Source organism: Pseudomonas sp. 13B_2.1_Bac1 (assembly GCF_025466155.1).
Lineage (GTDB): Bacteria > Pseudomonadota > Gammaproteobacteria > Pseudomonadales > Pseudomonadaceae > Aquipseudomonas > Aquipseudomonas aylmerensis.
The window spans coordinates 1-115,343 of sequence record NZ_JANLOH010000079.1; the positions used below are offsets into that span (position 1 = coordinate 1).

The 115,343-nt window shown below is 61.4% G+C and carries 104 protein-coding genes (1 of these 104 running past the window's edge); 53 read left to right on the plus strand and 51 right to left on the minus strand.

Annotation, left to right across the window (positions count from 1 at the left end; all coding sequences use genetic code 11):
• Window positions 1-112 precede the first annotated feature (112 nt).
• Complete coding sequence (locus NTD80_RS17775; RefSeq protein WP_065902939.1) at window positions 113-1,459, minus strand: spinster family MFS transporter; 1,347 nt, start codon at window positions 1,457-1,459, stop codon at window positions 113-115.
• A gap of 249 nt (window positions 1,460-1,708) precedes the next feature.
• On the opposite strand from NTD80_RS17775, the gene NTD80_RS17780 reads away from it, so the two are divergent.
• From NTD80_RS17780 to NTD80_RS17790, 3 genes are all read left to right on the plus strand, one after another.
• Window positions 1,709-2,074, plus strand: coding sequence for a YkgJ family cysteine cluster protein (locus NTD80_RS17780; protein ID WP_120447807.1), 366 nt, complete (start codon window positions 1,709-1,711; stop codon window positions 2,072-2,074).
• Window positions 2,075-2,212: 138 nt separating this feature from the next.
• Window positions 2,213-4,477 carry a putative bifunctional diguanylate cyclase/phosphodiesterase gene (locus NTD80_RS17785; protein WP_262134444.1) on the plus strand — a complete coding sequence of 755 codons (2,265 nt, stop codon included), beginning with the start codon at window positions 2,213-2,215 and terminating at the stop codon, window positions 4,475-4,477.
• A gap of 203 nt (window positions 4,478-4,680) precedes the next feature.
• Window positions 4,681-6,858 (plus strand): hypothetical protein, encoded by a 2,178-nt coding sequence (locus tag NTD80_RS17790; RefSeq protein ID WP_262134445.1) that lies wholly within the window; start codon window positions 4,681-4,683, stop codon window positions 6,856-6,858.
• A gap of 998 nt (window positions 6,859-7,856) precedes the next feature.
• On the opposite strand, the gene NTD80_RS17795 is transcribed toward NTD80_RS17790, so the two are convergent.
• Window positions 7,857-8,159 carry a DUF2288 domain-containing protein gene (locus tag NTD80_RS17795; RefSeq protein ID WP_262134446.1) on the minus strand — a complete coding sequence of 101 codons (303 nt, stop codon included), beginning with the start codon at window positions 8,157-8,159 and terminating at the stop codon, window positions 7,857-7,859.
• Between the two features lie 341 nt (window positions 8,160-8,500).
• Here NTD80_RS17795 and NTD80_RS17800 point away from each other — a divergent pair, with 341 nt between their 5' ends.
• From NTD80_RS17800 to NTD80_RS17845, 10 genes are all read left to right on the plus strand, one after another.
• Window positions 8,501-9,628 carry a branched-chain amino acid ABC transporter substrate-binding protein gene (locus NTD80_RS17800; protein WP_262134447.1) on the plus strand — a complete coding sequence of 376 codons (1,128 nt, stop codon included), beginning with the start codon at window positions 8,501-8,503 and terminating at the stop codon, window positions 9,626-9,628.
• Window positions 9,629-9,673: 45 nt separating this feature from the next.
• Complete coding sequence (locus NTD80_RS17805; RefSeq protein WP_262134448.1) at window positions 9,674-9,856, plus strand: hypothetical protein; 183 nt, start codon at window positions 9,674-9,676, stop codon at window positions 9,854-9,856.
• Complete coding sequence (livH, locus tag NTD80_RS17810) at window positions 9,856-10,779, plus strand: high-affinity branched-chain amino acid ABC transporter permease LivH (RefSeq protein ID WP_071487391.1); 924 nt, start codon at window positions 9,856-9,858, stop codon at window positions 10,777-10,779. The genes NTD80_RS17805 and livH overlap by 1 nt, the downstream gene beginning before the upstream one ends.
• Window positions 10,776-12,029: a high-affinity branched-chain amino acid ABC transporter permease LivM gene (locus NTD80_RS17815; RefSeq protein WP_262134449.1), complete on the plus strand. Its 1,254-nt coding sequence runs from the start codon at window positions 10,776-10,778 to the stop codon at window positions 12,027-12,029. Before livH ends, NTD80_RS17815 begins: the two co-directional genes overlap by 4 nt.
• Window positions 12,026-12,793 carry a high-affinity branched-chain amino acid ABC transporter ATP-binding protein LivG gene (gene livG / locus NTD80_RS17820; RefSeq protein ID WP_012722652.1) on the plus strand — a complete coding sequence of 256 codons (768 nt, stop codon included), beginning with the start codon at window positions 12,026-12,028 and terminating at the stop codon, window positions 12,791-12,793. Before NTD80_RS17815 ends, livG begins: the two co-directional genes overlap by 4 nt.
• Before the next feature lies 1 nt (window position 12,794).
• Entirely contained in the window at window positions 12,795-13,496 is a 702-nt protein-coding gene (locus NTD80_RS17825) for an ABC transporter ATP-binding protein (protein ID WP_010212366.1), read from the plus strand.
• A 258-nt stretch (window positions 13,497-13,754) separates the two neighbouring features.
• Window positions 13,755-14,060 (plus strand): DUF2282 domain-containing protein, encoded by a 306-nt coding sequence (locus NTD80_RS17830; RefSeq protein WP_065902955.1) that lies wholly within the window; start codon window positions 13,755-13,757, stop codon window positions 14,058-14,060.
• 23 nt (window positions 14,061-14,083) lie between these two features.
• Window positions 14,084-14,962: a DUF692 domain-containing protein gene (locus NTD80_RS17835; protein ID WP_262134450.1), complete on the plus strand. Its 879-nt coding sequence runs from the start codon at window positions 14,084-14,086 to the stop codon at window positions 14,960-14,962.
• Window positions 14,959-15,735 carry a DNA-binding domain-containing protein gene (locus NTD80_RS17840; protein WP_262134451.1) on the plus strand — a complete coding sequence of 259 codons (777 nt, stop codon included), beginning with the start codon at window positions 14,959-14,961 and terminating at the stop codon, window positions 15,733-15,735. The genes NTD80_RS17835 and NTD80_RS17840 overlap by 4 nt, the downstream gene beginning before the upstream one ends.
• Window positions 15,732-16,217, plus strand: coding sequence for a DoxX family protein (locus NTD80_RS17845; protein WP_065902964.1), 486 nt, complete (start codon window positions 15,732-15,734; stop codon window positions 16,215-16,217). The genes NTD80_RS17840 and NTD80_RS17845 overlap by 4 nt, the downstream gene beginning before the upstream one ends.
• Here the strand turns inward: NTD80_RS17845 and NTD80_RS17850 are convergent.
• Window positions 16,214-17,122: a LysR family transcriptional regulator gene (locus tag NTD80_RS17850; RefSeq protein WP_120447803.1), complete on the minus strand. Its 909-nt coding sequence runs from the start codon at window positions 17,120-17,122 to the stop codon at window positions 16,214-16,216. The genes NTD80_RS17845 and NTD80_RS17850 overlap by 4 nt on opposite strands.
• 103 nt (window positions 17,123-17,225) lie before the next feature.
• On the opposite strand from NTD80_RS17850, the gene NTD80_RS17855 reads away from it, so the two are divergent.
• Entirely contained in the window at window positions 17,226-17,825 is a 600-nt protein-coding gene (locus tag NTD80_RS17855; protein WP_120447802.1) for a short chain dehydrogenase, read from the plus strand.
• On the opposite strand, the gene NTD80_RS17860 is transcribed toward NTD80_RS17855, so the two are convergent.
• Window positions 17,810-18,190 carry a hypothetical protein gene (locus tag NTD80_RS17860; RefSeq protein ID WP_262134452.1) on the minus strand — a complete coding sequence of 127 codons (381 nt, stop codon included), beginning with the start codon at window positions 18,188-18,190 and terminating at the stop codon, window positions 17,810-17,812. The two genes, NTD80_RS17855 and NTD80_RS17860, sit on opposite strands and share 16 nt — an antisense overlap.
• 181 nt (window positions 18,191-18,371) lie before the next feature.
• Here NTD80_RS17860 and NTD80_RS17865 point away from each other — a divergent pair, with 181 nt between their 5' ends.
• Window positions 18,372-19,043 (plus strand): COG3650 family protein, encoded by a 672-nt coding sequence (locus NTD80_RS17865; protein WP_065902972.1) that lies wholly within the window; start codon window positions 18,372-18,374, stop codon window positions 19,041-19,043.
• Window positions 19,044-19,149: 106 nt separating this feature from the next.
• Entirely contained in the window at window positions 19,150-20,763 is a 1,614-nt protein-coding gene (locus NTD80_RS17870) for an NAD(P)/FAD-dependent oxidoreductase (RefSeq protein WP_262134453.1), read from the plus strand.
• A 74-nt stretch (window positions 20,764-20,837) separates the two neighbouring features.
• Here the strand turns inward: NTD80_RS17870 and NTD80_RS17875 are convergent, their stop codons facing one another.
• Window positions 20,838-21,932: a PLP-dependent cysteine synthase family protein gene (locus tag NTD80_RS17875; protein ID WP_120447800.1), complete on the minus strand. Its 1,095-nt coding sequence runs from the start codon at window positions 21,930-21,932 to the stop codon at window positions 20,838-20,840.
• A gap of 215 nt (window positions 21,933-22,147) precedes the next feature.
• Here NTD80_RS17875 and nhaA point away from each other — a divergent pair, with 215 nt between their 5' ends.
• On the plus strand, window positions 22,148-23,323 hold the full coding sequence (gene nhaA, locus NTD80_RS17880; protein WP_065902978.1) for a Na+/H+ antiporter NhaA: 1,176 nt from the start codon (window positions 22,148-22,150) through the stop codon (window positions 23,321-23,323).
• Between the two features lie 77 nt (window positions 23,324-23,400).
• Here nhaA and NTD80_RS17885 read toward each other — a convergent pair whose 3' ends face one another.
• From NTD80_RS17885 to dinG, 6 genes are all read right to left on the minus strand, one after another.
• Window positions 23,401-23,865 carry a glycine zipper 2TM domain-containing protein gene (locus tag NTD80_RS17885; protein WP_003189251.1) on the minus strand — a complete coding sequence of 155 codons (465 nt, stop codon included), beginning with the start codon at window positions 23,863-23,865 and terminating at the stop codon, window positions 23,401-23,403.
• A 265-nt stretch (window positions 23,866-24,130) separates the two neighbouring features.
• Entirely contained in the window at window positions 24,131-24,778 is a 648-nt protein-coding gene (pdxH, locus tag NTD80_RS17890; RefSeq protein ID WP_065902980.1) for a pyridoxamine 5'-phosphate oxidase, read from the minus strand.
• A 27-nt stretch (window positions 24,779-24,805) separates the two neighbouring features.
• The gene (locus tag NTD80_RS17895; protein ID WP_065902982.1) at window positions 24,806-25,960 is read right to left on the minus strand and encodes an OmpA family protein; all 1,155 of its coding nucleotides are present in this window, start codon (window positions 25,958-25,960) and stop codon (window positions 24,806-24,808) included.
• A 144-nt stretch (window positions 25,961-26,104) separates the two neighbouring features.
• A complete protein-coding gene (locus NTD80_RS17900; protein WP_106805713.1) occupies window positions 26,105-27,250 on the minus strand; it encodes a serine hydrolase domain-containing protein in 1,146 nt (381 codons plus the stop codon).
• A gap of 82 nt (window positions 27,251-27,332) precedes the next feature.
• Complete coding sequence (locus NTD80_RS17905; protein ID WP_262134454.1) at window positions 27,333-29,630, minus strand: beta-galactosidase; 2,298 nt, start codon at window positions 29,628-29,630, stop codon at window positions 27,333-27,335.
• 98 nt (window positions 29,631-29,728) lie between these two features.
• Window positions 29,729-31,873: an ATP-dependent DNA helicase DinG gene (gene dinG, locus NTD80_RS17910; protein ID WP_065902986.1), complete on the minus strand. Its 2,145-nt coding sequence runs from the start codon at window positions 31,871-31,873 to the stop codon at window positions 29,729-29,731.
• Between the two features lie 99 nt (window positions 31,874-31,972).
• On the opposite strand from dinG, the gene NTD80_RS17915 reads away from it, so the two are divergent.
• Window positions 31,973-32,437, plus strand: coding sequence for a CopD family protein (locus NTD80_RS17915; RefSeq protein WP_106804935.1), 465 nt, complete (start codon window positions 31,973-31,975; stop codon window positions 32,435-32,437).
• 159 nt (window positions 32,438-32,596) lie between these two features.
• On the opposite strand, the gene NTD80_RS17920 is transcribed toward NTD80_RS17915, so the two are convergent.
• Window positions 32,597-33,355 (minus strand): collagen-like triple helix repeat-containing protein, encoded by a 759-nt coding sequence (locus tag NTD80_RS17920; protein WP_065902993.1) that lies wholly within the window; start codon window positions 33,353-33,355, stop codon window positions 32,597-32,599.
• Between the two features lie 155 nt (window positions 33,356-33,510).
• On the minus strand, window positions 33,511-34,206 hold the full coding sequence (locus NTD80_RS17925) for an OmpA family protein (RefSeq protein ID WP_065902995.1): 696 nt from the start codon (window positions 34,204-34,206) through the stop codon (window positions 33,511-33,513).
• Between the two features lie 191 nt (window positions 34,207-34,397).
• Between NTD80_RS17925 and NTD80_RS17930 the strand changes: the two genes are divergently transcribed.
• The 4 genes from NTD80_RS17930 (at window position 34,398) to NTD80_RS17945 (ending at window position 36,168) form a co-directional block, all read left to right on the plus strand.
• Window positions 34,398-34,895 carry a DUF6231 family protein gene (locus NTD80_RS17930; RefSeq protein ID WP_065902997.1) on the plus strand — a complete coding sequence of 166 codons (498 nt, stop codon included), beginning with the start codon at window positions 34,398-34,400 and terminating at the stop codon, window positions 34,893-34,895.
• Window positions 34,896-34,899: 4 nt separating this feature from the next.
• Entirely contained in the window at window positions 34,900-35,370 is a 471-nt protein-coding gene (locus NTD80_RS17935) for a YchJ family protein (protein ID WP_065902999.1), read from the plus strand.
• Between the two features lie 118 nt (window positions 35,371-35,488).
• Window positions 35,489-35,971 carry an LEA type 2 family protein gene (locus NTD80_RS17940; protein WP_262134455.1) on the plus strand — a complete coding sequence of 161 codons (483 nt, stop codon included), beginning with the start codon at window positions 35,489-35,491 and terminating at the stop codon, window positions 35,969-35,971.
• Entirely contained in the window at window positions 35,968-36,168 is a 201-nt protein-coding gene (locus tag NTD80_RS17945) for an SEC-C metal-binding domain-containing protein (protein WP_003189235.1), read from the plus strand. The genes NTD80_RS17940 and NTD80_RS17945 overlap by 4 nt, the downstream gene beginning before the upstream one ends.
• A 92-nt stretch (window positions 36,169-36,260) precedes the next feature.
• Here NTD80_RS17945 and NTD80_RS17950 read toward each other — a convergent pair whose 3' ends face one another.
• Together NTD80_RS17950 and NTD80_RS17955 are read right to left on the minus strand one after the other, a co-directional pair.
• Window positions 36,261-37,646, minus strand: coding sequence for an ATP-binding protein (locus NTD80_RS17950; protein ID WP_262134456.1), 1,386 nt, complete (start codon window positions 37,644-37,646; stop codon window positions 36,261-36,263).
• Window positions 37,643-38,353 (minus strand): response regulator, encoded by a 711-nt coding sequence (locus NTD80_RS17955; protein ID WP_106804937.1) that lies wholly within the window; start codon window positions 38,351-38,353, stop codon window positions 37,643-37,645. Before NTD80_RS17955 ends, NTD80_RS17950 begins: the two co-directional genes overlap by 4 nt.
• A 197-nt stretch (window positions 38,354-38,550) precedes the next feature.
• Between NTD80_RS17955 and NTD80_RS17960 the strand changes: the two genes are divergently transcribed.
• The 15 genes from NTD80_RS17960 (at window position 38,551) to pdeM (ending at window position 58,092) form a co-directional block, all read left to right on the plus strand.
• Window positions 38,551-40,932 (plus strand): TonB-dependent receptor, encoded by a 2,382-nt coding sequence (locus NTD80_RS17960; protein WP_262134458.1) that lies wholly within the window; start codon window positions 38,551-38,553, stop codon window positions 40,930-40,932.
• A 25-nt stretch (window positions 40,933-40,957) separates the two neighbouring features.
• Entirely contained in the window at window positions 40,958-42,073 is a 1,116-nt protein-coding gene (locus tag NTD80_RS17965) for an ABC transporter substrate-binding protein (protein WP_262134459.1), read from the plus strand.
• A 169-nt stretch (window positions 42,074-42,242) separates the two neighbouring features.
• Window positions 42,243-43,301, plus strand: coding sequence for a FecCD family ABC transporter permease (locus NTD80_RS17970; protein ID WP_262134460.1), 1,059 nt, complete (start codon window positions 42,243-42,245; stop codon window positions 43,299-43,301).
• Entirely contained in the window at window positions 43,298-44,083 is a 786-nt protein-coding gene (locus NTD80_RS17975) for an ABC transporter ATP-binding protein (protein ID WP_201143661.1), read from the plus strand. The genes NTD80_RS17970 and NTD80_RS17975 overlap by 4 nt, the downstream gene beginning before the upstream one ends.
• Before the next feature lie 93 nt (window positions 44,084-44,176).
• Window positions 44,177-44,821, plus strand: coding sequence for a glutathione S-transferase N-terminal domain-containing protein (locus NTD80_RS17980; RefSeq protein WP_106804942.1), 645 nt, complete (start codon window positions 44,177-44,179; stop codon window positions 44,819-44,821).
• A gap of 225 nt (window positions 44,822-45,046) precedes the next feature.
• Window positions 45,047-47,488, plus strand: coding sequence for a penicillin acylase family protein (locus NTD80_RS17985; protein WP_262134461.1), 2,442 nt, complete (start codon window positions 45,047-45,049; stop codon window positions 47,486-47,488).
• Window positions 47,489-47,668: 180 nt separating this feature from the next.
• Window positions 47,669-48,673 (plus strand): ligase-associated DNA damage response exonuclease, encoded by a 1,005-nt coding sequence (locus tag NTD80_RS17990; protein WP_065903019.1) that lies wholly within the window; start codon window positions 47,669-47,671, stop codon window positions 48,671-48,673.
• A complete protein-coding gene (locus NTD80_RS17995) occupies window positions 48,670-50,310 on the plus strand; it encodes an ATP-dependent DNA ligase (protein ID WP_262134462.1) in 1,641 nt (546 codons plus the stop codon). The genes NTD80_RS17990 and NTD80_RS17995 overlap by 4 nt, the downstream gene beginning before the upstream one ends.
• 315 nt (window positions 50,311-50,625) lie before the next feature.
• On the plus strand, window positions 50,626-51,405 hold the full coding sequence (locus tag NTD80_RS18000) for a transporter substrate-binding domain-containing protein (protein WP_065903021.1): 780 nt from the start codon (window positions 50,626-50,628) through the stop codon (window positions 51,403-51,405).
• A 60-nt stretch (window positions 51,406-51,465) separates the two neighbouring features.
• Complete coding sequence (locus NTD80_RS18005; RefSeq protein ID WP_262134463.1) at window positions 51,466-52,194, plus strand: ABC transporter permease; 729 nt, start codon at window positions 51,466-51,468, stop codon at window positions 52,192-52,194.
• A complete protein-coding gene (locus NTD80_RS18010; RefSeq protein ID WP_065903025.1) occupies window positions 52,191-52,901 on the plus strand; it encodes an ABC transporter permease in 711 nt (236 codons plus the stop codon). Before NTD80_RS18005 ends, NTD80_RS18010 begins: the two co-directional genes overlap by 4 nt.
• 9 nt (window positions 52,902-52,910) lie before the next feature.
• Complete coding sequence (locus NTD80_RS18015; protein ID WP_262134464.1) at window positions 52,911-54,029, plus strand: succinylglutamate desuccinylase/aspartoacylase family protein; 1,119 nt, start codon at window positions 52,911-52,913, stop codon at window positions 54,027-54,029.
• A 13-nt stretch (window positions 54,030-54,042) separates the two neighbouring features.
• On the plus strand, window positions 54,043-54,807 hold the full coding sequence (locus tag NTD80_RS18020; RefSeq protein ID WP_065903037.1) for an ABC transporter ATP-binding protein: 765 nt from the start codon (window positions 54,043-54,045) through the stop codon (window positions 54,805-54,807).
• Between the two features lie 154 nt (window positions 54,808-54,961).
• Complete coding sequence (locus NTD80_RS18025) at window positions 54,962-57,442, plus strand: ligase-associated DNA damage response DEXH box helicase (protein WP_262134465.1); 2,481 nt, start codon at window positions 54,962-54,964, stop codon at window positions 57,440-57,442.
• A complete protein-coding gene (gene pdeM / locus NTD80_RS18030) occupies window positions 57,442-58,092 on the plus strand; it encodes a ligase-associated DNA damage response endonuclease PdeM (protein WP_262134466.1) in 651 nt (216 codons plus the stop codon). The genes NTD80_RS18025 and pdeM overlap by 1 nt, the downstream gene beginning before the upstream one ends.
• 15 nt (window positions 58,093-58,107) lie before the next feature.
• Here pdeM and NTD80_RS18035 read toward each other — a convergent pair whose 3' ends face one another.
• Both NTD80_RS18035 and dcd read right to left on the minus strand, forming a co-directional pair.
• Window positions 58,108-58,305 (minus strand): hypothetical protein, encoded by a 198-nt coding sequence (locus tag NTD80_RS18035; protein ID WP_010212420.1) that lies wholly within the window; start codon window positions 58,303-58,305, stop codon window positions 58,108-58,110.
• A gap of 108 nt (window positions 58,306-58,413) precedes the next feature.
• A complete protein-coding gene (gene dcd / locus NTD80_RS18040; protein WP_065903042.1) occupies window positions 58,414-58,980 on the minus strand; it encodes a dCTP deaminase in 567 nt (188 codons plus the stop codon).
• A gap of 389 nt (window positions 58,981-59,369) precedes the next feature.
• Between dcd and NTD80_RS18045 the strand changes: the two genes are divergently transcribed.
• A complete protein-coding gene (locus NTD80_RS18045) occupies window positions 59,370-59,579 on the plus strand; it encodes a cold-shock protein (protein WP_002554837.1) in 210 nt (69 codons plus the stop codon).
• 197 nt (window positions 59,580-59,776) lie between these two features.
• Here NTD80_RS18045 and rpoS read toward each other — a convergent pair whose 3' ends face one another.
• The 8 genes from rpoS to NTD80_RS18085 all read right to left on the minus strand — a co-directional run bounded on the left by rpoS (window position 59,777) and on the right by NTD80_RS18085 (window position 66,976).
• On the minus strand, window positions 59,777-60,781 hold the full coding sequence (gene rpoS, locus NTD80_RS18050) for an RNA polymerase sigma factor RpoS (protein WP_025855149.1): 1,005 nt from the start codon (window positions 60,779-60,781) through the stop codon (window positions 59,777-59,779).
• A 106-nt stretch (window positions 60,782-60,887) separates the two neighbouring features.
• Entirely contained in the window at window positions 60,888-61,724 is an 837-nt protein-coding gene (locus NTD80_RS18055; protein ID WP_065903043.1) for a peptidoglycan DD-metalloendopeptidase family protein, read from the minus strand.
• Between the two features lie 208 nt (window positions 61,725-61,932).
• Window positions 61,933-62,568: a protein-L-isoaspartate(D-aspartate) O-methyltransferase gene (locus NTD80_RS18060; protein WP_177343936.1), complete on the minus strand. Its 636-nt coding sequence runs from the start codon at window positions 62,566-62,568 to the stop codon at window positions 61,933-61,935.
• Between the two features lie 41 nt (window positions 62,569-62,609).
• Window positions 62,610-63,359, minus strand: a complete 750-nt coding sequence (gene surE, locus NTD80_RS18065) for a 5'/3'-nucleotidase SurE (RefSeq protein WP_065903045.1) — start codon at window positions 63,357-63,359, stop codon at window positions 62,610-62,612.
• On the minus strand, window positions 63,347-64,405 hold the full coding sequence (gene truD, locus NTD80_RS18070) for a tRNA pseudouridine(13) synthase TruD (RefSeq protein WP_262134467.1): 1,059 nt from the start codon (window positions 64,403-64,405) through the stop codon (window positions 63,347-63,349). The genes surE and truD overlap by 13 nt, the downstream gene beginning before the upstream one ends.
• Window positions 64,402-64,875: a 2-C-methyl-D-erythritol 2,4-cyclodiphosphate synthase gene (gene ispF, locus NTD80_RS18075; RefSeq protein WP_012722614.1), complete on the minus strand. Its 474-nt coding sequence runs from the start codon at window positions 64,873-64,875 to the stop codon at window positions 64,402-64,404. The genes truD and ispF overlap by 4 nt, the downstream gene beginning before the upstream one ends.
• Before the next feature lie 54 nt (window positions 64,876-64,929).
• Complete coding sequence (gene fghA, locus NTD80_RS18080; protein WP_410017419.1) at window positions 64,930-65,775, minus strand: S-formylglutathione hydrolase; 846 nt, start codon at window positions 65,773-65,775, stop codon at window positions 64,930-64,932.
• 88 nt (window positions 65,776-65,863) lie between these two features.
• Window positions 65,864-66,976 carry an S-(hydroxymethyl)glutathione dehydrogenase/class III alcohol dehydrogenase gene (locus NTD80_RS18085; protein ID WP_010212435.1) on the minus strand — a complete coding sequence of 371 codons (1,113 nt, stop codon included), beginning with the start codon at window positions 66,974-66,976 and terminating at the stop codon, window positions 65,864-65,866.
• A 109-nt stretch (window positions 66,977-67,085) separates the two neighbouring features.
• On the opposite strand from NTD80_RS18085, the gene NTD80_RS18090 reads away from it, so the two are divergent.
• Window positions 67,086-67,982, plus strand: a complete 897-nt coding sequence (locus NTD80_RS18090) for a LysR substrate-binding domain-containing protein (RefSeq protein WP_065903049.1) — start codon at window positions 67,086-67,088, stop codon at window positions 67,980-67,982.
• 270 nt (window positions 67,983-68,252) lie between these two features.
• On the opposite strand, the gene ispD is transcribed toward NTD80_RS18090, so the two are convergent.
• The 23 genes from ispD to rpsB form a co-directional block, all read right to left on the minus strand.
• The gene (gene ispD / locus NTD80_RS18095) at window positions 68,253-68,960 is read right to left on the minus strand and encodes a 2-C-methyl-D-erythritol 4-phosphate cytidylyltransferase (protein WP_262134468.1); all 708 of its coding nucleotides are present in this window, start codon (window positions 68,958-68,960) and stop codon (window positions 68,253-68,255) included.
• Entirely contained in the window at window positions 68,957-69,235 is a 279-nt protein-coding gene (gene ftsB, locus NTD80_RS18100) for a cell division protein FtsB (RefSeq protein WP_003172294.1), read from the minus strand. The genes ispD and ftsB overlap by 4 nt, the downstream gene beginning before the upstream one ends.
• Window positions 69,236-69,406: 171 nt before the next feature.
• Window positions 69,407-70,696, minus strand: a complete 1,290-nt coding sequence (eno, locus tag NTD80_RS18105; protein ID WP_065903054.1) for a phosphopyruvate hydratase — start codon at window positions 70,694-70,696, stop codon at window positions 69,407-69,409.
• A gap of 163 nt (window positions 70,697-70,859) precedes the next feature.
• Window positions 70,860-71,705, minus strand: a complete 846-nt coding sequence (gene kdsA, locus NTD80_RS18110) for a 3-deoxy-8-phosphooctulonate synthase (RefSeq protein ID WP_106804954.1) — start codon at window positions 71,703-71,705, stop codon at window positions 70,860-70,862.
• Window positions 71,706-71,710: 5 nt separating this feature from the next.
• Complete coding sequence (locus tag NTD80_RS18115; protein WP_065903062.1) at window positions 71,711-73,342, minus strand: CTP synthase; 1,632 nt, start codon at window positions 73,340-73,342, stop codon at window positions 71,711-71,713.
• A gap of 273 nt (window positions 73,343-73,615) precedes the next feature.
• A complete protein-coding gene (gene tilS / locus NTD80_RS18120; protein ID WP_262134469.1) occupies window positions 73,616-74,935 on the minus strand; it encodes a tRNA lysidine(34) synthetase TilS in 1,320 nt (439 codons plus the stop codon).
• A 192-nt stretch (window positions 74,936-75,127) separates the two neighbouring features.
• Window positions 75,128-76,075, minus strand: coding sequence for an acetyl-CoA carboxylase carboxyltransferase subunit alpha (locus tag NTD80_RS18125; RefSeq protein ID WP_003172288.1), 948 nt, complete (start codon window positions 76,073-76,075; stop codon window positions 75,128-75,130).
• Between the two features lie 129 nt (window positions 76,076-76,204).
• Window positions 76,205-79,726, minus strand: a complete 3,522-nt coding sequence (gene dnaE / locus NTD80_RS18130) for a DNA polymerase III subunit alpha (RefSeq protein ID WP_065903070.1) — start codon at window positions 79,724-79,726, stop codon at window positions 76,205-76,207.
• 76 nt (window positions 79,727-79,802) lie between these two features.
• The gene (gene rnhB / locus NTD80_RS18135; RefSeq protein ID WP_065903072.1) at window positions 79,803-80,435 is read right to left on the minus strand and encodes a ribonuclease HII; all 633 of its coding nucleotides are present in this window, start codon (window positions 80,433-80,435) and stop codon (window positions 79,803-79,805) included.
• Complete coding sequence (gene lpxB, locus NTD80_RS18140; protein WP_262134470.1) at window positions 80,432-81,571, minus strand: lipid-A-disaccharide synthase; 1,140 nt, start codon at window positions 81,569-81,571, stop codon at window positions 80,432-80,434. The genes rnhB and lpxB overlap by 4 nt, the downstream gene beginning before the upstream one ends.
• Before the next feature lie 2 nt (window positions 81,572-81,573).
• A complete protein-coding gene (lpxA, locus tag NTD80_RS18145; RefSeq protein ID WP_065903075.1) occupies window positions 81,574-82,350 on the minus strand; it encodes an acyl-ACP--UDP-N-acetylglucosamine O-acyltransferase in 777 nt (258 codons plus the stop codon).
• Window positions 82,347-82,787 carry a 3-hydroxyacyl-ACP dehydratase FabZ gene (gene fabZ / locus NTD80_RS18150; RefSeq protein WP_003172281.1) on the minus strand — a complete coding sequence of 147 codons (441 nt, stop codon included), beginning with the start codon at window positions 82,785-82,787 and terminating at the stop codon, window positions 82,347-82,349. The genes lpxA and fabZ overlap by 4 nt, the downstream gene beginning before the upstream one ends.
• A 111-nt stretch (window positions 82,788-82,898) precedes the next feature.
• Window positions 82,899-83,954, minus strand: a complete 1,056-nt coding sequence (lpxD, locus tag NTD80_RS18155) for a UDP-3-O-(3-hydroxymyristoyl)glucosamine N-acyltransferase (protein ID WP_262134471.1) — start codon at window positions 83,952-83,954, stop codon at window positions 82,899-82,901.
• A 3-nt stretch (window positions 83,955-83,957) separates the two neighbouring features.
• The gene (locus NTD80_RS18160) at window positions 83,958-84,461 is read right to left on the minus strand and encodes an OmpH family outer membrane protein (RefSeq protein WP_003172279.1); all 504 of its coding nucleotides are present in this window, start codon (window positions 84,459-84,461) and stop codon (window positions 83,958-83,960) included.
• Window positions 84,462-84,506: 45 nt separating this feature from the next.
• Window positions 84,507-86,894, minus strand: coding sequence for an outer membrane protein assembly factor BamA (bamA, locus tag NTD80_RS18165; protein WP_065903080.1), 2,388 nt, complete (start codon window positions 86,892-86,894; stop codon window positions 84,507-84,509).
• 74 nt (window positions 86,895-86,968) lie between these two features.
• Window positions 86,969-88,321 (minus strand): sigma E protease regulator RseP, encoded by a 1,353-nt coding sequence (gene rseP, locus NTD80_RS18170; RefSeq protein ID WP_262134472.1) that lies wholly within the window; start codon window positions 88,319-88,321, stop codon window positions 86,969-86,971.
• A gap of 53 nt (window positions 88,322-88,374) precedes the next feature.
• Window positions 88,375-89,565 (minus strand): 1-deoxy-D-xylulose-5-phosphate reductoisomerase, encoded by a 1,191-nt coding sequence (ispC, locus tag NTD80_RS18175; RefSeq protein WP_106804958.1) that lies wholly within the window; start codon window positions 89,563-89,565, stop codon window positions 88,375-88,377.
• The gene (locus NTD80_RS18180; protein WP_262134474.1) at window positions 89,562-90,368 is read right to left on the minus strand and encodes a phosphatidate cytidylyltransferase; all 807 of its coding nucleotides are present in this window, start codon (window positions 90,366-90,368) and stop codon (window positions 89,562-89,564) included. Before NTD80_RS18180 ends, ispC begins: the two co-directional genes overlap by 4 nt.
• Complete coding sequence (uppS, locus tag NTD80_RS18185) at window positions 90,368-91,123, minus strand: polyprenyl diphosphate synthase (protein ID WP_016974405.1); 756 nt, start codon at window positions 91,121-91,123, stop codon at window positions 90,368-90,370. Before uppS ends, NTD80_RS18180 begins: the two co-directional genes overlap by 1 nt.
• Window positions 91,124-91,140: 17 nt before the next feature.
• Window positions 91,141-91,698: a ribosome recycling factor gene (frr, locus tag NTD80_RS18190; protein WP_016974404.1), complete on the minus strand. Its 558-nt coding sequence runs from the start codon at window positions 91,696-91,698 to the stop codon at window positions 91,141-91,143.
• The gene (pyrH, locus tag NTD80_RS18195) at window positions 91,695-92,438 is read right to left on the minus strand and encodes a UMP kinase (protein ID WP_003189161.1); all 744 of its coding nucleotides are present in this window, start codon (window positions 92,436-92,438) and stop codon (window positions 91,695-91,697) included. The genes frr and pyrH overlap by 4 nt, the downstream gene beginning before the upstream one ends.
• Before the next feature lie 212 nt (window positions 92,439-92,650).
• A complete protein-coding gene (gene tsf, locus NTD80_RS18200) occupies window positions 92,651-93,514 on the minus strand; it encodes a translation elongation factor Ts (protein ID WP_262134475.1) in 864 nt (287 codons plus the stop codon).
• Between the two features lie 203 nt (window positions 93,515-93,717).
• Window positions 93,718-94,455: a 30S ribosomal protein S2 gene (gene rpsB, locus NTD80_RS18205; RefSeq protein WP_003189158.1), complete on the minus strand. Its 738-nt coding sequence runs from the start codon at window positions 94,453-94,455 to the stop codon at window positions 93,718-93,720.
• 387 nt (window positions 94,456-94,842) lie between these two features.
• On the opposite strand from rpsB, the gene map reads away from it, so the two are divergent.
• From map to dapC, 3 genes are all read left to right on the plus strand, one after another.
• Window positions 94,843-95,625, plus strand: coding sequence for a type I methionyl aminopeptidase (map, locus tag NTD80_RS18210; RefSeq protein WP_065903086.1), 783 nt, complete (start codon window positions 94,843-94,845; stop codon window positions 95,623-95,625).
• Window positions 95,626-95,691: 66 nt separating this feature from the next.
• On the plus strand, window positions 95,692-98,394 hold the full coding sequence (locus NTD80_RS18215) for a [protein-PII] uridylyltransferase (protein WP_262134476.1): 2,703 nt from the start codon (window positions 95,692-95,694) through the stop codon (window positions 98,392-98,394).
• 143 nt (window positions 98,395-98,537) lie between these two features.
• Window positions 98,538-99,737: a succinyldiaminopimelate transaminase gene (dapC, locus tag NTD80_RS18220; protein ID WP_262134477.1), complete on the plus strand. Its 1,200-nt coding sequence runs from the start codon at window positions 98,538-98,540 to the stop codon at window positions 99,735-99,737.
• Window positions 99,738-99,749: 12 nt separating this feature from the next.
• Here the strand turns inward: dapC and NTD80_RS18225 are convergent, their stop codons facing one another.
• Window positions 99,750-101,393 carry a Na+/H+ antiporter gene (locus NTD80_RS18225; RefSeq protein WP_065903095.1) on the minus strand — a complete coding sequence of 548 codons (1,644 nt, stop codon included), beginning with the start codon at window positions 101,391-101,393 and terminating at the stop codon, window positions 99,750-99,752.
• Between the two features lie 267 nt (window positions 101,394-101,660).
• Here NTD80_RS18225 and NTD80_RS18230 point away from each other — a divergent pair, with 267 nt between their 5' ends.
• The 4 genes from NTD80_RS18230 (at window position 101,661) to NTD80_RS18245 (ending at window position 104,721) form a co-directional block, all read left to right on the plus strand.
• The gene (locus NTD80_RS18230; RefSeq protein WP_229999207.1) at window positions 101,661-101,969 is read left to right on the plus strand and encodes an arsenate reductase; all 309 of its coding nucleotides are present in this window, start codon (window positions 101,661-101,663) and stop codon (window positions 101,967-101,969) included.
• A 32-nt stretch (window positions 101,970-102,001) separates the two neighbouring features.
• Window positions 102,002-103,036: a 2,3,4,5-tetrahydropyridine-2,6-dicarboxylate N-succinyltransferase gene (gene dapD / locus NTD80_RS18235; protein WP_106804963.1), complete on the plus strand. Its 1,035-nt coding sequence runs from the start codon at window positions 102,002-102,004 to the stop codon at window positions 103,034-103,036.
• Window positions 103,037-103,105: 69 nt separating this feature from the next.
• Entirely contained in the window at window positions 103,106-104,311 is a 1,206-nt protein-coding gene (locus tag NTD80_RS18240) for an aminotransferase class V-fold PLP-dependent enzyme (RefSeq protein ID WP_262134478.1), read from the plus strand.
• Complete coding sequence (locus tag NTD80_RS18245) at window positions 104,308-104,721, plus strand: SufE family protein (protein ID WP_262134479.1); 414 nt, start codon at window positions 104,308-104,310, stop codon at window positions 104,719-104,721. Before NTD80_RS18240 ends, NTD80_RS18245 begins: the two co-directional genes overlap by 4 nt.
• Before the next feature lie 247 nt (window positions 104,722-104,968).
• Here NTD80_RS18245 and tcdA read toward each other — a convergent pair whose 3' ends face one another.
• Window positions 104,969-105,778, minus strand: a complete 810-nt coding sequence (tcdA, locus tag NTD80_RS18250; RefSeq protein WP_410017420.1) for a tRNA cyclic N6-threonylcarbamoyladenosine(37) synthase TcdA — start codon at window positions 105,776-105,778, stop codon at window positions 104,969-104,971.
• Between the two features lie 217 nt (window positions 105,779-105,995).
• Between tcdA and NTD80_RS18255 the strand changes: the two genes are divergently transcribed.
• The 4 genes from NTD80_RS18255 to NTD80_RS18270 all read left to right on the plus strand — a co-directional run bounded on the left by NTD80_RS18255 (window position 105,996) and on the right by NTD80_RS18270 (window position 111,226).
• On the plus strand, window positions 105,996-108,587 hold the full coding sequence (locus NTD80_RS18255; RefSeq protein WP_065903110.1) for a glycosyltransferase: 2,592 nt from the start codon (window positions 105,996-105,998) through the stop codon (window positions 108,585-108,587).
• 252 nt (window positions 108,588-108,839) lie between these two features.
• Window positions 108,840-109,991 carry a succinyl-diaminopimelate desuccinylase gene (gene dapE, locus NTD80_RS18260; RefSeq protein ID WP_106804968.1) on the plus strand — a complete coding sequence of 384 codons (1,152 nt, stop codon included), beginning with the start codon at window positions 108,840-108,842 and terminating at the stop codon, window positions 109,989-109,991.
• Window positions 109,991-110,800 (plus strand): putative RNA methyltransferase, encoded by an 810-nt coding sequence (locus NTD80_RS18265; RefSeq protein WP_262134481.1) that lies wholly within the window; start codon window positions 109,991-109,993, stop codon window positions 110,798-110,800. The genes dapE and NTD80_RS18265 overlap by 1 nt, the downstream gene beginning before the upstream one ends.
• A gap of 48 nt (window positions 110,801-110,848) precedes the next feature.
• Entirely contained in the window at window positions 110,849-111,226 is a 378-nt protein-coding gene (locus NTD80_RS18270) for a hypothetical protein (protein WP_106804969.1), read from the plus strand.
• Window positions 111,227-111,398: 172 nt separating this feature from the next.
• Here the strand turns inward: NTD80_RS18270 and NTD80_RS18275 are convergent, their stop codons facing one another.
• Entirely contained in the window at window positions 111,399-111,608 is a 210-nt protein-coding gene (locus tag NTD80_RS18275) for a cold-shock protein (RefSeq protein WP_003219353.1), read from the minus strand.
• Window positions 111,609-111,789: 181 nt separating this feature from the next.
• On the opposite strand from NTD80_RS18275, the gene plsB reads away from it, so the two are divergent.
• The 3 genes in view from plsB to NTD80_RS18290 are tightly spaced (at most 51 nt apart) and all read left to right on the plus strand, a layout consistent with a single transcriptional unit that may run on beyond the window.
• On the plus strand, window positions 111,790-114,294 hold the full coding sequence (gene plsB, locus NTD80_RS18280) for a glycerol-3-phosphate 1-O-acyltransferase PlsB (protein ID WP_065903120.1): 2,505 nt from the start codon (window positions 111,790-111,792) through the stop codon (window positions 114,292-114,294).
• A gap of 51 nt (window positions 114,295-114,345) precedes the next feature.
• Window positions 114,346-114,747 carry a YbaY family lipoprotein gene (locus NTD80_RS18285; RefSeq protein ID WP_262134482.1) on the plus strand — a complete coding sequence of 134 codons (402 nt, stop codon included), beginning with the start codon at window positions 114,346-114,348 and terminating at the stop codon, window positions 114,745-114,747.
• Window positions 114,748-114,787: 40 nt separating this feature from the next.
• On the plus strand, window positions 114,788-115,343 hold the 5' portion of the coding sequence (locus NTD80_RS18290) for a DUF4197 domain-containing protein (protein WP_065903339.1). 134 nt of this gene lie beyond the right edge of the window; the window shows 556 of its 690 coding nt (coding positions 1-556); it begins with the start codon at window positions 114,788-114,790; its stop codon lies off the right edge, out of view.

A 115,343-nucleotide genomic window follows, 5' to 3' on the forward strand; every position in this document is an offset into this window, starting at 1 on the left:
ACTGGAGCAAATCGGAGCCTGTGATTGCCTCTTCGCGGGCAAGCCCGCTCCCACAGTTGGAATGCATTTCAACTGTGGGAGCGGGCTTGCTCGCGAAGGGGTCACCTCGGCCTCAAGCCGTCGCCGCCGAAGCCGGCACCTCCACCGCCCCCAACCCGTCCTTCATCCGCTGGGCATCCCGCACAAAACTGCGCGAGGCCTGGAACAGAAACAGCATGGTCAGGAACAGCGCCACCGGGATCAGGTACATGGCGTCATGCAAGCCCACGGCTTTATACGCTTCGGTCATCTGCGCAGCCCCATCGGCATACATCGCCGAATGGGCAAAGTGATCGGACAGACCGCCCACCACAATTGGCCCCATGCCACCGCCCAGCAGGTACAGCCCGGCAAAGAACAACGCCATCGCCGTCGCCCGCAGGCGCGGCTCGACCACATCCTGGATCGCCGTGTACACGCAGGTGTAGAAGTTATAGGCAAACAACCAGCCGACACTGAACAGCGCCACGAACACGCCGATCTCGATCCGCCCCGCGTGCAAGGCCCAGGCAGTGGTGACGGTGGAGATGATCAGGCTGAACGCGGCGAACAACAGACGGCCATTGGCGACGCGCTGATGAATCTTGTCGGCAATCCAGCCACCCAGGGTCAGGCCGATCAAACCGGTGATACCGACGATCACCCCGGTGGCGACCGCCGCTTCCTGCAACGGCATCAGGAAATAGCGTTGCAGCATCGGCACCAGAAACGAGTTGCAGGCATAGGTGGCGAAGTTGAAGCACAGCCCGGCCAGCACCAGCCAGAGGAAAGTCGGCACCGCCAGCACGCGGCGAATCGGGCGGTCGACGCGCTCCTGGGAGACCTGCACGGTTTCGGCCGCGCCGCGCTTGGGCTCTTTGATATAGAACATGAACACCGCAAGGATCAGACCCGGCACAGCAGCAATAAAGAACGGTGCGCGCCAGCTGTCGAACGCCTTGACCATCGCGCCAATGGTGAAGAACGCCAGCAACAGCCCCAACGGCAGGCCGAGCATGAAAATTCCCATGGCACGCGCGCGGCGGTGCGCCGGGAACAGATCGCCAATCAGCGAGTTGGCCGCCGGCGCATAGCTGGCTTCGCCGATGCCAATGCCCATGCGCACCAGCAGGAATGTCCAGAAGCTGCCGACCATGCCGTTGACCGCCGTCAGCCCGCTCCAGGCGAACAGGCCCCAGCCCATCAGTTTGCTGCGCGAGCCGGTGTCGGCGAGTCGCCCGAGCGGCAGGCCGGCAATGGCGTAGACGATGGTGAAGGCGGTGCCGATGATGCCGAGCTGGAAGTCGCTCAGGTGCCATTCCATGCGGATCGGCTCGATGATGATCGCCGGAATGGTACGGTCGAAGAAATTGAACAGGTTGGCCAGGAACAGCAGGAACAGAATGCGCCAGGCATTCGCCGCTTGGGTCGAGTTCTGCATGGGTCCGTCTCTTTTATTGTTATGAGAGCTGCGATGCCCGATGCATCCTGCCCGGTACCTGCAACATAGTCAGACGGGCAAGGCTTGTCTGTAATGATTCGTAAAGCTGATAGGGCATGATTTCACCCGGCGCCACGGGACTTGGCCTACAAAAATATAAGTGAGTGCCCCCCTTCCCAACGGCCTTGGCACGGATAGAATGGCGAGCCTTCCGTAGCATCCCCTTACTCTCTTTTATCGAAGACGCCCATGTCCGAAGCCAGTCCGTGTCTGAATTGCGGTGCCTGCTGTTCACACTTCCGTGTGTCTTTCTTTTGGGGAGAATGCGCCTCATCGGGGGGCACCGTACCCGATGAGCTGGTGGTGCAGATCAACCCCACCCGCGTGGCGATGATCGGTACCGACCAGAAGCCCGCGCGCTGCTGCAGCCTTGAAGGAGAAGTGGGCAAAGGCACCAGTTGCTCAATTTATGCACAGCGCTCGAGTGTGTGCCGCGAGTTCGACTCCTCCTGGAGCCAGGGCGTGCAGAACGTCGATTGCGACGCCGCCCGCGCTGCGTTCGGCCTGGCGCCGCTGACAGCCCCGTTCGAGTTGGACCTGCCCATCAGCGCTTAGCATTAAACGCTATGGAGAGCATGCCAAAATGGTTGAGAGCAAAGTGCCATTAGCGCTGACGAATCCCGCGAGGCTTCTATACTCGACCTCATAGGTCATCGCCTCAGGCAGTGACGTGACTCTATGACGGGACATGCTATGGAATGGCTGGGTCTGCATTTTTTTACCGACCTCCCAGAAAGCGGGCACTTATTACTCAATTGCAGTCATAACCCGTTTCTGGTGCTGCTGGCCTACCTGGTCGCTTGTGCGGCCGGGTTCGGCACGCTGGACATGGCTGAGCGTGTCGGCCATGTCGAGGACCCCACCGCAAGGCGCCATTGGCGCTGGCTCGGCGCCGGTTGCCTGGCCGGCGGGATCTGGTCGACCCACTTCATCAGCATGCTGGCCTTCCAGGCGCCCATCGCCATCCATTACGAATTGATCATGACGTTCGCCTCGCTGCTGATCGCCCTGGTTGCCTCGTTGTTCGCCATGCAGACCCTCAGTCACGCCCGTCTGCGCCTGCATCAGTACCTGCTGGCATCGGTGTGGATGGGCCTGGGTATCGCGCTGATGCACTACGTCGGCATGTCAGCCATGCGCTCCCAGGCCCAGGCGTATTTCGAGTCGGGATTGTTCATGGCCTCGATCGCGATTGCCATCGGCGCCAGCTTCGCCGCGCTGTTGCTGTCGAGCTACCTGCGCAACGGCGCCGGCGTGTTTCACCAATTGCTCAAATATGCCGCCAGCCTGGTGCTGGGCGCCGGGATCATCAGCATGCACTTTACCGGCATGGCCGCCCTGCGCTTGATGGTGCCTGCCGGGGCGGACCTGTCCCTGCCGCTGGACAACAACCCGATCCAGCTCGGTTTGTCGGTGGCCGTGATCACCCTGCTGGTGATCGGCAGCAGCATCAGCGCCGCCCTCGCCGACAAGAAGCTGCAGCACAAGGAACGTGACCTGCGCCGGGTCAACGCCCTGCTCAGCGAACTCGACCAGGCCCGAGCCTCGCTGCAGCAAGTAGCCCACTACGATGCACTCACCAGCCTGCTGAATCGCCGTGGTTTCAACCAGATCTTTGCAGAGAAACTCGCGGAAAAAACGGCTTCCCAGGGAATGATGGCGGTGATCTTCCTCGATATCGACCATTTCAAGCGCATCAATGACAGCCTCGGGCATGATGCCGGCGACCAATTGCTCACGGTGCTCGCCGGGCACATCAAGGGCTCGGTGCGCAGCCACGCCGACGTGGTCGCGCGTTTCGGCGGCGATGAGTTCTGCATCCTCATCAGCATCCACAACCGCGACGAGGCACGGCACCTGGCCCAGCGCATCATGCAGAAAATGAAAGAACCCATCGAACTGGCCGGCCGGCGCATGGTGATGACCACCAGCATCGGCATCAGCCTGTTTCCCGATGACGGCCTGACCTGCGAAGAGTTGCTCAAAACCGCAGACCTGGCGCTGTACCAGTCCAAGGATACCGGGCGTAACAGCCTGAACTTCTTCAGCTCCAACCTGAAAACCCGCGCCTTCCTCGAATTGCAACTGGAGGAAGAACTGCGCGGCGCCCTGCGCACCCGCAACCAATTGGTGTTGTTCTATCAACCGATCTTCGACATGAAGCTGGGCAAGGTCACGCGCCTCGAGGCCCTGGTACGCTGGCAACATCCGCAGCACGGCTTGCTGGCCCCGGATCGGTTTATCGGCATCGCCGAGAACAACGGGCTGATTGCCGAATTGGATCACTGGGTACTGCGCCAGGCCTGTCATGACCTGAGCCTGTTGTCCGACAGGGGTTACACCGAACTGACCATGTCCGTGAACTGTTCCGCGTTGAATCTGGCCCGCGACGAACTGGCGGACGAGATCGAAGACGCGCTGCGTTTCAGCGGCATCGCCGCCAATCGCCTGGAACTGGAAGTCACCGAAAACGCGTTGATGGGCAACATCAGCAGCACCCTGGCACTGCTGCGGCAGATCCGCGCGCTGGGGGTGTCGCTGGCCATCGACGACTTCGGCACCGGCTACTCATCGCTTGCCTACCTCAAGCGCCTGCCGCTCAACACGTTGAAGATCGACCGCTCGTTCATCCAGGACATTCCCAAGTCCACCGCCGATATCGAGATCGTCCAGGCGATTGTCGGCATGGCCCACACCCTGCACCTGCAGGTGGTGACCGAAGGTGTGGAAACCCAGGCCCAGTTCGAGCTGCTGCTCAAGCATGGCTGTGATTTCGTCCAGGGCTACCTGTTGAGCCCGGCGGTGCCTGCCAGCGACATCATCGGCGTGATCCAGGGCATCGACATCCGTAACCCGCTCTACCCTTACAGCGTGGCAGGCACCCAGGAAAAACCGCCAGCGAAAGAGCCCTCCACCGGGCGCCCAGGGTCGACTTCCATCGTCAGGCCAATTCGCTGACGCCTAAACTTTGGCATTTCGCCATCATTTGCCTAAAGAACGCCGACAAACGGCCGATTCATCAGAGTCCGGCCAGGTTTTGCCTGAGCATACAGGGTCAAACCCGATCGTTCCGGACAAGGACGCACTGTAAAGTCGCGAACTCCCATTCCGTGATGGCCCTTTGATTCTTTCCAGCCATCCGCCCAGGCACTTGGCGCACAATGACTTCTAAAAATAACTCTGCCACCGTGGTATCCGACGTGTTGCTCCCAGCTCCTGCGGACAAGCCCTCAGGTTCAAAGTCATTGAGCACCGCGCGCCCGCTGGCCACTCAGCAATACCTGTACTTCACCGAAACCAATACCGACCGCATCCTCGATAACCTCGACGGCCTGCGCGACATGGTGTTCCCGCGCCCGCCCCACCTGGAAGGCGACGGCGAACAGCGCAGCGAGCAGGAATTCCCCTCGGTGTGCCTGATCGGCCTGGGCCGTTGCGGTTCGAACATCGCGCTCGACGTGGCGGAGTTGGTGTACAACGCCCGCAAGTTCTACCTCAACGAATTCAGTACCGAAGACAAGACGCTGGACAAGGGCTACAGCCCGGCCCAGTGGATCCGCAACAACCTGCGCCTGGGCAGCGGCAAGGCCAGCAAGCCGGTGTTCCTGGTCGAGCCGCTGGTGATGCTGGGCGATCTGGACAAGGACATCGCCGGGCGCATCCGCTTCTCGCGCAAAGGCGAAAAAAGCGGCTTTTTGCGCGACTACAGCAAGATGAAAATCATGGACCTGTCGGAAGTCCATGCCGGAGGCGCCGGTAACGCGCCGATCCTCGGCCAGTACCTGGCCAAGATCATCCTCAACAAGGATACCCAGCGCTTTTCCAGCCCCGACTGGAAGATGATCCACTCCTACCTGATCGACTCCTGCGGCATCAAGGCCAACCAGTCGCGCCTGTACTTCTCGATCTTCAGCGCCGGCGGCGGTACGGGTTCGGGCATGGCCTCGGAATTCGGCCTGGCCCAGCAGCACTCGTACATGAACAAGACGTTCGACACCAAGCCCGCCGACGAGCACGACAGCAAGAGTGGCCACGCTTTTGTGTTCGAGCCGATCTTCACCAGCGGCATCTGCGTACTGCCGAATATTTCCGATCACCGCAGCGAAATGTCCGAAGCCCTGCACATCAACGCCGGGCGCCTGCTGTGCAAGTACCTGTCGGAAGAATGGGATTTCTCATACAACTTCGCCAATGAAGACAGCAGCGAAGCCAGCGTGAAGGGCCGCATCCGCCCCTGGAACGCAATGATGCTGATCTCCAACGACATCATGCGTTACGCCGAAGAAAGCGATGACGGCAATATCCAGAACATTGACGTCAATGCCATGGAAAAACACGCCAACCAGTACATCTCGCAGCAGATCTTCAACATTCTGACGGCCCAGGCGGTCACCACTGACTACGACCAGAACTACTTCCGTCGCGCCGGCATCGACATCGGCGAAACCATTCGCCTGGATGCCAACGACCTGTTCATGAGCCTTGCCGGCCCGGTGGCGATTGCCTACGCAGAGTCCGTGGTCCCGGAAACCCCGGCGCCGACCAACGACAAATTCAAGGTGTTCGAAAAAGAGCCCCAGCGCCTGAACATCGACGACCTGTTCTTCCGCTCCATCGACCTGCCGCATTTCAACAAGGTCACCCAGGCCATCGAAGGCATCAGCCTGCTGCCGATCGAGTCCAAGCGCTACAAAGCGTCACTGGAGCAGTACAAGAACTCCGGCTACGACGCGGCCGCGCTGCATGACCTGCACTTCTTCAAGAACTGCTCGTCGGTGGTCTCGATCGTGTCCCTGCCCAAGGACTACAAACTGTCCTACATGGACCTGAACCGGCTCAAGACTCACCTCAACAGCCTGTTCCCCAACACCACGCTCAAGCGCTACGCCTTGGTGATCGGTGCATCGGCGAACCTGTCGCTGACCACCCTGATCGCGAAAAGCCCGTGCCTGTCGGATGACTTCCTCACGCTGATCGTGGCCTTTATCAAACGCTGCTTTGCGCGCAACCCGTACCGTTTCGACGACACGCTGGACAACTCGATCCTGGACTTCATCATCCACGAGGACTTCGACGAAGACCGTATCGACGAGTTGCTCAACGAGTTCGAAAACCCGGCGAAGATCCTCGATACCAACTGGTACGCGATCAAGCCGATGTACGAGAAGAAGTACCGCGAGTTGATCAACGACAAAGACAAGTTTGTGTCGATCAATGACATTCGCCTGTCGCGCGATTGCGTGAAGAAGGCAGTCAAGTACCTGCGCGAGATCTACCGTCACCGCATCGGCAAGACCAAGGTTATTTCGCTGAATAACCACACCGGCAAGACGGCGTAGGCTTTGTTGTTGCTGAGGTGGGGTGTATCTCCGTTATTTGGGGTGGGGCTGATATTGGTTCCGCTCTTACAGCGGCTCACTTTTGAACAGCGCAAAAGTAAGCAAAACGCTCTTGCCCCACCGCTCGGCTCCTCGCTTAGGCTCGGAGTGCCCTCACTCCGGCTTTGGACCGTGGGCCGCCGTCATGGGCCATCCTTGGCCCAGGACGGCTAACCCGGCGTCCTGCCGGGTTACCCACGCTCCAAAGCCTGCGTTCGGCCAGCGTGGTTTAACGGGGCGCCTAAGATCAAGATCAAAGATCAAAAGCACAGCGGCCTACCGGCCGGTTTGAGTGTTGAAGAGCAAAATCAAAAGCTAAAGCCGGCACGGTCAAATGTGGGAGCTGGCTTGCCTGCGATAGCATCGCCTCGGTGTATCTGGAAGACCGAGGTGTCTACATCGCAGGCAAGCCAGCTCCCACAGAAAAGCAGCGCCACCCCGCCCGTAGCAGCTGTCGAGCGCCAGCGAGGCTGCGTGCTTTTGATCTTGATCTGCTCTTGATTTTGATCGGCGGGCCCCGTTAACCACGATGGCCGCAAGTAGGCACGGTGGAGCGGGTAAACCGGCAGGACGCCGGTTTAGCCGCGCCGGGCCAGGGATGGCCCATCGCGGCGACCCGCGCAAGCGTGCCGGAGTGCGGGCATGCCGAGCCTAGGCGAGGCACCGAGTGGTGGGGCAAAGCGTTTTTTGGTTACTTTTTTAGGCGTTTGTAAAAAAGTGACCCGCTGTAAAAGCGGAACCATAAGCCGCCGTTACTGCAGCAACGGATATGTACTCAAAACTCACACCCAGAAACAATTCCCCCCGCACTCCGCCGCTACCAAAACTGTTCCCATGACGCGCACGTAACCCCAGCCTGTGACCTTTCTCTACGGCAAGGTGCCATCACCGCAAATGCAGTTACCCGCCTACACACTTAAACTCGGAAAAATCACGCACCTTTTTCGCGCATGCATTTCCTACGTCGCCCTTTCCTGGATCAGAATCCACGGCGAAACCACCACCGCCCACAAACTCGGGTCCCGCTCAACCAGGTCCAATGCCCGCGTCGCAGACACCTCGCCAAGACTCCCCGCAGCCAGCCAGGCAGCGACTTTGTCGCGGTTATCCTCGGCCATGCCCTCGGCGGCCTCGATCAAATCCAGGCCGGCGTCGACCCACAATAGGGCACCCTTGGCAAAAAACGGTTCAAGCTCCTTCCAGGAAATTTCGGCGGTTTCACCGAGCAGCTTGGCATAGAGGGTGCTAGGTTCTTGCGTCATGGGAATTCACCTGAATAAAAAATCGGCGCAATCATAACGTCGCAGGTCAGGCAGAAAAACCCAGTTGCAAATGAGGCATCGATTGAAAGTGTCAGGAAAGCCAAGGATTGCCCGAGACTCTGGCATCACCCCGCCGCAATTCTGTCTTTTTCTTTCATTTAAGCGACATACCCGGGTTTTGCCCCCAGCAGCCAGCTTTTCAAGCGATCAACCGGCGCTCTACACTGTACCGGTACAGTTGCCAGGGCACTGCCGGGGGGATATCCGAGATATCTGATCCGGTTCTACAGCTCACAAGGCCGCTAGAACTATAAAAAATACAACAGTAAGAGTGGAGCACTATGAATAAGGCTACTAAGCAGATTTCCAAACTGTTTGCCGCTATGGTCCTGGCTGGGGTTGCCGGCCATTCGTTCGCAGCTGACACCATCAAGATTGGTATCGCCGGCCCTAAAACCGGTCCTGTGACGCAATACGGTGACATGCAATTCATGGGTGCCAAGCAAGCCATCGCCGACATCAACGCCAAGGGCGGCGTCGACGGCAAGTTGCTCGAAGCCAAGGAATACGACGACGCTTGCGATCCTAAACAAGCCGTTGCCGTCGCCAACAAAGTGGTCAACGACGGCGTCAAGTTCGTAGTTGGTCACCTCTGCTCCAGCTCCACTCAGCCAGCGTCCGATATTTATGAAGACGAAGGCGTGATCATGATTACCCCGGCGGCCACCAGCCCGGAAATCACCGCCCGTGGCTACAAGCTGATCTTCCGCACCATCGGCCTGGACAGCGCCCAGGGCCCTGCAGCCGGTAACTACATCGCCGATCACGTGAAGCCGAAAGTCGTTGCCGTCATTCACGACAAGCAGCAGTACGGTGAAGGCATCGCTACCGCCGTTAAACAGACCCTCGAGAAGAAAGGCGTGAAGGTTGCCCTCTTCGAAGGTATCAACGCTGGCGACAAAGACTTCGGCTCACTGATCCAGAAGCTCAAGCAAGCCAACGTCGACTTCGTCTACTACGGCGGCTACCACCCTGAGCTGGGCCTGATCCTGCGCCAAGCCAAGGAAAAAGGCGTGAACGCCAAGTTCATGGGCCCAGAAGGCGTCGGCAACGACTCCATTTCGCAAATCGCCCAGGGCTCTTCCGAAGGCCTGCTGGTGACCCTGCCGAAATCCTTCGACACCGATCCTGCCAACAAGGCAATCGTTGAAGAGTTCACCAAGAACAAGCAGGACCCAACCGGTCCGTTCGTGTTCCCAGCCTACTCGGCTGTTGAAGTGATCGCCGGTGGTATTGCCGCCGCGAAAAGCGAAGACACTGCCAAAGTGGCTGCCGCCATCCACGCAGGTTCCTTCAAGACCCCAACCGGCGACCTGAGCTTCGACGCCAAGGGCGACCTGAAGGACTTCAAGTTCGTGGTCTACGAATGGCACTTCGGCAAACCAAAAACCGAAGTTTCCCCTCAGTAAGCCAGGCGTTACTGGTCAACAAGCCCACTGTGCAAGCAGTGGGCTTTGTTTTACGAGGTTTATGGGCCTGTCACCCGCGATCCGGGCGCTGGCTCACCTGAAAATCTTAAAACCGTCACCAGCGGTTCGCTGGCAAACGCTTCGTGCAACCTGAGCACAGAACAGGGCACCGAGCCGGAAATTGACTCCACCAGTGAAATGCGTATCGGGTTTTTAGGAGCGCTGTAATGCCTGAGATCTATCATTTTTTCCAAACGCTGGTTAACGGCATGACCGTTGGCAGCACCTATGCCTTGATAGCCATTGGCTACACAATGGTTTACGGCATCATTGGAATGATCAACTTCGCCCATGGCGAGGTGTACATGATTGGTTCCTACGTGGCCTTCATCGCCCTTGCCGGGCTGGCCATGCTGGGTATCCACTCCCTGCCGCTGTTGATGACCGCTGCATTCCTGGCGTCCATCGTCGTAACCAGTGCCTATGGCTACAGTATCGAACGCGTTGCGTACCGCCCCTTGCGTGGCAGCAACCGCTTGATCCCGCTGATCTCTGCGATCGGCATGTCGATTTTCCTGCAGAACACCGTATTGCTGTCCCAGGATTCTAAGGACAAATCCATTCCCAACCTGATCCCGGGGAGCATCTCCTTCGGCCCAGGCGGCGCACAGGAAGTGCTGATTTCCTATATGCAGATCCTGGTCTTCGTCGTCACCCTGGTGGCCATGCTGGGCCTGACCCTGTTCATCTCCCGCTCCCGTCTGGGGCGCGCGTGCCGGGCCTGCGCCGAAGACATCAAGATGGCCAACCTGCTGGGCATCAACACCAACAACATCATCGCCCTGACCTTCGTCATCGGTGCCGCACTCGCGGCAGTGGCTGCCGTGCTGCTGAGCATGCAGTACGGCGTGATCAACCCCAACGCCGGTTTCCTGGTAGGCCTCAAGGCCTTTACCGCGGCGGTATTGGGCGGCATCGGCAGCATTCCGGGCGCCATGCTCGGCGGGCTGGTGCTGGGTGTGGCCGAGGCTTTTGGCGCCGATATCTTCGGCGACCAGTACAAGGACGTCGTGGCGTTCGGCCTGTTGGTTCTGGTGCTGTTGTTCCGTCCGACCGGCATCCTGGGCCGTCCGGAGGTTGAGAAAGTATGAGCAGATATCTTAAATCGGCGTTTTTCAGCGCCTTGCTGGTGTGGGCCGTGGCCTTCCCGGTACTCGGCCTCAAGCTGAGCATTGTCGGCATCAACCTCGAAGTGCATGGCACCGGCCCCGTGACCCTGACCATCATTGCCCTGTGCTCGGTGCTGATGTTCCTGCGTGTGCTGTTCACCGAGCAGGTCGGCGCCCTGTTCAAGCGCAACCGTGGCCCACTGGTATCGCCCAAGGTCAGTCAATTCCTGACCCTGCCGCGCACCCAGCGCTACATCATCATTGCCTTGATCATCGCTGCGCTGATCTGGCCGTTCTTCGGCTCGCGCGGTGCGGTCGACATCGCGACCCTGATCCTGATCTACGTGTTGCTGGGCCTGGGCCTGAACATCGTGGTGGGCCTCGCCGGCCTGCTCGACCTGGGTTATGTGGGCTTCTACGCCGTGGGTGCCTACACCTACGCGCTGCTCTCGCATTACCTTGGGTGGAGTTTCTGGATCTGCCTGCCCCTGGCGGGTATGGCCGCGGCCACGTTCGGCTTCCTGCTGGGCTTCCCGGTCCTGCGCCTGCGCGGTGACTACCTGGCCATCGTGACCCTGGGCTTCGGTGAAATCATCCGTCTGTTCCTGCGTAACCTGACCGATATCACGGGCGGTCCCAACGGCATCAGCAGCATCCCCAAGCCAACGTTCTTCGGGCTGTCGTTCGACCGCACCGCAGCCGAAGGCATGCAGACCTTCCACGAGTACTTCGGGATCGACTACAACCCGGTGAGCAAAGTGGTGTTCCTGTACCTGGTGGCGCTGTTGCTGGCATTGGCCGCCCTGTTCGTGATCAACCGCCTGTTGCGCATGCCGATCGGCCGCGCGTGGGAAGCGCTGCGCGAAGATGAAATCGCCTGCCGGGCCCTGGGCCTGAACCCGACCATCATCAAGCTTTCCGCGTTCACCCTGGGCGCCGCGTTCGCCGGTTTTGCCGGCAGCTTCTTTGCCGCGCGCCAAGGCCTGGTGACCCCGGAGTCGTTCACCTTCATCGAGTCGGCGATCATCCTCGCCATCGTGGTGCTGGGTGGCATGGGCTCGCAACTGGGCGTGATTCTGGCGGCGATCGTGATGATCCTGCTGCCGGAAATGATGCGTGAGTTCAGCGAATACCGCATGTTGATGTTCGGCGCCATGATGGTGCTGATGATGATCTGGCGACCTCAAGGCCTGCTGCCCATGCAACGTCCACACATGGAGCTGCGCAAATGAGCCGCGAGATCCTGAAAGTCGAAAACTTGAGCATGCGCTTCGGCGGCTTGCTGGCGGTCAACGGCGTGGCCCTGACCGTGAAAGAGAAACAAGTGGTGGCGCTGATCGGCCCGAACGGCGCCGGCAAGACCACGGTGTTCAACTGCCTCACCGGTTTCTACAAGCCGAGCGGCGGCAGCATCCTGCTGGACGGCCAGCCGATCCAGGGCCTGGCCGGTCACGAGATCGCCCGCAAAGGCGTGGTGCGGACCTTCCAGAACGTGCGGCTGTTCAAGGACATGACGGCGGTCGAGAACCTGCTGATCGCCCAGCACCGTCACCTGAACACCAACTTCTTCGCAGGCCTGTTCAAGACCCCGGCGTTTCGCAAGAGCGAGCGCGAGGCCATGGAGTACGCCGAGTACTGGCTGGACAAGGTCAACCTGACCGAGTTCGCCAACCGCCCGGCGGGCACCCTCGCCTACGGTCAGCAACGTCGCCTGGAAATCGCCCGCTGCATGATGACCCGCCCGCGGATCCTGATGCTCGACGAACCGGCGGCCGGCCTCAACCCCAAGGAAACCGAAGACCTCAAGGCGCTGATCGGCGTGTTGCGTGAGGAAAACAACGCCACCGTGCTGTTGATCGAACACGACATGAAACTGGTCATGAGCATCTCCGACCACATCGTGGTGATCAACCAGGGCACGCCGCTGGCCGACGGGACGCCGGAGCAGATCCGCGACAATCCTGAAGTGATCAAAGCCTATCTGGGGGAAGCGTAAAATGCTGCAATTCGAAAACGTTTCCACTTTCTACGGCAAGATCCAGGCCCTGCACAGCGTCAACGTGGAAGTGCGCCAAGGGGAAATCGTCACGCTGATCGGCGCCAACGGCGCCGGCAAATCGACCTTGCTGATGACCCTGTGCGGTTCGCCGCAGGCCCACAGCGGCAGCATCCGCTACATGGGTGAAGAGCTGGTGGGCCAGCAGTCGTCGCAGATCATGCGCAAGAGCATTGCGGTCGTGCCGGAAGGCCGCCGTGTGTTCTCGCGCCTGACCGTCGAGGAGAACCTGGCCATGGGCGGGTTCTTCACCGACAAGGGCGATTACCAGGAGCAGATGGACAAGGTGCTGCACCTGTTTCCACGGCTCAAGGAACGCTTCAGCCAGCGCGGCGGCACCATGTCCGGCGGCGAGCAGCAAATGCTCGCCATCGGCCGTGCGCTGATGAGCAAACCCAAGCTGCTGCTACTGGACGAGCCTTCCCTGGGCCTGGCGCCGATCATCATCCAGCAGATCTTCGACATCATCGAACAGCTGCGCAAGGATGGTGTGACGGTGTTCCTGGTGGAACAGAATGCCAACCAGGCGCTGAAGATTGCCGACCGTGCCTACGTGCTGGAGAACGGCCGGGTGGTGATGCAAGGCACCGGCGAGCAGCTGCTCACCGATCCAAAGGTGCGTGAGGCGTACCTGGGCGGTTAAGAGAAGGTTGCGGTAGCAACCGGATCAAAAATGTGGGAGCGGGCTTGCCCGCGAATCCGCTGGATCAGCCAAGTATCTAATGGCTGACACAGCGCATTCGTGGACAAGCCCGCTCCCACATTTGCTTTGTGGGGTGCCTGAATTTTGCCCAGCCTGAAATTATTTTTGCTGGGTTTGTAACGAATTTCCCCCCAACATCTCTAGTGGTACAAGCAGGCACTCAAGCCCGCCAACTCAACCCACTGCTGGAGATTCAACATGACCACCACTACCCGCTCGCTGTCCGCCGCTACCCTCGTCCTGGCCCTGGGTTCTGCCTTGAGCCTGTCCGCCCTGAGCACCACTGCCCACGCCGCCGACGACATGCAGAAATGCTTCGGTGTCGCCGAAGCCGGCAAGAACGATTGCGCCGCAGGCGCTGGCACATCCTGCGCCGGCACCTCGAAAGTCAAAGACCAGGCCAACGCTTGGAAACTGGTACCGGCCGGCACCTGCGCCAAAACCCCAAGCTCCACCTCGCCGACCGGTTTCGGCCAAGAAGCTGCCTTCACCGCCAAGTCCTGAAACCCTGGTCAGCCTGAGTACTGATGATGACGCTTTCATCCCTGCAAACGCCCTCGCCGGCTCAGGCGCCCGGCCTCCCCTGTCGGGCCGGGCTGGGGCTGAAGACCGAGCACTTCGCGCACGTGCTCGAGACTTCGCCCGACCTCGGTTTTTTTGAAGTACACGCCGAAAACTACATGGTGGCCGGCGGCCCGTTTCATCACTATCTGGGGTTGATCCGCGCGCAGTACCCGCTGTCGCTGCACGGCGTGGGCCTGTCCATCGGCGGTGAAAACCCGCTCAACCGGGACCACCTGGCACGCTTGGCGGCCCTGATCGAGCGCTATCAACCCCACTCATTTTCCGAACACCTGGCCTGGTCGAGCCACGGCCCGGTGTTTCTCAACGACCTGCTGCCGCTGGCCTACGATGCCGCCACCCTGAACCGGGTGTGCGCACACGTCGACCAGGTCCAGGACACGCTCAAGCGGCCGATGCTGCTGGAGAACCCGTCGACATACCTGCAGTTCGAGCGTTCCACCCTGGACGAGACCGACTTCATCAGCGAGGTCATCCGGCGCACCGGCTGTGGCCTGCTGCTCGACGTGAACAACGTCTACGTGTCGTGCATCAACCATCAACGCGACCCGCAGGCCTATCTCGACGCCCTGCCGCTGCACGCGGTGGGTGAGATTCATCTGGCCGGCTTTGCCGAAGACACTGACAGCCTGGGCGACCGCCTGCTGATTGATGACCACGGCGCGCCCATCGATAACGCCGTGTGGCAGTTGTACGAACAGGTACTGGCACGCATCGGCCCGGTGGCGACGCTGATCGAGCGAGACAACCAGGTACCGGCCTTCAGCGTGCTCTTGGCCGAAGCCGAGCACGCCGAACGGCACTTGTCGCAGGTACGCCCATGAGCCTTCACGACGCATTTGCCAGGGCCCTGCTGGCGCCCGACCAGGCCTGCCCCGACGGACTCTTCAGCAGCAATGGCGCCGACCCTGCCAGCCGCTTTGCGGTGTATCGCAACAATGTACACAGCGCGTTGATCAACGCCTTGGCGACAGCCTACCCGGTGACCTTGCAACTGGTGGGAGATGAGTTTTTTCACGCCATGGCCGGGCTCTACGTGCAAGCGTCGCCCCCCACCAGCCCGCTGATCAGTGAGTACGGCAGCACGCTGGCCGAGTTCATCCAGGCGTTCGAACCCGCCGCCAGCGTGCCATACCTCGCTGACGTGGCACGCCTTGAGCGTCTACGCGTGTGCGCCTATCACGCTGCGGATACGCCTGCGCTGGAGCAGCCGGCCATTCTCAATGCGCTGCAAGGCCAGACAGATCTGGGGCAACTGCGCCTGCAATTGCACCCGTCCCTCGCCACGTTGAATTCCGCCTATGCGGTGGTGGCAGTGTGGGCCGCGCACCAGACCGAGGGCGCCATTGCCACCTTGAATCCCTGGCATGCCCAAGGCGCGCTGGTGTTGCGCCAGGGCCTGGCGGTCAAGGTGTTCGCCATCGACAGCGGCTCAGTCGCCTTTATCGACAGCCTCACGCACGGCGCAGCGCTGGAAATAGCCGTGACCCACGCCCTCGAAGCCTCGGCCGAATTCGACCTGCACCACTGCCTGACCCTGCTGATCAACCACGACGTCATCACTCACTTGCACCTGGAACCAAAGGTATCGCCATGAACACATCCCCATCGTGCCTGGTGAAGCGGGCCATCGCGCTTTTCGAAAAAATCCCCTACAGCCTGATCGCCTTTCTCGCACGCTTCTCGATTGCCGCGGTGTTCTGGAAGTCCGGGCAGACCAAGGTCGAGGGCTTTGCGATTGATCTGGTCAGCGGCACCTTCCAGCTGGGCGCACCGAAGCTGGCGGCCTCGACCTTGCCGCTGTTTCGCAGCGAATACCACGTACCGTTGCTGTCACCGGAAGTGGCGGCGCACCTGGCAGCGTTTGCCGAGCATTTTTTCCCGGTGTTGATCCTGGTCGGGTTCGCCACGCGCTTCTCGGCCCTGGCCCTGATCGGCATGACCCTGGTGATTCAGCTGTTTGTATACCCCGATGCCTACCCGACCCACGGCACCTGGATTGCCTTGTTGCTGCTGTTGGTCGCCAAGGGACCGGGTTGCCTGTCCATCGATCACCTGATCGCACGCCGCTACCGTTAAAGCCGGTCCAGGGCCTCGCCGCTGCGCTTGAACCAGTCCACCAGGTAGTCGGCCAGTACCTGGGTGCGGCGCGGCAGCCCGCCCTGGTAAGGATGGACCAGGTACATCGGCAGGCTCCGCGTCTGATAATCGCGCAGCAGCCAGCGTAATCGACCGTCAGCCAGTTCCGCCGGCAAGACGTAGGACGGCAGGCGAGCGATGCCGGCCCCCACCAGGGCGGCCTTTTTCAGCAGGTTGTAGTGGTTGGAGGCGAAGGTGCCACTGACCCGCACCCGCAGTAATTCGTGCTGCTGGTGGTACAACCATTCCTCCCGCCCGCTGTAGTGGCTGTTGAGCAGGCAGCGGTGTGCGGCCAGGTCTGCCGGGGTCTGGGGTTCGCCATATTGCTCGAGGTAAGCCGGGCTGGCACACGTCATCTCGTGCCAGGCCAGCAACGGCTTGGCCACCAGGCGCTCGTTTTCAATCGCCCCCGAGCGCACACCCAGGTCAAAGCCGTCCCGCGCCAGGTCCCGGTAGCTGTTATTGAGCTCCAATTCGATCTGCACCTGCGGGTATTGCTTGGAAAACTCCAGCAACAAGCCATCGAAGAAGGTTTCGCCCAGCGACACCGGCACCGTCATGCGCACCGGCCCGGCCAGGTCATCCTTGAGCCGCGCCAAAGCCTGGCGGGCGCGATCCACTTGCACCACAAGCGCCTGGGCCTGGGGTAACAAGGCCGCACCGGCAGCGGTCAGGCTGAGCTTGCGCGTGGTGCGGTGCAGCAGCACCACGGCGTACTGCGCCTCCAACTGGCTGATGCGCTTGGACAATTGCCCCTTGCTGCAGCCCAACTGCTCGGCCGCCACGGTAAAACTGCCCGCCTCGATCAGTACGGCAAAGGCCGCCAGGTCATCCATCTCGCTCATGGATTGTTTCCATTTGAAAACCAAAGGTTGCCTATTAGCGCGTTTATCCGACAGAAAAGCCACACTAGACTGAACCTTCACTTACCCCTGGAGGAACAGCACCATGAAAATCCTTTTGATTGGCGCCAGCGGCACCGTCGGCTCTGCGGTCAAGGCAGAACTGGCCCAGCGTCACGACGTGATCAGCATCGGTCGCAGCAGCGGCGACTTCCAGGTGGACATCAGCGACAGCGCATCGATCCGCCGGCTGTTCGAACAAACCGGCAAGTTCGATGCACTGGTCTGCGCGGCAGGCAGCGTGAATTTCGTGCCGCTGGGTGACATGCACGACAGCGACTTCGAACTCGGCCTGCGGGACAAGCTGATGGGCCAGGTCAACCTGCTGCTGATCGGGCGTGAATACGCCAACGATGGCGCCTCGTTCACCTTCACCAGCGGCATTCTCAACCGCGACCCGATCCGTACCGGTGCCTCGGCGGCACTGGTCAACGGCGCGCTGGATGCGTTCGTCAAAGCCGCTGCAATCGAATTGCCACGTGGCCTGCGCATCAACTCCGTCAGCCCGACGGTCCTGCTGGAAGCCATGGACAGCTACGCACCGTACTTCCGTGGCTACAAGCCGGCGACCGGCGCCGACGTGGCGTTGGCCTACGCCAAAAGCGTGGAAGGCTTGCAGACAGGCCAGACCTATATCGTCGGTTGAGACGCGACAGCCTCACGTGAGAATTGAGACATCCATTCATTCACCAGCGCGCGCGGGGCAAACATCACGAACTCCCCGCCCAGCTGGCCTTGAACCCTGGACGTATTCAGCCGGTAGCCGTCCACATAGAGTGTCAGGTCCCGCTGATACGTCAGCAGCGTGATGGATTGGGTCCTCGCCCTGGCCTCTGGACTCAACGTGACACTGACTTCAACGCGAGACGGGTCGGGGTCTTCAGGTCTTTTCAGCGTCACCGAGATCTTCGTGAAGTCGTTGGCCGACCAGTAGACGAGCCGGGCGGGCTCGTCTGCACAGGCTGCACTCGCCCAGAGCAGGAGAACGCACAGGCTCCATTTGATGTTCATGGCAATCTCCGGCCCAAAGATCTCGACTTTCTCACGACGTATCTGCCCTAACTATAGGAAACATCCCCCTTTGCACCGCCTGATTTCCCAACGCGTGGAGAACAGGTATTCAAACTGTGTCCCGTACTTGTGATGCAGCGCCAGCCTGCGTAACGTGGCGGCACTTGTCTGGAGACCCGATATGCGCGCCGCCCGTACCCTCGCCCTGTTTGCCTTGCTCCCCCTGTTCGCCGCCTGCCAGATGTTCGAAAGCGAGCCGGCCAAGCCGTCTCTCGCCGGGATGACCCGCATGCAGGGTGAACTCACCGCAGTGGGTGGCAAGCTGCTGTTCCAGCCGTGCAACGATAAACGCAACTACGTGGTCAACGACACCGGCGGCACCAGCATCCTGCAGGAAGCCGCCTCCCTGGCCGGCCAGCAGGGCGCGTTGTTTGCCGACCTGCGCGGCAAGTTTTCCGGGGTCGCCAGCGGCACCCAGGGTTCGGTAGACCTGCAACAGCTCTACCGCGTGGAACGCTCGACCTCGGCCTGCGACGACCCTGACTTCAAGCGCATGATCCTGCGGGCCAACGGCCACAAACCGGCCTGGGCGATGAATGTCACGGCCAAGGGCATGGTGCTGGAACGCGAAGGCCAGCCACCACTGGCGGTGCCGTACGTCGAAGAGCAGATGGGCGACGGCCGTTTCAACCTGATGACCGAAGCCAATAACCAGCACATCGAACTGTGGGTGGCCCCGCAGCGTTGCATCGACAGCGTCAGCGGCAGCTTGCAACACATGACTGCCGAGTTACGCGTCAACGGCCAGGTACAGCGTGGTTGCGCGTCGTTCGGCGGCTCGCGGGACGACTGATTCGGCCCTGCGCTGTTTTAACATGTCGGAAAACCGCCATTGGGGCTTATAATCGCCGGTTTGCAAAACAGCCGGCCTCTCTGCCCGCCGCCTACCGGATCCCGTCATGTTACGAATCACCGAACTCAAGCTGCCCATCGACCATCCCGAAGAAGACCTGCGGCCTGCCATCGTGCAGCGCCTGGGCATCGCCAGTGATGACCTGCTCGATTTCACCCTGTTCAAGCGCAGCTACGACGCCCGCAAGAAGTCGTCGGAGCTGTGCTTCATCTACACCATCGACCTGAACGTGAAAGGCGAAGCCGCGCTGCTGCTCAAGTTCGCCGACGACCGCAACGTCAACCCCGCGCCGGACGTGAGCTACAAAGTCGTCGGCCAGGCGCCGGAAGGCCTGGTCGAGCGCCCAATCGTGGTCGGTTTCGGCCCGTGCGGGATCTTCGCCGGGCTGTTGCTCGCGCAGATGGGCTTCAAGCCGATCATCCTCGAACGCGGCAAGGAAGTGCGCCAGCGCACCAAGGACACCTGGGGCCTGTGGCGTAAAAGCGTGCTCAACCCCGAGTCCAACGTGCAATTCGGCGAGGGCGGCGCCGGGACCTTTTCCGACGGCAAGCTCTACAGCCAGATCAAGGACCCGAAATTCCACGGTCGCAAAGTCCTGCACGAGTTCGTCAAGGCCGGCGCGCCGGAAGAAATCCTCTACGTCAGCAAGCCGCACATCGGTACATTCCGCCTGACCGGCGTGGTGGAAAACATGCGCGAGCAGATCATCGCCCTCGGCGGTGAAGTGCGCTTCGAGCAGCGGGTCACCGACGTGCTGATCGAGGACGGCCAGTTGAACGGCGTGGTCATCGACGGTGGCGAGCAGATCCTTTCCAGGCACGTGATCCTGGCCTTGGGCCATAGCGCCCGCGACACCTTCCGCATGCTGCATGGCCGTGGCGTGTACATGGAAGCCAAGCCGTTCTCGGTGGGGTTCCGTATCGAACACCCGCAGTCGCTGATCGATGCCGCGCGCCTGGGCAAATACGCCGGGCACCCGAAACTCGGCGCCGCCGACTACAAACTGGTGCACCACGCCAAGAACGGTCGTTCGGTCTACAGCTTCTGCATGTGCCCGGGCGGCACCGTGGTGGCAGCAACCTCCGAGCCGAACCGCGTGGTCACCAATGGCATGAGCCAGTACTCGCGTAACGAGCGCAACGCCAACTCCGGCATCGTGGTCGGCATCACCCCTGAGGTGGACTACCCCGGCGGCCCGTTGGCCGGTATCGAGCTGCAGGAGCGCCTGGAATCTCACGCCTACATCCTCGGCGGCAGCAACTACGAAGCACCCGCGCAGCTGGTAGGTGATTTCATTGCCGGCACGCCGTCGACCGCCCTTGGCAGTGTAGAACCGTCCTACAAACCGGGCGTGGCCCTCGGTGACCTGGCCCTGGCCTTGCCGGACTTTGCCATCGAGGCAATCCGCGAAGCGCTGCCGGCGTTCGAGAAGCAGATCAAGGGCTACTCGCTGCACGATGCGGTGTTGACGGGTATCGAGACTCGCACCTCGTCACCGCTACGGATTACCCGTGATGAATCGATGCAGAGCCTGAACGTGAAAGGCCTGTTCCCGGCGGGTGAAGGCGCGGGCTATGCCGGCGGGATTCTGTCGGCCGGTGTTGACGGGATTCGGATTGCCGAGGCGTTGGCGCGGGATATGTTGGGCCTCGAAGCCTGACACATTCCCCTGTAGGAGCCCGGCTGGTCGATTCGGCGCAGCGCCTCGAATCGGCAAACCGGGCTCCCGCAAGGTTAAATGTTGGCGCGCAGGATGCTGTCCGGCAACGCCTCGCCGCGCTCCACGCTGGCCGCCACGGCCGCGATCAAACCGTCCAGGGCATAGCCCTGCCCCGCCAGCCACGCCTGATCGTAATAGGTGGTCGCATACCGCTCGCCGCCATCGCACAAAATCGCCACGATCGACCCCGACTCCCCCGCAGCCTTCATCTGCTGCGCCGCCACCAGCGCGCCAATCAGGTTGGTCCCGCTGGAACCCCCGACCCGCCGCCCCAACCGCTCGGCCAGGTAATGCATGGCCGCCAGTGACAGCGCATCCGGGACCTTGACCATCGCATCAATGACCTTGGGCAAAAACGACGCCTCGACGCGTGGCCGGCCAATGCCTTCGATGCGCGAACCGCAGTCCAGGCGCAGGCTGGCGTCGCCGCTCTGGTAGAAATCGAAAAACACCGAGCGCTCGGCATCGGCACACAATACGCGGGTGCAGTGCTGGCGGTAGCGCACATACCGTCCGAGGGTGGCGGTGGTGCCGCCAGTGCCGGGGCTGGAGATCAACCAGCTTGGCTCAGGATGCTGCTCGAAGCGCATCTGCTGGAAAATCGACTCGGCGATGTTGTTGTTCGCGCGCCAATCGGTGGCGCGTTCGGCGTAAGTGAACTGGTCCATGAAGTGCCCGCCGCTTTCCTGCGCCAGGCGCTCGGATTCGGCGTAGATCTGCGTCGGATCCTGGACCAGATGGCTCTTGCCGCCATAGAAGGCAATCTGCGCGATCTTTTCCTGGGAGGTGGTGGCCGGCATCACCGCAATGAATGGCAAGCCGAGCAGGCGCGCGAAGTAGGCCTCGGAGATCGCCGTCGAACCGCTGGACGCCTCGATCACCGGCGCGCCGGGCTTGAGCCAGCCATTGCACAGCGCGTACAGGAACAGCGAACGCGCGAGGCGATGTTTCAGGCTGCCGGTGGGGTGGCTGGACTCATCCTTGAAGTACAACTCGATACCCGGCAAGCCTGGCAGCGGCAAGGGAATCAGGTGCGTGTCGGCGCTGCGCTGGAAGTCTGCTTCAATGATACGAATGGCTTCGCGGGCCCAAGGACGGTGGTCGCTCATGGCGGGGTTCTCTAAGGGTTTCAGCGCTAACTTTAAGGGTTTTCCTACACTGCACACAGATACAGTGAAGACTCAATTGGACACACAATTGCTAGGCTCAGGCGCAATGCCGTCCGAGCCCGTCCCTTATAACAAATAAGAATATAACTTTTGTTTTAACAACTAACGGTACGGGTTAGGGTACCCACCTATTGAACCTCATTGGAGAGCATCCCTTGCCTCTGCGTAGCACTTTCACGCGTTTCTTCCAGCTGGAAGCCGCCAGCGGTCTGTTATTGATCGCCGCTGCGGCCCTGGCCCTGATTATCAACAATTCGCCCTTGTCACACCTGTACGCGGCGTTTCTCGACGTGCCGGTGGTGGCGCAGATCGGCGCGCTGAAAATCGCCAAGCCAGCCCTGTTGTGGATCAACGATGGCCTGATGGCCTTGTTCTTCCTGCTGATCGGCCTGGAGGTCAAGCGCGAGCTGCTTGATGGTCACCTGTCCAAGCCATCGCAAGTGGTACTGCCCGGTGCAGCCGCCATCGGCGGCATGGTCGTGCCAGCGCTGATCTACTGGGCGATCAACAAGGACTACCCCGCCGCACTCTCCGGCTGGGCGATTCCGATGGCCACCGACATCGCCTTCGCCCTGGGCGTGCTGGCGCTGCTGGGCAAGCGCGTGCCAGTGTCGTTGAAGCTGTTCCTGATGACCCTGGCGATCATCGATGACCTGGGCGCAATCATTGTCATTGCCGTGTTCTACTCCGCGGACCTGTCGGGTGCCGCCCTGGCAGGTGCGGGCGCGTGTCTGATCGCCTTGATCGCGATGAACCGCCTGGGCGTGATCAAGCTCGGGCCGTACCTGATCATTGGCCTGATCCTGTGGGTCTGCGTACTCAAGAGCGGTGTACACGCGACCCTGGCCGGCGTGACCCTGGCGTTCTGCATCCCGATGCGCACCAAGAACGCCGAAGCCTCGCCACTGATGACCCTGGAACACGCCCTGCACCCCTGGGTGGCCTACGGCATCCTGCCGCTGTTCGCCTTCGCCAATGCGGGTGTTTCGCTGACCGGCGTCAGCCTGGAAAGCTTCACCCACCACGTGCCGATGGGCATCGCCGCCGGCCTGTTGATCGGTAAAACCGTCGGGGTGTTCGGCCTCACCTGGCTGGCCATCAAGACCGGCCTCGCCGCCCTGCCCAGCGGCGCGAATTGGGGCCAGGTGTTCGGCGTGGCAATCCTGTGCGGCATCGGCTTCACCATGAGCCTGTTCGTCGGCTCCCTGGCGTTTGTACCGGGGGCCAGCGAGTTCGCCGGCGAGGACCGCATGGGGATTCTGACCGGGTCGATCCTGGCGGCATGCATTGGCTACGCGGTAACGGCGATGGCGAGCCGCAAGAAAGCCTGAGCTGACTGAACCCACACCCATGAAAAAACCCCAACCGGTTACCCGGTTGGGGTTTTTCTTTGCCTGCCGATTACCGCTTAGCGGGTAACGCGGCTGGTGCCATCAACGGTCATGATGCGCACGCGGTCGCCGATGCGGAAGATTTCATTCTCCTGCACGGCCTGCACGTAGGCGCGCATGCTGCCATCGTCTTCACGAACGGTGATTTCCACACCTTGGGTGCGGGTCAGGCCTTCTTCGGTAGCCGAGCCCAGCAGGCCACCGGCAACGGCGCCGATCACGGCAGTCACGATGCTGCCACGGCCGCCACCGATGGCGCTGCCGCCAACGCCGCCGATGACTGCGCCAGCAGCGCCGCCGATTGGGGTCTTGGTACCTTCGATTTTCACCGGACGCAGGGATTCGATGGTGCCCATGCGCACGGTCTGCACACGACGTGCTTCGTCACGGGAGTACGAGTCGCCGGTCAGACTCGAGGCGCAGCCACCCAACAGCAACGACAGGGTGGTAAAGCAGGCAACCAGTAAAACGGACTTACGCATAGCATCAACTCCAAAGGACAGGTATTCATTAGACGCTGCGGCTTGGCGCCTGTCACGGCAAGCCCCGCAGAAAATTGCTTTCATTCAGCCTGAGTACAGACAGCCAGTAACAGAAAACTCGACGAACGGTAGCTTGGCCTTTGTGCCAAGAGATGTATCGACTGTTCCATCATTGTAGCCGCGCAGCCGCACGCAACCCAAACCTCCTGCTATAGAGACGTGAGCGCGGCGGACAACATTCAGGCGAAGTGACGAAAGGTGAGGTTCAGGGCGCGAGGCGCTCGCGGACCCAGTCGGCCCCTTGCAGGCGGTAGTTCAGGCGATCATGCAGGCGGCTCGCGCGGCCTTGCCAGAACTCGATGCGCTCGGGCAGCAGGCGGTAACCACCCCAATGCTCGGGACAGTCGGGCTGGGTGTCACTGAAGCGCTGCTCGGTGGCCTTGAGCAGGTCCTGCAGTTCTTCGCGATCACGGATGACCCGGCTCTGCGGAGACGCCCAGGCTCCCAGGCGGCTGCCCAATGGGCGCACCTGGTAGTAAGCGTCCGATTCCTCAGGCGTGACCTTGACCACCCGCCCTTCGATGCGCACCTGGCGCTCGAGGGTCGGCCAGAAGAAGGTCATGGCCGCGAAGGGTCGCGCCGCGAGCTGTTCGCCCTTGGCGCTCTGATAGTTGGTGAAGAAGGTAAAGCCCTGCGCATCCAGGCCCTTGAGCAACAGGATGCGGCAATGTGGGCGACCGTCCTGGTCAACCGTGGCCAACGTCATGGCGTTGGCCTCCACCGGCGGTTGCTCGGTTTTCACCGCATCGCCAAACCACTGGTGGAACAACGCAAACGGTTCGCTCGGGGCCTGGGCCTCGCTCAAACCGTCCCGTGTGTAGTCACGGCGCATATCGGCCAGTGCCTGGGTCATGCAGCTTTATCCTTCTGGTTCAACGGATCAGTTTTTCGCCTGGTCGTTCGCGGCCGGAGTAGCGGCCTTGGCCTTGGCTGGCGCCGGCTTCTTGGCAGCGGGCTTGGCCGGGGCCTTTTTGGCGGCGGGCTTGGCAGCGGCTTTCTTGGCGACAGGCGCTTTTTTCGCCGCAGCCTTGGCGGCTGGAGCCGGTGCTGGAACATCCTGCACGGCGACCATCTCAGCCACTGGCGGCGTTTTGCCCGACTGGTATTTGCTCAGCAAGGCCAACATCGTTGTACGCTGAGTGAACATGATTTCCATGCGACGGTTCAGCGCACGCCCCTGGGTGCTGTCGTTGGCGGCACGTGGCATAAGGTCGCCCATGCCACGCAGCATCAGGCGGTCCTGCTTGAGGCCACTGAGGCTGAAGATCGAGGCGATCGATTGCGCACGTTCCTTGGTCAACGCCTGGCTGGCCGGAGCAGTGCCGGTGGCATCCACATGGCCGAGTACCAGTACGGCGGTTTTCGGATCCGCTTCAACTGCCTTGGCGACGCGCGTGAACGGGCCCAGGGTGACCGGCAGCAACATGGCCGGGCGCTTAGGGTTGTAGGAGCCGTCTACCGGGGCGATCACCACCAGTACATTGTCACGACGTTCCAGTTGCAGGTTGCTGTCCTTGATGGCCGCGCGCAGGCGTGGCTCATAGTCGTCCAGCCAGGCCTGGGTGATTTTCGGGTCAGGCATCGGCACGTTGGTCACGTCGACCTTGGCCAATGGCTTGGGTTTGCTTTCGAACGGCCACCACCAGTGGGTCTCGGTGTCGGTCTTGGCAACGGTCGGTGCAGGTTCTGCAGCCTTCAGGTCGGCTTTCAGGTCAGCCTTGGCATCAGCGGCTTTCTCGTCGGCGCTCTTGGAAGAGAACGGCCACCAGCTGGAACCGGTGTCAGCCTTGGCGACCGGCGCAGGTGCAGCGGCAGGTGCCGGGGCAGCAGCAGCGGCTACCGGTGCGGCAGGCTTGGCGCCGGCAGCAGGCTTGGCATCCGGCTTGGCATCGGTTTGGGCGACTGCATCCTTGGTAGCGGCTTTATCCGATCCAAATGACCACCAATGCCCGCCTTCGGCATCATTTTGTGGAGTTTGTGCGCAACCGGTAATGGTGAGGCAAAGCGCCAGTGCCAAGGACTTGTTCGATAACATGAGATATCCACAAAATGAGAAAAGAAACGGGGGTCTGGATGACCCGTTAAACAGACGCTTACAGAACATTAAAGTTACAACATTTCGTTCAGCGTCTTTCTTATAGTTGCCTTTGTAACAAAAAAACGTGAAACAGCAAGGGGTTTACAGACAACCGGCCAATATTCCGACCAACTTCTGTGCCCGTGGGTCCATTAGTACGTAAGGCCCCAGTGTATTAGTCACGAAACCGAACGCTACATCATGTTCCGGATCGGCAAAACCCACCGAACCACCGGCGCCAGGGTGCCCGAAAGCACGCGGGCCAAGGCCGAAGGTGGCATTGGGCAGCTGCGGTTGATCCAACATACAACCGAGGCCAAAACGGGTTTGTGTCAATAATGTTTTATCCGGCCCGATACTGTGTTCGCGGGTCAATTGTTCGAGCATGTCGGCTTCGAGCAAACTACCGTCCAACAAACCGCTATAGAAACCCGCCAGGCTGCGTGCATTACCGTGGCCATTTGCCGCCGGCTGCTGCATGCGTCGCCATTCAGGTTTATTAGTACTGGTCAGAATAGACGGTGGGTTGGCAAATGCCCGCGTAGTCATGGCGGTCGGTTCCCGCATCATTACTTGCAATAAGCGTTGTGCGGCTTCATCACCCATATTGCCTTTGCTGCGCGCTATATGGGCGACGCGATAAAACTCTTCATCGGCCAGGCCGACATGAAAGTCCAGTCCCAGCGGCCTTGCCACCCGGGCGACGATGGACTCACCTGGCCCACGCCCGTCGGCGCGGCGCAGCAGTTCACCCACCAGCCAACCATAGGTGATCGCCTCGTAGCCATGGCCTTGGCCTGGGGTCCACCACGGCGCTTCGGCCGCCAGGGTGTCGACCATCAGTTGCCAGTCGTACAGGGCTTCGGTGGGCAGCATCTCGCGGATCGCCGGCAAGCCCGCCTGGTGGCAGAGCAGTTGGCGCAGGGTGATGGCTTCCTTGCCAGCAGCGGCAAATTCCGGCCAGTAGTTGGCGACGGGCGCATCCAGTTGCAGTTTGCCCTCGGCAACCAATTGCAGGGCCGTGACAGCGGTGAAGGTCTTGGTGCAGGAGAACAGGTTGACGATAGTGTCGCTGTGCCAGGCCTCGGCTCCATCCTTGTCGGCGGTACCGGCCCACAGGTCGACGACGGTTTCGCCGCCGATCTGGATGCACAGCCCGGCACCACGCTCCTGCGGGTCATCGAACAAGGCGGCGAACGCTTCACGTACCGCTTCAAACTGGAGTTCGTAATGACCCTGAATCTGCACCTGAGCGCCCTCGAAAAACACCGTTAAAAGTGGCCGACATTGTTCCAGCCCTTGTGGCTTTTGTGAACCCGTCAGCCCTCAATCAATGCCCATTTCCAGAGTGCCCGCCCGCATGCCCGGCGCCCTGCCCCGCGCCTTTGCCTTCATGCCCACCGCGCCCGCCTTCGCTCTCACGCACGGCGTTGGCGGCCTTGGCTTTTTCTGCTTCCTTGCCCAGTTGGTCGAGTGCCGCCAGGTTGCTTTTGCGCACACTGTCGACGAAGCCCTGGAACGGTACATCGGTGATGCCGACCAGGCCGAAGTGACCGTTTTCACCGTCCAGCAAGCGACCGGTCACCGGTTGGTCCAGGTACTGGAACCAGTGCACACCGACAATCGATGGCTCAGCCATGGCCTGCTTGAGGAAGGTGCTATACGCCGCGCCGCGATCTTCTTCGCGGGCCAATTGCGTCACGCCACCCCAGAACGGGCCGCGGTCGGCCGAGCCGAAGTTGAATTCGGTGATCAGCACCGGCTTGTCCAGGGCACGCAGGGCGGCAAAGTCATACCCGTCCTGGGGCTTGAGGGTGTACATGTTGAAGCTCAGCACGTCGCAATACTGCGCGCAGGACGCCACGGCCTCCGGCGTGCTCACCGCAAAACGGCCGCCCAGCAACAGCTGGTTGGGCGCGTGCCACTTCAGCGAATCGGAGATGGTCTTGAAGTAGGCATCGGCGAAGGTTTTCTGGAAGTACTTGAAGTCAGCTTCGATTTCCGGGTGCTCGGGGCTCGGCATCGGCGGTTCGAAGCCCGGGTCTTCCATCAGCTCCCAGCCCGCCAGGTGGATGCCCCAGGCTTTCGACAGGCCTTCTTCATTCCGGTACTTGTCGCGCAGTTGCTTGAGGAACGCGCGCTTGGCCGGTACGTCGGTGGTCATGCGCAGCGTGCCGTAGGCCAGGGCGTAGCGCGATTTCGGGTCATCGCCGGGGCCTGCCCAGGCCAGTTCGTTGTCGGCAAAGAAGCCGATCAGCCAAGGGTCATCGCGGTGGTCACGGGCAGCGATGGCCACGGCGCGCTCGGTGGCCATGGCGAAACGCGGGTCGAACGGGTCAGGCATGCCGCCCCACCAGTCAGTACCGGTGCTGATGCTGGCATAATCGCCGACGATCGACAGTGGCAAGGTGTACGGCACGCGGTCGGCAGTGGCCAGGTCCGGCTCGCTCCAGTTGCCCACGGTATTGAAACCCCAGGCTTGCAGGCGGTCGAGGGTGTGGCTGACCCAGCGTTTCTGGTCGAAACCATCGGTGTCATAGGTGCGCTGCAGGTTCGCGCCATAGAAGTCGTACCAACGCCCGACGTTGAAGCCCCGGCCCTGATCGGCGCCGTTGCCGCCACGGTTGTCACCACGGCCGTAGTACTTGTCGAAGGGCTCGCCGGCCTTGGGCAGCGCGGCAAACATCCATTCACGCCCGGCCACGTAGGTCTGGTTGTTGTCCGCGGCCACGGTGTTCACGCCCAGGGAGTAGAACGGGTGGCCTTCCGGCGTCACCAGGTACCAGCGACCGTCGCGTTTTTCGGTGCGGAAGAAGCCGCTGGCGTCGAACGCCGGGCCTTTGTTCCAGCCGCCATACTGGTCCAGCGAGGATTTATCCCGCTCGGCCAGCCAGCCCTTGAGCTGTTGCTGCTCCTTCGCGGCGGCCGCCTTGAGTTGCTCGTCGCTGCTGACTTTTTCCGGCCAACGCGCACGGGTGGACTGGCCATAGGCATCGACGAGTTCGCTGTAGGCTGCTCTCAACACCGGCTCGCTGTCCTGCACGCCAAATCGCTCCAGCAGGATGCTCTGCGCGGCGACAGGCTTGATCATCGACAGGGTCACCGAGACCACCTGGCTACGGTCGATTGCCCCGGCGCTGGCGGCGAGCAGCACGCGCTGGCCGTCCACGGTGATCGGCATCGGCGGACCGGCCTTCATGCCCTGGCTCAGCGGGGAATTGGCTTGCAGCGGCACCAGCAGGGTCTGCACCGGGCCGGCCGGCAGGTCGATGCGGCTGACCAGGGTCTTGCCGTCGGCGCTCTGCACCTTGACGTAGAGCGTCAGCGCCCAGTCCATCGCGCTCTGGATGCGCAGGCTCATGGCGCCGGACTGTGACCAGTCCCACACACCGGTCTGCGGGCTGAGCACCAGGCTCGGCTCGGCGGCCGGGTTGAAGGTGATGCGGCGCAGCACCTCGCCTTCGGGGGTTTGTTCGGCATTGTATTGCGGCAGGCTGGCGTCCTGAGTCGCCACCTTGACCACATCGGCAGGCCGGACGAAGTTGAACAATGTCTGTTGCCCGGCAGGCGCGGCCATCAAGGGCGCGGCGAACAGCAAGGCAAAAAGGGCGGGCAGCGTGCGAATCATACGAACAAGGTTCTCCCAAACGGCCGATGAATGGCCTGATGACGTAAAGCGTTGGCAGTCAGATAGACCACGAAGTGGGCGAATTCGCCCACAGTGGCTTAAGAAATTTCGCGCCTGAACGGCGGCAAGGCATTCAGGATAGCCTTGCCATAGCGCTGGGTAACCAGGCGGCGGTCAAGCAAGGTGATGGTGCCCCGGTCTTCTTCGGTGCGCAGCAAGCGACCGCAGGCCTGCACCAGTTTCAGGGACGCATCCGGCACCGAGATTTCCATGAACGGGTTACCGCCGCGCGCCTCGATCCATTCGGCCAATGCCGCCTCGACCGGATCATCCGGCACCGAGAACGGGATCTTGGCGATCACCACGTGTTCGCAGTAGGCACCGGGCAAGTCCACGCCTTCGGCGAAGCTTGCCAGGCCGAACAGCACGCTGGAATCGCCGCCATCGACGCGCGCCTTGTGTTTATTGAGGGTTTCCTGCTTGGACAGGTTGCCCTGGATAAACACCTGCTTGCGCCAGTCGCGGTCGAGGCCGTCGAACACGTCCTGCATCTGTTTGCGTGACGAAAACAGCACCAGCGTGCCGCGCGAGCCTTCCACCAGTTCCGGCAGGTCGCGGATGATCGCAGCCGTGTGCGCCGCCGCATCCCGAGGGTCGGCCTTGAGGTCGGGCACGCGCAACACGCCGGCGTCGGCGTGATGGAACGGGCTCGGCACCACGGCCGTGACGGCTTTTTTCGGCAGGCCGGCACGCATGCGGAAGCGGTCGAAAGTGCCCAGGGCAGTCAGCGTCGCCGACGTCACCAGGCAGCCGTAGGCCACGTTCCAGAGGTTGCGGCGCAGCATTTCGGCCGCGAGGATCGGGCTGGCGTTGACCTCGATGTCGAATAGCGCGCCGCTCTCCGACAAGGTCAGCCAGCGGGCCATCGGCGGGTTGTCTTCCGGGTCTTCGACGGTAAACGCGGTCCACAACTCCCAGTTGCCCTGGGAGCGCGACAACAGGCTGCCGAACAGCGGGTACCACTCCTCGGCCTGGTTGCTGGCGATGCCGATGTTGACCTCGCCGTCCATGCCTTCCTTGAGCAGGTCGGTCAGGCGGGTAAACAGGTCGGTCAGGCGCGAGAAGCCTTTTTTCAGCTCGATGCCCATTTCGCGCATGTGCTCGGGGATCAGCCCGCCGACAAAACGGTGGCGTGGACGCTCGCGCCCCTCCACGTCTTCACCGGGCTTGAAGTCAGCGACCTGCTCGCAGGCGCTGAACATGAATTGCTGCTGGGTCTTGATCTCGCGCGCCAGCTCCGGCACTTGTTCGATCAACTTGCCCAGGTCGCCGGGCAGCGGGTGCTGGGCGAGCAGTTTGGTCAGGTTCTTGGCGGTGGTTTCCAGCCAGTCGGCGGTGGAGCGCAGGCGCGTGTAATGGGCGAAGTGGCCGATGGCCTTGTCCGGCAGGTGATGGCCTTCGTCGAATACATAGAGCGTATCGCGCGGGTCCGGCAGCACGGCGCCGCCGCCCAGGGCCAGGTCGGCCAGGACCATGTCGTGGTTGGTGACGATCACGTCGACCTTGCCCATGCCTTCGCGGGCCTTATAGAAGGCGCACTGGCCGAAGTTGGGGCAATGCCGGTTGGTGCACTGGCTGTGGTCGGTGGTCAGGCGCGCCCAGTCGGAATCTTCAAGCGCGGTGGGCCAGCTGTCGCGGTCGCCGTCCCATTTATTCCCGGCCAGTTTCTCGATCATGCTGGTGAACAGCTTCTGGCTGGCTTCATCGACTTCGATCTTGAAGCCTTCTTCTTCGAACAGCTGCGCCGTGGCGGTTTGCGCGTGGCCTTCCTGCAGCAGCACATCGAGTTTGGACAGGCACATGTAGCGCCCACGGCCCTTGGCCAGGGCGAACGTAAAGTTCAGGCCGCTGTTGCGCATCAGGTCGGGCAGGTCTTTGTAGACGATCTGCTCCTGCAGGGCGACAGTCGCGGTGGCGATCACCAGGCGCTTGCCGGCGGCCTTGGCGGTGGGGATCGCGGCCAGGCTGTAGGCTACGGTCTTGCCGGTACCGGTGCCGGCCTCGACGGCCACGACGGCGGGCTCACCTTCGCGGCGGCCTTCGTCGTCGACGTCGATATCGCCGAGGACCTTGGCCACTTCGGCGATCATCAGGCGTTGGCCGTAGCGCGGTTTCAAGCTCTTGGCTTCGAGAAAACGCGAATAGGCGCCCTGGATCGTGGTTTTGAGTTCAGTGCTGATCATGGATAGTCGGGCGCAAAAAACGCTGGATAAATTTTCAGTGGTTCGGATCGGCCGCTATCATACCCCGCTAATTAATCCCGCGCAGAACGGAGTACCACAATGACCGCGTTTAGCCTCGCTTACACCCTGCATGTATTGGCCGCCCTGGTATGGGTCGGCGGTATGTTTTTCGCCTGGATGATCCTGCGCCCCGCCGCCGTGGCGGCACTTGAGGGCCCCGCACGGCTCAAGTTGTGGGCAAATGTGTTTCAACGTTTTTTCGTGTGGGTGTGGGTGGCAGTGCTGGTTTTGCCGATCAGCGGCATCGGCCTGTTGCAACTGCGCTTCAGTGGCTTTGAAACCGCGCCGCGCTACGTGCAGGTGATGATGGGGTTGTACCTGGTGATGACGGCGCTGTTTATCCGTATCCAGGCGTTGAAATTCCCGGAATTGCGCAAGGCAGTGGCGGCTGAAGACTGGCCGGCAGGCGCGGCCGCGCTGGGGCAGATCCGCAAATTGGTCGGGATCAACTTGATCGTGGGACTGGTAGTGGTGGCAATCGCGTCGGCCCGGCCGATGTTCTGAGGCCGGCCAAGCCCCCTGTGGCGAGCGGGCTTGTCCCGCGTTGGGCTGCGCAGCAGCCCCAATCAAGATCGCCAGAGGTCTTCAGTCGAAGCGCAGTGGCTGGTTTTGGGCGGCCTTGCAGCCCAACGCGGGACAAGCCCGCTCGCCACATTAGAGAGGTTACAGACGCTGTACGGTCACAGTGCCCGCAGGCCCTGCTGGCCCCGGTTGCCCTTCCAGCCCTGGGCGGCCCTTCTCGCCGCCGTCGGCGCGGTACACCAGGCAGCCCTTGGACTCGCCACCTTTGCCAGGCTTGCCCGCCGTGCCGGCCAGACCACCGGCACCGCCGTCGACCCAGACCTTGATCTGTTGGGCCGGGAAGTCCTGCGGCAACTCGACCCGCACCTGCGCGCCCGCAGCGCCCGGCAAGCCGTCGCCACCATTGTCACCGTTGGCGCCACGCCCGGCCGAACCCCAGGTGCAACCCGGGTCCACGCCGTTGGCACCATCCAGCCCGGCATACCCTTGGGCGCCCGCGCCGCCACGGGCATCCACCGACAACTCTTCAGCCACCAGTGAATTGATTCGCAAGGTCAGGTCACGCCCGGCCTTGGCCGGTTTTTCATGGGTGCCCGGCGCGCCCCGCGAAGTGATCTGGCTGCCGTGGTCCAACTGCGCATGGCGCACCTGCAGTTGCAGCACGGTGCCGCCGGGGACAATCGCAATCCGCGCATCGCGGCCCAGGTGCAACTCATCCACCGTGACCTGGCTGATGGTGGCCGGGATCAGCAAGGTGCCGTAGTCCGCTACCTCCAGACGCTCCAGTTGCAACACGCTGGTGCTGTTGGGCAGGCGCATCAACGAGTTGGTCTCAACACTGACGCTCTGGGCCAGGGCGACGGGGCTGACCAACGCGGCCAACAGTAAAACCTTACGCATCATGGGGCTCCTGACTGGTTTCGAATTTTTCTTTGGACGCACAGTAACGACTTCTACAGGCGATTTGCCAGTGAAGCATCAAAAAACTTGTGCAGGGAGAGGTGCAGGCGAGGCGCGCGGCAATGCCCCTGTGGATCCCACAGGGGCAAGGTTTGTCAGCGGTTGATCTGGATTTCCGTACGACGGTTCAAGGCACGACCTTCAGCGGTTTTGTTGTCGGCAACCGGATGGCTTTCGCCCGCCCCCGTCACAGACACAAAGGCACTGCGCGGCACGCCGGCGCCGATCAGGTAATCGGTGACCGAGTGAGCACGTTTTTCCGAGAGTTTCTGGTTATAGGCATCCTTGCCGACGCTGTCGGTATGCCCGCTGACCCGCAGTTGAGCACTCGGGGCTTCCTGTTTCAGGCGCGTGGCAATGGTGTCGAGCTTGGTTTTATCGGCTGCGGTCAGCCTGGCCGAGTCGAACTCGAAGTGCACATCGCGAATCACGATGGTTTCTTCCTTGACCACCACCACTTCCTCAACCACCGCAGCCGGCGGCACCGGTGGGCAGCCATTGGCATCGACCTGCACGCCTTTTGGCGTGTGCGGGCACTTGTCGCGGCTGTCCGGCACACCATCGCCGTCCTCGTCGCCATCACCGTGCACCCAGCAATAGGCGCCGGCCATGCCGCCGACCAGCAAGGCGCCATAGCCTGCATAGGCCGAGCTTTCCGTGGCGCCGATCGCCGCGCCGGTCACACCGCCAACGGCAGCGCAGGTCGGCCAATCGGTTTTCTGCAAGCCTGCGCAACCTGTCAATAACCCGGTGAGCAGAACCAAGGGTAGAGCTGTCCGCATGATGCTCATCTGACTTTCTCCTGAGGGGATCGGCGGGGGCCGATGGGTGGAGTAAAGACCGCTCTTTTCAACTGCGCCACTACGCCACGCCCCCGTATTTGTTAGGGATCGTCGTTCTCGTCGGACTTTTCGCAGCCGCCCGCTCTAGGCCCGCACGCTCAGCCGCGCTAGTCTCTAGCGTCTTGATGTGAGGATCTCTGATGACCGCTGGCATTTCTTCCCGTACGCCCCAGCAAGCCTTGGCTGCCTTGCTGGATCTGCACCAGCCCAAACGCCTGCTGTTATTGGGCGCCAGTCAGTTTCCGGCGCTGGACGCGTTTCAAGCCGCGCACCCGGATACCCAGGTGTCCGTGGCAGCCCCCGGCGCCCTGCCGGCGGAACTTGCGGCGCAGCGTTTTGACCTGGCGCTGGTGGTCGACTGCCTGGAGCACCTGTCAAAACCGCAAGGCCTGACCCTGCTCGGTGGCATTCGCAACCTCAACGCCAGCCGCATTGCCGTGCTGGTGGACCTGGGCGCATGCGACTGGAAAGACACCGACTTCTTCTCCCTGGCCCTGCAGGCTGGCGAGCGTTTCCAGCGCGATGAACAGGTTCTGACGCTGTTTACCTACGATCTGCTTGACTATAAACAGGTGCCGGACTGGCTCAACGCCCGCTTCTGGGCCAACCCGGAAAACTTCGGAAAGTATTGGTGGTAACCCGATGAGTACATCCATTTGCCCCTGCGGCAGTGGCAACCTGCTGGATGCCTGCTGCGGCCATTATCACGCCGGGCACCCGGCCCCGTGCGCCAGCGCCCTGATGCGTTCACGCTACAGCGCCTATGTGCTGGGCCTGGTGGACTACCTGGTGGCCACCACCCTGCCCGCGCAACAGGCCGGCCTCGACCGCGACGCCATCGCCGCCTGGAGCGCCCAGAGCACCTGGCTCGGCCTGGAAGTCGAAAACTCGGAGGTGTTCGGCGGCCAGCCAGAACACGCTTTTGTGACCTTTACCGCGCGTTGGCACGACAGCACCGGCGAACATAGCCACCGCGAGCAATCTTCTTTCGTACAGAATGAGGGGCGCTGGTACTTCATCGACCCGACAGTGGAAGTGAAGGCCGGACGCAACGATGCCTGCCTGTGCGGCAGTGGGCAGAAATTCAAGAAGTGTTGTTCCAGCTACCTCTGACCTGCAAGCGCGAGCTTGCTCGCGAAAAACCCGGGGGCACCTTTGTGTGTCAGGCTTAGCGCGTCATCGTTGACGACCTTCGCGAGCAAGCTCGCTCCTACACAGGATGGATAACGCCATGTTTCGGATGTACAGCTTGATGCTGGCGTTGACCCTCGGCCTCACCGGCTGCGCGTCCTGGTTCGAAGACGATGCGCCGCCGCCCCACGTCTCGCTGGTGAAAGTCGAAGTGGTGCGGGCCAAGTTGCTCGAGCAGAAATTCAAGCTGTACTTTCGCGTGGACAACCGCGACGACGCCGACCTGACGGTGCGCGGCCTGATCTACAAGGTCAGCCTCGGCGATTTTGTGCTGACCGAAGGTGAGTCCAACGAATGGCTGACCGTACCGCCCCGGGGCCACGCGTTTTTCAAGGTGTCGGTGCGCACCAACCTCTGGCCGCAGATCCGCGATGTCGTGCAGATGCTGAAAAATCCCGACAAACCCGTGCCTTATCGCCTGGAGGGTGAACTGAAAACCGGATTATTCATCGGTTATGACGTGCAGGTGAACCACAATGGCGAGATAATCCCCGGCGATTTTATTCCGGAGCGACATCGATGACTCAGCAACCCCATGTCCATGGTCCTGACTGCAACCACGATCATGATCATCACGATCACGACCACGGTCATGTCCACGGCCCGAACTGCGGCCACGCTCACCAGGAGCCGGTGCGCAACGCGTTGAAGGACGTCGGCCGCAACGATCCTTGCCCGTGCGGCAGCGAGAAGAAATTCAAGAAGTGCCACGGGGCTTGATGCCCTGACCCTGCAGGAACCGGCTTGCCGGCGATGGCGTCCCCAACATCGCTGTCGCCGACAAGCCGGCTCCTCCAGGTTGAGTTAGCACGTCAGGGTTTGTGTTGAAACTGCAACACCACCTCGAGCCCCCCGCCGTCCCGATTGCTCAAGCTCAACCGTCCCTCGTGCGCCCGGGCAATGGTGTGTGCAATGCTCAACCCCAGCCCATACCCGCCCGTCTCGGCATTGCGTGAACCCTCCACGCGGTAGAACGGCTCCATCACCTGCTCCAGTTGTTCCTGGGGAATCCCCGGCCCTCGGTCGCGGATGATGATCTTCAAACTGTCCGCCTGGTCCTCGACCCGCACCACCACGTCGCGACCATAACGTACCGCGTTTTCCAGCAGGTTCTGCACGCAGCGCTTGAGGCTACGCGCGTACCCCGGCAACGGTTGCCTGGCACGGCCTTCAATGCGCACGCTTTCGCCCACATCCTGCAAGTCCGCCTGCAAGCTTTGCAGCAGGGCATTGATGTCGATGTTCTGCCGCGTCTCGTTGATTTCACCGCTGCTGGCAAAATCCAGGGTGCTGGAGACCATGTGCTCCATTTCTTCCAGGTCGCTGCGAAAACGCTCCTGGGTGCGAGGGTCGTCGAGCATTTCGGTGCGCAGGCGCAGGCGTGTGATCGGTGAACGCAAGTCGTGGGAAATCGCCGCAAGAAAACGCGTGCGCTCGGCGATGTTGGCAATCAGCCGTTGCTGCATCGCGTTGAAGGCCTGCGCGGCGCGGCGCACTTCGGTGGGGCCATCCTCCGACAGCGGCGGCCGCTGGATATCACGGCCCAGGGCTTCGGCGGCCTTGGCCAGCGCATTCAGCGGACGGATGGCCAGGCGCACCGCCACCAGGGCAATCACCACCAGCACCAACACGCGCAACAAATAGATGCGCATCACGTAGTCGAACAGCAGGTCCAGCGGCGAGGTACTGGTCCAGCCCTGCTCTTCACTGGCATCCACCTGCAACCAGCGCCCATCGGGAAGACGCAGGTCGATCAAGAATTGCCCCACCACCGGTTGGGAGCTGAGCAGTGTCGAGAGCCCGGCGCTTTGCCCTTCGCCATCGACCAGGGAAAGGCGCAACAGCACCAGGGTCTGGGCGTAGCCGGTCTTCTGCGACAACACCTTTTTGATCAAGCGCTCGGTGGGCCGGTCGGCATCGTTGAGGGTACTGGGGGTGCTGCTGGCCTGGTCGCTCAGGGTCAGGCGGAAGTTCGGCGTATCGAGCATTTTGATCAGCAGGTCCGCCTGCTGCGGATCGCTGTGCACCAGCCGCACCACATCCGCCAGTCGAGTGGCGATCAGCCGCGCAGGGATTTCCAGCACCTGGCCATGCCGCCGGTCGTACCAGATGCTGCTGGTCAGGGCCTGGGCCGCGAGCATGCCGCTGACCAGGATCAGCACCAGCCGCCCGAACAGCGAGCGCGGCAGCAGTCTCACGATTCCAGCACCACGTCATCGGCGGTGAGCATGTAACCCTCGTTGCGCACGGTCTTGATCAGCCCCGCCGGCAGTTGCGAGCGCAGGCGGCTGACGCACACGTCGATGGAGCGGTCGAACGGCGTGCTGTCCTTGTCGAACACGTGGTTGAGCAAAAAGTCGCGGCTCAGCGGGCGGTTGGGGTGCTGCAACAGCAGGCGCAACACGCGGTAATCCGAGTTACCCAGGCTCACCACCACGCCTTGCGGCGACAGCAACTGCCGCGCCCGCGTGTCGAGCTGCCAGCCGGCGAAGCGAATGCTCGGCGCCTCGTCCAGGCGCGCGCGATCCGGAAAACTCTGCACGCGTCGCAGCACGACCTTGATCCGTACCAGCAACTCACGCGGGTCGAACGGCTTGGGCAGGTAGTCATCGGCGCCGATCTCCAGGCCGACGATGCGGTCGATCAACGAGCCCTTGGCCGTGAGCATCACCACCGGCGTGTTGGAGCTGACCCGCAGTTCGCGGCACAGGCTCAGGCCGTCCTCACCCGGCAGCATCAGGTCGAGCACGATCAGGTCAATCACGTTGAGCGCCAGGCGGCGGCGCATTTCCTTGCCGTCGGCGGCGGTGGATACCTGGAAACCGGCGTCGCTCAGGTAGTCGCAGAGCAGTTGGCGGATTTGCGGGTCGTCATCAACGATCAGCAGGTGGTCTTGCTTGGCCATGGGCAGTCGATCCGAAAACTCAAAACGCAGGAGATAGCCGAAAGTTCAGCCAGCAGTGCAGGCAAATGTAATGGAATGTTGTAGGAAACCATAATCACGCATCAGCGATACAAAGCCCCGGAATGGCAGGCGGAATCGCTCTTTAGACTACCGAACCTAAATGAGAGTAATTGTAATTTAGACTCGGATCACTGCCTATGTCATTGCCCACCCCTCACCGTCACACGTTGCACAGTACCCTGGCGCCGATGTTCGGTTTCCTCGCGGCTGGCGGCGTCGCCCCGACCGCCTTGGCCGATACGACAGCCGCCACGACCAATGGCTCGGTGCTGAGCCTGCCGGAAATCAAGGTCGACGGTGAAGCCACCTCCACCTTCAAAGTGGACCGGGTGACCTCGGCGAAAATCAGCCAGCCGCTGCTGGACGCGCCGCAAAGCGTGACCATCGTGCCGCAACAGGTGCTCAAGGAGCAGAACGCGCAGACCCTGCAGGAAGTGTTGCGCAACGTGCCGGGCATTACCTTCATGTCTGGCGAGGGTAACCTGGGCTGGGGCGATCTGTTCTCGATCCGGGGCTTTTCTTCGGAGCAGAGCCTGACCGTCGACGGCGTGCGCGATGCCGGCATGTCGACCCGTACCGACACCTTCAACCTGCAACAGGCCGAAGTGTTCAAGGGCACCGGCTCCATCGAGTCCGGGGTTTCTGCGGTGGGCGGCAGTGTCAACCTGGTCAGCAAGGAAGCGCACCTGGGCGATGCCAACAAGGTCTCGGCCGGGATCGGCACCGACAGCTATCGCCGGCTCACGGCCGACCTGAACAAGCAACTGAACGACACCACCGCCGTACGCATCAACCTGATGAAGCACTACAACCAGGTGGCCGAGCGCGACGACGTGGACTACGACCGCTGGGGCATCGCCACCTCGTTCGGCTTCGGCCTGGGCACCGACACGCGCCTGTTCATCGACACCTTCTACCAGAAAGACACCAACACCCCGGACGGCGGCGTGCCGATCCAGCGGGGCACCGACGGCGACCGCATGCCCGGGGTGAAACGCTCGAACTGGTACGGCGACTCCAGCCTCTACACCCAGCAAAACAAAACCACCTCGCTGACTGCCCGCCTGGAGCACGACTTCGACTGGAATGAAGCCAACCTGCGCAACCAGACTCGCTGGGAACGCAGCGACAACTTCGCCGTGCTTTCCCCGGCGCGTTTTTTTGCCGCCGACGCGAATGGCAACAAAACCTGCACCGGCGCGCGTTGTGCGACCTTGGGCTACACCGGTGTAGGCCCGATCAGCCAAGTGCCAGGTAGCACGGTGAATGCCTACACCGACTACGTGAACAACAGCAACACCGCCTACGGCATCCTGCGCGGCAGCGACTTTGGCTTGTCCAAGCGCTACACCATCCTGGATAACCAGACCGACTTCAGCTTCAAGTTCAATACAGGAAGCCTGCAACACGCGGTGGTCTCGGGCCTCGAGTTCTACCACGAGACCTACGGCGGGCTGAAGCGCAACGCCGAAGTGCCGGCAGGCAACCTGTTCTTCGACATGAGCGAGCCCAGTCACAGCTTCGCCAGCACCTACATAACCAAGGGTGAAGGCGATCCGCGCTCGGTGATCGACAACGCCGGTATTTACCTGGGTGACACCGTCACCCTCAACGAGCAGTGGCAGGTGCTGGGCTCGCTGCGCTACGACAACTGGCGGGCGCAAACCAGCCAACGCGGCCAATCCACCATCAGCAGCACCGACGGTGCGGTGAGCGGACGGGTCGGCGCGGTGTACAAGCCGTTGCCCAACGGCAGCGTCTATGTGTCCTACAGCGAAGCAGCGCAACCCTCGGCGTTGGGTGCATCCACCAACAACCAGATCTACGGTGCGGCCAGCACCAGCAACTACAGCCCGGCCAAGTCCAAGACCTACGAGTTGGGCACCAAGTGGGACATTGCCCACGACATGCTTAACGTCACCGCCGCGATTTTCCGCACCGAACTCGACAACGCCTGGGAATACCAGGACGGCGAGTCCGCCCCGGTACGCGCCCTTCCCGCCAAACGCGTGGACGGCGTGGAACTCGGCCTGCAAGGCAATATCACCTCGCGCTGGACCGCCTACACCGGTTTCTCGGCGCTCAAGAGTACCCAGACCAAAGGCATCAACAAGGGCGCAGAAGCCAAGAACGTCCCTGACCTGACCGCCAACCTGTGGACCACCTATGCCGTCACCGACGCCCTGAGCCTGAGCTACGGCGAGCAATACGTCGGCCGACGCCGCTACACCGACAACAAATACGTCGGCGGCTTGAACAACAACAGCAGCTACGCCAATGGCCCCTCCGGCGTGAATGCGATCTACACCCGCGACCATGAAAAAGCCCCCGGCTACTGGCTCAGCAGCCTGGCCGCGCAATACAAGGTGAACAGGGACACCACGGTCAACCTCAACCTCAACAACGTGTTCAACACGTTCTATTACAGCCAGGTCGGCGCCTCCCTCGATGGCTTCCAGCTCTACGGCATCCCAGGTGCCGGGCGCACCCTCACCGCCAGCGTCGACTATGAATTCTGATCATCTCTCACCAGGAGCCTCTGCCATGCGCAAACCCCTTCACTTGCTCAAGCTCGGCGTGCTGTTCGGCGCCTTGGTCCTCGGCCATGCCGAAACCGCCGCCGCCCACGAAGTCACCGACGTGCTCGGCCGCAAGGTCGAGGTCAAGGACGACGTCAAACGCGTGGTACTGGGTGAAGGCCGCCTGATTTCGGCGTTTGCCCTGCTCGACAAGGACGCGCCGTTCCAGCGCATCGTCGGCTGGCAGAACGATCTGAAGCTGCTGGACCAACACACCTATAACGCCTATGTGGCGAAATTTCCGACGGTCAAAGACATTCCGTTGATCGGGCAGGCGTCGGAACAAAGCGTCAGCGCTGAAGAAATTCTCTCGCTGAAACCGGACCTGGCGGTGTTCAGCATTTCCGGGCACGGCCCGACCGAGCACAGCCCGGTCGCCGATGTATTGGCCAAGGCCGGAATCCCGGTGCTGTTCGTCGACTTTCGCATCAACCCGGTGCAAGGCACCCATACCAGCATGAGCGCGCTCGGCCAGGCGTTGGGGCGTAAAGCCCAGGCCAAGGCATTCCTCGCGTTCTATGACCAGCACATCAAGGTGATCAGCGACGCCGTCGCCACCTTGCCGGCCGGCCCGCGCCCGAGCGTGTTCCTCGAACTGCTGGCCGGTGCCTGGCAGGCACCGGGGCACACCACCGGCAAAAGCGGCATGGGTGAAGTGATCAAGCTGGTCGGCGGACGCAACATCGCTGCCGATGTCGTGCCCGGCGCGCTGGGTGATATCAGCGTTGAATATGCGCTGAAGGCTGATCCGGATGTGTACGTGGCCACCGGCAACCACAAACCCGGCCTGATCCTGGGTGCAGGCGTTACCCAGGACGAGGCGCGTGAAGCGTTTGACCGCGTGTTGGCGCGGCCGGAATTCGCCAATCTTCGCGCGATCCGCGAAGGCAATTCCCACGGCCTGTGGCATGACTTCTACAACTCGCCCTACAACCTGCTGGCGATTGAAGCGCTGGCCAAGTGGGTACACCCGCAACTGTTCGCCACGCTGGACCCGCAGGCGACGATGGCGCAGATCAACCAGCAGTTCCTGGGGATGCCGCTGCAGGGTGCCTATTGGATTGATGCCAAGGGCAAGTAACCCCTATCGCCCTGTTGGAATGCAGTCAGTGTGGGAGCTGGCTTGCCTGCGATGACGGAACATCAGTCACCCTTTTTTTGACTGTTCTACCGCTATCGCAGGCAAGCCAGCTCCCACATTGACCGGGCTCCTACAGGGCTTTGTGTTCTATCTGACGATTGTGAACTCCATGACCACTCAAACCCTCGACCTCGCCAGCGCCACCCACGGCTACCGGCGCCTGCTGGCGCGGAGTGCCTGGCTGCTGGCCTTGCTCGGCAGCGCGCTGGCCTGCGCGATTCTGGTCGACCTGGCCAGTGGCCCGTCGGGCATGGGCCTGCTGGCGTTACTCGACGGCATCCTGCATCCCTCGCACCTGAGCGCCACCGACCAGGTGATCATCTGGAACGTGCGCCTGCCCTACGCGCTGATGGCGGTGCTGGTGGGCTGCGCGTTGTCGCTGGCCGGGGCCGAGATGCAGGCGATCCTAAACAACCCGCTGGCCAGCCCGTTTACCTTGGGCGTGTCGTCGGCGGCGGCGTTGGGCGCATCGCTGGTGATTGTGTTCCCGGTGACCACGCTGTGGGTCTCGGCCAACACCGCGATTTCGATCTCGGCGTTTATCTTCGCCGCCGCCTCGGTGTTTTTGCTGCAAGCCATGTCACGCCTGCGCGGCGCCGGCGTGGAAAGCCTGGTGTTGTTCGGCATCGCGCTGGTGTTCAGTTGCAACGCGGTGGTGGCCTTGCTGCAACTGGTGGCCACTGAAGACGTGCTGCAACAGCTGGTGTTCTGGACCCTGGGCAGCGTGACCCGGGCCAATTGGGACAAGCTCGGCATCCTGGCGCTGGTGGTCGCGGTGGTGCTGCCGTTTTCCTTCACCGCCGCACCGCGCCTGACCCTATTGCGCATGGGCGAGGACCGCGCGCAAAGCTTTGGCGTGGACGTGAAGCGCCTGCGGTTTTTCTCGTTGCTGCGCATCAGCCTGTTGTCGGCCACCGCCGTGGCCTTTGTAGGCACCATCGGATTTATCGGTCTGGTAGGCCCGCATATCGCGCGGATCCTGGTGGGTGAGGATCAACGTTTCCTGTTACCGGCCAGCGCCCTGACCGGTGCGTTGCTGCTGTCGCTGTCGTCGATTGCCAGCAAGCTGATCATGCCCGGGGTGATTGTGCCGGTGGGGATTGTCACCGCCTTGGTCGGCGTGCCGATTTTCGTGGTGCTGGTGTTCAAGCGGGGGAGGCAGTTATGAGTGCGGGCTTATCGGTACACAACGCCAATGTGAGCTACGGGCGCCGGCAGATCGTGCACGACCTGAGCTTGCCGCCCCTGCCCCACGGCAGCCTGACCGCCTTGATCGGTCCCAACGGCGCGGGTAAATCCACCTTGCTGCGTGCCGTGGCCGGGCTGGAAAAGATGCAAGGCGTTGTGCGATTGGGCGACCTCGACCTGTCGGCCATGTCCGTTGCCGAACGTGCGCGACGGGTGACCTACATGCCGCAGAACCTGCCGCCCGGCCTGAGCCTTAGCGTGATGGAAAGCGTGATCGCCGCGCTGCGCGTGGCCCATGTGGAGGGTGTTCCACTCTCCAGCGAGGCCTGCCTGCGCGAAGCCTTCGAGGCGCTGCAGCGCATTGGCATCGCGCACTTGGCCGACCAGTTACTCAGCACGTTGTCGGGTGGCCAGCGCCAATTGGTCAGTCTTGCCCAACTGATCGCGCGTCGCCCCCAGGTGATGCTGCTGGACGAACCCACCAGCGCCCTCGACCTCAACTACCAGTTGAAAGTCATGGAGTGCGTGCGCGGGCTGGTGCGCGAGCACCAACTGATCGCCGTGGTGGTGCTGCACGACATCAACCTTGCCGCACGCTTTGCCGACCATATCGCCGTGCTGCGCCAGGGCCGGCTGTATGCCAGCGGCACGGCAGATGAGGTGCTCGACCCGGCGCTGTTTGCCGAGGTGTATGGCGTGCAGGTGCGCATCGAACGCTGCTCGCAGCAGTCGCTGCAAGTGTTGGTGGACGGCGCTGTGTAAAACGCTTCTAAGGTTAGACGCAAATGTTTGATTGAATTATTGCCCTTTGGTCTTCACCTATAGCTGCAGGCATTCGCTCATTTGGAGAGCTTCATGATCGACCTGTACTACTGGACTACCCCCAACGGTCACAAAGTATCGCTGTTCCTGGAAGAAGCCGGCCTGCCCTATAAGGTGCACCCGATCAATATCGGCCAGGGCGACCAGTTCAAGCCGGACTTCCTGAAGATCGCTCCCAACAACCGCATCCCGGCCATCGTCGATCAGAATCCGACCGACGGCGGTGCGCCGATTTCGCTGTTTGAATCTGGCGCAATCCTGCTGTACCTCGCGGAAAAAACCGGCCAGTTCATTCCACAAGACCTGCGTGGTCGCCAGGAAGCACTGCAATGGTTGTTCTGGCAGATGGGTGGATTGGGGCCGATGGCGGGCCAGAACCACCACTTCAGCCAGTTCGCCCCGGAGAAGATTCCCTACGCGATCAAGCGCTATGTGGACGAAACCGCGCGCCTGTACGGTGTGCTCGACCGGCGCCTGGCCGACCGCGCGTTCGTGGCCGGTGAGGACTACAGCATTGCCGACATGGCGATCTATCCATGGATCGTTTCCCACAAGTGGCAGAGCCAACGCCTGGAAGACTTCCCACATGTGCTGCGCTGGTTCAACAGCATCAAGGAGCGGCCAGCAACCGTGCGCGCGTATGAACTGGTACAGAAAGTGAACCCGCCCAAGGCTTGATCTTAAGCAGCACGCGATCAAATCCGGGCGCTGGCCTGCCTGCAATAGCCTCACCATGGTGTGACTGACGCACCTGGGTGCCGGCATCGCAGGCAGGCCAACGCCCACCTTGATCGCTGTCCGAATCAAGTTCTCACGCTTAACCCAAAACTCCCGCTTGCGTCGTTTCGCCGCGCTCACTAACGTAGCGCCTTTACTGACGCTACCCCCCGCAGGAGCTTTGCCATGGCCTCGCCAGCCCTCTCACATTTTCTTCCCCGGTTCGGCGTTGCCGCGGCAGTGGCCAGTGCATTAAGCCTGGCCGGTTGCCAGCTCCAGAGCACCCAGGACACCCTGCCGCCAGTTGCCGGCGTGCAGCCGATCAAAGGCCTGGCACAGAATGTATCGGTACGCCGCAATGCCCAGGGCATGCCGCTGATCGAAAGCAACACCTTCCACGACGCGCTGTTCAGCCTCGGTTATGTGCACGCCAGTGACCGCATCACCCAGATGGTCACCCTGCGCCTGCTGGCCCAGGGCCGCCTGGCAGAAATGTCCGGCCCTGAGGTGCTGGATGTCGACCGTTTCATGCGTGCGGTCAACCTCAAGAAAAGCGCCGGCGAGCTGTATAACGCCTCCTCCCCGCGCCTCAAGCGCTTCTTCGAAGTGTATGCGCGCGGCGTCAACGCCTACCTGTTCCGCTACCGCGACAAGCTGCCGCCGGACCTGGCCCAGACCGGCTACAAGCCCGAGTACTGGAAGCCGGAAGATTCGGCGCTGCTGTTCTGCCTGCTGAATTTCAGCGAGTCGGCCAACCTGCAGGAAGAGCTTGCCTCCCTGGTGCTGGCGCAAAAAGTTGGCGTCGACAAGCTCGCCTGGCTGACGCCGAGCACGCCGGATGAGCCGATTCCGCTGGCCGAAGCCGAGAAACTCAAAGGCGTGAACCTTAGCCAGATCACTGGCCTGGCCGGACTGGACACGGTCAGCCAGCAACTGAGCAGCCTCAACGCGCTGGCCGTCACTACCTCGAGCAACTGGGCGATTGGCCCGCAACGCAGCCGCAGCGGCAAAAGCCTGCTGGCCAGCGACCTCGCCGCCCAGCCCCAGGCTCCGTCGCCGTGGAGCTACGTGCAGATTCGTGCGCCCAAATACCAGGCCGTCGGTGCTTCGATTGCAGGCCTGCCGACCCTGTTATCCGGCTTCAACGGCAAAGTCGCGTGGAGCATGAGCACGGTCAAGGGCGACACCCAGGACCTGTTCCTGGAGAAGGTCAAGCGCCAAGGCAACGCGCTGTACTACGAGAACAACGGAAAATGGCTACCGGCTGGCGTGCGCAACGAAACCTACTTCGCCAAGGGCCAGCGCCCACTGCGTGAAGTGGTGTACGAAACCCGTCACGGCGCCCTTCTCAACAGCAGCCAGGCCCTGACCAGCGGCTTGGGTCTGGCCCTGCAAACGGCCGACTTCAAGGATGACAAGAGCCTGGATGCGTTCTTCGATTTGTCCCGGGCGCAAAACGTCGCCAAGGCGTCGGACGCCACCCGGGAGATCCGCGCGATTGCCTTGAACATGATCTTCGCCGACGCCACCAATATCGGCTGGCAAGTCACCGGGCGTTTCCCTAACCGTCGCGAAGGCGAAGGCCTGCTGCCCTCGCCGGGCTGGGACACCCGCTTTGACTGGGACGGCTACGCCGATGCGATGCTGCACCCCTACGACCAGGACCCGGCCCAAGGCTGGATCGGCACCGCCAACCAGCGCACCGCGCCGCGCGGCTACGGCATGCAACTGTCCAACTCGTGGGACGCGCCGGAGCGCAGCGAGCGCCTCGCGCAATTGGCCAATGCCGGCAAGCACGACAGCCGCAGCATGATCGCCATGCAGTACGACCAGACCACCCTGTTCGCCGCCAAGCTCAAGACCATGTTCCAGGCACCGGGCATGGCCCAGCCGCTGAAACAGGCGATTGCAGCATTGCCGGCCGCCGAACAGGCCAAGGCGCGCGAGGCGCTGAGTCGCTTGATGGCGTTTGATGGCCGGCTCGTGGCAACGTCCGCCGACGCCGCACTCTACGGGCTGTTCCTGCAGGAAAGCACCAAGCAGATCTTCCTCGACGAACTGGGCCCGGAAAACAGCGCCAGCTGGAAGGCCTTCGTCAGCAACGCCAGCCTGTCCTATGCCGCCCAGGCCGACCATCTGCTGGGCCGTGAAGACAGCCCGTTCTGGGACGACGTGCGCACGCCGCAAAAAGAAGACAAACCCGCGATCCTTGCGCGCAGCCTGGCCGCCGCGATCACCGCCGGCGACAGCCAACTCGGTGCCGACCACAAGGCCTGGCAGTGGGGCAAGCTGCACAGCACCACCTGGAAAAACAGCACTGGCCAGGTGATTCGCGGCCCGCTGGCGTCCGGTGGCGACCACAACACCTTGAACCCGGCACCGTATGCCTGGGGCCAGGACTTCAACACCACCCAGGTGCCGGCGCTGCGCATGATCGTCGATTTCGGCCAGGTGGAACCGATGATGGGCCAGGGGGGCATCGGCCAGTCCGGCAACCCCGCCAGCCCGAACTACGCCAACGGCATCGACCCGGCGCTCAAGGCGCAATACTTGAGCTTCCCGATGCAGCCGCAGAACTTCGAGAAGGTGTATGGCAAGGCGCGGTTGACCCTGACGCCGGGCAAATAACCCACCTCCTTGTAGGCGCCGGCTTGCCGGCGATGGTGCACTGTCAGCCGGCGTTCCAGCCGTCTGACACAGCGCTATCGCCGGCAAGCCGGCGCCGACAATGGACCACCTGCATTCAGATAGAACTTCTCGCCCCGCCCCTGCCTCCTACCTGATAAGCCCATTGCCCCCGGCACGCCCATGGACCTTGTCATCGCCCGCCCCGAAGGCCTCTACTGCCCCGCCGGAGATTTCTACATCGACCCCTGGCGCCCGGTGGAACGTTCGGTCATCACCCACGCCCACGGCGACCATGCCCGCACCGGCAACCAGCACTACCTTGCCGCCGCCCCCGGTGAAGGCATCTTGCGTTCGCGCCTGGGCCAGGACATCAACCTGCAGACCCTCGCCTATGGCGAACAACTCGTCCACCACGGCGTGACCCTGAGCTTCCACCCTGCCGGGCATGTACTCGGTTCGGCCCAAGTGCGTCTGGAATACCAGGGTGAAGTCTGGGTTGCCTCCGGCGACTACAAAGTCGAACCCGACGGCACCTGCGCGCCGTTCGAGCCCGTGCGTTGCCACACCTTTATCACCGAGTCGACCTTCGGCCTGCCGATCTACCGCTGGCAACCCCAGGCGCAGATCTTTGCCGGGATCAACGCCTGGTGGCAGGCCAATATCGCCGCCGGCAAGGCCAGCGTGTTGTTCTGTTACTCGTTCGGCAAGGCCCAGCGCATCCTGCATGGCATCGACGCCAGCATCGGCCCGATCCTCAGCCATGGCGCGGTCGAACCGCTGAACCGGGTGTACCGCGAAGCGGGTATCTATATCCCGGAAACCCTTTACGCCGGCGACTTCAAAAAAACCGACCCGCTGCTGCGCCAAGCCCTGATCATCGCCCCGCCCTCCGCCGGCGGCAGCAGTTGGATCAAGCGCTTCGGCGACTACAGCGACGCCTTCGCCAGTGGCTGGATGCGCCTGCGCGGCACACGGCGGCGGCGCGGGGTCGACCGTGGCTTTGTTCTGTCCGACCACGCCGACTGGCCGGGGCTGTTGTGGGCCATCGAACAGACCGGCGCCGAACGCGTGATGGTGACCCACGGTTCGGTCGGCGTGCTGGTGCGCCACCTGCGGGAAAAAGGCCTGGATGCCCAAGGCTTCACCACCGAATACGGGGATGACGAAGAAGAGGCCACGGCATGAAAGCCTTCGCGCAGCTCTACGCCAATCTTGACGCCACCACGTCCAGCAATGCCAAGCTCGCGGCATTGCAAGCGTACTTCCTGCAAGCCCCGGCAGAAGATGCGGCATGGGCGGTGTATTTTTTGTCCGGCGGGCGCCCTCGCCAGTTGGTGCCGACGCGCCTGCTGCGGGACATGGCCACCGAGGCGGCGGGCATCGAGCCGTGGCTGTTCGAGGAAAGCTACCAGTCGGTCGGCGACCTGGCCGAGACCATTTCCCTGCTATTACCGGAATCTACCTACACCTCGCAGGATGGCCTGGCGGTATGGCTGGAAGAAAAGCTCCTGCCGCTGCGCGGCCTGGCGCCTCAGGACCTGGCCGAGCGCCTGCCGGCGTTATGGGCGCAACTGGATCAACCGAGCCTGATGGTGTGCATCAAGTTGATCACCGGCAGCTTTCGCGTCGGCGTGTCCAAATTGCTGGTCACCCGTGCACTCGCCGCAATGGCCGACCTCGACAGCAAGCGGGTCGCACAGCGGTTGGTGGGCTACACCGACCTGTCCAACCGGCCGACGGCCGAAGGCTACCTCAAGCTGATCGCCGCAGAATCAGACGACGAACATGCGCAGCGCGGCGGACAGCCCTATCCGTTTTTTCTCGCCCATGGCTTGTCGCAACCGGTGGAGCAATTCGACGCATTGCTCGGTTCCCCCGCCGATTGGCAGGTGGAATGGAAGTGGGATGGCATTCGCGCGCAACTGGTCAAGCGCGACGGCCGCCTGTGGGTGTGGTCGCGTGGCGAAGAATTGGTCACCGAGCGTTTCCCCGAACTGCACAGCCTGACCAGTGGCCTGCCCGATGGTACGGTGATCGACGGCGAAATCGTGGTGTGGAAGGACGCAGTGCAGCCCTTCGCCCTGCTGCAACAGCGAATTGGCCGCAAGACCCTGAGCAAAAAGGTGCTCGACGATGCACCGGTCGCCGTCCTCGCCTATGACCTGCTGGAATACCAGGGCGCCGACTGGCGCAACCAGCCCCAGGCCGAACGTCGCGCTCAACTCGAGCGGGTAATCGCCCAGTGCAACCAACCCGTGCTGATTCCATCACCCCTGCTCACGGGCGCGACCTGGCAGGATCTTGCGCAACAACGCGAAGCCTCCCGCCAGTTGGGCGTGGAAGGCATGATGCTCAAGGAGCGCAAAGGCCTTTACGGTGTGGGTCGCACCAAGGACATGGGCCTGTGGTGGAAGTGGAAAGTCGACCCGTTCAGTGTCGACGCCGTGTTGATCTACGCCCAGCGCGGCCATGGTCGTCGCGCCAGCCTCTATAGCGACTACACCTTCGCCGTGTGGGACGGCCCGCCCGGCAGCGAGCGCTCGCTCGTGCCCTTCGCCAAGGCCTATTCAGGGCTGACCGACGAAGAGATGCGCAAGGTCGACGCGATTGTGCGCAAGACCACCGTAGAAAAATTCGGGCCGGTCAGCAGTGTCACGCCGAGCATGGTGTTCGAGCTGGGGTTCGAGGGCATTGCCCTGTCCAAGCGGCATAAAAGTGGGATCGCGGTGCGGTTTCCGAGGATGTTGCGGTGGCGGCAGGACAAGGCGGTGGATGAGGCTGACAACCTGGCCACGCTGCAAGACCTGCTGACCGGATGCTAAACACTCACAAATCCCTGTAGGAGCTGGCTTGCCTGCGATGGCGGCGGATCAGTGCCAGATAAATAAGCTGACCCGCCACCATCGCCGGCAAGCCAGCTCCCACGTTTTCGATCCGCATCAGCCCCAAAAGGGTGCGCTGTTTTTTGCGTGCCCATTTTCGGGCATCTCCTACACTGAGATCTCCCTCTTCCCACCTTTTAAAACGACCATTCGGAACTATGGTGCAGAAATTGCTACTTGTGTTGCGTCTGACACCGTTCAGTAACAGTCCTAAACGCGCCACAAGCGCTTATCTTGGTTTCCAGGGATTACATAATGAAAAAAGCATTGCTGACCCTTTCTGCACTGGCTCTGTGCATGGCCGCTGGTACTGCGTTGGCCAAGGAATACAAGGAACTGCGTTTTGGTGTCGATCCGTCCTACGCGCCATTCGAATCCAAGGCCGCCGACGGCAGCCTGGTGGGCTTCGATATCGACCTGGGCAATGCAATCTGCGCCGAGCTGAAAGTGAAGTGCAAGTGGGTCGAAAGTGACTTCGACGGCATGATTCCAGGCCTGAACGCCAACAAATTCGACGGCGTGATTTCGTCGATGACCGTGACCGAAGCCCGTGAGAAGGCGATCGACTTCTCCAGCGAGCTGTTCTCCGGCCCGACCTCCCTGGTGTTCAAAAAAGGCGCGAACTACTCCACGCCTGAGTCCCTCAAGGGCAAATCAGTGGGCTACGAGCAAGGCACTATCCAGGAAGCCTACGCCAAGGCTGTGCTGGACAAAGCCGGTGTGACCACCAAGGCCTATGCCAACCAGGACCAGGTGTACGCCGACCTGACCTCCGGCCGTCTGGATGCGTCCGTGCAGGACATGCTGCAAGCCGAACTGGGCTTCTTGAAGTCGCCGGCCGGCGCTGACTACGAAGTCAGCAAGGCTATCGACGACCCTCTGCTGCCGTCGAAAACTGCGGTCGGTATCAAAAAAGGTAACAAAGACCTCAAGGCCTTGCTCGATAAAGGTATCAAAGCGTTACACGATGATGGCACCTACGCCACCATCCAGAAGAAACACTTCGGCGATCTGAACCTCTACAGCGGTAAATAACACCCTGGCGCCCACCGGTTTGCGGTGGGCGCTTTTTTATCGCCATTAGGTCCTGAATTCATGTTTGAAGATCTTTTGCAAACCCTGGGGCTGGGCGCCTTCAGTTTGAAGGGGTTCGGCCCGCTGTTGCTCCAAGGGACGTGGATGACCGTAAAACTCTCGGTCGCCTCCCTGGCTGTCAGTGTCCTGCTCGGCCTGATTGGGGCCAGCGCGAAACTGTCCAGCGTCAGCTTGATCCGTATTCCCGCCCAGCTCTACACCACCTTGATTCGCGGCGTACCTGACCTGGTACTGATGCTGCTGATTTTCTACAGCCTGCAAATCTGGCTGACCGGTTTGACCGACTTCATGGAATGGGACTACATCGAGATCGACCCATTCAGCGCCGGGGTGATCACCCTGGGCTTCATCTACGGTGCCTACTTCACCGAGACATTTCGCGGCGCGATCCTCGCGGTCCCGCGTGGCCAGTTGGAAGCTGCAACCGCCTACGGGCTGAGTCGCGGGCAGCGGTTTCGCTTCGTGACCTTTCCGCAGATGATGCGTTTTGCCCTGCCGGGCATCGGCAATAACTGGATGGTCATGCTCAAGGCCACGGCGCTGGTATCGATCATCGGTCTCGCGGACCTGGTCAAGGCCGCCCAGGATGCCGGCAAGAGCACATATCAACTGTTTTACTTCCTGGTCATCGCGGCGTTTATCTACCTGCTGATCACCAGTGCGTCCAACTTCATCCTGCGTCGGCTTGAACGCCGCTACTCCGCTGGGTCCCGGGAGGCCGTGCGATGATCGAACTCCTGCAGCAATACTGGCGGCCCTTCCTGTACAGCGACGGCCAGCACATCACCGGGCTGGCAATGACCATGTGGCTGCTCAGCGCCTCGCTGGTGATTGGTTTCCTGGTCTCGATCCCGCTGTCCATCGCCCGCGTCTCGCGCAATCGCCTGGTGCGTTGGCCGGTGCAGTTCTACACCTACCTGTTTCGTGGCACGCCGCTCTATATCCAGTTGCTGATCTGCTACACCGGCATCTACAGCATCGCCGCGGTGCGCGCGCAGCCGGTGCTGGACGCGTTCTTTCGCGATGCGATGAACTGCACGATCCTGGCCTTCGCCCTCAACACCTGCGCCTACACCACCGAGATCTTCGCCGGTTCGATCCGCAGCATGGCCCACGGCGAAGTCGAGGCCGCCAAGGCCTATGGCCTCAGCGGCTGGAAGTTGTATGCGTATGTGATCATGCCCTCGGCCCTGCGTCGCTCGTTGCCGTACTACAGCAATGAAGTGATCCTGATGCTGCACTCGACCACCGTGGCGTTTACCGCGACAGTGCCCGACATTCTCAAGGTCGCACGGGACGCCAACTCGGCGACCTACATGACTTTCCAATCCTTCGGCATCGCCGCGCTGATCTATCTGACAGTGACCTTTGCCCTGGTCGGCCTGTTTCGTCTGGCGGAGCGCCGCTGGCTGGCCTTCCTCGGGCCGAGTCATTAAGGAGCCTTCATGCGTCATCAGGTTCATGAACTGATCGCGCCGGTGCCTGGCACGGCGCGGCAGATTCACAGTTTCCACTTCGGCCCGGAACAGGCTGAAGGCAAGATCTACATCCAGTCGTCGCTGCACGCCGATGAAATGCCCGGCATGCTGGTGGCCTGGCACCTCAAGCTGCGCCTGGCGCAACTGGCGGCCGCCGGGCGCCTGCGCAGCGAAATCGTGCTGGTGCCGGTCGCCAACCCGGTGGGCCTGGAACAGGTGTTGATGGATATTCCGCTGGGCCGCTACGAGCTGGAAAGCGGGCAGAACTTCAATCGCTTGTTTGTCGACCTCAGTGACGCGGTGGGTAACCAGGTCGAGGCATTGCTCGGGGATGATCCGCGACACAACGTCGAACTGATCCGCACCGCGCTGTCCAACGCCCTCGCCGCGCAAACCGCCGAGACCCAGCTGCACTCCCAGCGCCTGGTGCTGCAACGCCTGGCCTGCGACGCCGACATGGTGCTCGACCTGCATTGCGATTTCGAAGCCGTGGCGCATCTGTACACCACGCCCGAGGCGTGGCCGCAGGTCGAGCCGCTGGCGCGCTATCTCGGCTCGGAAGCCAACTTGCTCGCCACCGATTCCGGCGGGCAATCCTTCGATGAGTGTTTCACCCTGGTGTGGTGGCAATTGCAGCAGCGTTTCGGCGAGCGCTTCCCGATCCCGATGGGCAGCTTTTCCGTCACCGTCGAGCTGCGTGGCCAGGGCGACGTCAACCATGGCCTGGCCAGCCTCGATTGCCAGGCAATCATCGACTACCTGATCCACTTCGGCGCGATCGAGGGCGAAGCCGCTCCACTGCCGGCGCTGCCCTACCCCGCCACGCCGCTGGCAGGCGTCGAACCGGTGGCGACACCGGTCGGCGGCCTGCTGGTGTTCAGCGCCCTGCCGGGGGAATACCTGGAGGCCGGGCAACTGATCGCCGACATCATCGACCCCATTACCGACCGCGTAACGCCTGTGCACTGCCAGAAGGCCGGCCTGCTTTACGCCCGTTCGCTACGCCGTATGGCCACTGCCGGGATGGTCATCGGCCATGTCGCCGGCTCAGAGGCCTACCGTAGCGGCTATCTACTTTCGCCTTGAGGATGCACGCCCCATGTACAAATTGACCGTTGAAGGCCTGCATAAAAGCTATGGCGACAATGAAGTGCTCAAAGGTGTCTCGCTCAAGGCCAAGACCGGTGACGTGATCAGCCTGATCGGCGCCAGCGGTTCGGGCAAGAGCACCTTTTTGCGCTGCATCAACTTCCTGGAAACCCCCAACGACGGCGCCATGACCCTCGATGGCCAGCCGATCCGCATGGTCAGCGACCGCCATGGCATGCGCGTGGCTGACGATGCCGAACTGCAGCGCCTGCGCACACGCCTGGCGATGGTGTTCCAGCACTTCAACCTGTGGAGCCACATGAGCGTGCTGGAAAACATCACCATGGCCCCGCGCCGGGTGCTGGGTTGCAGCAAGAAGGACGCCGAAGACCGCGCCCGTCGCTACCTCGACAAGGTCGGCCTGCCGGCACGCGTGGCCGATCAATACCCGGCCTTTCTCTCCGGTGGGCAGCAGCAACGGGTGGCCATCGCCCGCGCCCTGGCCATGGAGCCGGAAGTGATGCTGTTTGACGAGCCTACCTCAGCCCTCGACCCGGAGCTGGTGGGCGAGGTATTGAAGGTGATCCAGGGCCTGGCCGAGGAAGGCCGCACCATGATCATGGTGACCCATGAGATGAGCTTCGCGCGCAAGGTGTCGAGCCAAGTGCTGTTCCTGCACAAGGGCCTGGTGGAAGAGCAAGGTGCACCGGCGGATGTGCTGGGCAATCCGAAAAGCGAGCGGCTGCAGCAATTTCTCAGCGGCAACCTGAAATAAACGTATAGGAACCGGCCTGGCGATAGGGCCCTGAGCACTGCGGCGATCTTTGCGCCACCCTCGCAGCGGTGCGACGCGCCTGCAAGGATTGCGTTAAACCTTTGATGCTCGGTGAAGGTCTGTGGAATAGGCCTTCCAGAGTGTCAGCCGTCGCATGGCAAAACCCCACGACTTCGCCAAAATATGGTTCGCCACCAAGGGCTGGAAACCGTTCGCCTTCCAGAAAGCCGTGTGGGCTGCCGTCAAGGCAGGCCAGTCCGGCTTGCTGCATGCCAGCACTGGTGCGGGCAAAACCTATGCGCTGTGGTTTGCCGCCCTGAATCGCTTCGCCATCACTCGCCCGCCGGCCAGCGGCAAGCGCAAAGCGCCCGCAGAGCCACTGACGGTGCTGTGGATCACGCCCATGCGGGCGTTGGCCGCCGATACCGCCCGCGCACTCGAAGCACCGCTTGAGGCCTTGCAGATTCCCTGGAGCATCGGCCTGCGCACCGGCGATACCAGCAGCAGCGAGCGTGCCCGCCAGACACGCCGACAACCCACCGCACTGGTCACCACCCCGGAAAGCCTGACCCTGATGCTCGCCCGCGCGGACAGCGAAGTGAGCCTGGCGCACCTGCGCATGGTGGTGGTGGATGAATGGCATGAGCTGATCGGCAACAAGCGCGGCGTGCAACTGCAGCTGGCGCTGGCACGGCTGCGGCTTTGGCATCCCGAGCTGATGGTATGGGGGATTTCGGCAACGCTGGGTAATCAGGCTCACGCCTTGGAGGTATTGGTTCCACAAGGTGGCGGGATCAACGTGCAGGGGCAGACAGCCAAGCAGCTGTTGGTCGACACCTTGTTGCCGCCCGTCGCGGAACGCTTCCCCTGGGCCGGGCATATCGGCTTGAAAATGTTGCCGCAGGTAGTGGCCGAAGTGGAAACCAGCAGCAGTTGCCTGGTATTCACCAACACCCGCGCGCAATCGGAAATCTGGTACCAGGCGTTGCTCGAGGCGCGCCCGGACTGGGCCGGCTTGATTGCCCTGCACCATGGCTCACTGTCCCGGGAGACGCGCGACTGGGTCGAGCGCGCACTCAAGGACGGGCAGCTCAAGGCCGTGGTGTGCACCTCGAGCCTGGACCTGGGGGTGGATTTTTTGCCGGTGGAACGAGTACTGCAGATTGGCTCGGCCAAAGGCGTGGCGCGGCTGATGCAACGCGCCGGGCGCTCGGGCCACGCGCCGGGGCGGCCATCGCGGGTGACGCTGGTGCCGACCCACAGCCTGGAACTGGTGGAAGCCGCCGCAGCCCAGGATGCCATTGCGCAGCGGCACATCGAAGCGCGGGGATCGCCGCACAAGCCGTTGGATGTACTCGTACAGCACTTGGTGAGCATGGCACTGGGCGGTGGCTTCACCCCCGATGCGTTGCTGGCGGAAGTGCGCGGTGCCTGGGCCTATCGCGACCTGACCGAGGCCGACTGGGCCTGGGCCCTGGGCTTTGTGCGCCATGGCGGGTTGTCGCTGACCGCCTACCCGGACTATCGCCGCGTGGAGCCCGACGAACACGGCATCTGGCGCGTCCCCGACGCCAGGCTCGCGCGCCGGCATCGCATGAGCGTGGGCACCATTGTCAGCGACGCCAGCATCCAGCTGAAATTCTGGAGCAAGGGCGGCGGCGGCAAGAACCTCGGCAGTGTCGAAGAAGGCTTCATCGCGCGCCTCAAGCCGGGTGATGGGTTCCTGTTTGCCGGGCGCTTGCTCGAGCTGGTCCGGGTGGAAAACATGACCGCCTATGTACGTCGCAGCAGCGCCAAAAAAGCCGCAGTGCCACGCTGGAATGGCGGGCGCATGCCGCTTTCCAACGAGTTGGCGCAAGCCGTGGTGGAACGCTTCGACGCTGCGGCGCGCGGGCACTACGACGGCCCGGAAATGCGCGCGGTGCAACCCTTGTTGCAGACGCAGTTGCGCTGGTCCGGCCTGCCGACGCACGACGGGTTGTTGGCCGAAGCCCTGAAGTCCCGCGAGGGGTGGCACCTGTTTCTCTACCCGTTTGCCGGGCGCCAGGTGCACTTGGGCCTGGCGAGCCTGTTGGCATGGCGGGTCAGCCAACGCCAACCCGTGACCTTCTCGATTGCAGTGAATGATTACGGCTTGGAGCTGCTGAGCGCGACGCCGGTGGAGTGGCCTGCCCTGCTGAACGAAGCATTGCTGAGCCCGGCAGACTTGCTGGCCGACGTCGTGGCCAGCCTGAACGCCGGCGAACTCGCCCTGCGCCGCTTTCGCGAGATTGCGCGGATCGCCGGACTGGTGTTTGCCGGATACCCCGGCGCGCCGAAAAGTACACGCCAGGTGCAGGCGTCCAGCGGACTGTTCTTTGAGGTATTCAAGCAATATGACCCGCAGAACCTGTTGCTGACCCAGGCCGGGGAAGAAGTCCTGCGTGATGAGTTGGATATTCGTCGGCTGGAACAGACACTGCGGCGTCTGTCAGCGCTGCAACTGGACTTACACGTGATCGAACGGCCGACGCCGCTGGCCTTTCCGCTGTTGGTGGAACGGATGCGTGAAAGCATGAGTTCGGAAAAACTCTCCGAGCGCATCGCGCGGATGGTCAAGGACCTGGAGAAAGTCGCGGATAACGGGAAGGCTTGATGTATTACACCGTGCAATTGGAAGGTGAAACGTTATGGCTGCTGGCGGACAAGGCCGTGTATTGGCCTGCGCACCAGTGTTTGCTGATCGCCGATGCGCATTTCGGCAAGGCCTCGGCCTACCGCAGCCTCGGGCAACCGGTGCCGCAAGGGACTACCACCGAGAACCTGCAACGACTGGATCGGCTGTTAGCGGCCTTTACCTGCACGCGCGTGATCTTCCTGGGCGACTTCCTGCACGGCCCCGGCTCGCATGCGAGTGGCACGCTGGGCGCCTTGCGGGCGTGGCGTGAACGCCATACAGGGCTGCACCTGACCTTGATTCGCGGCAATCACGACAAGCGCGCAGGCGACCCGCCGGCGGACTTGGACATCGAGGTGGTCGCGGAGCCGCTGCTGATGGGACCATTCGCACTGCAACACGAACCGGATGCGCATGCCAGCCACCATGTACTCGCAGGGCATGTGCACCCGGTATATCACCTGCGCGGCAAAGGCCGGCAACGCTTGCGCCTGCCGTGCTTCCAGCTGGGAAGCCTCGTCAGCCTGTTGCCGGCGTTCGGGGCATTTACGGGGGGTTATGCGGTGGAGCAGGACAATGACCACCGGATCTTTGTGATCGGTGATCACGAGGTATGGCCAGTGCGTTGACCGGCCTCCCAGTTATCAGGCGACAGGCGCGGGCGGTGGCTCGTCCGGAAGGGTTGGTTCACCGGGCTCGGTCGGCTGGGGGTAATCCGGCTCGGGTTGGCCGGGGATGCCGCCTGCGTAGGCGGGATCGGCCATCAGGGACCAGGCCAGAACACCAATCTGGTTGGGTTCAAGCCGGGCAAGTTCGGCGCTGATTCGCGGGTCGATCTTCATAAAAGTACTCCTCAAGCGTGGCCCGGCGCGTCTTGCACGCGCCGAGGCAGTACACCCAATAGAGTCACTTTCCGCAGACTAATTCCCTTGGCGTGTAGGACCTTTCGATCAAGCGCGCGGCAAGGTCACGCCACGCTGGCCCTGGTACTTGCCGCCACGGTCCTTGTAGGACACTTCACAGGCCTCGTCGGACTGCAGGAACAGCATCTGCGCCACGCCTTCGTTGGCGTAGATCTTCGCCGGCAGCGTGGTGGTATTGGAGAACTCCAGGGTCACGTGACCTTCCCACTCAGGCTCGAGCGGCGTCACGTTGACGATAATGCCGCAGCGAGCGTAGGTGCTCTTGCCCAGGCAGATGGTCAGCACGTCGCGCGGAATGCGGAAAAACTCCACGGTACGCGCCAGGGCGAAGGAGTTTGGCGGGATGATGCACACGTCGCTCTTCACGTCCACGAAGCTTTTTTCGTCGAAGTTTTTCGGATCGACGGTCGCCGAATTGATATTGGTGAACACCTTGAATTCATCGGCGCAACGCACATCGTAGCCGTAGCTGGAAACCCCGTAGGAAATCAGGCGTTCAGCGCCTTCGCCACGCATCTGGCGCTCTACGAAGGGCTCGATCATGCCGTGCTCTTGCGCCATGCGGCGAATCCACTTGTCCGATTTGATGCTCATGGCGGGTGTCCTGAATAGCGAGGTGGAAAAATTCTGTGGGGCATCTTACCGGGGCCAGCGTTGGGGTTCAAAGGGCGTGGGGGATTTGTTGATGAATGCGCACGCTCCTGTAAGTCGCGGCCAGCGGGGCCGGGACCCGGGTTGCAGGCGCTGGTGGCGGTAAATACCACCGCCAGTCACGAAAATAGAGAAACCTTCGGAAATACCATTGGCACGTCCCGGAAAAAGGGTTAAGGTGGCGCCACTGTGCTGCTTGTGTCACTGAGAATCTCTACACGATATGTTGAATTTCGATCCAACCATCTCCAAGAATTTTTCCTGCTCTTTGCACTCAGTCTCGGCCAGGGCTTTTCCTGAGTCGCAGTTAACTTTGTCCAAGGAGATACACCATGTCTAATCGCCAAACTGGTACCGTTAAGTGGTTCAACGATGAAAAAGGCTTCGGCTTCATCACTCCACAATCCGGTGACGACCTGTTCGTTCACTTCAAAGCTATCCAATCCGACGGCTTCAAAAGCCTGAAAGAAGGCCAACAGGTTTCTTTCATCGCTACCCGCGGTCAGAAAGGCATGCAAGCTGAAGAAGTTCAAGTTATCTAACTTGTACTGACTTAGTCGAAAAAACCCCGCCCTCAAAAGCGGGGTTTTTTTATGCCCGCAATTTGGTGCTGTGATGCCGTGCACAAAGCAATGTGGGAGCGGGCTTGCTTGCGAAAGCGCTGGATCAGTCAGCACGTCTGCCTACTGATACTGCGCATTCGCGAGCAAGCCCGCTCCCACATTTCGTCCTGCGTCGCTTATTGGAACAACGACTCACTCGACAAGCCATTCTTCTCCAGGATCTCACGCAAGCGCTTGAGCCCTTCTACCTGGATCTGCCGCACCCGCTCACGGGTCAGGCCGATCTCCAGGCCTACATCCTCCAGGGTGCTGCTCTCGTGGCCACGCAGGCCGAAGCGGCGGATCACCACCTCGCGCTGCTTGTCCGTAAGCTCCGACAACCACTGGTCAATGCTTTGGGACAGATCATCGTCCTGCAACAGTTCGCAAGGATCCGTAGGACGATCATCCGTCAGGGTGTCCAGCAGGGTTTTATCCGAATCCGGACCCAGCGAGACGTCGACCGAAGACACCCGCTCGTTAAGGCCCAGCATGCGCTTGACCTCCCCTACCGGTTTTTCCAGCAGGTTGGCGATTTCTTCGGGCGAGGGTTCATGATCGAGTTTTTGTGTCAGCTCACGCGCCGCCCGCAGGTAGACGTTGAGCTCCTTGACCACATGGATCGGCAGCCGGATCGTGCGGGTCTGATTCATGATCGCCCGTTCGATGGTCTGGCGAATCCACCAGGTGGCATAGGTTGAGAAGCGGAAGCCCCGCTCAGGGTCGAACTTCTCCACCGCCCGGATCAAGCCCAGGTTGCCTTCCTCGATCAGGTCCAACAGCGACAGCCCACGATTAACGTAGCGTCGGGCGATTTTCACCACCAGTCGCAGGTTGCTTTCAATCATGCGCTTGCGCCCAGCCGGATCGCCCTTTTGCGACAAGCGCGCAAAATGGACTTCTTCTTCGGGGGTCAGCAGGGGGGAAAAGCCGATTTCATTGAGGTACAGCTGGGTCGCGTCGAGCGCCCGGGTGTAGTCAATGTATTTGTGTTGCTTTAACGCGGTGGAGTTCTTGGATTTGGTACGAACTGAAGGTACAGCAGGTCCCTCATTCGACATCGATTCCGTAGCGATACCGGTCTCCATAAGGAGAACCTCATCGTCGATGTCAAACTCCGGCGCTTCTTTACTGAGAGCCATTGTTATAGTCCTTTGGTGAGTTCGACCTCAAGCTCAAGCGACGCCTTTATCCTTGGCAACGCTGGAGCCTGTTCCTTCTACGTGAGGGAACAGGCTGTGCAACACATCAACGACGGGGCAGGAATTGCAGCGGATCTACGGGCTTCCCCTGACGGCGAATCTCAAAGTGCAGTTTCACCCGGTCTGTACCAGTTGACCCCATTTCGGCAATTGTCTGTCCGACTTTGACCTGCTGCCCCTCCCGAACCAACAGCCTGCGGTTGTGACCGTAGGCACTGACGTAGGTATCGCTGTGTTTGATGATGACCAGCTCGCCGTAGCCCCGTAAACCACTCCCGGCGTACACCACTGTCCCATCAGACGCAGCTAAAACAGGCTGTCCCAAATCTCCGGCGATATCAATGCCTTTATTCAAACTACCGTTTGAAGAGAATTTTCCAATCAATACCCCGTTTGAAGGCCACCCCCAACCGGTCGGTGCAGGCCCTGCCGGCGGCAGCGGCGCGGGTGCCGGCTTGCTCGCAACCGTAGGCGCGGCGGTGCCTGCAGGCCGGGTGATGATGGTGGTCTTGCTCGAAGACGACGGCGAAGATCCGCTGTTTGTCACCACTGCCGTAGGCGTTGAACCGGTGCGGCCATCGAAGCGAATGGTCTGACCCGGATGTATCGTATACGGCACAGGAATATTGTTGCGAGCTGCAAGCGCCTTGTAGTCCCAGCCATAGCGGAAGGCAATCGAGAACAGTGTGTCGCCTTTGCGAACCACGTACTGGCCAGTGGTGACCGTCGGCTTTTGCGGCACTGCGCTATTACGGTCAACCACCCGCGCGCCGCTGCTTGGCGAGCTGGAGCACGCCGCCAACAGGGAACTCAAGACAAGGCCAAGCACCAGTCGCTGAAAGCTTGTTTTACTCATACGCTGCGCAAGACCTGTGAGACTCACCCGCCGCTCCCTTTGTGGTGGCTGAACATGAACGCCTGTATCAGGCTTGAAATATGACGCAAGTATAACTGGGCATTGGCTTTTTACCGGCACACGACTGAAACGAAAAATTCATCCTGTTGAATGCCGCCGCTCATCTTGTTGACTCGATGAACCCCGCCGTAAGACACATCCTCACCCGCAGAATTCACTGCCCATGAACAAATGATCAGGCCAGCGGGCCGTTCAGCAACGGTACGAATCGCACGGCCCCCAGCACATGCCGGGAAAAGCCGTCGTCCTCACGGATAATGAGCATCAATTGTTGCACTTCGCCGGAACCCACCGGGATCACCAGGCGGCCGCCCGGCGCGAGTTGGTCGAGCAACGCTTGCGGCACATCCGTGGCCACGGCGGTGACGATGATGCCGTTATACGGCGCCAGCGCCGGCCAGCCTTCCCAGCCATCACCCCAGCGGAACACCACGTTGCGCAGGTTCAGCTCCACCAGGCGTTCCTTGGCGCGGTCCTGCAGCACCTTGATGCGCTCCACCGAGAACACCCGCTCCACCAGTTGCGCCAGTACCGCGGTCTGGTAGCCGGAGCCAGTGCCGATTTCCAGCACCTTGTCCAACGGCCCGGCGGCCAGCAGCAGCTCGCTCATGCGAGCCACCATATAAGGCTGGGAGATGGTCTGGTTATGGCCGATCGGCAATGCCGTGTCTTCATAGGCACGGTGGGCCAGGGCCTCGTCGACAAACAGATGCCGAGGCGTGCGCCGGATCACTTCCAGCACCTGGGCGTTGGACAAGCCTTCCTCGTACAGGCGCTGGATCAAACGCTCGCGGGTGCGCTGGGACGTCATCCCGATGCCACGGCGCAGCAGGTCGTCTTGTTCACGAGCCATCAGCGCAGGCCCTCCAGCCATCCATCGAGACCACTGAAGGCATCACTGAAGGTGCGATCAAGTTGCAACGGGGTAATCGAAACATAACCTTGCATCACCGCATGAAAGTCCGTGCCTGGGCCGCCATCTTCAGCGTCGCCCGCAGCGGCGATCCAGTAGCCTTCCTTGCCACGCGGGTCGACCACCTTCAATGGCGCTGCCGCACGGGCGCGATGGCCCAGGCGCGTCAGCTGGATGCCGCGAATATGGTCGAGGGGCAAGTTGGGAATATTGACGTTGAGCACCGTGCGTGGCGGCAGGTCGAGGGAACCATGGGCCTCCACCAGCTTGCGCGCGAAATAGGCGGCAGTGGGCAGGTTGTCCAATTGGCGCGAGGCAAACGAAAAAGCGAACGCGGTACGCCCCAGGAAGCGCCCTTCAAGGGCCGCCGCCACGGTACCGGAATACAGCACGTCATCGCCCAGGTTCGCCCCGAGGTTGATGCCCGACACCACCAGGTCCGGTTCCTGGTCCAGCAGGCTGTTGATCGCCAGGTGCACGCAGTCGGTAGGGGTACCGTTGACGCTGATAAAGCCATTGGCCAGGACCTGCGGGTGCAGCGGACGGTCGAGCGTCAGCGAGCTGCTGGCGCCGCTTTTGTCCTGGTCGGGGGCGACCACCACACACTCGGCATAATCCTGCAGCGCAGCATAGAGCGCGGCAAGCCCGGGTGCGGTGGCACCGTCATCGTTTGATATCAGAATACGCATGGGTTGTCCGTCTGCCCCACCGGCACCAGATCAACAAGCTCGCGCACCAAGACAGTGGCGAAGCATCCGGCCGGCAGGACGAATTCCAATTGCAGAATGTCCAGCGAGGGATAATGCCACGTCAACCCGCCAATGGGCAGTCGCAGAATGCGACGTTCCTGGCTCATGCCGGCTTTCACCAGCCAATCGCGCAGGTCAGCTTCTTCGGCGGCAATCGCCTGTTCCAACGCGTGGGTGGCACCCGCCGCCGGTGAGTCGCCCTCGCCCCACTGTGGGCCGGTGGGGTGCAGGTCCAGAATCGCCAGGCGCGGGTCGCTGCATTCAGCCTCCCCCGCCGGAAAAAAGCTGCGACTGTCGGTGAACGCCAGCAGGTCGCCGACCTGGGCCTTCTGCCACGAACCATCGGCCACACGGGCTGCCAGGACTTTGTTGAACAGGTAGCTGCGCGCAGTAGACAGCAAGCGCGAACGCACATTGCGCTGTTCCGGCAAGGCCCTGCGCGCCGCCCATTCGCGGGCGTCGGCGAGGTTGCCGCCATTGTGGCCAAAGCGCTGCGCGCCGAAGTAGTTCGGAATGCCGTGTTGGGCAATCAGTTGCAACCGCGCGTCGATGGCGGCGGTATCACCGTCCAACTGGGTCAGGCGCAAGGTGAAACCGTTGGCCGAATGCGCGCCCCGCTGCAGCTTGCGTTTATGCCGACCGGTCTTGAGGATCTTGAGGGTGTCGTTTTCGGCGCCGCTCATGTCCGGGTCGGCCTTGCCCGGCAGTTGCACGCTGAACCATTGGCGGGTCAACGCCTGGCGGTCCTTAAGCCCGGCATAGCTGACGGTGCGCAACGGCACGCCAGCGGCCTTGGCAATCCGCCGCGCAGCTTCTTCGGTATTCAGACCGCGCTTTTCCACCCACAGCCACAGGTGCTCGCCCTCGCCGCTCAGCGGGATGTCCAGCACCTCGTCCACCTGGAAATCTTCCGCCGTGGCCTTGAGGACCGCGCTGCCCAAGGCCTCGCCGTAGGCCCGTGGGCCCAGCAGTTGCAGGTCATTCATGCGCGCAGCAACAAGGCGACGGAGTGCACCGCGATGCCCTCTTCACGACCGGTAAACCCGAGCTTTTCGGTGGTGGTGGCTTTCACGTTGACTTGATCCAATTCAATTTGCAGGTCTGCGGCAATCAGCGCGCGCATCGATTCGATATGCGGGGCCATTTTCGGCGCCTGGGCCACGATGGTGTTGTCGACGTTGCCGACCTTCCAGCCCTTGGCGTGGATCAGGCCGACCACATGGCGCAGCAACACGCGGCTGTCCGCCCCCTTGAAGGTGGGGTCGGTGTCCGGAAAGTGCTTGCCGATATCGCCCAACGCCGCTGCACCGAGCAAGGCATCGCTCAAGGCATGCAAGACAACGTCGCCGTCGGAATGAGCCAGCAACCCATGGTGGTGTGCAATGCGCACGCCGCCCAGGGTGATGAAATCGCCTTCAGCGAAACGGTGCACATCGTAGCCGTGGCCAATACGCATAAAAAAACGCCCCGATTTAATTCAGGGCGTGATTCTACCTACTTTTGCCTCACATTAACCGAGCAAAGCACGACCATGGTGTCGCAAATGGTCTTCGATGAAGCTGGCGATAAAGAAGTAGCTGTGGTCATAGCCGGGCTGCAGGCGCAGTTCCAGCGGATGGTTGGCGGCCCTGGCCGCTTGCTGCAAGGCTTCCGGCTTGAGCTGCACGGCGAGGAAATCGTCGCGGTCGCCCTGGTCTACCAGCAGCGGCAGCTTCTGCGAGGCTTCGCTGATCAGCACGCAGGCATCCCATTCACGCCATTTCGAGCGCTCTTCGCCCAGGTAACGGGAGAAGGCTTTCTGACCCCAGGGGCAATCCATCGGGTTGTTGATCGGCGAAAATGCCGACACCGACAGGTAACGCCCGGGGTTGCGCAAGGCACACACCAGCGCACCATGCCCTCCCATGGAGTGCCCGCTGATCCCGCGTTTATCCGATGCGGGGAAATGAGCCTCGACCAGTGCCGGCAATTCCTGCACCACGTAGTCATGCATCCGATAGTGCTTGGCCCAGGGTTGCTGGGTGGCATTCAGATAGAAACCCGCGCCCAGGCCAAAATCCCAGGCGTTATCCGGGTCGCCTGGTACACCGGGGCCACGGGGACTGGTGTCCGGCGCCACGATGATCAATCCCAGTTCGGCGGCCATGCGCTGGGCGCCGGCCTTCTGCATGAAGTTTTCGTCGGTGCAGGTCAGCCCGGACAGCCAGTACAACACCGGCAACTTGCCGCCCTGCTCCGCTTGCGGCGGCAGGTAGACGGCGAAAGTCATGTCGCAATCGAGCACATCGGAATGATGCTTGTAGCGTTTATGCCAGCCACCAAAACTCTTCTGGCATGAGATGTTTTCCAGGGTCATGACAATGCTCCCAGCTGCAAGCGGCAAGCAATCAGCTGCAAGTAAGGCGTGCTCACTTTCAGCTTGTCGCTTGTAGCTTGCCGCTGCTTCAGAAGTGGATGACGGTACGAATGCTCTTGCCTTCGTGCATCAGGTCAAACGCCTTGTTGATGTCTTCCAGGCCCATGGTGTGGGTGATGAAGGTATCCAGCGGGATTTCGCCGGTCTGGGCCATTTCCACATAGCTTGGCAATTCGCTGCGACCACGCACGCCACCGAAGGCCGAACCGCGCCAGACGCGCCCGGTCACCAGTTGGAAGGGGCGCGTGGCGATTTCCTGGCCAGCACCGGCGACGCCGATGATCACCGACTCGCCCCAGCCTTTGTGGCAGCACTCGAGGGCGGCGCGCATCAGTTGCACATTGCCGATGCACTCGAAGGAAAAGTCCACGCCGCCGTCAGTCAAATCGACAATCACGTCCTGGATCGGGCGATCGTAGTCTTTCGGGTTGATGCAGTCGGTGGCGCCCAGTTGCTTGGCGATTTCAAACTTGGCCGGGTTGATATCGATGGCAATGATACGACCCGCCTTGGCCTTCACCGCGCCGATCACCGCCGACAGGCCGATCCCGCCGAGACCGAAGATGGCCACGGTGTCGCCCGGCTTTACCTTGGCGGTGTTGATCACTGCACCGATCCCCGTGGTGACGCCACAGCCGAGCAGGCAGACTTTTTCCAATGGGGCTTCTTTAGGAATTTTTGCCACGGAAATTTCCGGCAGCACGGTGTACTCGGAGAATGTCGAGGTACCCATGTAGTGGAAAATCGGCTGACCCTTGTAGGAAAAGCGCGTGGTGCCATCAGGCATCAAGCCTTTGCCCTGAGTGGAGCGAATGGCCTGGCACAGGTTGGTCTTGCCCGACAGGCAAAATTTGCACTTGCCGCATTCCGGGGTGTACAGCGGGATCACGTGATCGCCGACGGCCACCGAGGTCACGCCCTCGCCGATCGCTTCAACGACCGCACCGCCTTCATGGCCCAGAATCGACGGGAAGATACCTTCAGGGTCGGCGCCCGACAGGGTGTAGGCATCGGTATGGCATACACCGGACGCAACCACCCGCAACAGCACCTCGCCCGCCTTGGGCATGGCCACATCCACTTCAACGATCTCAAGGGGCTTCTTGGCTTCGAAGGCTACGGCGGCACGGGACTTGATCATCCGGGATTCTCCATCGGGTTAAAAACTGAGACGGTGAGTGTAAAACATGGCTCTCTGATTAATAATCCAGGCGAAAGCAAAACTTTATTGCTGTACAGGGATAATCGCCATGCTGGAAAACCGCTGGGAAGGCATCGATGAGTTCGTCGCCGTCGCCGAGTGCAGCCAATTCACTGCGGCAGCCGAGCGGCTGGGCGTGTCGTCGTCGCATATCAGCCGGCAAGTGGCACGCCTGGAAGAACGCCTGCAGACGCGTTTGCTCTATCGCAGCACGCGCAAAGTGACGCTGACTGAGGCCGGCCAGACTTTCCTGCAACATTGCCAACGCCTGCAGGATGGCCGCGAGGAAGCGCTGCGCGCCGTGGGCGACCTGACCAGCGAGCCCAAGGGCATGTTGCGCATGACCTGCGCCGTGGCCTACGGCGAGCGCTTTATCGTGCCGTTGGTGACGCGGTTCATGGCGCTGTATCCGCAGTTGCGGGTAGATATCGAATTGACCAATCGCCAGCTCGACCTGGTGCATGAGGGCCTGGACCTGGCGATTCGCCTGGGGCGCTTGCAGGATTCACGCATGGTCGCCAGCCGCCTCGCTCCCCGGCGCATGTACCTGTGCGCGTCACCGTCCTACCTCGCCCGGTATGGTCGGCCACATAGTTTGTCGGAATTGAGCCGGCACAACTGCCTGATCGGCAGCTCGGATATCTGGCAACTGGCCCAGGACGGGCGCGAATTTTCCCAGCGGGTGCAGGGCAATTGGCGCTGCAACAGTGGGCAAGCGGTGTTGGACGCGGCCTTGCAAGGCGTTGGCTTGTGCCAGTTGCCGGATTATTACGTCCTGGAGCACTTGCACAGCGGCGCGCTGGTGTCACTGCTGGAGGCTCATCAGCCGCCGAATACAGCGGTGTGGGCGCTGTATCCGCAGCAACGGCACTTGTCGCCGAAGGTAAGGAAATTAGTGGATTTCTTGAAGGAAGGGTTGGCTGAGCGGCCGGAATACAGCCGGTAATGCTGGGCAGTTGGTGCCGGCCTCTTCGCAGGCAAGCCAGCTCCCACATTGACCGCGTTTATCCTGCGGGAGCCGGCTAGCCTGCGACGACGGTGGGTCAGCCACCGAATGCATCAACTGACACACCGCCTTCGCGAGCAAGGCAGCTGCCACAGGGGATTGGGGTGAGGCTTAGCCCCTGGGCATATGGAGATTGAATATAGGAGCCGGTAATGCTGGGCTGTTGGTGCCGGCCTCTTCGCAGGCAAGCCAGCTCCCACATATCACCGACTAGCGCCGATTCGCCCACCGCAAGCGCAACCACTCCAGATCTTCCGGCCGGGTCACTTTGATATTGTCCGAGCGCCCTTCGATCAGCCGGGGGGCCTGACCGGCCCACTCCATGGCCGACGCTTCGTCGGTGATCACCGCATCCGCCACCAGGCTGTCAGCCAACGCGCGGTGCAAAGCCCCGAGGCGGAACATCTGCGGGGTGTACGCTTGCCAGATCAGGCTGCGATCCACGGTCTCCTGCACCCGTCCGTGTTTGTCGACGCGCTTGAGGGTGTCGCGGGCCGGCACGGCGAGCAGGCCACCCACCGGGTCGTCCGCCAGTTCCGCCAGGAGTTTGTCGAGATCATCGCGGCTCAGGTTGGGTCGCGCCGCATCGTGCACCAATACCCAATCCTCGTCGCCGGCGCCCAGCGCATTCAGATGCAGCAATGCATTGAGCACCGACCCCGAGCGCTCCGAACCGCCGTCCGCACGCTGGATGCGCGGGTCAGTGGCACACGCCAGGCTGGGCCAATAGGGATCATCAACAGCAAGACTGACCACCAGGCCCTTGAGCGTAGGGTGGTCAAGGAAACAGCCGAGGCTGTGTTCGAGAATAGTGCGCCCGCCCAGTTGCAGATATTGCTTGGGACGGTCCGCAGCCATACGGGCACCGATGCCCGCGGCAGGTATCACGGCCCAGAAGGCCGGCAAACGGTGACTCATTGGGCCAACTGGTAGAGGGTTTCGCCCTCCTTGACCATGCCCAGCTCGTGACGCGCGCGCTCTTCCACGGTCTCGGTGCCTTTTTTCAACTCAAGCACTTCGGCATCGAGGACGCGGTTACGCTCCAGCAGACGCTCGTTCTCGGCATGCTGGTCGGCAATTTGCTGCGTCAGGTCTTTTACCTGCGCAAAGCTGCCATTACCCACCCATAGGCGGTACTGCAGGCCAGCCAGCAACAAGAGCAAGACGAGGAACAACCAATTGGGACTGCGCATCGAATATCGGGTATCCAGTGAAAAAAGACCGCCATGCAAAACTTTTGCAGCAACTGATAGCACGAAGCCTGGAAGAACCAGGCTTGTGCTAGATAGTCATCAGATTAGCGTCGAAATTCACACTGTCGTGATTTTTCCGACGCAATCCGCGGACTTTTTACCATTTAACAATCAGCCGCGAAACTCGCTGCGACCGTTGTATTTGGCTTTGCCGCCCAGTTGCTCTTCGATACGCAGCAATTGGTTGTACTTGGAAACGCGGTCGGAACGGCACAGGGAACCGGTCTTGATCTGGCCCGCCGAGGTGCCCACGGCCAGGTCGGCAATGGTCGAGTCTTCGGTTTCGCCGGAGCGGTGGGAGATCACGGCGGTGTAGCCCGCAGCCTTGGCCATCTGGATGGCTTCCAGGGTTTCGGTCAGGGTGCCGATCTGGTTGAACTTGATCAGGATCGAGTTGGCGATCTTTTTGTCGATGCCTTCTTTCAGGATCTTGGTGTTGGTCACGAACAGGTCGTCGCCCACCAGTTGGATTTTCTCGCCGATCTTGTCGGTGAGGACTTTCCAGCCAGCCCAGTCGGACTCATCCAGGCCGTCTTCGATCGAGATGATCGGGTAGCGCTCGGTCAGGCCCTTGAGGTAGTCGGCAAAACCTTCGGAGGTGAACACGTGGCCTTCACCGGACAGGTTGTATTTACCGTCCTCGTAGAACTCGCTGGCCGCGCAGTCCAGGGCCAGGGTCACGTCGGTGCCCAATGTGTAGCCAGCGTTGGCCACCGCTTCGGAGATCACTTTCAGTGCATCTTCGTTAGACGCCAGGTTCGGCGCGAAACCACCTTCGTCACCCACAGCAGTGCTGAGGCCACGGGCCTTCAGTACAGCCTTCAGGTGATGGAAAATCTCGGTGCCCATGCGCAGGCCTTCGGAGAACGACTTGGCGCCCACCGGCTGCACCATGAATTCCTGGATGTCGACGTTGTTATCGGCGTGTTCGCCGCCGTTGATGATGTTCATCATCGGGACCGGCATCGAGTAGACACCCGGCGTACCGTTCAGGTTGGCGATGTGGGCGTACAGCGGCAGATCCTGGTCCTGGGCCGCGGCCTTGGCAGCTGCCAGGGACACCGCGAGGATGGCGTTGGCGCCCAGGCTGCCTTTGTTTTCAGTGCCGTCGAGCTTGATCATCGCGTGGTCCAGGGCTTTCTGGTCCAGCGGGTCCTTGCCCAGCAACAGGTCACGGATCGGGCCGTTGATATTGGCTACGGCCTTGAGTACACCCTTGCCCAGGTAACGGCTCTTGTCGCCATCACGCAGTTCCAGCGCTTCGCGCGAACCGGTGGAAGCACCGGACGGCGCGCAGGCGCTGCCGATGATGCCGTTATCGAGAAGCACGTCGGCTTCGACGGTGGGGTTGCCACGGGAGTCGAGAACTTCACGACCTTTGATGTCGACGATTTTTGCCATTGTTGTAAACACTCCAAAGTTGACGAAAACGCTCTATACCGCTCGATTTAACTTGTGGTGCACATTGCAGGAGCCGGCTTGCCGGCGATGCGGTCCGTTGCATCGCCGCAAGGCTTGAGGGCGCCATCGCCGGCAAGCCGGCTCCTGCACAGGGATCGTGATCTTACGCGGTTTCGACGACAGGAAAACTCTTGACCAGTTCGTCCATCTGCTTGAGCTGGGCCAGGAACGGCTCCAGCTTGTCCAGGCGCAGGGCGCAGGGGCCGTCGCACTTGGCGTTGTCCGGGTCCGGGTGGGCTTCCAGGAACAGGCCCGCCAGGGACTGGCTGATGCCCGCCTTGGCCAGGTCCAATACCTGGGCACGACGCCCGCCAGCGGAATCGGCGCGGCCACCCGGCATTTGCAGCGCGTGGGTCACGTCGAAGAACACCGGGTATTCGAACTGTTTCATGATGCCGAAACCGAGCATGTCCACCACGAGGTTGTTGTAGCCGAAGCTCGAACCACGCTCGCAGAGGATCAACTGGTCGTTACCCGCTTCCACGCACTTGTTCAGGATGTGTTTCATTTCCTGGGGTGCGAGGAACTGGGCTTTCTTGATATTGATCACAGCGCCGGTCTTGGCCATGGCGACCACGAGGTCGGTCTGGCGCGACAGGAAGGCCGGCAACTGGATGATGTCGCACACCTCGGCGACCACGGCAGCCTGCTCGGGCTCGTGGACGTCGGTGATGATCGGCACGCCGAAGGCTTGCTTGATGTCCTGGAAGATCCGCATGCCTTCTTCAAGGCCCGGGCCGCGATAGGAGGTCACGGACGAACGGTTGGCCTTGTCGAAGCTGGCCTTGAACACATACGGGATCCCCAGTTTCTGGGTGACGCGTACGTACTCTTCACAGACCTGCATCGCCATGTCGCGGCTTTCCAGCACGTTCATGCCGCCGAACAGCACCATGGGCTTGTCGTTGGCAATCTCGATATCGCCTACGCGAATGATCTTCTGGGCCATCAGGGTTACGCCTTCTTCTGATGTTGCGTCAGTGCTGCTTTGACGAAACCGCTGAACAACGGGTGACCGTCGCGCGGCGTCGAGGTGAACTCAGGGTGGAACTGGCAAGCCACGAACCACGGATGATCCGGTGCCTCGACCACTTCAACCAGCGCGCCATCACCGGAGCGACCGGAGATCTTCAGGCCAGCTTCTTTGATTTGCGGCAGCAGGTTGTTGTTCACTTCGTAGCGGTGACGGTGACGCTCGACGATCACGTCCTTGCCGTAGCAGTCGTGGACCAGCGAGCCCGGCTCCAGCAGGCAGTCTTGCGCGCCAAGGCGCATGGTGCCGCCCAGGTCGGAGGCTTCGGTGCGGGTCTCGACGGCACCGGTGGCATCTTCCCACTCGGTGATCAGGCCCACGACCGGGTGGCCGCTCTTGCTGTCGAACTCGGTGGAGTTGGCGTCTTTCCAGCCCAGCACGTTACGGGCGAACTCGATGACGGCCACTTGCATGCCCAGGCAGATACCCAGGTACGGCACTTTGTTCTCACGGGCGTACTGCACGGCGGTGATCTTGCCTTCCACGCCACGCAGGCCGAAACCGCCCGGTACGAGGATCGCGTCAACCCCTTCGAGCAGCGCGGTGCCCTGGTTCTCGATGTCTTCGGAATCGATGTAGCGCAGGTTGACCTTGGTCCGGTTGCTGATGCCGGCGTGGCTCATCGCTTCGATCAGCGACTTGTACGCGTCCAGCAGTTCCATGTACTTGCCGACCATGGCGATGGTGACTTCATGCTCAGGGTTGAGCTTGGCGTCGACCACGGCTTCCCACTCGGACAGGTCGGCACCGCCGCACTGCAGGCCGAAACGCTCGACCACAAAATCATCCAGGCCTTGCGAGTGCAGGATGCCCGGGATCTTGTAGATGGTGTCGGCGTCTTCCAGGGCAATTACCGCACGCTCTTCAACGTTGGTGAATTGCGCGATCTTGCGACGCGAGGAGATGTCGATCGGGTGATCGGAGCGGCACACCAGCACGTCCGGCTGCAGGCCGATGGAACGCAGTTCCTTGACCGAGTGCTGGGTGGGCTTGGTTTTGGTTTCGCCGGCGGTGGCGATGTAAGGCACCAGTGTCAGGTGCATCAGCATCGCGCGCTTGGCGCCGACTTCGAAACGCAACTGGCGGATGGCTTCGAGGAACGGTTGGGACTCGATGTCACCCACGGTGCCACCGATCTCGACCATCGCCACGTCCGCGTCGCCTGCACCCTTGATGATGCGGCGCTTGATTTCGTCGGTGATGTGCGGGATCACCTGGATGGTTGCACCCAGGTAGTCACCACGGCGCTCCTTGCGCAGCACGTGCTCGTAGACACGGCCGGTGGTGAAGTTGTTGTTCTGGGTCATGGTCGTGCGGATGAACCGCTCGTAGTGGCCCAGGTCCAGGTCAGTCTCGGCGCCGTCGTGGGTGACGAACACTTCACCGTGCTGGAACGGGCTCATGGTGCCCGGGTCGACGTTGATGTACGGGTCCAGCTTGAGCATGGTGACCTTAAGTCCCCGCGCCTCCAGGATGGCCGCCAATGAAGCGGAGGCAATGCCTTTCCCCAATGAAGAAACAACACCGCCCGTGACGAATATGTAGCGCGTCATGAAAAACCCTAGAAGTCTGCGTTAAAGCGGTCCGAGCCGCCGGGGAAAGCGAAGGAAGGCCGAAGCCCCCGATCACCTGCATTAATCACAGTGCACCTTTCAAAAAAACCGCCGCGTTGTGACAGACCAGCAATGAAACACCGGTACGTTGATCGCTACACATTTTTTGGAATCGCCCAGCAAAGACTGCTTGGTAATCGGCAACTGCTGCGATTCAGGCGAATCCACAGAAGTTGTATCAAGAAGGGAGCGTAGTCTACCGGAAAGGCTCTATCAGCTCAAACCTTGATCGCAGGTCTGTGGCACCCAATGCAATTGCCAGCGTTCGCGCGTTGCTGGCCAGAGTCCCGCAAGGCTGGGCACACCCAGCAATTGCTCGCCCTGATAGAGCAGCGGCAATCTGCCACGGACGAAACCCGGCAGCCCACTTTCATTAAGCAGGCGCTTCAAGTCACGCCGGCCTCGACCTGGCACTTCGACGATTTCACCGCCCTGGCGATAACGGACAACCAAAGGGCCTGCAGGCGCATTGCCGGTAACACTCAGCCGACCATTGCCGGGTAACTCTAGTGGGTATTGCGGATCAGGCCAGCTCACCAATGCGTCGGAAAATTCCGACCAAACGGCAGGCAGCCACCAGATGCGCCCACGGCAACGGTGCAGCTCACCGTCAGCCAGGCGCCACACAGGCTGTGCGTCGTCCTTGGCATCCCGCAGGGAAAGCCAGCTGGCCCAATGGTCGCTGTCGGGCAAGCGCGTAAGCGGAGTCAGCCAATGCCGCAGGGCGTTGCGCTGACGAGCGTCGGACAGCTCACACAGCGGCGCAAGCGCCAGCGACGGTAATGGCAGCCAGGCAAAGGGGGACGGCTGATCGGCGGTGCGCAGATCCATGTGTGCCAGCTCATCGAGCAGGCCCTGGGCTTCACTCAGGTGCTCGGCCGTGCGCGCAAGGCTGGCTACGGCCTGAGGCCAGCGCTGCGCAAGCACCGGCAACACATGATGACGAAGGTAGTTGCGAGAGAAGCGTGGATCGGCGTTGGACGGGTCTTCGATCCACCTGAGTTGATGCACGCGGGCGTAGGCTTCCAGCTCTTCACGCGAAACATGCAGCAATGGCCGCACCAGATAGCCACCTGCCAATGGCCGCTGTACCGGCATTGCCGCCAACCCGCGCACCCCGGCGCCACGCAACAGGCGAAACAGCAGGGTTTCAGCCTGATCGTCACGATGCTGGCCGGTGAGCATCACCTGCCCTGCCCCCGTCACCTCGGTAAACGCCTGGTAACGCGCGTCTCGGGCGGCGCGCTCCAGGCTGGCACCGGGTTGCACCTGCACGCGCATCACACGCAGGGGAACGCCCAGGCTATCGCATACCGACTGGCAGTGAACAGGCCACGCGTCGGCGGCAGCTTGCAGGCCATGGTGGACATGGATCGCGCTCAGTGGCGGGAGGTGGTCAGTGTTGGCCAGCGTGGCCAGGAGGTGCAGCAGGACAGTGGAATCAAGGCCACCCGAGAATGCGACGTGCCAGGCCGGGGCATTGCGCCACGGGGCAAGGGCTTGCAGGAGTTGGGCGGGTAGAGTTGGTTTCATCACACATTACCGCCGCCAATCTGGAATACGTCCGCCAAGCATACACAAAGCAAATGTGGGAGCGAGCTTGCGTGGGAACCGGGCTTGCCCGCGACACAGGCAACTCGGGTCATCAGTGACACCGAATTGATGCTATCGCAGGCAAGCCAGCTCCCACACAAGCCAGCCCCCACATTGAGTACTGCGTCGTGCTTAGAGGCCGTAGCTCATCAGGCGCTCATAGCGACGAGCCAGCAGCGCTTCGTTATCCAGCTTCTTGAGCATCGCCAGTTGCGAGCCCAGTTCGGCACGAATGGTCGCGGCAGCCGCGGCCGGGTCACGGTGGGCACCGCCCAAAGGCTCGGCGATGACTTTGTCCACGATACCCAGGCCTTTGAGGCGATCGGCGGTGATGCCCATGGCTTCAGCAGCGTCCGGCGCCTTTTCGGCGGTTTTCCACAGGATCGAGGCGCAACCTTCCGGCGAGATCACCGCGTAGGTCGAGTATTGCAGCATGTTCAGCTGATCGCAGACGCCAATGGCCAGTGCACCGCCGGAACCACCTTCACCAATCACGGTGGCGATGATCGGGGTTTTCAGACGGGACATCACTCGCAGGTTCCAGGCGATCGCTTCGCTCTGGTTGCGCTCTTCAGCGTCGATACCTGGGTAAGCACCCGGGGTGTCGATGAAGGTCAGGATCGGCATCTTGAAACGTTCGGCCATTTCCATCAGGCGGCACGCCTTGCGGTAGCCTTCCGGACGCGGCATGCCGAAGTTGCGACGGACCTTCTCGCGCACTTCACGGCCTTTCTGGTGACCGATCACCATCACTGGCTGATCGTCCAGGCGGGCAATACCGCCAACGATGGCCGCGTCGTCGGAGAAGTGGCGGTCGCCGTGCAGCTCGTCGAACTCGGTGAAGATGTGCTGGATGTAGTCCAGGGTGTATGGACGGCGCGGGTGGCGAGCCAGGCGCGCGATCTGCCAGCTGGTCAGCTTGCCGAAGATGTCTTCGGTGAGCGTGCTGCTCTTGTCTTGCAGGCGAGCGATCTCATCGCCGATGTTCAGCGAATTGTCATTGCCGACCAGGCGCAGTTCTTCAATCTTGGCTTGCAGGTCAGCGATCGGCTGTTCGAAATCAAGAAAATTCGGGTTCATAAGCGTCCGTCTTGGGTCGACGGCCAGGGAGTGCCTGGCCAGCCGGTTGTCTATTCGCGCCCTACCTTAAGGGAGAGGCGCGTTTAGGTCGAGATTAAATGTTTAGTCGTGATCAGACATATCTGACCGTCAACGGTATTGGAGGAAGACGTTGTCTCGCCCGAACTGGTCACGCAATGCTTGAATCAAGCCATCAGCGGGATCAATTCGCCAGGTCTCACCAAACTGCAGCATCGCCTTGGCGTCATTGCCGGTGTACTCCATGGTCACCGGGCACGCACCACGGTGGCGCTTGAGCAGGTCGCCCAACCAGCGTAGCTGATCGCCCTTGAGTGCCTCGGTTTTCACCTTCAGGCGCAGGCTTTCGGCCAGATTGGTACGCGCATCCTCCATGCTCATCACACGCTTGATCCGCAGGCGCAGGCCGCCGGAGAAGTCGTCGTTGCTGACCTCCCCTTCCACGACCACCATGGCATCGGTCTGCAGCAGCGACTGCGCGGAATGGAAGGCGTCGGCAAACAGCGACGCCTCGATCCGGCCAGAGCGGTCGTCGAGGGTGATAAAGCCCATCTTGTCGCCCTTTTTGTTTTTCATCACGCGCAGGGCGATGATCATGCCGGCGACGGTCTGGGTATCCCGCGCCGGCTTCAGGTCGATGATGCGCTGGCGGGCGAAACGGCGAATCTCGCCTTCGTACTCATCAATCGGGTGACCGGTGAGGTACAGGCCCAAGGTGTCTTTCTCACCCTTGAGGCGCTCCTTGAGGGTCAGCTCCTTGGCCTTGCGATGGTTGCCGTACACATCCGCGTCTTCCTCGACGAACAGCCCGCCAAACAGGTCGGCGTGACCGCTGTCGTGGGTGCGGGCGGTCTGTTCGGCAGCCTTGATCGCCTCTTCCATGGCGGTGAGCAGCACTGCGCGGTTGCGGTCGATGTTCGCCTGGTAGGCCTTCGGCTCGTCATGGAAGTACGGGCCGAGGCGGTCCAGCGCACCGCTGCGGATCAAGCCGTCGAGGGTGCGCTTGTTGATGCGCTTGAGGTCCACCCGTGCGCAGAAGTCGAACAGGTCCTTGAACGGGCCGTCCTGGCGGGCTTCGGTGATGGCTTCCACCGGGCCTTCGCCGACGCCCTTGATCGCGCCGAGACCATAGATGATGCGGCCTTCGTCGTTCACCGTGAACTTGAATTCCGAGGCGTTCACGTCCGGCGCGTCGAGGCGCAGCTTCATGGTGCGCACTTCCTCGATCAAGGTCACGACCTTGTCGGTGTTGTGCATATCCGCCGAGAGTACCGCAGCCATGAACGGCGCCGGGTAGTGGGCTTTCAGCCAGGCGGTCTGGTACGACACCAGGCCGTACGCGGCGGAGTGGGATTTGTTGAAACCGTAACCGGCGAATTTTTCCACCAGGTCGAAGATGTTACCGGCGAGGTCAGCGTCGATATTGTTGGTGGCGCAACCTTCAATGAAACCGCCGCGCTGCTTGGCCATTTCCTCGGGTTTTTTCTTACCCATGGCTCGACGCAGCATGTCCGCGCCACCGAGGGTGTAACCGGCCATGACCTGGGCAATCTGCATCACCTGTTCTTGATACAGGATGATGCCGTAGGTCGGCGCCAATACGGGCTTGAGGCCTTCGTACTGGTAGTCGGAGTGCGGGTACGCCAGCTCGGCACGCCCGTGCTTACGGTTGATGAAGTCATCCACCATGCCCGATTGCAACGGGCCCGGACGGAACAGGGCCACCAGTGCGATCAAGTCTTCCAGGCAGTCGGGCTTGAGCTTTTTGATCAGCTCTTTCATGCCACGCGATTCAAGCTGGAACACCGCTGTGGTTTCAGCTTTTTGCAACAGCGTGTACGTCGGTTTGTCGTCCAGCGGGATAAAGGCGATATCCAGCGGTTCTTCACCGACCTTGGCACGGTCGCGGTTGATGGTCTTGAGCGCCCAGTCGATGATCGTCAGGGTCCGCAGGCCGAGGAAGTCGAACTTCACCAGGCCGGCAGCCTCCACGTCGTCCTTGTCGAACTGGGTCACCAGGCCATCGCCTTCTTCGTCGCAATAGATCGGCGAAAAGTCGGTCAGCTTGGTCGGCGCGATAACCACACCACCGGCGTGTTTACCGACGTTACGCACCACACCTTCAAGCTTGCGCGCCATGTCCCAGATTTCGGCAGCTTCTTCATCGACCTTGATGAAGTCGCGCAGGATTTCTTCCTGCTCGTAAGCCTTCTCCAGGGTCATGCCGACTTCGAACGGAATCATTTTCGACAGGCGGTCTGCCAGGCCGTAGGACTTGCCCTGCACCCGTGCCACGTCGCGGATTACCGCCTTGGCCGCCATCGAACCGAAGGTGATGATCTGGCTCACGGCGTTGCGGCCGTACTTCTCGGCCACGTATTCGATCACGCGGTCGCGACCGTCCATGCAGAAGTCGACGTCGAAGTCGGGCATGGAGACCCGTTCCGGGTTGAGGAAGCGCTCGAACAGCAGGTCATATTCCAGCGGGTCGAGGTCGGTGATCTTCTGCACATAGGCCACCAGCGAGCCAGCACCTGACCCCCGGCCAGGACCGACCGGTACGCCGTTGTTCTTGGCCCACTGGATGAAGTCCATCACGATCAGGAAGTAACCGGGGAACCCCATCTGGATGATGATATCCAGCTCGAAATTCAGCCGATCAACGTAGACCTGGCGCTTGGCCTCATAGTCTTCGGTGGTGTCCTTGGGCAGCAGGACGCTGAGGCGCTCCTCCAGGCCGTCAAACGACACCTTGCGAAAGTATTCATCGATGGTCATGCCATCGGGAATCGGGAAGTTGGGCAGGAAGTGCTTGCCCAGCTTCACTTCGATATTGCAGCGCTTGGCGATTTCGACGGAGTTTTCCAGGGCCTCGGGCAGGTCACTGAACAGCTCGGCCATTTCATCCGCGCTTTTGAGGTACTGCTCTTCGCTGTAGTTCTTGGAGCGGCGCGGGTCATCCAGGGCCCGGCCTTCGCCGATGCACACGCGGGTTTCGTGGGCCTCGAAATCTTCTTTCTTGATGAAGCGCACATCGTTGGTCGCCACCAGCGGCGCACCCAGCTTGTCGGCGAGGGCCACGGCGGCGTGCAGATGCTCTTCATCGTTGGGGCGGTTGGTGCGCTGCACCTCCAGATAGAAGCGCCCCGGAAAGACCTGCATCCACTCACTCGCCAATACTTCGGCTTCGTGCGGGTTGCCGCCCAACAGCGCGATGCCGATCTCGCCTTCTTTGGCGGCCGACAGCATGATCAGGCCTTCGCTGGCCTCGGCGACCCATTCGCGCTCGATGATGATCGAGCCGTTGCGCTGACCGTCGATAAAGCCACGGGAAATCAATTCGGTGAGGTTGCGATAACCGACGCCGTTCATCGCCAACAGGCTGATGCGGCTCAGGGGGTTATCGGGGTCTTTGTTGGACAGCCACAGGTCGGCGCCGCAGATCGGCTTGATCCCGGCGCCCATGGCGTTCTTGTAGAACTTGACCAGGGAACACATGTTGTTCTGATCGGTCACCGCGACCGCAGGCATATTCATGCCCACCAGGGTTTTGACCAGCGGTTTGATCCGTACCAGGCCGTCGACCAGGGAGTATTCAGTGTGCAGGCGTAGATGAACGAATGAAGCCGGCATAGTGATCCTGTCTTGATACATGAAAACAACAAGGCCCGGATTGTACCGGGCCTTGGCAAAAACATCAGCCTCGCGACTAAACCTCGCTGAGGCTCTCGCGCAGCTCGTAGGCCTGGCGCACCGGGGCGAACGAGCGGCGGTGGATCGGGGTAGGACCCAGGCGTGCCAGGGCTTCCAGATGAACGGGCGTCGGATAGCCCTTGTGCCCACCGATGCCGTAGCCGGGATAGATCAATTCAAACGCAGCCATTTCACGGTCGCGACTGACTTTGGCCAGGATCGAAGCGGCGGCAATGGCCGGCACCTTGCTATCGCCCTTGACCACCGCCTCGGACGGCATGGCCAGCTTGGGGCAACGGTTGCCGTCGATCATCGCCATTTTCGGCGTGATGTGCAGGCCTTCCACCGCACGCTGCATGGCCAGCATGGTGGCGTGGAGGATATTCAATTCGTCGATTTCTTCGACTTCGGCCCGGGCGATATGCCAGCTCAGGGCTTTTTCACAGATCTCGTCGTAGAGCTTTTCACGGCGTGCTTCGGTGAGCTTCTTCGAGTCGTTGAGGCCCAGGATCGGGCGGTTCGGGTCGAGGATCACCGCCGCCGTCACCACCGCGCCGCACAGCGGGCCGCGTCCGACTTCGTCAACGCCGGCCACGAGTGCGTGGGCTTCGGCAACCAGGCTGAAATCCAGGCCCATTTGCGTGCTCATAAAACTTCCTGTTTGTGGCCGATCAAGCTCAACACGGCGTCAGCCGCCTGGTTCGAGGCATCCCGGCGCAGGGTGCGGTGGATGTCGTCGAAACCACGGGTCTGTTCTTCGCCGCCGTCGATCAAGGGTAGTAGAGTTTGCGCGAGGGCCTCGGGCGTAGCATCGTCCTGCAACAACTCCGGCACCAGCAGGCGCTGGGCCAGCAGGTTGGGCAAGGAGATGTAAGGGCTCTTGACCATGCGCTTGAGAATCCAGAACGTCAGCGGCGCAAGGCGGTAGGCCACAACCATCGGGCGCTTGTACAGCAAGGCTTCCAGTGTCGCGGTGCCCGAGGCGATCAATACCGCGTCGCAGGCCGCGAGAGCCAGGTGCGACTGACCGTCGAGCAAGGTCAATGGCAGGTTACGACCTTCCAGCAAGGTTTCGATCTGCGCGCGACGCTGCGGGCTGGCGCACGGCAGCACGAAACGTACGCCCGGCTTCAAGGCCTGCAGGCGCTCGGCGGCATCAAAAAACACCGAGGCCAAACGGCCGACTTCGCCGCCACGGCTGCCCGGCATCAGCGCCACCAGCGGGCCGTCGGGCAGGCCCAGCTCGGCACGCGCAGCCGCGCGGTCAGCCTGCAAGGGAATGGTGTCCGCCAGGGTATGCCCGACAAACCTCACCGGCACCCCCTTCTCTTCGTAGAACCTGGCCTCGAACGGCAGCAGGGTCAACATCAGGTCACAGCCTTCACGGATTTTCAGCACACGCTTCTGCCGCCACGCCCAGACGGATGGGCTGACGTAATGCACGGTCTTGATCCCGGCCTGGCGCAACTTGAGTTCGATGTTGAGGGTGAAATCCGGTGCGTCGATGCCGATGAAGACGTCAGGATTTTCTTCGATCAGGGTCTGGATCAGCAGCTTGCGGCGGGCCAACAGCTCGCGCAGGCGACCCAGCACCTCAACCAGCCCCATGACCGACAGGCGCTCCATGGGGAAGTAGGACGTGAGCCCTTCAGCCTGCATCAGCGGGCCGCCGACGCCGATGAACTCCACCGCTGGATGCTGGGCCTTGAGCGCCCGCATCAGACCTGCGCCCAAAATGTCGCCGGAGGCTTCTCCGGCCACCAGCGCGATACGCAGAGTGGCCATGATCAGCGGGTGATGCCGCGAGTCGACGCCTGGATCGAGTCGCGAAACACCGCGACTTCCGGGAACAACGCTGCCGACTCGGCCAGTTGGATCAACGCCTGGTCCACCGTCAGCCCCTGACGATAAACCACCTTGTAGGCACGGCGCAGGGCGTGGATCGCCTCTTCGCTGAAACCCCGACGGCGCATGCCTTCGAAATTCATGCTGCGGGCTTCGGCCGGGTTGCCGAATACCGTGACAAACGCCGGTACGTCCTTGCCGATTGCGGTACCCATGCCGGAAAAGCTGTGGGCGCCGATATGGCAGTACTGATGCACCAGGGTAAAACCGGACAGGATGGCCCAGTCGTCAACGTGCACATGGCCAGCCAAGGCAGTGTTGTTGACCAGGATGCAGTGGTTGCCGATCACGCTGTCATGGCCGATATGGGCATAGGCCATGACCAGGTTGTGATCACCCAGCGTGGTCTCGGCACGATCCTGCACGGTGCCACGGTGAATGGTTACACCTTCACGGATGATGTTGTGATCACCGATTACCAGGCGTGTTTCTTCACCCTTGTACTTCATGTCCGGGGTGTCTTCGCCTACCGAGGAGAACTGGTAGATGCGGTTGTGTTTGCCAATGCGGGTCGGACCCTTGAGGATCACGTGCGGCCCGATGACAGTCCCCTCGCCGATTTCCACACCTGCGCCGATGATCGACCAAGGGCCGACCTCAACGTCGGCGGCCAGCACGGCCGACGGATCGATGATTGCGCGAGGGTCAATCAAACTCATAGTTTGCGTTCCGCACAGATGATCTCAGCGGAGCACACCGGCTTGCCATCCACCGAAGCCTGGCATTCGAACTTCCAGATCTGGCGCTTGCAGCTGATGAACTTGGCTTCCAGGATCAACTGGTCACCCGGGGTAACCGGGTTGCGGAAACGCAACTTGTCGGAGCCCACGAAATAGTAAAGCGTGCCATCGGCAGGCTTGAGGTCGAGCATTTTGAAACCAAGGATACCGGCAGCCTGGGCCATCGCTTCGATGATCAACACGCCCGGCATGATGGGATGCGCAGGAAAGTGACCATTGAAGAACGGTTCGTTGATGCTGACATTCTTGTAGGCACGAATGCGCTTTTCCTCAACATTGAGGTCCACTACGCGGTCCACCAGCAGGAACGGGTAACGGTGAGGCAGGTATTCGCGAATCTCGTTGATGTCCATCATTTCGGGGGGAAGCCTGTAATAAAGATTGGGGGCGGGCGAACTAAAAGCACGCCCCGCTAGCAAATCAAGGAGGCAGTCTAGCGGCTGTGCACACTTGATATGGAAATGGTATCAGCCTTCTGATGAAGCATTACCGCCAGGGGTCACGTCTCCAACACGCTTTTCCAGCTGTTTGAGGCGTCGAGCCATGTCGTCGAGCTGCCTCAACCGTGCTGCACTCTTGCGCCATTCAGCTGCAGGCTGCATGGCGGTACCGGAAGAATAGGCACCCGGCTCGGTAATCGAGTGGGTCACCATGGTCATGCCGGTGATGAATACGTTGTCGCAAATATCGATATGCCCCACCAACCCCACGCCACCGGCGAGCATGCAATGCTTGCCGATTTTGGTGCTGCCGGAGATGCCTACACACGCCGCCATGGCGGTGTGATCGCCAATCTGGACGTTGTGGGCGATCTGGATCTGGTTATCGAGCTTCACGCCGTTACCGATCACGGTATCGGCCAAGGCCCCGCGATCGACAGCGGTGTTGACACCGATTTCCACGTCGTCGCCGATCAATACGCCGCCGACCTGGGCAATCTTGTTCCAGACACCTTTGGAATTGGCAAAGCCAAAACCTTCACCGCCGATCACGGCACCCGACTGGATGACCACACGCTCGCCGATACGCACATCGTGGTACAGGGTCACGCGGGGTGCCAGCCAGCCATCGGCACCGATTTCGCAGCGTGCGCCGATAAAGCAATGCGCACCGACAGTCACACCCGCCGCAATGCGTGCACCGCTCTCGATCACCGCAAACGCGCCGACGCTGGCAGCAGGGTCAACCTGCGCATCATCGGCGATGACCGCCGAGGGATGAATACCGGCGCCAGCCTTGGGTTTCGGGTCGAACAGGTGCGATACCCGTGCATAAGCCAGGTACGGGTCGGCCACCACCAGCGCATCCCCGGCAAACCCTTCGGCGTCAGCGGCTTTGAGCAACACGGCTGCAGCCTGGCTATCGACGAGGTATTTACGGTATTGGGGATTTGCGAGGAAGCTCAACTGAGCTGGGCCAGCCTCCTGCAAGGTGGCTAGCCCAGTGATTTCTTTCTCCTTGGAGCCACGCAAAGTGGCCCCCAGGAACTCGGCCAACTCGCCGAGCTTGATAGTCGCGGTCATGGCTTACTTCAGCTGGTTCATGCGCTCGATCACCTGACGGGTGATGTCGTATTGAGGCTTGACGTCGATGACAGCGCCACGCTCGAACACCAGGTCAAATGCACCTTTCTTGATGACTTCTTCCACAGCGCTGTCCAGTTTCGGCTTCAGCTGCTTGAGCATTTCGCGGTCGGCAACTGCCTTGGCTTCGTTCAGCTCCTTGGACTGGAACTGGTAGTCACGGGCCTTTTGCTTGAATTCAAGCTCCAGGCGCTCGCGCTCGCCCTGCTGCATCTTGTCGCCACCGGCTACCAGGCGATCCTGGATGCCCTTGGCACTGCTTTCCAGGGTCTTGAGCTTGGTCAGTTGCGGACCGAATTTCTTCTCGGCATCCACGGCGTACTTCTTGGCCGCATCGGATTCCAACAGAGCCATCTGATAGTTCAGGACGGCGATTTTCATTTCGGCGAAGGCCGGGGTGGTTACCAGCACGGTGGCCAGCAGAACCAATTGAGTCAACTTACGCACGATGTACTCCTACAGAATCCGTTGTCGTTATCTTGGGTCAGACGCTTAGAACGTCTGGCCGAGGGAGAATTGGAAAATCTGGGTTTCAGCGTTATCCGGTTTCTTGATCGGCATGGCCAGAGCAAAGCTCAATGGGCCAAGCGCAGTCACCCAGGTCACACCCACACCCACGGAGCTTGCCAGGTTGCTGAGGCTCACGTCGTTGCATTGGGTTTCGGACTTCACGCCGCTTGGGTTACGGATCTGCTCGCACTTGGAGTCGAACACGTTACCCACGTCCCAGAAGACCGAAGTACGCAGCGAACGCTGATCCTTCACGAATGGCAGCGGGAACAGAATCTCCGCACCACCCTGAATCAAAACGTTACCACCGAACGGCAGCGGGTCGTTGTCCGAATCCGCCACAGTGCCTTGGTTACCGGTTACACCCACACCACGGCTTGGCGTACCACGAGGACCCAGGGTGCTGTCCTTGAAGCCACGTACCGAGTTGAAACCACCAGCATAGTAGTTCTCATAGAACGGCAAGCCATTGGTCGAACCATAACCATCGCCATAGCCCAGCTCAGTGTGCAGGCGCATGGTGTAGTTATCGCTCAACGGCTGGAACAACTGGCCGCGGTAGTCGAGCTTGAAGAACGACAGGTCGCTGCCCGGCGTCGTGGTTTCCAGGGTCAGGCTCTGGGAGTGACCACGGGTCGCCAGCACACCTTTGTTCAGGGTCGACTCGGACCAGCCGGCGGACGCTTTGAAGTTCAGGAACTTGTCACCTTCGCGACGGGTAAAGTCGAAGATCTCGTCCACGGTGTACACACCGGTCTTGATCTCATCCTGTTGCGCGGTCAGGCCAAAGGTCAGGCGCGACGTTTCGCTGATCGGGTAGCCAATGTTGGCGCCCACACCCAGGCTGTCGATCGCATAGCTTGCTACGTCAACGTCGAGGTCTTTGTAGTCGGTGGTGCGGTAGAAGGCGTTGTAGCCCAGGCTCACACCGTCGGCAGTCCAGTAGGGGTCGACATAACCGAAGTTATAGCGGCTCTGGTATTCGCTGCGGGTCAGGCCGATGGAAACTTTGTTACCGGTACCGAGGAAGTTGTTCTGGGTGATCGAACCACCGAGGATCAGGCCGGCGCTCTGTGCGAAACCAACGCTGGCGGTGATGGAACCCGACGCCTGCTCTTCCACGGCGTAGTTCACGTCAACCTGGTCATCCACGCCCGGTACGGCCGGGGTCTCGACGTTGACTTCCTTGAAGAAGCCCAGGCGCTCAAGACGGGTCTTGGACTGGTCGATCAGGTAAGTCGACGCCCAGCCACCTTCCATCTGACGCATTTCACGACGCAGCACTTCGTCCGCAGACTTGGTGTTGCCACGGAAGTTGATGCGGTTCACGTAGGCACGCTTGCCCGGGTCGACAACGAAGGTGATGTCCACGGTGTGGTCATCATCGTGCGGGGTCGGCACGCCGTTGACGTTGGCGAAGGTATAGCCTTCGTTACCGAGGCGGCGGGTGATCAGTTCGGAGGTGGTGGTCATCAGCTTGCGCGAGAACACCTGATCCTTCTGCACCAGCAACAGCGCCTTGACCTGGTCTTCAGGGACTTTCAGGTCGCCGCTGAGCTTCACGTCACGAACCTTGTACTTCTCGCCTTCGTTGACGTTGACGGTGATGTAGACGTGCTTCTTGTCCGGAGTGATGGACACCTGGGTCGAAGCGATATCCATGTTGATATAGCCACGGTCCAGGTAGTAGGAGCGCAGACGCTCCAGGTCACCGGAGAGTTTTTCACGTGCGTACTTGTCGTCGTTCTTGAAGAACGACAACCAGTTGGTGGTCTTGAGTTCGAACAGGTCGATCAGGTCGTCATCAGCGAACTTGGTATTGCCCACCACGTTGATGTGCTGAATCGCCGCCACGGTACCTTCGTTGATGTTGACCTTGAGGCCGACACGGTTACGAGGTTGCGGGACCACTTCGGTTTCCACGGTCGCGGAGTAGCGGCCCTGGGCAACGTACTGGCGTTGCAGCTCGTTACGCACACCCTCAAGGGTGGCGCGCTGGAAGATCTCGCCCTCGGCCAGGCCGGATTGCTTGAGGCCCTTCATCAGGTCTTCAGTGGAGATCGCTTTGTTGCCTTCGATCTCGATACTGGCGACGGAAGGTCGCTCGACGACAGTGATGACCAGGACGTTGCCTTCGCGACCCAGTTGGATGTCTTGAAAGAAACCGGTTTTGAACAGCGCACGAGTGGATTCCACCAGGCGACGGTCATCAGCCTGTTCCCCAACGTTCAACGGCAAGGCACCAAAGACGCTACCCGCGGAAACCCGCTGGAGGCCGTTGACGCGAATATCGGAGATGGTGAAGGACTCGGCGTGAACTTCGGCGATCATCAATACGGTGAGAACCGCAGTTAGCAGCAGACGTTTCATGAAGTCCTTTCTTATTCCAACTGGCAATAAACAAACTGCCGCAAAATGCGGCAGATTCGCAATTCAGCGAAGCGTTACAGACGACCCAGATCGTTGACCAAGGCTAACAACATCACCCCGACCACCAAACTGATACCGATCTGTATCCCCCAACCCTGCACCCGATCCGACAAGGGACGACCACGCGCCCACTCGACCAGATAAAACAACAGATGCCCCCCATCCAATACTGGAATGGGCAGCAAATTCAGAACACCCAGGCTAATACTCAGATAAGCCAGGAAATTCAGGAAATCCGCGACACCCGACTGGGCAGAAGCGCCCGCCACTTTAGCAATGGTTATCGGTCCACTCAAGTTTTTTACCGAGAGCTCGCCGAACAACATTTTCTTGAGGGATTCGAGGGTCAGCACACTCATGGTCCAGGTGCGTCGAGCGCCCTCGCCAATTGCTGCCAACGGCCCGAAACTGACCTCGCGCACCATCGATGGCGGCCACTCTACACCTTTCACCCCGGCACCCAGGTAACCCCCGGCCGCCTTGGCTTCCCCGCGCACCGCCAGGGTGACAGGGATGTCGATTTGAGCACCGTCGCGCTCAACTTTCAGCACAATTTTGGTATCAGGCCGTACACGAACCAGGTCGACCACTTGCTGCCAGTCGCCCAATGCCTGGCCATCGAGGGCCAACAGGCGATCACCGGTTTTCAACCCGGCGGCCTGGGCCGGACCTTTCGGGTCCAGCTCGGCGAGCACCGGCGGCAGCGCCGGGCGCCACGGACGGATACCCAGGGATTTGATCGGATCAGGCTCGTCCGCCCCCTTCAGCCAATGGTCAAGGGCCAGCGTACGCGGGGTTTCGGTCGTGGAATCCTGCTCGCGCACCAACACATTGACGGTACCGCTCTCACCCAGGCGACGAACCAACTGTAAATTGACCGCGCCCCACCCCGTGGTGGGCTCGCCATCAATGGATACAATTTCTTGCCCTGCGACCAGGCCGGCCTTGGCCGCCATGCTATCGGCCTCGACCGCGCCGATGACCGGGCGCACCTGCTGGCTGCCGAGCATGGCCAGCACCCAGAAGAACACCATCGCCAGCAGGAAGTTGGCGATCGGTCCCGCGGCAACAATCGCAATACGCTGACGAACGGTCTTGCGGTTAAAGGACTGGTCCAGTTGATCAGCCGGCACTTCACCTTCGCGCTCATCGAGCATCTTGACGTAGCCACCCAAGGGGATGGCCGCAATCACAAACTCGGTGCCGCGACGGTCATGCCAGCGCAACAGCGGCATGCCGAAACCGACGGAAAAGCGCAATACCTTGACGCCGCAACGACGTGCCACCCAGAAGTGGCCGAATTCGTGGAAGGTAACCAGCACACCCAGAGCAACCAGGGTGCCGACAATCATGTAAAGCGCACTCATCTAATTTCTCCGCATTCCAATCCAGTGCCTGAAGGCTCAAACACGCCCTCAAACTAACGCGCGTTGCGGTCCAGCCATTGTTGAGCCAGGGCACGAGCCTTGGCATCAGCCTCGAACACCGCCCCCAGGTCATTCACCGCCACGACAGGCTCAAGCGCCAGGACGTCCTCGATGATACTCGCGATCTGCGGAAAGCGGATGCGCCGTTCGAGAAACGCCGCCACGGCCACTTCATTGGCAGCATTGAGCATCGCCGGTGCGCTGTTACCCGCTTGCGCCGCATGTCGTGCCAGGCGCAGGCAAGGAAAGCGTTGCTCGTCCGGCGCCTCGAAATCCAGCCGCGCAATTGCAAACAGGTCCAATGGTGCCACGCCGGAATCAATCCGCTCCGGCCAGGCCAGGGCGTTGGCGATGGGCGTGCGCATGTCGGGGTTACCCAACTGCGCCAGCACCGAACCATCCACATAGTCGACCAGGGAATGAATCACACTTTGCGGGTGGATCACCACCTCGACTTGCTCGGGGCGTGCATCGAACAGCCAGCAGGCCTCGATCAACTCCAGCCCCTTGTTCATCATGCTTGCCGAATCCACGGAGATCTTGCGCCCCATTGACCAGTTCGGATGAGCGCAGGCCTGATCCGGAGACACATGCTCCAGCTCAGCCAACGGAGTTTGACGGAAAGGACCACCAGAGGCCGTCAGCAGAATCCGACGCACGCCGACCTGGCTCAGGCCTCGGGCAAAGTCACCCGGCATGCACTGGAAGATGGCGTTGTGCTCACTGTCGAGGGGCAGCAACACGGCGCCGCTCTTGCGCACCGCCTGCATAAAGAGTGCACCGGACATCACCAGCGCTTCTTTATTGGCCAACAGGATCTTCTTGCCAGCATCGACCGCAGCCAGGGTTGGACGCAAGCCAGCAGCCCCGACGATGGCGGCGACAACGGTATCCACTTCGGCATCCGCCGACACCTGGCACAGCCCCTCCTCGCCCACCAACACCTGGGTAGCCAGCCCGGCAGCCCGCAGATCATCCTGCAGCCCGCGCGCCAACGCGGCCTCAGGCACGACGGCGAAACGCGGTGCATGGCGCACACACAGGGCGAGCAATTCGCTCAAGCGGGAGAAGCCGGTCAGCGCGAAGACCTGATAGCGATCCGGGTGGCGAGCGATCACGTCCAGGGTGCTCAGCCCTACCGAGCCCGTAGCCCCCAGCACGGTTACCTGTTGCAGGCGGCTCACGAGGCAGTCATCCACAGCAGTACGGCGAAAATCGGGATGGCCGCTGTCAGGCTGTCGATACGATCCAGCACGCCGCCGTGACCCGGCAGCAGGTTGCTGCTGTCCTTGATCCCGGCCTGGCGCTTGAACATGCTTTCGGTCAGGTCACCGACCACCGAGATAAAGACGACGATGGCAGAGCCCAGCAGCGCCAGGAAGATTTCCTTCACCGACCAGTCACGTACCACACCCACCACCAGCGTGATCAGCAGGGTCAATGCCAGGCCGCCGTACACGCCCTCCCAGCTCTTGCCCGGGCTGACCGCCGGCGCCAGCTTGCGCTTGCCGAACGCACGACCCGAGAAGTAGGCGCCGATATCCGCGCCCCAGACAAGCACCATCACCGCCATGATCAGCCAGTTGCCCATCGGCGAATGCTTGATCAGTACCAGCCCTTGCCAGGCCGGCAGCAGGATCAACAGGCCAATGACCAGCTTGCAGGCCACACTGGACCAATGACTGCTGGTGCGCGGATAGGTCAGCACCAGGAACGTCGCCAGCGCCCACCACAAGACCGCCGCCCCCAGCACCCAGGGCGCGACGTCCGGCAGGATGTACATGAGAAACAGCAACAGCGCCACGATTGCGGCGTACACCACGCGTGGCAACTGTGCACTGAAGCCCGCCAGGCGCGCCCATTCCCAGGCGCCCAGGGTTACGACCAAGCCAATAAACAGCGCAAAGCCGGAACCATCGAGCAGGAAAAACCCACACAAGGCGATCGGCAACAGGATCAGTGCTGTGATGATTCGTTGTTTAAGCATTAAACCCGGGCTCCAGCTTCGATCTGCTCGCTCGTTTTACCGAAGCGACGCTGACGGGAAGCGAAATCGGCCAGCGCATTACGCATGGCATCGTGTTTGAAGTCCGGCCAGAACAGGTCGGAGAAGTACAGCTCGGTATAGGCCAGCTGCCACAGCAGGAAGTTGCTGATGCGGTGCTCGCCACCGGTGCGGATGCACAAGTCCGGCAACGGCAGGTCGCCGGTCACCAGGCAGGTCTGCAGCAGTTCGGGCGTGATGTCGTCCGGGCGCAGATGACCGGCTTGCACTTCGCGGGCCAGTCGCTGCGCGGCCTGGGCGATATCCCACTGGCCACCGTAGTTGGCTGCGATCTGCAGCACAAAACGGTTGGCCCCGGCGGTAATGGCCTCGGCTTCGCGCATGGCGGCCTGCAGTTCCGGGTGGAAACGCGAGCGATCGCCAATGATGCGCAGGCTGATGTTGTTGTCGTTGAGGCGCTTGGCCTCGCGACGCAGAGCCTTGAAGAACAGGTCCATCAAGGCACTGACTTCTTCGGCCGGGCGCTGCCAGTTCTCGCTGGAGAAGGCAAACAGGGTCAAGACTTCGACCTTGGCCTCGGCACACACCTCAATCACAGCCCGTACCGCATCGACACCCGCTTTATGCCCGGCAACACCCGGCATAAAGCGTTTCTTCGCCCAGCGATTATTCCCATCCATGATGATCGCGACATGGCGCGGCACCACAGAGGGTACAGTCTGCTTGGTCTTTTCCATGAAGGCGTCCTGACCCCTTATACGGCCATCAGGTCCTTTTCTTTCTCTTCCGTGGCCTTGGTGATCTGGGCCTCGGCGTCCTTGGTCAGCTTGTCGATATCGGCGACGGCGCGACGCTCTTCGTCTTCGCTGATTTCCTTGTCCTTGACCAGCTTCTTCAGGTCACCCAGGGCATCACGACGGATGTTGCGCACGGCTACGCGAGCATCTTCCGCGGCGCTGCGCGCCTGCTTGGTGAAGCCCTTGCGGGTTTCTTCGGTCAGGGCAGGCATGGAGATCAGCAGCAACTCGCCCAGGTTGGTCGGGTTGAGGTTCAGCCCAGCGCTCTGGATTGCCTTGTCGACGGCAGCGAGCATGTTGCGCTCGAACGCCACGACCTGCAGGGTGCGCGAGTCTTTCACAGTGACGTTGGCCACGCCGCTCAGCGGGGTGTCGGCGCCGTAGTAAGGCACCATCACGCTACCCAGGATGCTTGGGTGAGCCTTGCCGGTACGAATCTGGCCAAAAGCATGGCTCAGAGACTCCAGGGATTTCTGCATACGCGCTTGGGCGTCTTTCTTGATTTCGTTGATCATTGTTGGCCTTCCTCGATCAGAGTCCCTTCCGCGCCGCCGTGTACGATGTTCAGCAGGGCGCCGGGCTTGTTCATGTTAAATACGCGCAGCGGCATCTTGTGGTCGCGGCACAGGCAAATAGCCGTCAGGTCCATCACACCCAGCTTGCGATCCAGTACTTCATCGTAGGTCAGATGATCGAACTTCTCGGCATGCGGGTCTTTGAATGGATCTGCGGTGTAGACGCCGTCCACCTTGGTGGCCTTGAGCACTACGTCGGCATCGATCTCGATGGCGCGCAGGCAGGCAGCCGAGTCCGTGGTGAAGAACGGGTTGCCAGTACCAGCAGCGAAGATCACCACTTCTTTGGAGTTCAGGTGGCGCATGGCTTTGCGGCGATCATAGTGATCGGTCACGCCCACCATGGAAATAGCCGACATCACGATAGCCGAGATATTGGCACGCTCCAGGGCGTCACGCATCGCCAGGGCGTTCATCACAGTGGCCAGCATGCCCATGTGGTCGCCGGTGACCCGATCCATGCCGGCCGCACTCAGTGCCGCGCCGCGGAACAGGTTGCCGCCGCCAATCACCAGGCCGACCTGCACGCCGATGCCGACCAGTTGGCCGACTTCCAGCGCCATGCGATCGAGCACCTTGGGATCGATCCCGAACTCTTCCGAGCCCATCAGGGCCTCGCCGCTAAGCTTGAGTAGAATGCGTTTATAGCGAGCCTGATAACCACTGCCCTGCTGAGCCATTGCGAATCTCTCCTGCGGCGTATTTTTTAAAAAATTCTTGGCGAGCCGTTTACGGCTTGCGTTCACTCTAGCTGGACGCTGTCACAGCGCCATCGGAACACGGCTTTGTAAGCCAGTTCCGAGGGTAAGCCAAATAAAATCGGCCTGCCCATTTGAAAAGAGGCTGCGCGCGTGAGCGGGCAGCCTCTTTTGGGCGACAGTTGAAAACTGTCTTATTGCTTGGCGGCAGCCAGCTGGGCAGCAACTTCTTCAGCGAAGTTGTCGACCGGCTTCTCGATGCCTTCGCCTACTTTGAAGTAAGTGAAGGAAACAATTTCAGCACCGGCTTTCTTGGCCAGTTCGCCAACCTTGATTTCAGGGTTCTTGACGAACGCCTGCTCAACCAGGCTTGCTTCAGCCAGGAACTTGCTGATACGGCCCTTGACCATGTTCTCAACAATGTTTTCTGGCTTGCCTTTGATTTTTTCTTCGTTCAGCTGCAGGAACACAGCTTTTTCACGCTCGATCGCTTCGGCAGAAACTTCCGAAGGCAGCAGGAACTCAGGGTTGCTGGCAGCAACGTGCATAGCGATGTCTTTGGCCAGCTCAACGTCGCCGCCTTTCAGAACAACCGTTACACCGATTTTGTTGCCGTGCAGGTAACCACCGACAACATCACCTTCAACGCGAACCAGGCGACGGATGTTGACGTTTTCGCCAACCTTGCCGACCAGTACCAGGCGAGCAGCTTCTTGAGCTTCGATCAGAGGCTCAACGGTAGTCAGCTTGTCAGCGAATGCTTTTTCAACGCTGGCAGCAACGAATGCCTTGAAGTCATCCTGCAGAGCCAGGAAGTCGGTCTGCGAGTTCACTTCCAGCAGGACTGCGGATTTACCGTCTTCCTTCAGGGCGATAGCGCCTTCAGCAGCAACGTTACCGGCTTTCTTGGCGGCCTTGATGGCGCCCGAAGCACGCATGTCGTCGATGGCTTTTTCGATGTCGCCGCCGGCCTTGGTCAAGGCCTTTTTGCAATCCATCATGCCTTCGCCGGTACGCTCACGCAGTTCTTTAACCAACGCTGCAGTAATCTCTGCCATTTCAAAATCCTCTTGGATAGGTTTTCAACCATTCCACCCGATCAAACGGGCGATCAATTCTTCCCGAATCTCCGTTGTAGGCCGCTGCACGTTACAGTCGCTAGGTTGCGCTGCCACAAATGGGCGCCCACAAATGGTTTTCGAGGTGGCAAAAAGGGGGCCAAGCCCCCTTTTTGCTTACTGAGTCAACGCCAGGGCGTCAATTACTCAGCGGCTGCTACCGGAGCTTCTTCAACGAACTGCTCGGTACCGCCAGCAACGTGGTTGCGACCACGGATTACAGCATCAGCCATCGAACCCATGTACAGCTGGATAGCGCGGATTGCGTCATCGTTGCCTGGGATGATGTAGTCAACGCCTTCCGGGCTGCTGTTGGTATCGACTACGCCGATAACCGGGATGCCCAGCTTGTTGGCTTCGGTGATCGCGATGCGCTCGTGATCAACGTCGATAACGAACAGTGCGTCAGGCAGACCGCCCATGTCCTTGATACCACCCAGGGAACGATCGAGCTTTTCCAGGTCACGGGAGCGCATCAGCGCTTCTTTCTTGGTCAGCTTGGCGAAAGTACCGTCTTCGGCTTGCACTTCAAGGTCACGCAGACGCTTGATGGAAGCACGGATGGTTTTGAAGTTGGTCAGCATGCCGCCCAACCAGCGGTGATCGACGTACGGCGAACCGCAACGTGCTGCTTCTTCAGCAACGATCTTGCCAGCGGAACGCTTGGTGCCGACGAACAGAATCTTGTTTTTGCCCTGGGCCAGGCGCTCTACGAAAGTCAGCGCTTCGTTGAACATTGGCAGGGTTTTTTCAAGGTTGATAATGTGGATCTTGTTACGCGCGCCGAAAATGTACTTACCCATTTTCGGGTTCCAGTAACGGGTCTGGTGACCGAAGTGCACACCGGCCTTCAGCATATCGCGCATGTTGACTTGGGACATGATAGTTCCTTAATAAGTCGGGTTTGGCCTCCACGTATCCCAATGACCAACCAGCGGCAGCAAGGCCTCCGGCACCCAGGTCATCGTGTCGACACGTGTGTGGATTTAAGCTTTGCGGGGTATCCCCGGAAAGCGGCGCATTTTATACCACACGAAGGGCGAAAACGAAACCCGCAATCACATTTGCCGTGCGCGGCATTGGCGTAACCCTTTGAATAGAGCGAATTTAGCCCCATCTGATAGAGAGAAGCGATCATCAGAGGGTCATGATTTGACGCCATCGTCTGTTAGAATCGCGTTTTTTGGGGCTTGTGCGAGTTCTGCAACCTTTTGTCGCACACCCGTAAACCGTATTGATTTCAGCGCGTCGCGCTAGAGAGAGCCTGTATGACCGTTAGTTTGAAATCCGCCGAAGACATCGCCGGCATGCGCATCGCCGGCAAACTGGCTGCCGACGTGCTGGAAATGATTGCCGAGCACGTCAAGCCAGGCGTCACCACCGAAACGCTCAACCAGATCTGCCACGACTATATAGTCGACGTGCAAAAGGCCATCCCTGCGCCGCTGAACTACAAGGGCTTCCCCAAGTCGATCTGCACCTCGGTCAACCACGTGGTCTGCCACGGGATCCCGGGTGACAAGCCATTGAAGGAAGGCGACACCCTGAACATCGACGTCACCGTGATCAAGGATGGCTACTTCGGCGACACCAGCCGCATGTTCCACGTCGGCACGGTGCCAGTCTGGGCCGAGCGCCTGTCCCAGGTCACCCAGGAATGCATGTACAAGGCCATCGAAATCGTCAAGCCTGGCTGCCGCCTGGGCGACATCGGCGAAGTGATCCAGAAGCATGCTGAAAAGAACGGCTTCTCGGTGGTGCGCGAATTCTGCGGGCACGGCATCGGCACGGTCTTCCACGAGGAGCCGCAGATCCTGCACTACGGCCGTGCCGGCACCGGCATGGAACTCAAGGCCGGCATGACCTTCACCATCGAGCCGATGATCAACCAGGGCAAGGCCGACACCAAGGTGCTGGGCGACGGCTGGACCGCCATCACCAAGGACCGCAAGCTCTCGGCCCAGTGGGAACACACCCTGCTGGTCACCGAGACTGGCTACGAGATCTTCACCCTGCGCGCCGACGACACGATTCCTCGCGTTTCGGCGTAAGACAGCAGCCTTGGTTTTCCCCCATTGTGTTGTGACTGACTGTTAGATAGAAAGGAAAGCCGATCGATGCCCCAGGTGGATCCCGAACTCTTCGACCGTGGCCAGTTCCAGGCCGAACTGGCCCTGAAGGCGAGCCCTATCGCCGCTTTCAAGAAAGCTATCCGCCAGGCTCGCGAGGTGCTCGACGAGCGCTTTCGCAGCGGCCGGGACATCCGTCGGCTGATCGAGGACCGCGCCTGGTTCGTCGATAACATCCTGCAGAAGGCCTGGGAACAGTTCAGCTGGAGCGAAGACGCCGACATCGCCCTGGTGGCGGTCGGCGGCTACGGTCGCGGCGAACTGCACCCCTACTCCGACATCGACCTGCTGATCCTGCTGGACAGCGCCGATCATGAGATCTTTCGCGATTCCATCGAGCGTTTTCTGACGCTGCTGTGGGACATCGGCCTGGAAGTCGGCCAGAGCGTGCGTTCGGTGGACGAGTGCGCCGAAGAGGCCCGCGCCGACCTGACGGTGATCACCAACCTGATGGAAAGCCGCACCATCGCCGGCCCCGAGCGCCTGCGCCAGCGCATGCTCGAAGTCACCAGTACCGCACACATGTGGCCGAGCAAGGACTTCTTCCTGGCCAAGCGTGCCGAGCAGAAGGCCCGCCACCACAAGTACAACGACACCGAATACAACCTGGAACCCAACGTCAAAGGCTCGCCGGGCGGGCTGCGGGATATCCAGACGATTTTGTGGGTTGCCCGTCGCCAGTACGGCACCCTGAACCTGCGCGCCCTCGCGGGCGAAGGGTTCCTGGTCGAGAGCGAAAACGCCCTGTTGGCCTCGTCCCAGGAGTTTCTCTGGAAAGTGCGCTACGCCCTGCACATGCTCGCCGGGCGCGCCGAAGACCGCCTGCTGTTCGACCACCAGCGCTCCATCGCGACCCTGCTGGGGTTCGAAGGCGAGGACGCCAAGACCAGCATCGAAAGCTTCATGCAGCAGTATTACCGGGTGGTCATGAGCATCGCCCAACTCAGCGACCTGATCATCCAGCACTTCGAAGAAGTGATCCTGGCCCCTGAAGACGAAGCGCCGCCGCAGCCGATCAACTCGCGCTTCCAACTGCATGACGGCTATATCGAGGCGCGCAACGACAACGTGTTCCGCCGCACCCCGTTCGCCATGCTGGAAATCTTTGTGCTGATGGCCCAACAGCCGGAAATCAAAGGTGTGCGCGCCGACACCATTCGCCTGCTGCGAGAAAACCGTCACCTGATCGACGACGATTTTCGCCACGACATTCGCAACACCAGCCTGTTCATCGAGCTGTTCAAGTGCAAGATCGGCATCCACCGCAACCTGCGTCGGATGAACCGCTACGGCATTCTCGGGCGCTATCTGCCGGAATTCGGCTTTATCGTCGGGCAGATGCAGCACGACCTGTTCCACATCTATACGGTGGACGCCCACACCCTCAACCTGATCAAACACCTGCGCAAGTTGCAGTACACCCAGGTGTCAGAGAAATTCCCGCTGGCCAGTAAGCTGATGGCCAAGCTGCCCAAGCCGGAGCTGATCTACCTGGCCGGCCTGTACCACGACATCGGCAAAGGCCGGCATGGCGACCACTCGGAAATCGGTGCAGTGGATGCCGAGGCCTTCTGCCAGCGCCACCAGTTGCCGCTGTGGGACAGCCGCCTGATCGTCTGGCTGGTGCAGAACCACTTGGTGATGTCGACCACCGCCCAGCGCAAGGACTTGTCCGACCCGCAGGTGATCCATGATTTCGCGCAGATCGTCGGCGATGAAACCCGCCTCGATTATCTGTACGTGCTGACCGTCTCCGACATCAACGCCACCAACCCGACGCTGTGGAACTCCTGGCGCGCCAGCCTGTTGCGCCAGCTGTACACCGAGACCAAGCGCGCCCTGCGTCGCGGCCTGGAAAACCCGGTGGACCGCGAGGAGCAGATCCGCCGCACGCAAAGCGCAGCCCTGGATATCCTGGTGCGCGGCGGCAACGACCCGGACGACGTCGAACAACTGTGGTCGCAGCTGGGAGACGATTATTTCCTGCGCCATACCGCCGGCGATGTCGCCTGGCACACTGACGCGATCCTGCAGCAGCCTGCCGATGGCGGCCCGCTGGTGCTGATCAAGGAAACCACCCAACGCGAATTCGAAGGCGGCACGCAGATTTTCATCTACGCGCCCGACCAGCACGATTTCTTCGCCGTGACCGTGGCAGCGATGGACCAGCTCAACCTGAACATCCATGACGCCCGGGTCATCACCTCCAGCAGCCAGTTCACCCTCGACACCTATATCGTGCTCGACACCGACGGCGACTCGATTGGCGACAACCCGGCGCGCGTGAAAAAGATCCGCGAAGGCCTGACCGAAGCGCTGCGCAACCCGGATGACTACCCGACCATCATCCAGCGCCGCGTACCGCGCCAGCTCAAGCACTTTGCGTTCGCGCCCCAGGTCACCATTTCCAACGACGCCCAGCGCCCGGTGACGGTGCTGGAACTCAGCGCCCCGGACCGGCCAGGCCTGCTGGCGCGTATCGGCGGGATTTTCCTGGAGTTCGACCTGTCGTTGCAGAACGCCAAGATTGCGACCCTCGGCGAGCGCGTGGAAGACGTGTTCTTTATTACCGATGCCGATAACCAGCCGCTGTCCGACCCTGAGCTGTGCCGCCGCTTGCAGGAGGCCATCGTCCAGCAGCTGAGCGTGACCCAGGAACCCGGCGTCGAGCTGTCGCGCCTGACCATTTGATTATTTAACGTTGTAAACACGATCCCTGTGGGAGCTGGCTTGCCTGCGATACGGGCCGCTCGGTGTATCAGCTACACCGACGCGATGCCATCGCAGGCACGCCAGCTCCCACAGGGTCCGTGCCCACCGTGATTGAGGCCCTTATGAACAACGCCCTGAACCAGCTGCAGCCCTACCCGTTCGAGAAATTGCGCGCCCTGCTCGGCAGTGTCACGCCGAACCCGGACAAACGCCCGATCGCGCTGTCCATCGGCGAACCGAAGCACACGTCGCCGGCATTCGTCGCCGAAGCGCTGAGCAACAACCTCGACCAAATGGCGGTCTACCCCACCACCCTGGGCATCCCGGCCCTGCGCGAGGCCATCGGCACCTGGTGCGAACGCCGCTTCAACGTGCCCAAGGGCTGGCTCGATCCGGCGCGTAACATCCTGCCGGTCAATGGCACCCGTGAGGCTTTGTTCGCTTTCACCCAGACTGTGGTCAACCGCGGCGACGACGCGCTGGTCGTCAGCCCGAACCCGTTCTACCAGATCTACGAAGGCGCCGCGTTCCTGGCCGGGGCCAAGCCGCACTACCTGCCGTGCCTGGACGAAAATGGCTTCAACCCGGATTTCGATGCGGTCTCGCCCGATATCTGGAAACGCTGCCAGATCCTCTTCCTGTGCTCCCCAGGCAACCCGACCGGCGCCCTGATCCCGGTCGACACACTGAAAAAACTGATCGCCCTGGCCGACGAATACGACTTCGTGATCGCCGCCGACGAGTGCTACAGCGAGCTGTACTTCGACGAACAGACCCCGCCACCAGGCCTGCTCAGCGCCTGCGTGGCGCTGGGTCGCAAGGACTTCAAGCGTTGCGTGGTGTTCCACAGCCTGTCCAAGCGCTCCAACCTGCCAGGCCTGCGCTCGGGCTTCGTGGCCGGCGATGCCGAAATCCTCAAGGGTTTCCTGCTGTACCGCACTTACCACGGCTGCGCGATGCCCGTGCAAACCCAACTGGCGAGCATCGCCGCCTGGCAGGACGAAGCCCACGTGCAGGCCAACCGCGACCTGTATCGCGAGAAGTTCGACGCCGTGCTGGCAATCCTCAAGCCGGTGCTGGACGTACAGGCCCCGGACGGCGGGTTCTACCTGTGGCCGAATGTGAATGGCGACGATGCCGCCTTCTGCCGCGACCTGTTCGTGGAGGAACACGTGACCGTGGTGCCGGGTTCGTACCTGTCGCGGGAAGTCGACGGTTTCAACCCCGGCGCCGGGCGTGTGCGCCTGGCACTGGTCGCGCCATTGGCAGAGTGTGTGGAGGCGGCGGAGCGGATTCGCGACTTTATCCAGCGTCGCCGCTAAGCGTCCCGCAGGTCACTTCACCTGACCCAGGTTCGCCTCGCTCATATCCAGATCCGCCAACACTTCACGCAATACGTCATCACCAATCTGGTGATGACGGCTCAGGCTGTACAGCTCCAACCGCTGCGCACGCAGGGCCTTGAGGCGCAGTTTGCGCTCAAGCTGATCCATCTGCTGCGCCAGCGCCTGGGCTTCTGCCGAGTCGTTGAACACCTCCAGTTGATGACGATATTCCGACATCAGCCGCGCCTTCAGCTCGGTCGCCAGTGCGGCCTGGGCGGCGTCCGGGGTGCCGCTTTCGGCGGGTTCCTCTGTCTCCAGGGCATGAATTGCGGCCACCGCAGTCTTTTTCCAAGCTTCGCGTACCTCGTTGTGGCGCTTTTCATCCGGGCTTTTTTCGATGCCGCGCAACAGCAGCGGCAAAGCGATACAGGCGGCAATCAGCGACAGCAGGATCACGCCGGCCGCGATGAAGATCAGCAGGTCGCGCTCGGGAAAATCCTGGCCCGGCGCCAGCAACAATGGCACCGACATGACGCCGGCCAGGGTCACCGCACCGCGCACACCGCCGACGGTCAACAGCCAGCAGGAGCGTGCAGTGGGCACCAGGGTCAACTCACTTTTCCCACGCAGGCGGCGGAGCAAGCCCGACAGGCGCCAGATGCTTTGCACCCAGATAAAGCGCAACACCACCAGCACCAGGAAAATCGCGATCACGTCCAGGCAGCGATACAACAAGGTCGGCCACAGCGTCGGCTCATGGCTGACCACGGCCTTGATGATGTCCGGCAATTGCAGGCCCAACAGCAGGAAGATCAAGCCATTGAAGGCAAACTCCAGCAGCGACCAGACGCTGCGGTTGAGCAGGCGCGTGCTGGTCTGGCGCGGCAGCAGGTCGAGCCAGCTTTGCATCATGCCCGCGGCGACCGCCGACAGGATGCCCGAGGCGCCGAGGCGTTCAGCCAACACATAGGCGGCAAACGGCAGCAGCAACATGAACACCACGTGGGTCGCCGGGTCGTCCCAGCCCCGCGCGATCATCCAGGCGCGCAGGCGGCCGACCAGCCAGCTCAGCGCCACCCCGACTGCCAGGCCGCCCACCGCGACCAACACAAAGGTCAGGCTGGCATCGGCCAACGAGAACACGCCGGTCAACGCCGCCGCCAGGGCAAACTTGAAGGTCACCAGGCCCGAGGCATCATTCATCAGCGCCTCGCCCTGGAGCATATGCATCAAGGGAGTCGGCAAACGGTTCTGGGCAATCGCCGACACCGCCACGGCGTCCGTCGGCGACAGCACGGCGGCCAGGGCGAAGGCCACCGGCAACGGGATCGTCGGCAATAGCCAATGGATGAAGTAGCCAGCACCGACCACAGTGAACAGCACCAGCCCCACTGCCAGCGTCAGGATCGGCCCGCGCAGGCGCCACAATTCGCGCTTGGGCATGCGCCAGCCATCGGAGAACAGCAGCGGCGGCAGGAACAGAAACAGGAACAGCTCCGGGTCCAGCGCCACATGCAACCCCAGCGTAGGCCATGCCAGCAAGGCGCCGGCGGCAATCTGTACGAGGGGCAACGGCAATGGAATGATGCGCCCGACCAGGCGCGAAACGCTGACCAGCATCAGCAGGATAAGAACGGTGTAGGCGGTTTGCATAACGCGGGTTTCCCGGACAATCGACTTGCAACGACACCTATCAGGCAACAACTGGCCGTTGAAGTGCCATATTACCGGGCTATGTTACTCGCCTATGCTGCGCGCTGGCCTTTGCACAAAAGTCGCACGGTGCTGACGAGAGGCACCCAAACCCGCTGGCCGTGGCATAATCCGTGACCTTTCAGTTTCATTTGTCCAAAGGGGGGCAATTCCTTGACCGTTTCAAGCAAAACGTTGCACCTTTTCGGCATCAAAGCCTGCGACACCATGAAAAAGGCGCGCACGTGGCTCGATGAGCACGGCGTCAGTTATGAGTTCCACGACTACAAAACGGCCGGTATCGACCGCGAACACTTGACCCAATGGTGCAACGAGCACGGTTGGCAGGTGGTTTTGAACCGTGCGGGCACCACCTTTCGCAAACTCGAAGACGAACGCAAAGCCGATCTCGATCAGTCGAAAGCTATTGAACTGATGCTCGCACAACCCTCGATGATCAAGCGCCCGGTGCTTGATCTCGGTGACAGAACCCTGATTGGCTTCAAGCCAGATAGTTATTCGGCGGCCCTCAAGTAGGCCAGCCCTTTCATTTTTGTAGAGGTAACAGCATGTCCAATTCCCTGTTCAGCCTGGGCTTCGGCGTCGGCACTCAGAACCGCCAAGGTGCTTGGCTGGAAGTGTTTTACGCACAACCCTTGCTCAACCCATCGGCTGAAATCGTTGCCGCCATCGCGCCAATCCTCGGCTACAGCGAAGGCAACCAGGCGATCACCTTCACCGTGACCCAAGCCCTGCAACTGGCTGACGCACTGAAAAGCGTCGACGCTGCCCAGGCCGCGCTGCTGAGCCGCCTGGCAGAAAGCCACAACCCGCTGGTTGCCACCCTGCTGGCCGAAGACGCCGCACTGACCTCCACGCCTGAGGCCTACCTCAAGCTGCACCTGCTCTCGCATCGCCTGGTCAAGCCGCATGGCCTGAGCCTGGCCGGTGTGTTCCCGCAGCTGCCAAACGTAGCGTGGACCAGCCAGGGCGCCATCGACATCAACGAACTGGCCGAACGCCAACTGGAAGCGCGCCTGCGTGGCGAGCTGCTGGAAGTGTTCTCGGTGGACAAGTTCCCGAAAATGACCGACTACGTGGTACCGGCCGGCGTGCGTATCGCTGACGCCGCGCGTATCCGCCTGGGCGCCTACGTGGGCGAAGGCACCACGGTGATGCACGAAGGTTTCGTCAACTTCAACGCCGGCACCGAAGGCCCGGGCATGATCGAAGGCCGAGTTTCGGCGGGCGTGTTCGTCGGCAAGGGCTCGGACCTGGGCGGCGGTTGCTCCACCATGGGCACCCTGTCGGGCGGCGGCAACATTGTGATCAAGGTCGGCGAAGGCTGCCTGATCGGCGCCAACGCCGGTATCGGCATCCCGTTGGGTGACCGCAACACCGTGGAATCGGGCCTGTACGTCACCGCCGGGACCAAGGTCGCGCTGCTCGATGAGCAGAACCAACTGGTCAAGGTGGTCAAGGCTCGCGAGCTGGCCGGCCAGCCGGACCTGCTGTTCCGCCGCAACTCCGAGACCGGTGCCGTGGAGTGCAAAACCCACAAATCGGCCATCGAACTGAACGAAGCGCTGCACGCTCACAACTAAGCAGCCACTCGATGCCACTAGCGGGCCGCGCCTTCGGGTTGCGGCTCGCTTATACGAGTCTTGATCACCATGCTTGTGCCCTCCCCCTGGCGCGCCGATTTTCCGGCCATCGCCACCCTGCAACGGCAAGACCAGACCTACCTGGACAACGCCGCCACCACACAAAAACCCCAAGCCCTGTTGGATGCCATCAGCCATTACTACGCCAATGGCGCAGCCAATGTGCACCGTGCCCAACATTTGCCGGGTGCCCATGCGACCCAGGCCTTCGAGGACAGTCGCAGCAAGGTTGCGCAGTGGTTGAACGCAGGTGACAGCGGGCAAATCGTGTTTACCCATGGCGCTACCTCAGCGCTGAACCTCTTGGCGTATGGCCTCGAGCACTTATTCAATGCGGGCGATGAGCTGGTCATCAGCGCCCTGGAACATCACGCCAACCTGCTGCCCTGGCAGCAACTGGCCAAACGTCGCGCGCTCACGCTGGTGGTGTTGCCGCTGGACGCTGACGGCGTGATCGACCTGCATGCCGCTGCCGAGTTGATCGGCCCACGTACACGCCTGCTGGCGGTGAGCCAGCTGTCCAACGTGCTCGGTACCTGGCAGCCGCTGGAGCCATTGCTGGCACTGGCCAAGGCCCATGGCGCGCTGACGGTCGTCGATGGCGCGCAAGGCATCGTCCACGGACGCCACGATGTGCAGGCCCTGGGCTGCGACTTTTATGTATTTTCCAGCCACAAACTGTACGGCCCGGACGGCGTCGGTGTGCTGTTTGGCCGCAATGAAGCCCTGCATCACCTGCGCCACTGGCAGTTCGGCGGCGAGATGGTGCAGCAGGCCGATTATCACAGCGCCAGCTTTCGCCCCGCGCCGCTGGGCTTCGAGGCCGGAACGCCGCCGATTGCCAGTGTGATCGGCCTGGGTGCCAGCCTGGATTACCTGAGCTCACTGGACGAGCAGGCAGTGACCGCCCATGAAGCGGCACTGCATGACTACCTGCTGCGCGGGCTGCAGGCACGCAATGGCGTGCGTGTGCTGGGTGCGCCGCAGGTGGCGCTGGTGAGTTTCGTGGTCGAGGGTGTGCACAACGCCGACCTTGCGCACCTGCTGACCGAGCAAGGCATTGCCGTTCGCGCCGGCCATCATTGCGCGATGCCGCTGCTCAAGGCACTGCATTTGTCCGGTGCCATTCGTGTGTCCCTGGCACTGTACAACGACTCCGATGACCTGGAACGCTTCTTTGAAGCGCTCGACCAGGCGCTGGATATGCTGCGATGAGCCTGCCGTTGGATGCGGTGGCCGCGCTGGAAGCCTTCCAGGCGGTCGGCAGTTGGGAGCAGCGCGCGCGGATGCTGATGCAATGGGGCGAGCGCCTGCCGCCATTGGCGGATGAGGACAAGGTCGACGCCAACCTGGTGCAGGGCTGTGAAAGCCTGGTGTGGTTGGTGGGACGTTTAGAGGACGGCCACTGGCAGTTTGCTGCCAGCAGCGATGCGCGGATGATTCGTGGGTTGGTAGCGTTGCTGCTGGCACGGGTCAATGGGTTGTCGGCCGCCGAATTGCAGGCCGTCGACTTGCCTGATTGGTTCGCACAACTGGGCCTGTCACGGCAGCTGTCGCCGTCGCGCAGCAATGGCCTGAATGCTGTCTTGCAGCGCATGCGCGAATTAAGCAGTACACAAAACTAAACGTGGGCTGGCTTGCCTGCGAAAGCAGTGTGTCAGGCACCTGATGCATCAACTGACACACTGCCTTCGCGGGCAAGCCAGATCCCACAGGAATTGAGGTGTGGCTCAGGCAACCAGGCAGATGGAGATCACATGTGGGAGCTGGCTTGCCTGCGATGCAGGCACCTCGGTCTATCAGTCAGACCGCGGTGAGGCTACCGCAGGCAAGCCAGCTCCGACCTTTTAAGCACGTACTGAGCAGTGAGATTCACTCAGGCTTGACCCGCTCCGACGGCCTGCGCACGCCGGCTACGATCTTGTCCACGGCCTTGGTCGCCGCCACCATGCCAAACGTGGCCGTGACCATCATCACCGCGCCAAACCCACCCGCGCAGTCCAGTTTCACCCCGTCCCCGACAAAACTCTTCTGCAAACAAATGCTGCCGTCCGGCTTGGGATAGCGCAGCTGCTCGGTGGAAAACACGCACGGCACGCTGTAATGGCGGGTCACGGTGCGGGAAAAGCCGTAATCGCGGCGCAAGGTGGAACGCACTTTCGAGGCCAGCGGGTCGTTGAAGGTACGGTTCAGGTCACAGACCTGGATCAACGTCGGGTCGATCTGCCCGCCCGCGCCGCCGGTGGTGATGATCTGGATCTTGCGGCGCTTGCACCAGGCGATCAGCGCGGCCTTGGCGTTGACGGCGTCGATGCAGTCGATCACGCAATCGATGGTCGGCGTGATGTATTCGGCCATGGTGTCGCGGGTCACGAAGTCGGCCACCGCGTGCACCGTGCAATCCGGATTGATGCCGCGCAGGCGCTCGGCCATCACTTCGACCTTGGGCTTGCCCACGGTGCTGTCCAGGGCGTGCAACTGGCGATTGCTGTTGCTGACGCAGACATCGTCCAGGTCAAACAGCGAAATCTCGCCCACCCCGCAGCGGGCGATGGCTTCGGCCGCCCAGGAACCCACGCCGCCAACGCCGACGATTGCCACATGGGCCGCTTTCAAGCGTTCCAGGCCTTCAATGCCATACAAGCGGGCGACGCCTGCAAACCGCGGATCTTCTGTACTCATGACCATTACCCCAAAAACCGGCGCGCATTATGGGCTACGCAGCGGCAAGTTTTAAGCTACAAGTTACAAGTAAAGAACTTAGGTGGTCTTTCGCTGACTAACGTCCGGCTTTTCTCTGTCTGCTATACGCTCAGGGAAGCGCCGGTGTAGGATGCGCGCCGTTCGGCGTAGGCCGACACCTCTTTTCGTTCCACACCCTTTGGAACCCGAAATAGCCATGTCATCGCGTAAATTTGGACTCAACCTGGTGGTGGTGCTGGCAATTGCCGCGCTGTTCACCGGCTTCTGGGCGCTGATCAACCGCCCGGTCACCACCCCTAACTGGCCTGAGCAGATCTCCGGTTTCTCCTACTCGCCGTTCCAGCAAGGCCAGTACCCGCAGAAAGACCAGTACCCGACCGACGACCAGATGCGCCAGGATCTGGCGATCATGAGCAAGCTGACGGACAACATCCGTACCTACTCGGTCGACGGTACGCTGGGGGACATCCCCAAGCTCGCCGAAGAATTCGGCCTGCGCGTGACGCTGGGGATCTGGATCAGCCCGGACCTGGAGCGCAACGAGCGTGAAATCCAGCGCGCCATCGAGATCGCTAACAGCTCGCGCAGCGTTGTGCGGGTAGTCGTCGGTAACGAAGCGTTGTTCCGTGAAGAAATCACCCCCGAAGCGCTGATCGTGCTGCTGGACCGCGTGCGCGCCGCCGTGAAAGTGCCGGTGACCACCTCCGAGCAATGGCACATCTGGGAACATAACCCGCAACTGGCGAAGCACGTCGACTTGATCGCCGCGCACATCCTGCCGTACTGGGAACATATTCCGGTCGACCAGGCGGGCCAGTTCGTACTCGACCGTGCCAGGGACCTGAAGAAGACCTTCCCGAAAAAGCCGCTGCTGCTGTCGGAGGTTGGCTGGCCGAGCAACGGGCGCATGCGCGGTGGTGCTGACGCCTCGCCGGCGGACCAGGCAATTTACCTGCGCAAGCTGGTCAATACGCTAAACCGCCAGGGCTACAACTACTTCGTGATCGAGGCTTTCGATCAGCCGTGGAAAGCCAGCGATGAAGGTTCGGTGGGCGCCTACTGGGGCGTGTACAACGCCGCGCGCCAGCAGAAATTCAACTTCGAAGGCCCGGTGGTCGCCATCCCGCAGTGGCGCGTGCTGGCCATCGGTTCGGTGGTGCTTGCGCTGCTGTCCCTGACCCTGCTGATGATCGACGGCTCGGCCTTGCGCCAGCGTGGCCGCACCTTCCTGACCTTTATCGCGTTCCTGTGCGGGTCGGTGCTGGTATGGATCGGCTACGACTACAGCCAGCAATACAGCACCTGGTTCAGCCTGACGGTCGGATTCCTGTTGGCGCTCGGTGCGCTGGGCGTATTCATCGTGTTGCTGACCGAAGCCCACGAATTGGCCGAAGCGGTCTGGACTCACAAGCGCCGGCGTGAATTCCTGCCGGTTGAAGGGGATTCGGACTACCGCCCGAAAGTGTCGATCCACGTGCCGTGCTACAACGAGCCGCCAGAGATGGTCAAACAGACCCTCGACGCCCTGGCCGCGCTCGATTACCCGGACTACGAAGTCCTGATCATCGACAACAACACCAAGGACCCGGCAGTGTGGGAGCCGGTGCGCGACTACTGCGCAACCCTGGGCCCGCGCTTCAAGTTCTTCCACGTCGCGCCCCTGGCCGGTTTCAAGGGCGGCGCGCTGAACTACCTGATCCCGCACACCGCCAAGGATGCCGAAGTGATCGCGGTGATCGACTCGGACTACTGCGTGTCGCCGAACTGGCTCAAGCACATGGTGCCGCACTTCGCCGACCCGAAAATCGCGGTCGTGCAATCGCCGCAGGACTACCGCGACCAGAACGAAAGCACCTTCAAGAAGCTCTGCTACGCCGAATACAAAGGCTTCTTCCATATCGGCATGGTCACCCGCAACGACCGTGACGCGATCATCCAGCACGGCACCATGACCATGACCCGCCGCTCGGTGCTCGAGGAACTCGGCTGGGCCGACTGGTGCATCTGTGAAGATGCCGAACTCGGTCTGCGTGTGTTCGAGAAAGGCCTGTCGGCGGCGTACTACCACGACAGCTACGGCAAGGGCCTGATGCCGGATACCTTTATCGACTTCAAGAAACAGCGTTTCCGCTGGGCCTACGGTGCGATTCAGATCATCAAGCGGCACACCGCCAGCCTGTTGCGCGGCAAGGACACCGAGCTGACCCGTGGCCAGCGCTATCACTTCCTCGCAGGCTGGCTGCCGTGGGTGGCGGATGGCATGAACATCTTCTTCACCGTCGGCGCGCTGTTGTGGTCGGCGGCGATGATCATCGTGCCAACCCGGGTCGACCCGCCGCTGCTGATTTTCGCGATCCCGCCGTTGGCGCTGTTCGTGTTCAAGGTCGGCAAGATCATCTTCCTCTACCGCCGTGCGGTGGGCGTGAACTTGAAAGATGCGTTCTGCGCGGCCCTCGCCGGGCTGGCGTTGTCCCATACCATCGCCAAAGCGGTGCTGTACGGCTTCTTCACCACCAGCATTCCGTTCTTTCGTACACCGAAAAACGCGGATAACCACGGCTTCTGGGTAGCGATTTCCGAAGCCCGCGAAGAAATGTTCATCATGCTGCTGTTGTGGGGCGCGGCGCTGGGCATCTACCTGGTGCAGGGCCTGCCGAGCAATGACATGCGCTTCTGGGTGGTCATGCTGCTGGTGCAGTCGCTGCCCTATGTAGCGGCGTTGATCATGGCGTTCCTCTCGTCGCTGCCCAAACCGGCACCGACGGTTGAGCCGGCAACGGCGGAGTAAAAACTCGCGCAATGCACTAAACGGCGGCCTCTGGCCGCCGTTTTGCTATAAGATAACGGCCGTTTTGTGAGACTTGGCCTGGCCCAATTCCCTGTGGGGGCTGGCTTGCCGGCGATGCAGACGCCGCGGTCTGCCAGGCACGCCGCAGCGATGCTATCGCCGGCAAGCCAGCTCCCACATTGGAAGGGTGCCATCCAGGCTCTGAATCCCACTTACGTCCTGCGCCCACGACACGCTTTCCGGAGTTTCCCCATGACGGCCCATGCCGACCTTTCGCCGACCCTTCAACTTGCCATCGACTTGATCCGTCGTCCCTCGGTGACGCCGATCGACGCCGACTGCCAGAAGCTGATGATGCAGCGCCTGGGCGACGCCGGTTTTGCACTGGAACCGATGCGCATCGAGGACGTGGACAACTTCTGGGCCACCCATGGCAAGCATGATGGCCCGGTGCTGTGCTTCGCCGGCCACACCGACGTGGTGCCGACCGGCCCGGTGCAAGCCTGGCAGAACGACCCGTTCGACGCGCTGATCGACGACAACGGCATGCTCTGCGGGCGTGGCGCAGCGGACATGAAAGGCAGCCTGGCCGCCATGCTGGTGGCCTCCGAGCGTTTTGTCGCTGACTACCCGGACCACAAGGGCTCGGTCGCCTTCCTGATCACCAGCGATGAAGAAGGCCCGGCGCACCACGGCACCAAGGCCGTGATCGAACGCCTGGCCGCGCGCAAGGAGCGCCTGGACTGGTGCATCGTCGGCGAACCGTCGAGCACCGCGTTGGTGGGCGACGTGGTCAAGAATGGCCGTCGTGGCTCCCTCGGTGCCACCCTCACCGTGCGCGGCGTGCAGGGCCACGTGGCCTATCCGCACCTGGCGAAGAACCCGATCCACCTGGCGGCCCCGGCCCTGGCGGAACTCGCCGCCGAGCATTGGGACGATGGCAACGCCTTCTTCCCGCCGACCAGCTTCCAGATTTCCAACCTCAATTCCGGTACCGGCGCGACCAACGTGATCCCTGGCGACCTGACGGCGGTGTTCAACTTCCGTTTCTCCACCGAATCCACGGTAGAAGGCCTGCAGCAACGCGTCGCGGCCATTCTCGACAAGCATGATCTGGACTGGCACGTGGAATGGGCGCTGTCGGGCCTGCCGTTCCTGACCGAACCGGGCGCGTTGCTGGATGCCGTATCGGCCAGCATCAAGGCGATCACCGGTCGTGAAACCAAGGCCTCCACCAGTGGCGGCACCTCCGATGGGCGCTTCATCGCGACCCTCGGCACCCAGGTGGTCGAGCTGGGCCCGGTGAACGCGACGATCCACCAGGTCAACGAACGCATCCTGGCCAGCGATCTCGATGTGCTGACCGAAATCTACTACCAGACCCTGATCAAGTTGCTCGCCTGATGCTCGCCTGCCCCATTTGCAGCGCACCGCTCAACGCGGTGGACAACGGCGTGGCGTGCCCGGCCGGGCATCGTTTCGACCGTGCCCGCCAGGGTTACCTGAACCTGTTGCCGGTGCAGCACAAGAACAGCCGCGACCCGGGCGATAACCTCGCGATGGTCGAGGCGCGCCGCGATTTCCTCAACGCCGGGCACTACGCCCCAGTGGCCAGGCGCCTGGCCGAACTGGCTCGCGAACGTGCACCGCAGCGCTGGGTGGACATCGGCTGCGGCGAGGGTTACTACACCGCGCAAATCGCCGATGCCCTGCCCCATGCCGACGGCTATGCCCTGGATATCTCCAAGGAAGCGGTCAAGCGCGCCTGCAAGCGCAACCCGGCACTGACCTGGTTGATCGCCAGCATGGCCCGCGTGCCCTTGGCCGATGCCAGTTGCCAGTTTATCGCCAGCGTATTCAGCCCTCTGGACTGGCAGGAGGCCAAACGCCTGCTCAGCCCAGGCGGTGGCTTGATGAAGGTTGGCCCTACCGCCGGCCACCTGATGGAGTTGCGCGAGCGTTTGTACGACGAAGTACGCGAGTACACCGACGACAAGCACCTGGCCCTGGTGCCGGAGGGCATGAGCCTGGCGCACACTGAAACGCTGTCGTTCACCCTGAGCCTGGCCGAGCCCAAGGACCGCGCCAACCTGCTGGCCATGACGCCCCACGGCTGGCGTGCGAGTGCCGAGCGCCGTGCCGAGGTGATCGAAGCGGTCGAGCCGCTGCAGGTCACGGTGTCGATGCGCTACGATTATTTCGTGCTTCAATAACCGACTTTTCCGCGAATGGATTTTCGAATCCCGCAACGAGGAACATCCATGCGCCAACCCGATATCGAGATTTACCTGAAGGACGCTGACGTCGACCACAAGGCCATCGCCGCCTGGCTGGGCGCCGCCCTGGGGCCTTGCACCGACTGGGTCCAAAAGGGCCAGACCTACAAGTGCACGGCCGGCAGCGTGCCGGTTACCTGGCTGCCGAAAGCCGTAGGCAAGTGGAACAGCCTGTACCTGGAAAGTGACCAGACCCCGTGGGAAGACGACATCGCCTGCGCCCGCGCCGCGTTTGCCGCGCTGAACGTCGAAGTGCGTTGCGCACCGGGTACGTGGGTAGAAGAAGAAGGTGAGGAAAGTGCCGACACCTGGATTCGCATCAGCGCGGACGGTGAAGAGCAGATCACCTGGAAAACCGCATAAAGTCAGGCTAACAAGGCCTCAATGTGCAAACCCAATCAAATGTGGGAGCTGGCTTGCCTGCGATGGGCCCACCTCGGTCATTCAGCCAAACCGCGACGATGCTATCGCGGGCAAGCCCGGCTCCCACATTCGACCGGGTTCCCACATTTAAAGGTGTGTTGTGCCTATCGGGTTACAGCCCCACCACATCCTCCGCCTGCAACCCCTTCTCGCCGGTCACCACGGCGTACTCCACCTGCTGGCCTTCAGCCAACGAACGGTGGCCTTCACCGCGAATGGCGCGGTAGTGCACAAACACATCCTTGCCGTCTTCGCGTTGAATAAAGCCATAGCCCTTTGCATCGTTGAACCACTTCACATTACCGGTTTCGCGCGTTGCCATCTGTTTTGCTCCCACATGCTTTTTTATTGTTGAGTCGCTCACTGGAACTGCCGAGTATATGACAGGCTCAAAAACGATCAACTCAAGTTTACATCGCTGCTTTTTTGCCGATTTTCGGCGAATACGGCACACTACTCGCCCGAGCGCCTGCTCGGTTTTTTCCACTTGAAGCAGCTCGCCTATGACCCGCTCCCCGTTCCGCCGTCTGGTGTTTGGCACCTTGCGCCGACTGTTGTACCTCTGGGTTCGCTCGGAGACGATCAACCAGTCGTCCCTTACCCTTAACCTGGACCGCAGCCGGCCGGTGTTCTACGTCCTGCAATCGCCCTCCCTCAGCGAACTGGCCGTGGTCGATGCCGAGTGCACCAAGGCCGGCCTGCCGCGCCCGGTGCTGCCGGTGTCGGTGGGGCCACTGATGGAGCCCGCCGCATTCTTCTACCTCACGCCGGAACCAGACTGGCTCGGCCGCCAGGACAAGCGCGGTGCGCCGCCGACCCTGACCCGCCTGGTCAACACCCTGACCGAGCACGCCGAAGAGAATGCACAAATCATTCCGGTCAGCGTGTTCTGGGGGCAGTCCCCCGAGAGCGAGTCCAGCCCATGGAAGCTGCTGTTCGCCGACAGCTGGGCGGTCACCGGGCGTCTGCGCCGGCTGTTGAGCATCCTGATCCTCGGTCGCAAGACCCGTGTGCAATTCTCTGCGCCTATCAACCTGCGTGAATTGATCGAGCACAATAAAGGGCACGAACGCACCGTGCGCATGGCCCAGCGCATCCTGCGTGTGCACTTTCGTAACCTGAAGACTGCGGTGATCGGCCCCGACCTGTCCCACCGCCGCAACCTGGTAAAGGGCCTGGTGAACATGCCGCTGGTACGCCAGGCCATTGCCGACGAGGCCGAGCGCGAAAAGATCAGCCCGGAAAAAGCCAAGGCCCAGGCCCTGCGCTACGGCAACGAGATCGCCTCGGACTACACCTACACCGCGATCCGCTTCCTCGAAGTGGTGCTGAGCTGGTTCTGGAACAAGATCTACGACGGCATCAAGGTCAATAACATCGAAGGTGTGCAAAAGGTTGCCCAGGGCTACGAGGTGATCTACGTGCCCTGCCACCGCAGCCATATCGACTACCTGCTGCTCTCGTACTTGCTGTTCAAGAACGGCCTGACGCCGCCGCATATCGCCGCCGGGATCAACCTCAACATGCCGGTGATCGGCAGCCTGTTGCGCCGTGGCGGTGCGTTTTTCATGCGCCGCACCTTCAAGGGCAACCCGCTGTACACCTCGGTGTTCAACGAATACCTGCACACCCTGTTCACCAAAGGCTTCCCGGTGGAGTACTTCGTCGAGGGCGGGCGCTCGCGCACCGGGCGCATGCTGCAGCCGAAGACCGGGATGCTGGCGATCACCCTGCGCAGCTTCCTGCGCTCTTCGCGCATGCCCATCGTGTTCGTGCCGGTGTACATCGGCTACGAGCGCGTGCTCGAAGGCCGCACCTACCTCGGCGAGCTGCGGGGCGCGAGCAAGAAGAAAGAGTCGATCTTCGATATTTTCAAAGTGGTCGGCGCACTCAAGCAGCGCTTCGGCCAGGTGGCGGTCAACTTTGGCGAGCCGATCAAGCTGGCGGAATTTCTCGACGCCGAACAACCGGATTGGCGTGCCCAGGAACTGGGCCCGACCTACAAGCCGGCCTGGCTCAACGAAACCACCAACCGCCTCGGCGAGCAGGTGGCCCGCCATCTTAACGAAGCGGCAGCCGTGAACCCGGTGAACCTGGTAGCCCTGGCGCTGCTGTCCACCACGCGCCTGGCCCTGGATGAACAGGCCATGGCCCGCCAGCTCGACCTGTACCTGGCGCTGCTGCGCCGCGTGCCGTATTCGCCGCACACCACCCTGCCCGAAGGCGATGGCCTGGCGCTGATCAAGCACGTCAAGGACATGGACCTGCTGTCGGAACAGAGCGACGCCCTCGGCAAGATTCTGTATCTGGACGAGCAGAATGCCGTCCTGATGACCTACTACCGCAACAACGTGCTGCACATCTTCGCCCTGCCGGCGCTGCTGGCGAGCTTCTTCCAGAGCAGTTCGCGGATGAGCCGCGAGCAGATCCTGCGCTACACCCACGCACTCTACCCGTACCTGCAATCGGAACTGTTTATCCGCTGGTCGCTGGAAGAATTGGACAGCGTGATCGACCAATGGCTGGAGGCGTTTGTCGAACAGGGCCTGCTGCGTTTCGAGAACAACGTGTACCTGCGCCCGGCGCCCAGTTCGCGGCACTTCGTGCTGCTGACACTGCTGTCCAAGAGCATCGCCCAGACCCTGCAACGCTTCTACATGGCGATATCGCTGTTGCTCAACAGCGGCCAGAACAGCATCAGCGCCGAAGAGCTGGAAGACCTGTGCACGATCATGGCCCAGCGCCTGTCGATCCTGCATGGCCTCAACGCCCCGGAATTCTTCGACAAGAGCCTTTTCCGACATTTCATCCAGACCTTGCTGGAGCAAGATGTGCTGCGCCGCGACGAAGCCGGCAAGTTGAGCTACCACGACCTGCTCGGCGAACTCGCCGAAGGCGCCGCCAAGCGCGTGTTGCCGGCGGACATTCGCCTGTCGATCCGCCAGGTGGCCTTGCATCGTGTGGACGGTGCAGCTGAGGCGCCTGTCGAAACCGAAGAAAGCCGCTAGATTGAATAAGGCGCCGATTAGATGCCGGCGCCGTTGAAAAGGAGCTGTACCATGAAAAAGATCATCCTCCTGGGCCTCACCGCCTTGCTCGGAGCCTGCCAATCCATGAGCCCGACACCCAAGGCCAACCTCGATGGCGAAGTGTTCTACCTGCAGCGCATTGCCCTGCCGCCCGCCGCCACCTTGAGCGTCAGCCTGCAGGACGTGTCCCTGGCGGACGCGCCCGCGGTGGTCCTGGCCGAGCAGAAAGGCCCGGTCAAAGGCCAGGTGCCGCTGCCGTTTCACCTCAGCTACGACCCGGCCCAGGTCAAGACGGGCCACAGTTATGCGGTGAGTGCTCGCATCGAACTGGATGGCAAGCTACTGTTTATCACCACCGAACGGCACGCTGTGCAGCTCAACGGCCAGGATCCACAGCCGCTGCGCCTGCGGGTTGATGCGGTCGCTCAGTGAATTCATCGAACACTTGATTTACGCACATAAGGAAGCGCCCATGCTCCGTAATTCCCTTCGCCTCACTGCCCTGTGCGCCGGCCTGCTGTTCGGCGCCAACGCCATGGCCTTGAACCTTGGCAGCCTGTCCCAGGGCGACGCCACCGGCGGCCTCAAGGACGCACTGACCCAGGGCGCACAGATCGCCGTGAAACAACTGGGCGTGCCCGGCGGTTTCAGCAACAACCCTGAAGTGAAGATCGGTCTGCCAGGCAAGCTCGGCAAAGTCGCCGACAAGTTGAAAATGTTCGGTATGGGCGACCAGGTCACCCAGCTGGAAACCAGCATGAACAAGGCCGCCGAAACCGCCGTGACCCAGGCCCAGCCGATCCTGGTCAATGCCGTGAAAAACATGAGCGTGACCGACGCCAAGGGCATTCTCACCGGCGGCCAGGACTCGGCCACTCAGTACCTGAACAAAAGCAGCCGCGAAGAAATCCGCGCCAAGTTCCTGCCGATCGTCAAGGCCGCCACCGACAAGGTCGGCGTGGCCCAGCAGTACAACGCCCTGGCCGGCAAGGCCGCAGCCTTTGGCGCCGTGGATGCCAAGAGCGCCA

Coding starts and splice junctions, on each gene's coding strand:
- NTD80_RS17775 (WP_065902939.1), bottom strand. CDS start 1,459: ATGCAGAACTCGACCCAAGCGGCGAATGCCTGGCGCATTCTGTTCCTG.
- NTD80_RS17780 (WP_120447807.1), top strand. CDS start 1,709: ATGTCCGAAGCCAGTCCGTGTCTGAATTGCGGTGCCTGCTGTTCACAC.
- NTD80_RS17785 (WP_262134444.1), top strand. CDS start 2,213: ATGGAATGGCTGGGTCTGCATTTTTTTACCGACCTCCCAGAAAGCGGG.
- NTD80_RS17790 (WP_262134445.1), top strand. CDS start 4,681: ATGACTTCTAAAAATAACTCTGCCACCGTGGTATCCGACGTGTTGCTC.
- NTD80_RS17795 (WP_262134446.1), bottom strand. CDS start 8,159: ATGACGCAAGAACCTAGCACCCTCTATGCCAAGCTGCTCGGTGAAACC.
- NTD80_RS17800 (WP_262134447.1), top strand. CDS start 8,501: ATGAATAAGGCTACTAAGCAGATTTCCAAACTGTTTGCCGCTATGGTC.
- livH (WP_071487391.1), top strand. CDS start 9,856: ATGCCTGAGATCTATCATTTTTTCCAAACGCTGGTTAACGGCATGACC.
- NTD80_RS17815 (WP_262134449.1), top strand. CDS start 10,776: ATGAGCAGATATCTTAAATCGGCGTTTTTCAGCGCCTTGCTGGTGTGG.
- livG (WP_012722652.1), top strand. CDS start 12,026: ATGAGCCGCGAGATCCTGAAAGTCGAAAACTTGAGCATGCGCTTCGGC.
- NTD80_RS17825 (WP_010212366.1), top strand. CDS start 12,795: ATGCTGCAATTCGAAAACGTTTCCACTTTCTACGGCAAGATCCAGGCC.
- NTD80_RS17830 (WP_065902955.1), top strand. CDS start 13,755: ATGACCACCACTACCCGCTCGCTGTCCGCCGCTACCCTCGTCCTGGCC.
- NTD80_RS17835 (WP_262134450.1), top strand. CDS start 14,084: ATGATGACGCTTTCATCCCTGCAAACGCCCTCGCCGGCTCAGGCGCCC.
- NTD80_RS17840 (WP_262134451.1), top strand. CDS start 14,959: ATGAGCCTTCACGACGCATTTGCCAGGGCCCTGCTGGCGCCCGACCAG.
- NTD80_RS17845 (WP_065902964.1), top strand. CDS start 15,732: ATGAACACATCCCCATCGTGCCTGGTGAAGCGGGCCATCGCGCTTTTC.
- NTD80_RS17850 (WP_120447803.1), bottom strand. CDS start 17,122: ATGAGCGAGATGGATGACCTGGCGGCCTTTGCCGTACTGATCGAGGCG.
- NTD80_RS17855 (WP_120447802.1), top strand. CDS start 17,226: ATGAAAATCCTTTTGATTGGCGCCAGCGGCACCGTCGGCTCTGCGGTC.
- NTD80_RS17860 (WP_262134452.1), bottom strand. CDS start 18,190: ATGAACATCAAATGGAGCCTGTGCGTTCTCCTGCTCTGGGCGAGTGCA.
- NTD80_RS17865 (WP_065902972.1), top strand. CDS start 18,372: ATGCGCGCCGCCCGTACCCTCGCCCTGTTTGCCTTGCTCCCCCTGTTC.
- NTD80_RS17870 (WP_262134453.1), top strand. CDS start 19,150: ATGTTACGAATCACCGAACTCAAGCTGCCCATCGACCATCCCGAAGAA.
- NTD80_RS17875 (WP_120447800.1), bottom strand. CDS start 21,932: ATGAGCGACCACCGTCCTTGGGCCCGCGAAGCCATTCGTATCATTGAA.
- NTD80_RS17885 (WP_003189251.1), bottom strand. CDS start 23,865: ATGCGTAAGTCCGTTTTACTGGTTGCCTGCTTTACCACCCTGTCGTTG.
- pdxH (WP_065902980.1), bottom strand. CDS start 24,778: ATGACCCAGGCACTGGCCGATATGCGCCGTGACTACACACGGGACGGT.
- NTD80_RS17895 (WP_065902982.1), bottom strand. CDS start 25,960: ATGTTATCGAACAAGTCCTTGGCACTGGCGCTTTGCCTCACCATTACC.
- NTD80_RS17905 (WP_262134454.1), bottom strand. CDS start 29,630: ATGATTCGCACGCTGCCCGCCCTTTTTGCCTTGCTGTTCGCCGCGCCC.
- dinG (WP_065902986.1), bottom strand. CDS start 31,873: ATGATCAGCACTGAACTCAAAACCACGATCCAGGGCGCCTATTCGCGT.
- NTD80_RS17915 (WP_106804935.1), top strand. CDS start 31,973: ATGACCGCGTTTAGCCTCGCTTACACCCTGCATGTATTGGCCGCCCTG.
- NTD80_RS17920 (WP_065902993.1), bottom strand. CDS start 33,355: ATGCGTAAGGTTTTACTGTTGGCCGCGTTGGTCAGCCCCGTCGCCCTG.
- NTD80_RS17925 (WP_065902995.1), bottom strand. CDS start 34,206: ATGAGCATCATGCGGACAGCTCTACCCTTGGTTCTGCTCACCGGGTTA.
- NTD80_RS17930 (WP_065902997.1), top strand. CDS start 34,398: ATGACCGCTGGCATTTCTTCCCGTACGCCCCAGCAAGCCTTGGCTGCC.
- NTD80_RS17935 (WP_065902999.1), top strand. CDS start 34,900: ATGAGTACATCCATTTGCCCCTGCGGCAGTGGCAACCTGCTGGATGCC.
- NTD80_RS17940 (WP_262134455.1), top strand. CDS start 35,489: ATGTTTCGGATGTACAGCTTGATGCTGGCGTTGACCCTCGGCCTCACC.
- NTD80_RS17945 (WP_003189235.1), top strand. CDS start 35,968: ATGACTCAGCAACCCCATGTCCATGGTCCTGACTGCAACCACGATCAT.
- NTD80_RS17955 (WP_106804937.1), bottom strand. CDS start 38,353: ATGGCCAAGCAAGACCACCTGCTGATCGTTGATGACGACCCGCAAATC.
- NTD80_RS17960 (WP_262134458.1), top strand. CDS start 38,551: ATGTCATTGCCCACCCCTCACCGTCACACGTTGCACAGTACCCTGGCG.
- NTD80_RS17965 (WP_262134459.1), top strand. CDS start 40,958: ATGCGCAAACCCCTTCACTTGCTCAAGCTCGGCGTGCTGTTCGGCGCC.
- NTD80_RS17970 (WP_262134460.1), top strand. CDS start 42,243: ATGACCACTCAAACCCTCGACCTCGCCAGCGCCACCCACGGCTACCGG.
- NTD80_RS17975 (WP_201143661.1), top strand. CDS start 43,298: ATGAGTGCGGGCTTATCGGTACACAACGCCAATGTGAGCTACGGGCGC.
- NTD80_RS17980 (WP_106804942.1), top strand. CDS start 44,177: ATGATCGACCTGTACTACTGGACTACCCCCAACGGTCACAAAGTATCG.
- NTD80_RS17985 (WP_262134461.1), top strand. CDS start 45,047: ATGGCCTCGCCAGCCCTCTCACATTTTCTTCCCCGGTTCGGCGTTGCC.
- NTD80_RS17990 (WP_065903019.1), top strand. CDS start 47,669: ATGGACCTTGTCATCGCCCGCCCCGAAGGCCTCTACTGCCCCGCCGGA.
- NTD80_RS17995 (WP_262134462.1), top strand. CDS start 48,670: ATGAAAGCCTTCGCGCAGCTCTACGCCAATCTTGACGCCACCACGTCC.
- NTD80_RS18000 (WP_065903021.1), top strand. CDS start 50,626: ATGAAAAAAGCATTGCTGACCCTTTCTGCACTGGCTCTGTGCATGGCC.
- NTD80_RS18005 (WP_262134463.1), top strand. CDS start 51,466: ATGTTTGAAGATCTTTTGCAAACCCTGGGGCTGGGCGCCTTCAGTTTG.
- NTD80_RS18010 (WP_065903025.1), top strand. CDS start 52,191: ATGATCGAACTCCTGCAGCAATACTGGCGGCCCTTCCTGTACAGCGAC.
- NTD80_RS18015 (WP_262134464.1), top strand. CDS start 52,911: ATGCGTCATCAGGTTCATGAACTGATCGCGCCGGTGCCTGGCACGGCG.
- NTD80_RS18020 (WP_065903037.1), top strand. CDS start 54,043: ATGTACAAATTGACCGTTGAAGGCCTGCATAAAAGCTATGGCGACAAT.
- NTD80_RS18025 (WP_262134465.1), top strand. CDS start 54,962: ATGGCAAAACCCCACGACTTCGCCAAAATATGGTTCGCCACCAAGGGC.
- pdeM (WP_262134466.1), top strand. CDS start 57,442: ATGTATTACACCGTGCAATTGGAAGGTGAAACGTTATGGCTGCTGGCG.
- NTD80_RS18035 (WP_010212420.1), bottom strand. CDS start 58,305: ATGAAGATCGACCCGCGAATCAGCGCCGAACTTGCCCGGCTTGAACCC.
- dcd (WP_065903042.1), bottom strand. CDS start 58,980: ATGAGCATCAAATCGGACAAGTGGATTCGCCGCATGGCGCAAGAGCAC.
- NTD80_RS18045 (WP_002554837.1), top strand. CDS start 59,370: ATGTCTAATCGCCAAACTGGTACCGTTAAGTGGTTCAACGATGAAAAA.
- rpoS (WP_025855149.1), bottom strand. CDS start 60,781: ATGGCTCTCAGTAAAGAAGCGCCGGAGTTTGACATCGACGATGAGGTT.
- NTD80_RS18060 (WP_177343936.1), bottom strand. CDS start 62,568: ATGACGTCCCAGCGCACCCGCGAGCGTTTGATCCAGCGCCTGTACGAG.
- surE (WP_065903045.1), bottom strand. CDS start 63,359: ATGCGTATTCTGATATCAAACGATGACGGTGCCACCGCACCCGGGCTT.
- truD (WP_262134467.1), bottom strand. CDS start 64,405: ATGAATGACCTGCAACTGCTGGGCCCACGGGCCTACGGCGAGGCCTTG.
- ispF (WP_012722614.1), bottom strand. CDS start 64,875: ATGCGTATTGGCCACGGCTACGATGTGCACCGTTTCGCTGAAGGCGAT.
- fghA (WP_410017419.1), bottom strand. CDS start 65,775: ATGACCCTGGAAAACATCTCATGCCAGAAGAGTTTTGGTGGCTGGCAT.
- NTD80_RS18085 (WP_010212435.1), bottom strand. CDS start 66,976: ATGATCAAGTCCCGTGCCGCCGTAGCCTTCGAAGCCAAGAAGCCCCTT.
- NTD80_RS18090 (WP_065903049.1), top strand. CDS start 67,086: ATGCTGGAAAACCGCTGGGAAGGCATCGATGAGTTCGTCGCCGTCGCC.
- ispD (WP_262134468.1), bottom strand. CDS start 68,960: ATGAGTCACCGTTTGCCGGCCTTCTGGGCCGTGATACCTGCCGCGGGC.
- ftsB (WP_003172294.1), bottom strand. CDS start 69,235: ATGCGCAGTCCCAATTGGTTGTTCCTCGTCTTGCTCTTGTTGCTGGCT.
- eno (WP_065903054.1), bottom strand. CDS start 70,696: ATGGCAAAAATCGTCGACATCAAAGGTCGTGAAGTTCTCGACTCCCGT.
- kdsA (WP_106804954.1), bottom strand. CDS start 71,705: ATGGCCCAGAAGATCATTCGCGTAGGCGATATCGAGATTGCCAACGAC.
- NTD80_RS18115 (WP_065903062.1), bottom strand. CDS start 73,342: ATGACGCGCTACATATTCGTCACGGGCGGTGTTGTTTCTTCATTGGGG.
- tilS (WP_262134469.1), bottom strand. CDS start 74,935: ATGAAACCAACTCTACCCGCCCAACTCCTGCAAGCCCTTGCCCCGTGG.
- NTD80_RS18125 (WP_003172288.1), bottom strand. CDS start 76,075: ATGAACCCGAATTTTCTTGATTTCGAACAGCCGATCGCTGACCTGCAA.
- dnaE (WP_065903070.1), bottom strand. CDS start 79,726: ATGCCGGCTTCATTCGTTCATCTACGCCTGCACACTGAATACTCCCTG.
- rnhB (WP_065903072.1), bottom strand. CDS start 80,435: ATGAGCACGCAAATGGGCCTGGATTTCAGCCTGGTTGCCGAAGCCCAC.
- lpxB (WP_262134470.1), bottom strand. CDS start 81,571: ATGGCCACTCTGCGTATCGCGCTGGTGGCCGGAGAAGCCTCCGGCGAC.
- lpxA (WP_065903075.1), bottom strand. CDS start 82,350: ATGAGTTTGATTGACCCTCGCGCAATCATCGATCCGTCGGCCGTGCTG.
- fabZ (WP_003172281.1), bottom strand. CDS start 82,787: ATGATGGACATCAACGAGATTCGCGAATACCTGCCTCACCGTTACCCG.
- lpxD (WP_262134471.1), bottom strand. CDS start 83,954: ATGACCGCGACTATCAAGCTCGGCGAGTTGGCCGAGTTCCTGGGGGCC.
- bamA (WP_065903080.1), bottom strand. CDS start 86,894: ATGAAACGTCTGCTGCTAACTGCGGTTCTCACCGTATTGATGATCGCC.
- rseP (WP_262134472.1), bottom strand. CDS start 88,321: ATGAGTGCGCTTTACATGATTGTCGGCACCCTGGTTGCTCTGGGTGTG.
- NTD80_RS18180 (WP_262134474.1), bottom strand. CDS start 90,368: ATGCTTAAACAACGAATCATCACAGCACTGATCCTGTTGCCGATCGCC.
- uppS (WP_016974405.1), bottom strand. CDS start 91,123: ATGGAAAAGACCAAGCAGACTGTACCCTCTGTGGTGCCGCGCCATGTC.
- frr (WP_016974404.1), bottom strand. CDS start 91,698: ATGATCAACGAAATCAAGAAAGACGCCCAAGCGCGTATGCAGAAATCC.
- pyrH (WP_003189161.1), bottom strand. CDS start 92,438: ATGGCTCAGCAGGGCAGTGGTTATCAGGCTCGCTATAAACGCATTCTA.
- tsf (WP_262134475.1), bottom strand. CDS start 93,514: ATGGCAGAGATTACTGCAGCGTTGGTTAAAGAACTGCGTGAGCGTACC.
- rpsB (WP_003189158.1), bottom strand. CDS start 94,455: ATGTCCCAAGTCAACATGCGCGATATGCTGAAGGCCGGTGTGCACTTC.
- map (WP_065903086.1), top strand. CDS start 94,843: ATGACCGTTAGTTTGAAATCCGCCGAAGACATCGCCGGCATGCGCATC.
- NTD80_RS18215 (WP_262134476.1), top strand. CDS start 95,692: ATGCCCCAGGTGGATCCCGAACTCTTCGACCGTGGCCAGTTCCAGGCC.
- dapC (WP_262134477.1), top strand. CDS start 98,538: ATGAACAACGCCCTGAACCAGCTGCAGCCCTACCCGTTCGAGAAATTG.
- NTD80_RS18225 (WP_065903095.1), bottom strand. CDS start 101,393: ATGCAAACCGCCTACACCGTTCTTATCCTGCTGATGCTGGTCAGCGTT.
- NTD80_RS18230 (WP_229999207.1), top strand. CDS start 101,661: ATGAAAAAGGCGCGCACGTGGCTCGATGAGCACGGCGTCAGTTATGAG.
- dapD (WP_106804963.1), top strand. CDS start 102,002: ATGTCCAATTCCCTGTTCAGCCTGGGCTTCGGCGTCGGCACTCAGAAC.
- NTD80_RS18240 (WP_262134478.1), top strand. CDS start 103,106: ATGCTTGTGCCCTCCCCCTGGCGCGCCGATTTTCCGGCCATCGCCACC.
- NTD80_RS18245 (WP_262134479.1), top strand. CDS start 104,308: ATGAGCCTGCCGTTGGATGCGGTGGCCGCGCTGGAAGCCTTCCAGGCG.
- tcdA (WP_410017420.1), bottom strand. CDS start 105,778: ATGAGTACAGAAGATCCGCGGTTTGCAGGCGTCGCCCGCTTGTATGGC.
- NTD80_RS18255 (WP_065903110.1), top strand. CDS start 105,996: ATGTCATCGCGTAAATTTGGACTCAACCTGGTGGTGGTGCTGGCAATT.
- dapE (WP_106804968.1), top strand. CDS start 108,840: ATGACGGCCCATGCCGACCTTTCGCCGACCCTTCAACTTGCCATCGAC.
- NTD80_RS18265 (WP_262134481.1), top strand. CDS start 109,991: ATGCTCGCCTGCCCCATTTGCAGCGCACCGCTCAACGCGGTGGACAAC.
- NTD80_RS18270 (WP_106804969.1), top strand. CDS start 110,849: ATGCGCCAACCCGATATCGAGATTTACCTGAAGGACGCTGACGTCGAC.
- NTD80_RS18275 (WP_003219353.1), bottom strand. CDS start 111,608: ATGGCAACGCGCGAAACCGGTAATGTGAAGTGGTTCAACGATGCAAAG.
- plsB (WP_065903120.1), top strand. CDS start 111,790: ATGACCCGCTCCCCGTTCCGCCGTCTGGTGTTTGGCACCTTGCGCCGA.
- NTD80_RS18285 (WP_262134482.1), top strand. CDS start 114,346: ATGAAAAAGATCATCCTCCTGGGCCTCACCGCCTTGCTCGGAGCCTGC.